Annotated in this window: 97 protein-coding genes and 1 pseudogene (1 of these 98 running past the window's edge); 48 read left to right on the top strand and 50 right to left on the bottom strand. The window is 63.1% G+C overall.

From position 1 onward, the window contains the following. Positions 1 to 29: 29 nt before the first annotated feature. Both sucD and oxlT (A3AC_RS0115140) read left to right on the top strand, forming a co-directional pair. Positions 30 to 911: a succinate--CoA ligase subunit alpha gene (sucD, locus tag A3AC_RS0115135; RefSeq protein WP_025599825.1), complete on the top strand. Its 882-nt coding sequence runs from the start codon at positions 30 to 32 to the stop codon at positions 909 to 911. 484 nt (positions 912 to 1,395) lie between these two features. After that, positions 1,396 to 2,724, top strand: coding sequence for an oxalate/formate MFS antiporter (gene oxlT, locus A3AC_RS0115140; RefSeq protein WP_025599826.1), 1,329 nt, complete (start codon positions 1,396 to 1,398; stop codon positions 2,722 to 2,724). A gap of 554 nt (positions 2,725 to 3,278) precedes the next feature. Here oxlT (A3AC_RS0115140) and A3AC_RS0115145 read toward each other — a convergent pair. Continuing rightward, a complete protein-coding gene (locus A3AC_RS0115145) occupies positions 3,279 to 4,250 on the bottom strand; it encodes a LysR family transcriptional regulator (RefSeq protein WP_025599827.1) in 972 nt (323 codons plus the stop codon). Between the two features lie 100 nt (positions 4,251 to 4,350). Between A3AC_RS0115145 and A3AC_RS0115150 the strand changes: the two genes are divergently transcribed. From A3AC_RS0115150 to A3AC_RS0115175, 6 genes are all read left to right on the top strand, one after another. Continuing rightward, entirely contained in the window at positions 4,351 to 5,424 is a 1,074-nt protein-coding gene (locus A3AC_RS0115150) for an ABC transporter ATP-binding protein (RefSeq protein WP_025599828.1), read from the top strand. 65 nt (positions 5,425 to 5,489) lie between these two features. Continuing rightward, positions 5,490 to 6,200 (top strand): HAD-IA family hydrolase, encoded by a 711-nt coding sequence (locus tag A3AC_RS0115155; protein WP_025599829.1) that lies wholly within the window; start codon positions 5,490 to 5,492, stop codon positions 6,198 to 6,200. Positions 6,201 to 6,204: 4 nt separating this feature from the next. Then, positions 6,205 to 7,554 carry an NAD(P)/FAD-dependent oxidoreductase gene (locus A3AC_RS0115160; RefSeq protein ID WP_025599830.1) on the top strand — a complete coding sequence of 450 codons (1,350 nt, stop codon included), beginning with the start codon at positions 6,205 to 6,207 and terminating at the stop codon, positions 7,552 to 7,554. Next, entirely contained in the window at positions 7,551 to 8,462 is a 912-nt protein-coding gene (locus tag A3AC_RS0115165; protein WP_035475214.1) for an ABC transporter permease, read from the top strand. Before A3AC_RS0115160 ends, A3AC_RS0115165 begins: the two co-directional genes overlap by 4 nt. Beyond that, a complete protein-coding gene (locus A3AC_RS0115170; RefSeq protein WP_025599833.1) occupies positions 8,459 to 9,253 on the top strand; it encodes an ABC transporter permease in 795 nt (264 codons plus the stop codon). The genes A3AC_RS0115165 and A3AC_RS0115170 overlap by 4 nt, the downstream gene beginning before the upstream one ends. A gap of 27 nt (positions 9,254 to 9,280) precedes the next feature. Beyond that, positions 9,281 to 10,708, top strand: coding sequence for an aldehyde dehydrogenase family protein (locus A3AC_RS0115175; RefSeq protein ID WP_025599835.1), 1,428 nt, complete (start codon positions 9,281 to 9,283; stop codon positions 10,706 to 10,708). 267 nt (positions 10,709 to 10,975) lie between these two features. On the opposite strand, the gene A3AC_RS0115185 is transcribed toward A3AC_RS0115175, so the two are convergent. The 6 genes from A3AC_RS0115185 to A3AC_RS0115210 form a co-directional block, all read right to left on the bottom strand. After that, complete coding sequence (locus A3AC_RS0115185; protein ID WP_035475254.1) at positions 10,976 to 12,010, bottom strand: extracellular solute-binding protein; 1,035 nt, start codon at positions 12,008 to 12,010, stop codon at positions 10,976 to 10,978. 289 nt (positions 12,011 to 12,299) lie between these two features. Beyond that, on the bottom strand, positions 12,300 to 13,007 hold the full coding sequence (locus tag A3AC_RS0115190) for an RNA polymerase sigma factor (protein ID WP_025599837.1): 708 nt from the start codon (positions 13,005 to 13,007) through the stop codon (positions 12,300 to 12,302). Between the two features lie 13 nt (positions 13,008 to 13,020). Continuing rightward, positions 13,021 to 13,314 carry a cupredoxin domain-containing protein gene (locus A3AC_RS0115195; protein ID WP_035475216.1) on the bottom strand — a complete coding sequence of 98 codons (294 nt, stop codon included), beginning with the start codon at positions 13,312 to 13,314 and terminating at the stop codon, positions 13,021 to 13,023. 40 nt (positions 13,315 to 13,354) lie between these two features. After that, positions 13,355 to 13,888 (bottom strand): DUF4142 domain-containing protein, encoded by a 534-nt coding sequence (locus A3AC_RS0115200; protein ID WP_025599840.1) that lies wholly within the window; start codon positions 13,886 to 13,888, stop codon positions 13,355 to 13,357. A gap of 87 nt (positions 13,889 to 13,975) precedes the next feature. Then, positions 13,976 to 15,286, bottom strand: coding sequence for an MFS transporter (locus A3AC_RS0115205; RefSeq protein ID WP_025599842.1), 1,311 nt, complete (start codon positions 15,284 to 15,286; stop codon positions 13,976 to 13,978). A gap of 153 nt (positions 15,287 to 15,439) precedes the next feature. Then, complete coding sequence (locus tag A3AC_RS0115210) at positions 15,440 to 16,561, bottom strand: tartrate dehydrogenase (protein ID WP_025599843.1); 1,122 nt, start codon at positions 16,559 to 16,561, stop codon at positions 15,440 to 15,442. A gap of 109 nt (positions 16,562 to 16,670) precedes the next feature. Between A3AC_RS0115210 and A3AC_RS0115215 the strand changes: the two genes are divergently transcribed. After that, positions 16,671 to 17,585, top strand: a complete 915-nt coding sequence (locus A3AC_RS0115215; protein ID WP_025599845.1) for a LysR substrate-binding domain-containing protein — start codon at positions 16,671 to 16,673, stop codon at positions 17,583 to 17,585. A gap of 51 nt (positions 17,586 to 17,636) precedes the next feature. Further along, positions 17,637 to 18,020 carry a VOC family protein gene (locus A3AC_RS0115220; RefSeq protein ID WP_025599846.1) on the top strand — a complete coding sequence of 128 codons (384 nt, stop codon included), beginning with the start codon at positions 17,637 to 17,639 and terminating at the stop codon, positions 18,018 to 18,020. Between the two features lie 33 nt (positions 18,021 to 18,053). On the opposite strand, the gene A3AC_RS0115225 is transcribed toward A3AC_RS0115220, so the two are convergent. From A3AC_RS0115225 to A3AC_RS0115240, 4 genes are all read right to left on the bottom strand, one after another. Next, positions 18,054 to 18,368: a DUF4148 domain-containing protein gene (locus A3AC_RS0115225; RefSeq protein ID WP_025599847.1), complete on the bottom strand. Its 315-nt coding sequence runs from the start codon at positions 18,366 to 18,368 to the stop codon at positions 18,054 to 18,056. Positions 18,369 to 18,536: 168 nt separating this feature from the next. Beyond that, on the bottom strand, positions 18,537 to 19,877 hold the full coding sequence (locus A3AC_RS0115230) for an ATP-binding protein (RefSeq protein ID WP_025599848.1): 1,341 nt from the start codon (positions 19,875 to 19,877) through the stop codon (positions 18,537 to 18,539). Continuing rightward, positions 19,874 to 20,536: a response regulator gene (locus A3AC_RS0115235; protein ID WP_025599849.1), complete on the bottom strand. Its 663-nt coding sequence runs from the start codon at positions 20,534 to 20,536 to the stop codon at positions 19,874 to 19,876. Before A3AC_RS0115235 ends, A3AC_RS0115230 begins: the two co-directional genes overlap by 4 nt. A 96-nt stretch (positions 20,537 to 20,632) precedes the next feature. Further along, positions 20,633 to 20,944 carry a DUF4148 domain-containing protein gene (locus tag A3AC_RS0115240; RefSeq protein WP_025599850.1) on the bottom strand — a complete coding sequence of 104 codons (312 nt, stop codon included), beginning with the start codon at positions 20,942 to 20,944 and terminating at the stop codon, positions 20,633 to 20,635. A 188-nt stretch (positions 20,945 to 21,132) separates the two neighbouring features. On the opposite strand from A3AC_RS0115240, the gene A3AC_RS0115245 reads away from it, so the two are divergent. Next, positions 21,133 to 21,921, top strand: coding sequence for a COG4705 family protein (locus A3AC_RS0115245; protein ID WP_025599851.1), 789 nt, complete (start codon positions 21,133 to 21,135; stop codon positions 21,919 to 21,921). A gap of 106 nt (positions 21,922 to 22,027) precedes the next feature. Here the strand turns inward: A3AC_RS0115245 and A3AC_RS0115250 are convergent, their stop codons facing one another. Beyond that, positions 22,028 to 23,191 carry a porin gene (locus A3AC_RS0115250; protein WP_025599852.1) on the bottom strand — a complete coding sequence of 388 codons (1,164 nt, stop codon included), beginning with the start codon at positions 23,189 to 23,191 and terminating at the stop codon, positions 22,028 to 22,030. 319 nt (positions 23,192 to 23,510) lie between these two features. Between A3AC_RS0115250 and A3AC_RS0115255 the strand changes: the two genes are divergently transcribed. Next, positions 23,511 to 24,311, top strand: a complete 801-nt coding sequence (locus tag A3AC_RS0115255) for a MetQ/NlpA family ABC transporter substrate-binding protein (RefSeq protein WP_232231950.1) — start codon at positions 23,511 to 23,513, stop codon at positions 24,309 to 24,311. A 109-nt stretch (positions 24,312 to 24,420) separates the two neighbouring features. Here A3AC_RS0115255 and A3AC_RS0115260 read toward each other — a convergent pair whose 3' ends face one another. Both A3AC_RS0115260 and A3AC_RS0115265 read right to left on the bottom strand, forming a co-directional pair. Then, positions 24,421 to 25,536 (bottom strand): succinylglutamate desuccinylase/aspartoacylase family protein, encoded by a 1,116-nt coding sequence (locus A3AC_RS0115260; protein WP_025599854.1) that lies wholly within the window; start codon positions 25,534 to 25,536, stop codon positions 24,421 to 24,423. A gap of 260 nt (positions 25,537 to 25,796) precedes the next feature. Beyond that, on the bottom strand, positions 25,797 to 26,579 hold the full coding sequence (locus tag A3AC_RS0115265; RefSeq protein WP_013341628.1) for an ABC transporter substrate-binding protein: 783 nt from the start codon (positions 26,577 to 26,579) through the stop codon (positions 25,797 to 25,799). A 615-nt stretch (positions 26,580 to 27,194) separates the two neighbouring features. On the opposite strand from A3AC_RS0115265, the gene A3AC_RS0115270 reads away from it, so the two are divergent. From A3AC_RS0115270 to A3AC_RS0115285, 3 genes are all read left to right on the top strand, one after another. After that, a complete protein-coding gene (locus tag A3AC_RS0115270) occupies positions 27,195 to 28,343 on the top strand; it encodes an extracellular solute-binding protein (RefSeq protein ID WP_025599856.1) in 1,149 nt (382 codons plus the stop codon). After that, positions 28,343 to 30,166: a diguanylate cyclase domain-containing protein gene (locus A3AC_RS0115275; RefSeq protein ID WP_025599858.1), complete on the top strand. Its 1,824-nt coding sequence runs from the start codon at positions 28,343 to 28,345 to the stop codon at positions 30,164 to 30,166. Before A3AC_RS0115270 ends, A3AC_RS0115275 begins: the two co-directional genes overlap by 1 nt. A 388-nt stretch (positions 30,167 to 30,554) precedes the next feature. Further along, positions 30,555 to 31,745, top strand: a complete 1,191-nt coding sequence (locus A3AC_RS0115285; RefSeq protein WP_025599859.1) for a M20 aminoacylase family protein — start codon at positions 30,555 to 30,557, stop codon at positions 31,743 to 31,745. Between the two features lie 76 nt (positions 31,746 to 31,821). On the opposite strand, the gene A3AC_RS0115295 is transcribed toward A3AC_RS0115285, so the two are convergent. Further along, positions 31,822 to 32,646, bottom strand: a complete 825-nt coding sequence (locus A3AC_RS0115295) for an IclR family transcriptional regulator (protein WP_025599860.1) — start codon at positions 32,644 to 32,646, stop codon at positions 31,822 to 31,824. Positions 32,647 to 32,863: 217 nt separating this feature from the next. Here A3AC_RS0115295 and A3AC_RS0115300 point away from each other — a divergent pair, with 217 nt between their 5' ends. The 9 genes from A3AC_RS0115300 (at position 32,864) to A3AC_RS0115340 (ending at position 42,334) form a co-directional block, all read left to right on the top strand. Then, complete coding sequence (locus A3AC_RS0115300) at positions 32,864 to 33,568, top strand: FadR/GntR family transcriptional regulator (protein WP_025599862.1); 705 nt, start codon at positions 32,864 to 32,866, stop codon at positions 33,566 to 33,568. Positions 33,569 to 33,675: 107 nt separating this feature from the next. Continuing rightward, positions 33,676 to 34,566, top strand: a complete 891-nt coding sequence (gene ltnD, locus A3AC_RS0115305; RefSeq protein ID WP_025599863.1) for an L-threonate dehydrogenase — start codon at positions 33,676 to 33,678, stop codon at positions 34,564 to 34,566. A 14-nt stretch (positions 34,567 to 34,580) separates the two neighbouring features. Next, positions 34,581 to 35,891 carry a 3-oxo-tetronate kinase gene (gene otnK, locus A3AC_RS0115310; protein WP_025599864.1) on the top strand — a complete coding sequence of 437 codons (1,311 nt, stop codon included), beginning with the start codon at positions 34,581 to 34,583 and terminating at the stop codon, positions 35,889 to 35,891. Further along, positions 35,888 to 36,574 (top strand): 3-oxo-tetronate 4-phosphate decarboxylase, encoded by a 687-nt coding sequence (gene otnC, locus A3AC_RS0115315; RefSeq protein ID WP_025599866.1) that lies wholly within the window; start codon positions 35,888 to 35,890, stop codon positions 36,572 to 36,574. Before otnK ends, otnC begins: the two co-directional genes overlap by 4 nt. A gap of 74 nt (positions 36,575 to 36,648) precedes the next feature. Beyond that, the gene (locus A3AC_RS0115320) at positions 36,649 to 37,983 is read left to right on the top strand and encodes an MFS transporter (protein ID WP_025599867.1); all 1,335 of its coding nucleotides are present in this window, start codon (positions 36,649 to 36,651) and stop codon (positions 37,981 to 37,983) included. A gap of 80 nt (positions 37,984 to 38,063) precedes the next feature. Beyond that, entirely contained in the window at positions 38,064 to 38,849 is a 786-nt protein-coding gene (otnI, locus tag A3AC_RS0115325) for a 2-oxo-tetronate isomerase (protein WP_025599868.1), read from the top strand. Between the two features lie 34 nt (positions 38,850 to 38,883). Then, a complete protein-coding gene (gene denD / locus A3AC_RS0115330; protein WP_025599869.1) occupies positions 38,884 to 39,864 on the top strand; it encodes a D-erythronate dehydrogenase in 981 nt (326 codons plus the stop codon). A 388-nt stretch (positions 39,865 to 40,252) separates the two neighbouring features. After that, positions 40,253 to 41,455: a 3-oxoadipyl-CoA thiolase gene (gene pcaF / locus A3AC_RS0115335; protein WP_025599870.1), complete on the top strand. Its 1,203-nt coding sequence runs from the start codon at positions 40,253 to 40,255 to the stop codon at positions 41,453 to 41,455. A gap of 282 nt (positions 41,456 to 41,737) precedes the next feature. Next, complete coding sequence (locus tag A3AC_RS0115340) at positions 41,738 to 42,334, top strand: hypothetical protein (RefSeq protein ID WP_025599871.1); 597 nt, start codon at positions 41,738 to 41,740, stop codon at positions 42,332 to 42,334. Positions 42,335 to 42,456: 122 nt separating this feature from the next. On the opposite strand, the gene A3AC_RS0115345 is transcribed toward A3AC_RS0115340, so the two are convergent. Continuing rightward, a complete protein-coding gene (locus A3AC_RS0115345) occupies positions 42,457 to 42,834 on the bottom strand; it encodes a DUF2917 domain-containing protein (protein ID WP_025599872.1) in 378 nt (125 codons plus the stop codon). Positions 42,835 to 43,336: 502 nt separating this feature from the next. On the opposite strand from A3AC_RS0115345, the pseudogene A3AC_RS29245 reads away from it, so the two are divergent. Together A3AC_RS29245 and A3AC_RS0115355 are read left to right on the top strand one after the other, a co-directional pair. Continuing rightward, a pseudogene (locus A3AC_RS29245) lies at positions 43,337 to 44,409 on the top strand (hypothetical protein). A gap of 11 nt (positions 44,410 to 44,420) precedes the next feature. Further along, positions 44,421 to 44,894, top strand: a complete 474-nt coding sequence (locus A3AC_RS0115355; protein ID WP_025599874.1) for a hypothetical protein — start codon at positions 44,421 to 44,423, stop codon at positions 44,892 to 44,894. Positions 44,895 to 44,949: 55 nt separating this feature from the next. Here A3AC_RS0115355 and A3AC_RS0115360 read toward each other — a convergent pair whose 3' ends face one another. Together A3AC_RS0115360 and A3AC_RS0115365 are read right to left on the bottom strand one after the other, a co-directional pair. Continuing rightward, positions 44,950 to 46,170 (bottom strand): sensor histidine kinase, encoded by a 1,221-nt coding sequence (locus tag A3AC_RS0115360; RefSeq protein ID WP_025599875.1) that lies wholly within the window; start codon positions 46,168 to 46,170, stop codon positions 44,950 to 44,952. Between the two features lie 105 nt (positions 46,171 to 46,275). Continuing rightward, a complete protein-coding gene (locus A3AC_RS0115365) occupies positions 46,276 to 47,172 on the bottom strand; it encodes a LysR family transcriptional regulator (protein WP_025599876.1) in 897 nt (298 codons plus the stop codon). 109 nt (positions 47,173 to 47,281) lie between these two features. Here A3AC_RS0115365 and A3AC_RS0115370 point away from each other — a divergent pair, with 109 nt between their 5' ends. Next, positions 47,282 to 48,163 (top strand): aldo/keto reductase family oxidoreductase, encoded by an 882-nt coding sequence (locus tag A3AC_RS0115370; RefSeq protein ID WP_025599878.1) that lies wholly within the window; start codon positions 47,282 to 47,284, stop codon positions 48,161 to 48,163. A 110-nt stretch (positions 48,164 to 48,273) separates the two neighbouring features. On the opposite strand, the gene A3AC_RS0115375 is transcribed toward A3AC_RS0115370, so the two are convergent. Continuing rightward, positions 48,274 to 49,182: a LysR family transcriptional regulator gene (locus A3AC_RS0115375; RefSeq protein ID WP_025599879.1), complete on the bottom strand. Its 909-nt coding sequence runs from the start codon at positions 49,180 to 49,182 to the stop codon at positions 48,274 to 48,276. Positions 49,183 to 49,267: 85 nt separating this feature from the next. On the opposite strand from A3AC_RS0115375, the gene A3AC_RS0115380 reads away from it, so the two are divergent. Then, complete coding sequence (locus A3AC_RS0115380; protein WP_025599881.1) at positions 49,268 to 50,044, top strand: NAD(P)H-dependent oxidoreductase; 777 nt, start codon at positions 49,268 to 49,270, stop codon at positions 50,042 to 50,044. Positions 50,045 to 50,247: 203 nt separating this feature from the next. Next, positions 50,248 to 51,090 carry an alpha/beta hydrolase gene (locus A3AC_RS0115385; RefSeq protein WP_025599882.1) on the top strand — a complete coding sequence of 281 codons (843 nt, stop codon included), beginning with the start codon at positions 50,248 to 50,250 and terminating at the stop codon, positions 51,088 to 51,090. A gap of 46 nt (positions 51,091 to 51,136) precedes the next feature. On the opposite strand, the gene A3AC_RS0115390 is transcribed toward A3AC_RS0115385, so the two are convergent. Then, entirely contained in the window at positions 51,137 to 52,429 is a 1,293-nt protein-coding gene (locus tag A3AC_RS0115390) for an aspartate carbamoyltransferase (protein ID WP_013341603.1), read from the bottom strand. 421 nt (positions 52,430 to 52,850) lie between these two features. Here A3AC_RS0115390 and dapA point away from each other — a divergent pair, with 421 nt between their 5' ends. After that, positions 52,851 to 53,741, top strand: coding sequence for a 4-hydroxy-tetrahydrodipicolinate synthase (gene dapA, locus A3AC_RS0115400; protein ID WP_025599884.1), 891 nt, complete (start codon positions 52,851 to 52,853; stop codon positions 53,739 to 53,741). An 81-nt stretch (positions 53,742 to 53,822) separates the two neighbouring features. Here dapA and A3AC_RS0115405 read toward each other — a convergent pair whose 3' ends face one another. The 5 genes from A3AC_RS0115405 to A3AC_RS0115425 form a co-directional block, all read right to left on the bottom strand. After that, complete coding sequence (locus A3AC_RS0115405) at positions 53,823 to 54,629, bottom strand: hypothetical protein (RefSeq protein ID WP_025599886.1); 807 nt, start codon at positions 54,627 to 54,629, stop codon at positions 53,823 to 53,825. A 153-nt stretch (positions 54,630 to 54,782) separates the two neighbouring features. Then, positions 54,783 to 56,861 carry a putative bifunctional diguanylate cyclase/phosphodiesterase gene (locus tag A3AC_RS0115410; protein WP_025599887.1) on the bottom strand — a complete coding sequence of 693 codons (2,079 nt, stop codon included), beginning with the start codon at positions 56,859 to 56,861 and terminating at the stop codon, positions 54,783 to 54,785. A gap of 205 nt (positions 56,862 to 57,066) precedes the next feature. After that, the gene (gene oxlT / locus A3AC_RS0115415) at positions 57,067 to 58,401 is read right to left on the bottom strand and encodes an oxalate/formate MFS antiporter (protein WP_025599889.1); all 1,335 of its coding nucleotides are present in this window, start codon (positions 58,399 to 58,401) and stop codon (positions 57,067 to 57,069) included. A 380-nt stretch (positions 58,402 to 58,781) separates the two neighbouring features. Next, positions 58,782 to 59,645: a KPN_02809 family neutral zinc metallopeptidase gene (gene ypfJ / locus A3AC_RS0115420; RefSeq protein ID WP_025599890.1), complete on the bottom strand. Its 864-nt coding sequence runs from the start codon at positions 59,643 to 59,645 to the stop codon at positions 58,782 to 58,784. Between the two features lie 187 nt (positions 59,646 to 59,832). Next, positions 59,833 to 60,288 (bottom strand): rhodanese-like domain-containing protein, encoded by a 456-nt coding sequence (locus tag A3AC_RS0115425; RefSeq protein ID WP_025599891.1) that lies wholly within the window; start codon positions 60,286 to 60,288, stop codon positions 59,833 to 59,835. A gap of 130 nt (positions 60,289 to 60,418) precedes the next feature. On the opposite strand from A3AC_RS0115425, the gene ftrA reads away from it, so the two are divergent. The 3 genes from ftrA to A3AC_RS0115445 all read left to right on the top strand — a co-directional run bounded on the left by ftrA (position 60,419) and on the right by A3AC_RS0115445 (position 64,759). Continuing rightward, positions 60,419 to 61,447: a transcriptional regulator FtrA gene (gene ftrA, locus A3AC_RS0115430; RefSeq protein ID WP_025599893.1), complete on the top strand. Its 1,029-nt coding sequence runs from the start codon at positions 60,419 to 60,421 to the stop codon at positions 61,445 to 61,447. Further along, a complete protein-coding gene (locus tag A3AC_RS0115435) occupies positions 61,444 to 62,646 on the top strand; it encodes a DUF2252 domain-containing protein (protein WP_025599894.1) in 1,203 nt (400 codons plus the stop codon). Before ftrA ends, A3AC_RS0115435 begins: the two co-directional genes overlap by 4 nt. A 376-nt stretch (positions 62,647 to 63,022) precedes the next feature. Beyond that, complete coding sequence (locus tag A3AC_RS0115445) at positions 63,023 to 64,759, top strand: SulP family inorganic anion transporter (RefSeq protein ID WP_025599895.1); 1,737 nt, start codon at positions 63,023 to 63,025, stop codon at positions 64,757 to 64,759. A gap of 5 nt (positions 64,760 to 64,764) precedes the next feature. Here the strand turns inward: A3AC_RS0115445 and A3AC_RS0115450 are convergent, their stop codons facing one another. Further along, a complete protein-coding gene (locus A3AC_RS0115450) occupies positions 64,765 to 65,403 on the bottom strand; it encodes a LysE family translocator (RefSeq protein ID WP_025599896.1) in 639 nt (212 codons plus the stop codon). 132 nt (positions 65,404 to 65,535) lie between these two features. Next, positions 65,536 to 66,411 (bottom strand): LysR family transcriptional regulator, encoded by an 876-nt coding sequence (locus A3AC_RS0115455; RefSeq protein ID WP_025599898.1) that lies wholly within the window; start codon positions 66,409 to 66,411, stop codon positions 65,536 to 65,538. A gap of 141 nt (positions 66,412 to 66,552) precedes the next feature. Between A3AC_RS0115455 and A3AC_RS0115460 the strand changes: the two genes are divergently transcribed. From A3AC_RS0115460 to A3AC_RS0115485, 6 genes are all read left to right on the top strand, one after another. Then, complete coding sequence (locus tag A3AC_RS0115460; protein WP_025599899.1) at positions 66,553 to 66,987, top strand: VOC family protein; 435 nt, start codon at positions 66,553 to 66,555, stop codon at positions 66,985 to 66,987. A gap of 213 nt (positions 66,988 to 67,200) precedes the next feature. Next, positions 67,201 to 70,377, top strand: a complete 3,177-nt coding sequence (locus tag A3AC_RS0115465) for an efflux RND transporter permease subunit (RefSeq protein WP_025599900.1) — start codon at positions 67,201 to 67,203, stop codon at positions 70,375 to 70,377. An 83-nt stretch (positions 70,378 to 70,460) separates the two neighbouring features. Then, on the top strand, positions 70,461 to 71,684 hold the full coding sequence (locus tag A3AC_RS0115470) for an efflux RND transporter periplasmic adaptor subunit (RefSeq protein ID WP_025599901.1): 1,224 nt from the start codon (positions 70,461 to 70,463) through the stop codon (positions 71,682 to 71,684). Then, complete coding sequence (locus tag A3AC_RS0115475) at positions 71,681 to 73,201, top strand: efflux transporter outer membrane subunit (RefSeq protein WP_025599902.1); 1,521 nt, start codon at positions 71,681 to 71,683, stop codon at positions 73,199 to 73,201. The genes A3AC_RS0115470 and A3AC_RS0115475 overlap by 4 nt, the downstream gene beginning before the upstream one ends. Positions 73,202 to 73,286: 85 nt before the next feature. Next, entirely contained in the window at positions 73,287 to 73,973 is a 687-nt protein-coding gene (locus A3AC_RS0115480; RefSeq protein WP_007176723.1) for a heavy metal response regulator transcription factor, read from the top strand. Further along, positions 73,970 to 75,463, top strand: coding sequence for a heavy metal sensor histidine kinase (locus A3AC_RS0115485; RefSeq protein WP_025599906.1), 1,494 nt, complete (start codon positions 73,970 to 73,972; stop codon positions 75,461 to 75,463). The genes A3AC_RS0115480 and A3AC_RS0115485 overlap by 4 nt, the downstream gene beginning before the upstream one ends. Here A3AC_RS0115485 and dinB read toward each other — a convergent pair. The 4 genes from dinB to A3AC_RS0115505 form a co-directional block, all read right to left on the bottom strand. After that, entirely contained in the window at positions 75,430 to 76,596 is a 1,167-nt protein-coding gene (gene dinB, locus A3AC_RS0115490; protein ID WP_025599907.1) for a DNA polymerase IV, read from the bottom strand. The two genes, A3AC_RS0115485 and dinB, sit on opposite strands and share 34 nt — an antisense overlap. 59 nt (positions 76,597 to 76,655) lie before the next feature. Next, positions 76,656 to 77,324 (bottom strand): hypothetical protein, encoded by a 669-nt coding sequence (locus A3AC_RS0115495; RefSeq protein ID WP_025599909.1) that lies wholly within the window; start codon positions 77,322 to 77,324, stop codon positions 76,656 to 76,658. A gap of 299 nt (positions 77,325 to 77,623) precedes the next feature. Continuing rightward, positions 77,624 to 78,202, bottom strand: a complete 579-nt coding sequence (locus A3AC_RS0115500; protein ID WP_025599910.1) for a YceI family protein — start codon at positions 78,200 to 78,202, stop codon at positions 77,624 to 77,626. Positions 78,203 to 78,263: 61 nt separating this feature from the next. Next, on the bottom strand, positions 78,264 to 78,827 hold the full coding sequence (locus A3AC_RS0115505) for a YceI family protein (protein ID WP_156924624.1): 564 nt from the start codon (positions 78,825 to 78,827) through the stop codon (positions 78,264 to 78,266). 310 nt (positions 78,828 to 79,137) lie between these two features. Between A3AC_RS0115505 and A3AC_RS0115510 the strand changes: the two genes are divergently transcribed. Continuing rightward, positions 79,138 to 80,388, top strand: coding sequence for an arsenic transporter (locus A3AC_RS0115510; protein WP_025599913.1), 1,251 nt, complete (start codon positions 79,138 to 79,140; stop codon positions 80,386 to 80,388). 59 nt (positions 80,389 to 80,447) lie between these two features. Here the strand turns inward: A3AC_RS0115510 and A3AC_RS0115515 are convergent, their stop codons facing one another. Together A3AC_RS0115515 and A3AC_RS0115520 are read right to left on the bottom strand one after the other, a co-directional pair. Beyond that, entirely contained in the window at positions 80,448 to 81,356 is a 909-nt protein-coding gene (locus A3AC_RS0115515) for a formate/nitrite transporter family protein (protein ID WP_025599914.1), read from the bottom strand. Then, positions 81,356 to 81,598 carry a hypothetical protein gene (locus A3AC_RS0115520; protein WP_025599916.1) on the bottom strand — a complete coding sequence of 81 codons (243 nt, stop codon included), beginning with the start codon at positions 81,596 to 81,598 and terminating at the stop codon, positions 81,356 to 81,358. Before A3AC_RS0115520 ends, A3AC_RS0115515 begins: the two co-directional genes overlap by 1 nt. A 357-nt stretch (positions 81,599 to 81,955) precedes the next feature. Here A3AC_RS0115520 and A3AC_RS0115525 point away from each other — a divergent pair, with 357 nt between their 5' ends. From A3AC_RS0115525 to A3AC_RS0115540, 4 genes are all read left to right on the top strand, one after another. Next, positions 81,956 to 82,246: a hypothetical protein gene (locus A3AC_RS0115525; protein ID WP_025599917.1), complete on the top strand. Its 291-nt coding sequence runs from the start codon at positions 81,956 to 81,958 to the stop codon at positions 82,244 to 82,246. A gap of 96 nt (positions 82,247 to 82,342) precedes the next feature. Beyond that, positions 82,343 to 82,570, top strand: a complete 228-nt coding sequence (locus tag A3AC_RS0115530) for a hypothetical protein (protein WP_025599918.1) — start codon at positions 82,343 to 82,345, stop codon at positions 82,568 to 82,570. Between the two features lie 16 nt (positions 82,571 to 82,586). After that, entirely contained in the window at positions 82,587 to 83,297 is a 711-nt protein-coding gene (locus tag A3AC_RS0115535) for a response regulator (protein ID WP_025599919.1), read from the top strand. After that, positions 83,297 to 84,655, top strand: coding sequence for an ATP-binding protein (locus A3AC_RS0115540; RefSeq protein ID WP_025599921.1), 1,359 nt, complete (start codon positions 83,297 to 83,299; stop codon positions 84,653 to 84,655). The genes A3AC_RS0115535 and A3AC_RS0115540 overlap by 1 nt, the downstream gene beginning before the upstream one ends. Positions 84,656 to 84,672: 17 nt before the next feature. On the opposite strand, the gene A3AC_RS0115545 is transcribed toward A3AC_RS0115540, so the two are convergent. From A3AC_RS0115545 to bcsD, 9 genes are all read right to left on the bottom strand, one after another. Then, entirely contained in the window at positions 84,673 to 84,939 is a 267-nt protein-coding gene (locus tag A3AC_RS0115545) for a hypothetical protein (RefSeq protein ID WP_025599922.1), read from the bottom strand. Between the two features lie 277 nt (positions 84,940 to 85,216). Beyond that, entirely contained in the window at positions 85,217 to 87,874 is a 2,658-nt protein-coding gene (locus A3AC_RS0115550; protein ID WP_025599924.1) for a response regulator, read from the bottom strand. Positions 87,875 to 88,188: 314 nt separating this feature from the next. Continuing rightward, on the bottom strand, positions 88,189 to 93,024 hold the full coding sequence (locus tag A3AC_RS0115560) for a cellulose synthase subunit BcsC-related outer membrane protein (protein WP_025599926.1): 4,836 nt from the start codon (positions 93,022 to 93,024) through the stop codon (positions 88,189 to 88,191). Further along, complete coding sequence (bcsZ, locus tag A3AC_RS0115565; RefSeq protein WP_025599928.1) at positions 93,015 to 94,208, bottom strand: cellulose synthase complex periplasmic endoglucanase BcsZ; 1,194 nt, start codon at positions 94,206 to 94,208, stop codon at positions 93,015 to 93,017. Before bcsZ ends, A3AC_RS0115560 begins: the two co-directional genes overlap by 10 nt. A 1-nt stretch (position 94,209) precedes the next feature. Further along, complete coding sequence (gene bcsB, locus A3AC_RS0115570; RefSeq protein ID WP_025599929.1) at positions 94,210 to 96,744, bottom strand: cellulose biosynthesis cyclic di-GMP-binding regulatory protein BcsB; 2,535 nt, start codon at positions 96,742 to 96,744, stop codon at positions 94,210 to 94,212. A gap of 3 nt (positions 96,745 to 96,747) precedes the next feature. After that, the gene (bcsA, locus tag A3AC_RS0115575) at positions 96,748 to 98,952 is read right to left on the bottom strand and encodes a UDP-forming cellulose synthase catalytic subunit (protein ID WP_025599930.1); all 2,205 of its coding nucleotides are present in this window, start codon (positions 98,950 to 98,952) and stop codon (positions 96,748 to 96,750) included. After that, positions 98,949 to 99,737 (bottom strand): cellulose biosynthesis protein BcsQ, encoded by a 789-nt coding sequence (bcsQ, locus tag A3AC_RS0115580; protein ID WP_025599931.1) that lies wholly within the window; start codon positions 99,735 to 99,737, stop codon positions 98,949 to 98,951. Before bcsQ ends, bcsA begins: the two co-directional genes overlap by 4 nt. After that, entirely contained in the window at positions 99,734 to 100,621 is an 888-nt protein-coding gene (gene bcsP / locus A3AC_RS0115585) for a cellulose biosynthesis protein BcsP (RefSeq protein ID WP_025599932.1), read from the bottom strand. Before bcsP ends, bcsQ begins: the two co-directional genes overlap by 4 nt. Before the next feature lie 147 nt (positions 100,622 to 100,768). Further along, positions 100,769 to 101,224: a cellulose biosynthesis protein BcsD gene (gene bcsD / locus A3AC_RS0115590; RefSeq protein ID WP_025599933.1), complete on the bottom strand. Its 456-nt coding sequence runs from the start codon at positions 101,222 to 101,224 to the stop codon at positions 100,769 to 100,771. Between the two features lie 593 nt (positions 101,225 to 101,817). On the opposite strand from bcsD, the gene A3AC_RS0115595 reads away from it, so the two are divergent. Then, the gene (locus A3AC_RS0115595) at positions 101,818 to 104,151 is read left to right on the top strand and encodes a bifunctional diguanylate cyclase/phosphodiesterase (protein ID WP_025599935.1); all 2,334 of its coding nucleotides are present in this window, start codon (positions 101,818 to 101,820) and stop codon (positions 104,149 to 104,151) included. Positions 104,152 to 104,268: 117 nt separating this feature from the next. Here A3AC_RS0115595 and hpaI read toward each other — a convergent pair whose 3' ends face one another. From hpaI to A3AC_RS0115630, 7 genes are read right to left on the bottom strand one after another with little or no spacing between them, the layout of a single operon-like run. Then, positions 104,269 to 105,072 carry a 4-hydroxy-2-oxoheptanedioate aldolase gene (hpaI, locus tag A3AC_RS0115600; protein ID WP_025599936.1) on the bottom strand — a complete coding sequence of 268 codons (804 nt, stop codon included), beginning with the start codon at positions 105,070 to 105,072 and terminating at the stop codon, positions 104,269 to 104,271. 8 nt (positions 105,073 to 105,080) lie between these two features. Further along, entirely contained in the window at positions 105,081 to 105,884 is an 804-nt protein-coding gene (gene hpaH / locus A3AC_RS0115605; RefSeq protein WP_025599937.1) for a 2-oxo-hept-4-ene-1,7-dioate hydratase, read from the bottom strand. A 42-nt stretch (positions 105,885 to 105,926) separates the two neighbouring features. After that, positions 105,927 to 106,328, bottom strand: coding sequence for a 5-carboxymethyl-2-hydroxymuconate Delta-isomerase (locus tag A3AC_RS0115610; protein WP_025599939.1), 402 nt, complete (start codon positions 106,326 to 106,328; stop codon positions 105,927 to 105,929). A gap of 33 nt (positions 106,329 to 106,361) precedes the next feature. Continuing rightward, positions 106,362 to 107,225: a 3,4-dihydroxyphenylacetate 2,3-dioxygenase gene (gene hpaD, locus A3AC_RS0115615; RefSeq protein ID WP_025599940.1), complete on the bottom strand. Its 864-nt coding sequence runs from the start codon at positions 107,223 to 107,225 to the stop codon at positions 106,362 to 106,364. 59 nt (positions 107,226 to 107,284) lie between these two features. Next, positions 107,285 to 108,742, bottom strand: a complete 1,458-nt coding sequence (gene hpaE / locus A3AC_RS0115620) for a 5-carboxymethyl-2-hydroxymuconate semialdehyde dehydrogenase (protein WP_025599941.1) — start codon at positions 108,740 to 108,742, stop codon at positions 107,285 to 107,287. A 55-nt stretch (positions 108,743 to 108,797) separates the two neighbouring features. After that, positions 108,798 to 109,556, bottom strand: coding sequence for a fumarylacetoacetate hydrolase family protein (locus A3AC_RS0115625; protein WP_025599942.1), 759 nt, complete (start codon positions 109,554 to 109,556; stop codon positions 108,798 to 108,800). Continuing rightward, positions 109,553 to 110,326: a fumarylacetoacetate hydrolase family protein gene (locus A3AC_RS0115630; protein WP_025599943.1), complete on the bottom strand. Its 774-nt coding sequence runs from the start codon at positions 110,324 to 110,326 to the stop codon at positions 109,553 to 109,555. The genes A3AC_RS0115625 and A3AC_RS0115630 overlap by 4 nt, the downstream gene beginning before the upstream one ends. A 192-nt stretch (positions 110,327 to 110,518) precedes the next feature. Between A3AC_RS0115630 and hpaR the strand changes: the two genes are divergently transcribed. After that, the gene (gene hpaR, locus A3AC_RS0115635) at positions 110,519 to 110,926 is read left to right on the top strand and encodes a homoprotocatechuate degradation operon regulator HpaR (protein WP_025599944.1); all 408 of its coding nucleotides are present in this window, start codon (positions 110,519 to 110,521) and stop codon (positions 110,924 to 110,926) included. A gap of 90 nt (positions 110,927 to 111,016) precedes the next feature. Beyond that, entirely contained in the window at positions 111,017 to 112,087 is a 1,071-nt protein-coding gene (locus A3AC_RS0115640; RefSeq protein ID WP_025599946.1) for a hypothetical protein, read from the top strand. 28 nt (positions 112,088 to 112,115) lie between these two features. On the opposite strand, the gene A3AC_RS0115645 is transcribed toward A3AC_RS0115640, so the two are convergent. Then, positions 112,116 to 113,525, bottom strand: coding sequence for an MFS transporter (locus A3AC_RS0115645; RefSeq protein ID WP_025599947.1), 1,410 nt, complete (start codon positions 113,523 to 113,525; stop codon positions 112,116 to 112,118). Positions 113,526 to 113,860: 335 nt separating this feature from the next. On the opposite strand from A3AC_RS0115645, the gene A3AC_RS0115650 reads away from it, so the two are divergent. After that, positions 113,861 to 115,022, top strand: the 5' portion of a protein-coding gene (locus A3AC_RS0115650; protein WP_025599948.1) for a CoA-acylating methylmalonate-semialdehyde dehydrogenase. 362 nt of this gene lie beyond the right edge of the window; only the first 1,162 of its 1,524 coding nucleotides appear in the window; the start codon lies at positions 113,861 to 113,863; the stop codon falls past the right edge of the window.

Below are 115,022 nucleotides of genomic sequence, written 5' to 3' on the forward strand. Positions count from 1 at the left end.
GGCGGCGCCAAACGAACAGAGGTCAATACATGTCGATTCTGATTAACAAAGACACCAAGGTCATCACGCAGGGCATCACCGGCAAGACCGGTCAGTTCCACACGCGTGCTTGCCGTGAATACGCAAACGGCCGCGAAGCGTACGTTGCAGGCGTGAACCCCAAGCGTGCCGGNGAAGATTTCGAAGGCATTCCCATCTACGCAAGCGTCGCGGAAGCCAAGGCTGAAACGGGCGCGACGGTGTCGGTGATTTACGTTCCGCCGGCAGGCGCTGCTGCTGCGATCTGGGAAGCGGTCGAAGCGGATCTGGATCTCGCGATCTGCATCACGGAAGGNATTCCTGTCCGCGACATGATCGAGATCAAGGACCGCATGCGTCGCGANAANCGCAAGACGCTGCTGCTCGGACCGAACTGCCCGGGCACNATCACGCCGGACGAACTGAAGATCGGCATCATGCCGGGTCACATCCACCGCAAGGGCCGCATTGGCGTCGTGTCNCGTTCGGGCACGCTGACGTATGAAGCAGTCGGCCAGTTGACGGCGATCGGCCTCGGCCAGTCGTCGGCAGTCGGTATCGGCGGCGATCCGATCAACGGTCTGAAGCACATCGACGTGATGAAGATGTTCAACGACGATCCGGANACGGACGCCGTCATCATGATNGGCGAGATCGGNGGTCCGGACGAAGCGAACGCTGCGCACTGGATCAAGGACAACATGAAGAAGCCGGTGGTTGGCTTTATCGCNGGCGTCACGGCGCCTCCGGGCAAGCGCATGGGCCACGCCGGCGCGCTGATCTCGGGCGGTGCGGATACGGCCGAAGCGAAGCTGGAAATCATGGACGCCTGCGGCATCAAGGTCACGAAGAACCCGTCGGAAATGGCGCGTCTTCTGAAGGCGATGTTGTAGCCCCTGGCGGCCTGGCAGGAGTTTGCCGATAACACTGTGCATTTCGAGTCCAGCATCTGCTGGGCGTGGTCACGCAACGCTGTCACTTCACGTTGGCCGCGCGCCCGCAAAGCATCGATAACCATCGTCGGTGATAGAGACTTGGAATGAACCAACGCGGCATGCGCCCAACACTGACCAGCGAGACCGCACTAGCGTGACTAACCGTGCAAATGCACCATGCATTACGGATTCCTAATGCAAATCATAAAATGTTTTCACTATTTCTTATCGACGTTCTCCCGCAGCATCCTCACAGATACGCTGCACCTCCGATGCCTTCGCTGGCCTCTTCGCATTCAGAGAATGCGGCTTTTCTTTAGTTAGCTTGCTCTGGCCGACCATCGACGCTTGATCGCATGCAAACACCGCAGCGAGAAAGCGATTAGATCACTCAACTCCAACGCGCCGCTCGAGCGCCACGGAATATGCAGGAGACGGAGACATGGGACATTCGAATGTAACGGTGAGCGGCCGCACACCGTTGTGGCATCACCGGTGGGTACAACTCGCGATCGGCATCGTGTGCATGGGACTCGTCGCGAACCTGCAATATGCGTGGACGCTGTTTGTCGTACCGATGGACAACGCTCACCATTGGGGACAGGCAGCGATCCAGACCGCGTTCACTATCTTCATCGTCACCGAGACCTGGCTTGTCCCTGTCGAAGGCTGGCTCGTCGACAAATTCGGACCGCGCCCAGTTGTGATCGGCGGTTCGGTGTGTGCAGCTCTCGGCTGGATCATCGACGCGCATGCGAACAGTCTCACCGAACTTTACGCGGCCGCAGTCATCGCCGGCATCGGCGCGGGTTGTGTGTATGGCACTTGCGTTGGGACGGCGCTCAAATGGTTCCCCGACAAACGCGGTCTTGCAGCCGGTTTGACAGCGGCGGGTTTTGGCGCAGGTGCCGCAATCACGGTCATTCCGATTGCCAACATGATCCAGCATTCCGGCTACGAGCACGCGTTCATGTTCTTCGGCACTTTCCAGGGCGTCTGCATCCTTCTGCTGGCCACCTTCCTGATGCGGCCGAAGCCGCCTGCTAGTGCAGTGGCGGCTAAACGTGTCGTTGCAAGCAAGGTCGACTACACGCCCGGCGAGATGATACGTTCGCCGCTCTTCTGGGTTATTTATATGATGTTCGTCTTCGTTGCGGCGGGCGGCATCATCGCGACCGCGCAGCTTGGGCCGATTGCAAAGGAATACGGCTTCGCGAAGTTGCCGGTGAGTTTGATGGGCGTTACGCTGCCGCTGCTCACCATGACGCTGTCGATCGACAATCTGTGCAATGGCTTCACGCGTCCTTTGTGCGGCTTTCTGTCAGACCGCATTGGTCGCGAGAACACGATGTTCGTTATCTTTCTCGGTGAGGGCGTCGCGCTGCTCGGACTGATGCAGTTCGGCCACGACCCGTACGCATTCATGTTTTTTGCGGCCGCCGTGTTCCTCTGCTGGGGCGAGATCTTCTCGATCTTTCCGGCGACCTGCGCCGACACCTTCGGAAGCAAGTACGCTGCGGCAAATGCTGGCACTCTGTACACCGCCAAAGGCACCGCCTCAATGCTAGTGCCGTTCGCATCGGTGCTGTCGGCAAACGGTGGATGGAGTGCAGTTTTTATCTCGGCAGCTGTGGTGTCGATTGCTGCCGCGGTATGTGCGAAGTTCATCCTTGCACCTATGAGAAAGCGCTGGATCGAAAGCTCGGGTGCGCCAGCCGGCCTGATCGTCGCCGAGGCGCGGCTGCAGCCGAGCGACGCCTCGTCGGAATGAGTAGAAATCTTGAGCGCGTAGTTGGGCCTAACTCATACGGCGGGCCATCGAGGACAGACGTTATCGGAGAACTGTTTTTGGGTGGCGGCCGTAACGGGGATTCGAGCCAGTAGACGCCGCGGTGAGTTCGTCGAGCGAGGCGCCTACGTCGCCAGGTGATCGCTTTTTTACGTCGACATCGGCGGCGCGCCCCTTCGCCTTATCCATATCCGCGCCTCGCTCGGCACGTCGGCGTCGCCGGCGCTACAGCGAAGAATTCAAGGCTCGGGGTGTTGCCGCTTGCGAGGTAACCGGCGTGTCAGTTGCTGGCGTCGCTCGGACTCCACCGACTCCGGCATGTTGCTGTTTGCACTGGCCGCGATGCCCGTGGAGCCGGCTGGCGCACTGCGCCGGTTCCGGCGTCGCATGCACGCTTGCGCGAGCGTGATCTCGCGCGAGGAGGATGTGTCCGACGTTCTGCCACGCCTGCCCCAGAGCTGGAACATCGTGGACGAAGCGCGCTGCAAAAGATTGCATGACCACAAGGACACCGTTACCTGCAATCCCCGTTTCAATCAGGGCTTCGATTCGCCGCACGCCTTGAACGCACGGCGCAATCCCAACTGCGGATACGCGCTCTCCAATGTGCGCAAGTCGGCGCGCATCTCTTCGACGATCCAGTCGCGCACGTTCGCCACAATGGGCCGCAAAGGCCGGTTGGCCGGCGACACCAGGCAGCATCGCCGGTTGGTCACGATGATTTGCTCTTCAGCGGGCACCAGCGCGCGCTGCGAGAGCCAGTGCGAGACCACATTCAGCCAGCCGAGCGCGATGCCCTGGCCGAGCAGCGCGGCCTGCACGACGATCGCGTAGTCGTTGAAGCTGAGCATGTTCGCGACGCGCCGGCCGTGCTCCTCGAACGCGCCGAAACGGTGGTGCCAGCCACGCTCTTCGTCGTCCATCACGATGACGGTATCGCCATGCTCGCGGCCCGCCTCGGTTTGCGCCGTTTCCTGATAGCGCGGGTTGCATACAGGCAGCAGCGTTTCGGGTATGACGAGCACGCTGTTCTCGTCGATTTCGTCCGCGTGCAGAAAGCGCATGCCGAGATCGACGTCGACCAGCGGTCCGCCAATGCGCCCGGAAATAAGCTGAAACCTCAGATCAATCGACGGAAACGCCTGGTTCAACCGGCTCATGCGCGGCATGAGCCAATGCGTGGTGAAGCCCGTGGACACCGATAGCGTGACCGATTCGACACCGGTGGCGCGCGCTTCGATTTCGCGTATCGCGCTTTCTATGCCGTTGAATCCTTCGGAGATCTTGCGATACAGAATGCGCCCGTTCTCGGTCAGCTCGATGCCGCCGCGCACGCGCTCGAAAAGCCGCACTCCGATGTGATCTTCCATGCGCGCGAGCATGCGGCTCACGGCGGGCTGGCTCACATAGAGTTCCTGCGCGGCACGTGTGAAGTTGCCGCAACGCGCGGCGGCTTCGAAGACGAACAGCGCATTCGCGCTCGGCAATTTTTTGCGTAGATTCGGCATGACTTCATGTTATGCCTGATCCAACAATTTGGGAATTGCCGCCAAAAAGTTTGGCACCTATATTTTCCCTACCGAAGGCCCTTAAGCGAGAAAAAACGCAATGGACGCACGAGCGAAAACAGGAGTCTCCATCCGGTCGGCAGGCAAGCGGTATGGTCCGGTGGTCGCGCTGGACGACGTTTCGCTTGACATCGAGCCCGGCGAATTCGTCTCGCTGCTCGGGCCCTCCGGTTCGGGCAAGACGACGCTGCTCGGCATTCTCGGCGGCTTTGTTCAACCCAGTTCGGGTTCGGTGTGGGTGGGCGAACGTGACATTACATTTGCGCCGCCGCACAAGCGCAATATCGGCATCGTGTTCCAGAACTACGCGCTGTTTCCGCACATGACGGTCGGCGAGAACGTCGCGTTCCCGTTGCGCGCGCGCCGCCAGCCGAAAGCCGGTTGGGCGAAGAAAGTGGCCGACGCGCTTGCAATGGTGGAACTGAGCGGCTTCGAGTCGCGCAACATCAACCAGCTTTCGGGCGGTCAACGTCAGCGTGTCGCGCTTGCAAGGGCGATGGTCTTCGAGCCGCAACTCATTCTGATGGACGAGCCGCTCTCCGCGCTCGACAAGCAACTGCGCGAAACCATGCAGATCGAACTGCGGCGACTGCACCGCAAGCTCGGCGCGACGATTGTCTACGTGACGCACGATCAGCGCGAGGCGCTCACCATGAGCGACCGCGTGGCCGTGCTGAAGAACGGCAAGCTGGTGCAGATCGATACGCCCGAGCGTCTGTACGACCGGCCTTGCGACGCGTTCGTCGCGAGCTTCATCGGCGAGGCGACGCTGCTCGACGTGAGCCGCGCCGGCAACGACGCCGTGCGCCTCGGCGACGCGCTGCTGCTCACCGCGCACCCGTTGCCACACGGCGAGCGTTTGCTGCTTGCGGTGCAGACCGAAAAGCTCGTGATCGACGGCGGCGCGGCGGCGGCCGCAAACCGGCTGTCGTGCCGCGTGACGGAAGTGCTGTACCAGGGCGAGAGCCTGCGCGTGTTCGCGGCGCTGCCCGACGGCACTTCCATCAGCCTGCGCCAGCCCGGCAATCACGACGCGCGCCGCCGCATTCCATCACCAGGCGAGCCCATGACCGTGATGCTGGATCCGCAGGACACCATCGTCGTACCCGCCTGACTTTTCTCGCTGCCCGCCTGGGGCTTACCTCTTTTGAACTCGCGCAACCCGCAAAGGATGATGCAATGAAGCTCACCGATTTCAAGGTCCTGACGTTCGATGTCGTCGGCACGCTGATCAACTTCGAACAGGGCGTGCTCGCGTCCGTGCGGCGCCTTGGCGGCGCGGCGGCAAAAGACCTCACGGACGATCAGATCTTCGAACCGTATATGCGCGGACGCGCGAAGTACCCGGGCCGCTCGAGCCACGAGATGGCGAACGTCTATCTGTCGCTCGCAAAGGAGCTCGGTCTGCCCGACGACGCGCAGTCTGCCGCCGCGTTTCAGCGTGACGTGCTGGAATGGCCCGCGTTCGAAGATTCGGTGCAAGCGCTAAAGCGACTGCGCAAACACTACCGCCTCGTCGCGATGACGAATGCGGACCGCGTCGCGTTGTCCGCTTACGCGCACACGCTCGGCGATCCGTTCGACGATACGGTGTGCTGCGACGAAACCGGTGTCGCGAAGCCGGACCCGCAATTCTTCGCCTATAACCGTGGACGTCAGGCTGCGTTCGGCTTCAAGTTCAACGAGATTCTGCACACGGCGCAAAGTCAGTATCACGACATCGGCATCGCGACGAAGCTCGGTTATGCGACCTGCTGGATCGAGCGTCGTCAGGGCATGAAGGGCTTTGGCGCGACGCCGGTCCCCGAAGCCGTGACGACGCCGAGCTTCAAATTTGCGACGCTCGGCGCCCTTGCCGACGCTGTCGAAGCCGAAGCGCGCGCCGCGTAAAGCCATGCTCGCGCCCGCTATTCCCAACGTCTTGCAGCGCCCCCAGCCCGATTCGTTATGGCGGGCGATGGCCGCTCGCTCCCCGGAAAAGCAGGCGCCCCTCAGCATGGGCGCGCCGCTCGCGCGCGATCTTCTGGTCGATGTGGCCGTGATCGGCGCCGGTTATTCGGGCCTCGCGGCTGCATATGCGCTGCAAAAACGCGGCGTCGACTGTGCGGTGTTCGATGCTAATCCGGTCGGCTGGGGCGCGAGTGGGCGCAATGGCGGCGTGGTGTCGTCGAAGTTCCGTTTGTCGTTTCCGCAGATCGACAAGCTGCACGGACTCGATACCGCGAGGCGCATGCACCGGCTCGCGCACGAAGGCGTGCGCGTGGTGGAATCGTTCGTCGACGAGTTCGGGCTCGAGCGCGCGCATTTCGAGCATACGGGCAGCCTGCGTTGCGCGCATACCGAGCGCGCGTTCGCAGCGATTCGCGCCGAAGCCGATTGGGTGCGTACGCAACTGGGCGATACGTCGATGAGCGTACAGTCGCGCGAGGAAGTGACGCGCGAGACGGGCTCGGCGGGATTCGTCGGCGGCGTATTGAGTGCCGACGCCGGCACGATTCTGCCGCTCGAATATGTCTGCGGTATCGCACGAGGTCTCACCGCGCGCGGTGTGCCGATCTACGAAGCCACGCCGATAGTGGACATACAGCGTTCCGCGCGTGGCTCCGGCGGCGCCGTGCTGCAAACCCCTGGCGGAACCGTGCATGCAAAGCAGGTGATTGTCGCGACCAACGCGTATTCTGATCTGACGTCCGCGACCGCTGCCTATCAACGCGAGCTCGTGCCGTTTCGCAGCGCGATGATCGCGACCGCGCGTCTGCCGGTGGAACTCGATGCGCGCCTGATGGTGCAACGCCGCAGCTATACTGAAACGCGCCGCATGATGAAGTGGTTTCGCAAGGTGGATGGCCGCATGCTGTTCGGCGGACGCGACGCGTTCGGCAAGGAAGGGCAGGCGACTGGCTTCGACGCATTGCGGCGCGCCATGGTCTCGCTGTTTCCCGAACTCGCGGATGTGCGGATCGAGTACCAGTGGTCGGGTTATGTCGGCATGACCTTCAACGCGTTGCCGCACGTTGGCCGAAGCGACGACGTCACGACTTTTTGCCTGGGCTACAACGGAGCCGGCGTGGCGATGGCGTGCCTGCTCGGCCAGCATGCCGCGGCGCTTGCGCTCGGCGAAACGCCGGAACTCGCGTTGCTTGGCCAGCAAGGCTTGCGGCCCGTGCCGTTTCATTCGCTGCGCGCGCCCGGTGTTCGCATGGTCGCCGCGTGGTATCAGTTTCTCGACGCCGTGGGTGCATGATGACGACAGCCAAACGGATTTTTCAGGAACCCGCCTTGATGCAGACCGCCGCGCTGGACCCGTCGGTGCGCCATCAGCAACGCGAGGACCGCGCGATGCTGCTGTTGCTCGCGCCCGCGCTGTTGGTCGTCGTGGCGCTGCTGGTGCTGCCGCTCGCGTGGCTGTCGTGGCAGTCCGTCTGGCATGACGGCGGCTTCACGCTCGTCAACTATCGGCGCATTTTCACCGGCACCTATCTCGACACGTTCCTGCTCACTTTCAGGCTCAGCGCGATTGTGACGGGCATGACGCTACTGCTCGGTTATCCCGTTGCATACTTCGCGGCTTCCGTTTCGCCGCGATGGAGCGCGCTGATACTCGGCATGGTGATCCTGCCGTTCTGGACCAGCGTGCTGGTGCGCACTTACGCATGGCTCGTGCTGTTGCAGCGCACCGGTCTCATCAACAAGGCGCTGCTCGAAATGGGGCTCGTGGATCGACCGGTGCAGCTTGCCTACAACCAGTTCGGCACGATCCTCGCGATGGTGCATATCCTGCTGCCGTTCATGGTGCTGCCGCTTTATTCTGCAATGCAGAAGATTCCGGCGAATCTCTCGCAGGCCGGCGCGAGTCTCGGCGGGTCGCCGTGGCACGTTTTCTGGCGCGTGTTCCTGCCGCTGTCGATGAGCGGCGTGGTCGCCGGCGTCACGCTGGTCTTCGTGCTGTGCCTCGGCTTTTACATCACGCCTGAGCTGATGGGCGGCGGCAAGTCGATCATGGTGTCGATGGTGGTGAGCCGCAACGTCGAGATCTATAACAGCTGGGGAGCGGCGAGCGCGGTGAGTGTCGTGTTGCTCGTTTGCGTGTTCGCGATCTTCTATGCCGCGAGCCGCGTGATTCCACTCGAAAAGACTTTGGGTGCGAAATGAACAGGATTCCGTTCGGCAGGGTCGTGCTCGGCGCGTTGGTCGTGCTGATCCTCATCTTCCTGATGCTGCCGGTGCTGATCGTCGTGCCGCTGTCGTTTTCGGACACGCGCTTCATGACGTTCCCGCCGCCCGCGTATTCGTTGCGCTGGTACCACGCGTTCTTCGACAACCCCGCATGGATCGACGCGGCGCGCGTCACGCTCACCGCGTCCGTTTGCGCGGCGCTGCTCGCTACGCCGCTCGGCGTTGCCGCGGCCTATGCGATCCAGCACGGCACGCATTGGTCGATGCGCTATCTGCGCACGCTGCTGATGTTGCCGCTGATGGTGCCGATCATCATCGTCGCGGTGGGCGTGTTCTTCGTTTTCACGCAGGCCGGTTATGTGAATACGCTAGGAGGACTGATCGTTGCCGATACGATGCTCGGGCTGCCGTATGTGCTGATTTCCGTCGGCGCGGACTTGCGCACGTTCGACCGCATACAGGAGATGGTCGCGCGCAGCCTCGGCATGAATCGTCTGCGCAGCTTTCTCACGGTGACGCTCCCGCAGATCAAGGCGAGCGTGATTTCTGGAGCGGTATTCGTGTTCATTCAGGCGCTAGATGAAACCGTGGTCTCGCTGTTCATTTCCGGCGGCACGAATCAGACGCTCACGCGCCGCATGTTCGTTACGCTGCGCGACGAGATCGATCCGACCATCGCCGCGATCAGCACGATGCTGACCGCGCTGACCTTGTGCCTCGTGATGATCGTTGTCGTGAGCAGGCGTTCGGCCAGCGCGCGGGCGTAATTTTCATTTCACCAGATCGGGAAGCGGATGTCGAATGCACTGAAGTTTTATATCGACGGTGCGTGGGTTGCGCCGTCGGGCAATGCGCGGCTCGCCGTAGTCGATCCGTGCACGGAAGAAACATTCGCTGAGATTGCGCTGGGCAATGCGGACGACGTGGAGCGCGCGGTCGCCGCCGCAAAGCGCGCGTTTGCATCGTTTTCGACGACGCAGCCCACGGAGCGCGTCGCACTGATTCGCCGCATACTCGATGCCTACATGGCGCGCTACGACGAGATGGCGGAGGTCATCTCGCGTGAGATCGGCGCGCCGAAAAAACTTTCGCATGCGTGGCAGGCCGCGCTCGGCAAGCGTCATCTGGAAGAACTGCTGCGCACCTGCGACACCTTCGCGTGGCAGCGCAAGAAGGGCACGACGCTCGTTAATCACGAGCCTGTGGGCGTGGTCGCGCTCATCACGCCATGGAACTGGCCGATCAATCAGATTGTCTGCAAGGTTGCGCCTGCAATTGCCGCCGGCTGCACGATGGTGCTCAAGCCGAGCGAGGTATCCCCGCTTAACGCCGTGCTGTTCGCCGAGATTCTGGACGCTGCAGGTGTGCCGCCGGGCGTGTTCAATCTCGTGAACGGCGACGGCCCGACTGTGGGCGCCGCGCTATGCAGTCACCCGGACGTCGACATGGTGTCGTTCACCGGATCGACGCGCGCGGGTGTGGAAATCGCGAAGCTTGCCGCGCCGACCGTCAAGCGTGTGCATCAGGAGTTAGGCGGCAAGTCCGCAAACATTCTTCTCGACGATGTGGACCTGGAAGCCGCTGTGACATTGGGCGTGAACTCGTGCTTTGGCAACAGCGGCCAGTCGTGCAACGCGCCGACGCGCATGTTGGTCCCCGCAGCGCGGCACGACGAAGCCGTGCGGATTGCACAGCGCGCGGCGGCCGCGCACTATGTCGGTCCCGCGCATGACGACGAAACCACGATGGGCCCTGTAGTCAGCGACGTGCAATATGCACGCGTGCAACGGCTGATCGAAAAGGGCATGGAAGAGGGCGCGCTGCTGGCAGCGGGCGGACCTGGACGTCCGGACGGCCTGACGCGCGGCTACTACGTGCGGCCCACGGTATTCGCGAACGTCGACCCGTCGATGACGATTGCGCGCGAAGAGATTTTTGGCCCTGTGCTTGCGATCATTCCGTATCGCGACGAGGAAGACGCTATTGCGATTGCCAACGACACACCGTTTGGACTCGCCGCTTATGTGCAGTCCGCGGACCAGGACCGCGCCCGGCGTGTGGCATTGCGTTTGCGCGCGGGCAGCGTGTATTTGAACTATCCGGCGTGGGACGCGGGCTCGCCGTTCGGCGGCTATAAGCAATCGGGCAATGGACGGGAATATGGCGAGTGGGGTCTCGAGGCGTTTCTTGAGGTGAAGGGGATTGTGGGGTATGGGGAGTAGGCCGCGAAGGATCAGCCCCGCAGCAGATCTGCAACACGCTCGGCGATCATGATGGTCGGTACGTTGTGCGCCGAGTGCTTGCCACTCGTCGTAGTCGGCGGGCGCGCCGCGGTTCGCCATCAACGCCCGCCGGGAATCAGATAATCGATCATGTTCGACAGATGAAGACGGCGCGGCAAGCGCCGCAAACCGGAATGCCAAAAAAATAAAACGCCCGCGATGAACCGTGTCCGCGCGGGCGCACCGCTGGCGAGCAAAACCCACCCGTTACTGCATGAACTTCAGCCAGCGCGCTTTGGCTTGAATGCCTGCATCGGATGCCCACCAATCTTCGGACATCAACGCCTGCTTCGCGGCATTCTCCGGCGAACTCGGCAGTTCGCTCGCACGCTTCGGCGTGATCTTGCCGGTCTTGAACGCAGCCGGATTGCCGGGACCGTAGTCGATATAAAGCGGCAGGTTCGCTTGCAGCTCAGGCGAGATCGCTGCGTTCAGAAAGCGCACCGCGTCGCTCAGATTCGGCGCATTCTTCAGCAGGCACAACTGCGTGTTCTGCAAAATGCCGTCGTTGAAAGTGAAATCGACATCGGGATTGTCCTTGCGCACTGCGCTCGCGCGGCCATTCCAGATCATCGTCATGTCGACTTCGCCGTCATGCAGCAATTGTGCGGACTGGCCGCCCGAGGTCCACCACACGGTAATGTCAGGCTTGATCTGCTGTAGCTTCCTGAAGGCTCGGTCGACGTCGAGCGGATAGAGCTTGTCGCGCGGCACGCCGTCGGCGAGCAGCGCCGCTTCCAGCACCGTTTGCGGATCGTTGCGCAGCGCACGCGTGCCTGGGAAAGCCTTCACGTTCCAGAAGTCGGCCCAGTTTTGCGGCGTCTTTTTGAGTGTCTTTTTGTTGTAGCCGATCACCGTCGAGTAGAACTCGTAAGCGACCGAATAGGGCGTGCGGTACTTTTCCGGCATCGCGGCGGCGTTGGGTATCTTCGAAAAGTCGAGCTTCTCGAGCAGACCTTCGCGGCCGCCTCGCAGGCAATTCGAGGTGGGCGTGTCCACCACATCCCAGATCGGCTTGCCGGTCGCGGCCTGCGCCTTGATCTGCGGCCACGCGTCGGGAATGCTGTCCTGATTGATGGTGAGGCCCAGTTCCTTCGCCGCCGGGTCGAGGATGGCTTTGGTCTGGGCCTCCTGATACGTGCCCCCTTGCGACACGAAAGTGATTTTTCCCGCGGCGAGAGCGGGCGCCATGCTCGCGACGCTCAACACCAGAGTCATGGCAAACGGACGCAACCTTGGCATGTTGATCACGACTTCTCCTCGATACGGTTGAAGCGAAAAGACATCATTCAGGTCGGCGCTTTTGCGGCTACGGCTTGAGACCGGAAGGGCAAATAGCGCGGGCTTGAATGGAAATATAATGAGCCAATTTGACCGGAGCAACGCCGCAATTGTTGGAGTGGTCATGACATGGTGTTATATCAGACCGCTTACGTAGCGGCGTGGGCGATGTGGGTGGTCATTGCCTCATTGTCTTGTCGCTTGCACTGCGGTCGTGGTCGTGTCGCTGAATCGCGCCGCCTCGCCCGCCTTAACTGCTCGCGCCGCGTTTGTCGATTCGCGACATCACATTGGCGACGATCCGGTCGCAGCGCGCCCCAGCAAAGCCGAAGAGTTCGCTCCCGGCGAGGTCGATTTCCTGCGCGAGCGCTTCGCGCAACAGGCTCTTTGCGCGGAAATGCCTGCTGCGCACGGTGGCTTCGGCAATCTCGAGGCATTGCGCGGTTTCCTCCACGCTTAATTCTTCCACCGAGCGCAGTATGAATACCGTGCGGAACGATTCGGGCAGTTCGTCGAGCTTGCGCTCGATCAGCGCGCGCATTTCCGCGCGCGCCGCTGCGCTGTCGGGTGGCTCGTAGTCGGACGGATGCATGGCTTCAATATCGATGTCGGCGGTATTCGAACTGACTATCGGAACGACGTTCTCGCGGCGCGCATGGCGGCGCAGTCGGCCATAGCATTCGTTCAGCACGAGCCGCGAGAGCCATGTCGACAAAGCCGCGTCGCCGCGAAACTGGCTGAGCGAACGGTAGGCGCAGAGATATGCATCCTGCAGCGCGTCCTCGGCTTCGGCGTCGTCGCGCAGCGTCGCGCGTGCGAGCCGGTACAGGCGCCTGTTGTGGCGGCGCATCAGCAACTCAAACGCCGCGCAATCCCCTTCGACGACGCGCCGTACGAGCGCACGGTCGTCGTCCGAGGCGGACGTGGGCGTAGGCGGTAGGTTCGCTGCTTCGGTCATCGTGTGCGTGCTCTCATTGGACTGTCAGCGTGCCGTGCATCGTCGGATGAAACGTGCAGCCGTACAGATAACTGCCGGGTTTTGCCGGCGCGTAAAACCATGATGCGTTGGCGGCAATGCTGCGCGAATCGAATGCATGCGTGCCGGCGGTCACGGTATGAGGAAAGAGGTCCTTGTTGATCCATTGAACGCGCTCTCCTCGCTTCACCGTCAGTGTCGCCGGATTGAACTGCATGTTCTCTATCGTGACGATGTAAGTTTTCGGCGCCGCGTTGGCCGATAACATGGCGAACGTCAGGGCCAGCATCGCACAGACCAGCGCGGCGCGCCCGGGCGCACGCGGCCTCCTAACCACTGCTTTTCTCCAGCGAAGCCTGCACATGCTTCGCATGTTCGAGATGCGCGACGAAGGCCGGCCGGACCTTCACGAGCAGCGCTTTGAGCTCCTCGTTTTTCGCACCCGGAATCAGGGTTTTATCGAGCGCGTCGAGCACGCTTTCATGGTAGGTCACTTCGTGATCGATATAAGCGCGATCGAATGCGGCACCCTTGAGTTTTTTCAGCGCTGCGAGATTTGCATCGCCGCCTTGCTTGAGGGTTTGGCTGGTGCCGTTCTCCTCGGGCGTCACGTTGAGTTTGTGCACGAGGTCACTGGCCGATTTGTTGACGGCGCTGTGGTCGGTGACCATCTGTTTGGCGAAGGCTTTGACGTCGCTCGATTTCGAACGGGACTCGGCGAGCTTGCCGGCGTCGATATCGACCTGATTCGCGGTGACGACGATAGCCGCGATCTGCGGATCGGTCGGACCTGCGCTTTGTGCCCAGCTAGCGAGACTGACGAGCGCCAGTGCGCCGAGCCACTGAGGATGGATCAGTTTCATGAGGATTCTCCGTTTGCCCAACAATGCGTTGCATACCGCGTTGGATGTCACGACGGAGAATCCTGTTCCCACTTGAAACGAGCACCTTCAGTGGCCGTGCCGCTCGCCGGCCGCGACGGGCATCTGTTTCGATTGACGGCTCAGCATCAGCGTGACGACGGCGGACACGGCCAGCGTCGCGCCGACCACATACAGACCCGCCGAATAGCCGCCGGTCGCGTTCTTGAGCCAGCCGATTGCGAATGGACCGACAAAGCCGCCGAGATTGCCGATCGAATTGATCATCGCAATTCCCGCCGCCGCGCCGGCGCCCGACAGGAACATGCTTGGCATTGCCCACAACGGCGCCTTGGCTGCGCTGATGCCGACGTTTACGACCACGAGGGCCAGCACGATCATCAGTGCGGTCGCCGCGTTGCCCGCGAACACGAAGCCGAGACAGGCCAGCACGCACGGAATCACGACGTGCCACGTGCGCTCTTCTGTGCGGTCCGAGTGCTTTGCCCACAGGATCATGACCACCACTGCGACGATGCTCGGTATGCCCGCGAGCATGCCCGTCTGGAACGAGTCGAAGCCGTACTGCCTGATGATCAGCGGCGCCCACAAGCCGAGTGTGTACAGGCCTGCGGACGTGCCGAAGTAAATCAGCGCCAACGCCAGCACACGCGGATCGCGCAGTGCGCGCAATGCGCCAGCAGTGTGGCCCGCATGCGATTGCCGCGCTTCGGCTTCTGTTTTGAGCTTCGCGATCAGCCATTCGCGCTCCTCCGGCGCGAGCCATTGCGCTTTCGACGGCATGTCGGTCAAGTACTTCAGCACAAAAAAGCCGAGGATTACCGCCGGCAGCGCCTCGAGGATATAGAGCATTTGCCAGTCCGCGAGACCCGCGATCGACGGCAGCTTCATGATCGCGCCGGAAATGGGTGAGCCGATGGCGGTGGAAATGGGCGCGGCGGCCATGAACCACGCGGCTGCGACGGCGCGCTGGCGGCTCGGAAACCACAAGCTCAGATACAGAATGATGCCGGGAAAAAAGCCCGCTTCAGCAACGCCCAGCAGAAAACGCAGCGCGTAGAAGCTGTTCGGGCCGACGACGAATGCGGACGCCAGCGAGACGATCCCCCACGACACCATCACGCGGGCAATCCAGCGGCGCGCGCCGACCCTGTGAAGAATGAGATTCGACGGAACCTCGAACAGAAAGTAGCCGATAAAGAACAGGCCGCCGCCAAGTCCAAATGCGGTTGGCGAAAGACCAATGTCTTTGTTCATCGTTAGCGCGGCGAAGCCCACGTTGACGCGGTCCAGAAAACTCACGAAATACAGCAGCATCACGAACGGGATGATCCGCAGCATCAGCTTGCGGGACACCCGGCTTTCGAGGTCGGTCATCATTGTCTCCTCCTTTGGAGGCTCGAGCGTTTTGCTCTTGTGAAATGCAGCGGAGTGCGAAGCGCGCGGCGGCCGTCGAATGCGGCCGTTCCTTGTGTGGGGCGACAGGCGTGCGTCGCGAGGCGCGAACTTTCGCGCGGTGGAGCCTTGCGCGGCTTATGCGGCGTCCCCTAAGCGCACCTCTTTCGATGCGTTCGCAGAGGGCGCTGCGGCTCTTTCGATAAATGCGCAGACCGCCGCGGTCACCTGTGCGGTGGTCGCCGTGCCGCCCAGGTCGCCCGTATGCAGGGATTTGTCCGCAGTCACGGCTTCCACTGCCTGCATCACGCGCTTCGCCGCATCCAGTTCGCCCAGATGTTCGAGCAGCATCACGACCGACCAGAACGTGCCCACCGGATTTGCGAGGCCTTTGCCCATGATGTCGAATGCGGAGCCGTGGATCGGTTCGAACATCGAAGGAAAACGCCGTTCAGGCTCGATGTTGCCGGTCGGCGCAATGCCGAGGCTGCCTGCAAGCGCAGCGGCCAGGTCGCTGAGAATGTCGGCGTGCAGGTTGGTGGCGACGATGGTGTCGAGGCTCGCGGGACGGTTGATCATGCGCGCTGTCGACGCGTCCACCAGTTCCTTGTCCCATGTGACGTCGGGGAATTCCCTCGAGACCTGTAGCGCGATTTCGTCCCACATCACCATGGCGTGACGTTGTGCATTGCTCTTCGTGATCACGGTCAGCAGCTTGCGCGGACGCGACTGCGCGAGGCGGAACGCGAAGCGCATGATGCGCTCTACGCCGGCGCGGGTCATGATCGACACATCCGTTGCCGCTTCAATTGGATGGCCCTGATGAACGCGGCCGCCCACGCCGGAGTACTCGCCCTCCGAGTTCTCGCGCACGATCACCCAGTTCAGGTCCTCGGGCTTGCAGCGCTTCAACGGTGCGTCGATGCCGGGCAGAATGCGGGTCGGGCGGACGTTCGCGTACTGGTCGAAACCCTGGCAGATCTTCAAACGAAGACCCCACAGCGTGACGTGATCGGCAATGTGTGGGTCGCCTGCTGAACCGAACAGGATCGCGTCCTTGTCACGGATCGCGTCCAGTCCGTCCGCCGGCATCATCACGCCGTGCTTGCGGTAATAGTCGCCGCCCCAGTCGAAATTTTCGAATTCGAATGCGAACGACTTCGTGGTGCCGGCGAGCGTGTCGAGAACCTGGGCGCCGGCCGGCACGACTTCCTTGCCGATGCCGTCGCCGGGAATGGTTGCGATGCGATAAGTTTTCATGCTGCGTCTCCGGGAATGTTGTGTGATTGCGGTGACTGTACGCACATCGGCGGGCAAAAACCGGTGCTAGACTCAAAGCATCTTTAACTTCTATTCATAAGTGCGTGCCATGCGCGATACCGTTCAGCCAGCGGATCTGGGGTTTTTCTCGACGCTCGCGGCATCCGGCAGCCTCAGTGCGGCGGCGCGAGAACTCGGGTTGACGGCGGCCGCCATCAGCAAGCGGCTCACGCAGATGGAGAGCCGCGCGGGTGTCGCGCTCGTGAATCGCACCACGCGCCGCATGATGCTCACGCCCGAAGGCGAGTTGTATTTACAGCATGCGCGCAGGATTCTCGACGAGATCGACGAACTCGCCGAGTTGCTGGGTTCGGCGAAGAAGAGCCCGAAGGGACTGTTGCGTGTGAACGCCACGCTCGGCTTCGGGCGCAGCCATGTCGGGCCCGCCATTTCGCGCTTTGTCGCGAAGTATCCGCAGGTGTCGGTGCAGCTTCAGTTGTCGGTCACGCCGCCGCCGCTGACGGACGATACGTTCGACGTCTGCATCCGCTTTGGCGAGCCGCCTGATACGCGCGTGATCGCGCGGCGCCTTGCGCGCAACCGGCGTTTGTTGTGCGCGGCGCCTTCATACATCGCCTTGCACGGTATGCCGATGACGCCCCACGACCTCGCGCGGCACAACTGCATCGGAATTCGTCAAGGTGACGAAGCATATGGTGTGTGGCGCCTGACTTCGGGCAAGGGTGCTTTGACGAAGACCGAAGCGGTGCGCATCAAGGGCACGCTTACCACGAACGACGGTGAGATCGCGGTGAAGTGGGCGCTCGAAGGGCACGGCATTCTTTTGCGCGCGGAGTGGGACATCAAACAGTACCTGGCCGATGGCTCGCTCGTGGTCGTGCTGCCCGGTTATGACACGCCGAACGCCGACATCTTCGCCGTGTACTCGCAGCGGCATCAGATGTCGAACCGCATTCGCGCGTTCGTCGATTTCGTCGCGCGGGATTTGGGGGAAGCGGGGTGACCTGACGTCGCCTATATTGATTGGGGAAGCACTACGGCACGGAGGCGCATCGTGAATGTGCAATTGAACCATACCATTGTCTGGTGCCGCGACAAGCGGGCGTCGACGCTGTTTATTCAGGACATTCTGGAACTGCCGGCTCCAATTCCGTTTGGGGAAATGCTGGTTGTGCAGATGGCCAACGACGTGTCGCTGGATTTCTTCGATAGCCATGAACCGATTTCCTCGCAGCACTACGCGTTTCTGATCAGCGACGAAGAATTCGAGCGGGCGTTCGCGCGAATTCGCGAGCGAGGTATTCAATATTGGGCCGACCCCGGCAAACAGCGTATGGGTGAGACCTACTTGCACAACGGTGGCCGCGGACTTTACTTCGACGATCCCAACGGTCATTTGCTCGAATTGATGACGCGGCCTTATAAAGTCGGCGGCTAGATTTTCCCGTAGCGTGTGTGAGCGCGAGATTTGTCACTGCATTGGCATTGCTTGCATTGCGGGCTCCTGGTTCATCTGCGCGCTCTGTTGTGCCGCTTGCATTGCGGCGAGTTTTCTTTCGGCTTCCTGAATGTCGGCCGGATACTCGCTGTCGTCGCCGCGCGACGGTGTGTATCCGGCGGCTTCGAGTTCTTCGAGTTCATGCATGACTTCGGCGCGTGTCAGGGGATGACTGGCCTCGGGCGATGCTTGCGCACGTGCCCATGTCGAACTGAGCACGAGCGCAACAGTGGAAACAAGGGTGAAGAACGCGCGGCACGACGCGCGCTTTGCATGACTTTCTTTCATGGCACTGCTCCTGGATGGGGATGTTCGAGCGGATCGTTCGAATGCGGTTTGCGTTCGATATGACGTGCTCTGCATCGGTAAACCAGCGGCGGCGTTTTCTTATTCCCGCGACGTGTGTCCAGCGCCGCGCGAGTTTGTTTCAACAGCACATTCAGGTTCCAACAAAATTTAGCCGACTTTCAAAAACCCGCTTACCGATGCAGTCAGGCCGCGCCCATCGGCGTTATTACGCAACGACAATACCAACTGCTGCCGCTGCGCAATGCGCGCGGCGATGGCAAGTCCGAGTCCGCTGCCCGTGCCCTTGGTGTGCTGGCCTCGATAAAAGCGATCCAGTACACGGTTGAGATCTTCTTCGGGAATGCCGGGGCCGGTGTCGGTGACTTCGAAGCCGTAGCGATCGCCGCTGCGGATTAACACGACATCCACCGTGCCGCCTTCAGGTGTGTAGCGGATCGCGTTATCGATGAGGTTGTTCAGCAACACGCTCACGCCGTGTGAGTCGGCGAGCACATTACACGCGTCGTCGTCTGTGACGGACGATCGGGATTCGAGGCCGAGGTCGATTTGCTTGTCGTCGGCAAGCAGCGAAAGATCGCCGACGGCCTGCTCCCCGATTTTTCGCAAGCTGACCACGGTGCCCGCGCTTGCTGATTCGGCGTCTTCGTGAGCGAGCGTCAACAGTTGCTGCACGAGGCGAATGAGCCGGTTAAGGCGCCTGTCGATGCGTTCAAGCGTTTGTCCGTCGCCCTTCAGCGTGCCGTTCTTTTCCGCTGCCTGCAATTGCAGCTTCAATGCCGCGAGCGGCGAACGAAGCTCATGGGCTGCATCGGCGATAAACGTACGCTGCGCCGTTGACGCTACGTTAAGACGGTGTAGTAAATCGTTAAGCGCGTCCACCAGCGGGTGGATTTCAACGGGCACCTTGTCGTCCAGATGAATCGGTTCGAGCGAGTCGAGCGAACGTGTGCCGAGAAGACGCGACAGCGCGCCGATAGGTGCAAGACCTCTTCCTACCACAAACAGAACCAGCGCCACTGTCACCGGCATCAGCACGGCGAGCGGCCACAACGTGTGCAGCGCAAGGCGCAACGCCAACGCGTCGCGTACTGAAACCGGCTGCGCGACCTGCACGAAGCGGTCGGGTTGTTGCAGCCCCAACACGCGCCAATGCATCTCGCTGCGCTCAATTGTGCGGATACCTTCGGGCATGCGTGCAAGGACAGGCGCCTGCCGCGAGTGATAGACGAGTGCGCCCGACTGGTCCCAGATCTCGATCAGGATGAGGTCGTCGGAAATGCTCTCGAATTGCGGACCTTTTTTTGGATCGACGGCTTCCGCGGTCTCGATGTTCTTCGGCAACGACAACGCAACCGTGCGCAGTTCGTAGTCGAATAGCTCGCTCGCTTCCTCGCGCGCGGTGTGAAAGATGCCAAACGCGGCCACCGCCGAAGCTGCTGCGAGGCCGCAAATCAGCCAGCCGAGCAGCCAGCGGCGAATCGAAGTCACTCACACCTCTTCAGGCGATAGCCGACGCCACGTACCGTCACGATCTGCTCCGCGCCGATCTTGCGTCGCAAACTATGCACATGCACTTCTATTGTGTTGCTGCCGACTTCCTCGCCCCAGCCATATAGCTTGTCTTCCAGTTCTGCCTTGGTGAAGACACGTGACGGCGCTTCAATGAGTGCATGCAGTAGGGCAAATTCGCGCTGCACGAGTGGCACGAGCGCGCCTTCTTTCGTCACTTCATGAGCAGCGGGATCCAGCGTGAGTTCGCCGTGCGTATAGACGGGGTGCTTCTGTCCCGTGCGACGTCGCGACAACGCACGCACTCGCGCGGCCAGTTCGTTGAGATCGAATGGCTTGACCAGATAGTCGTCCGCGCCGGCGTCGAGTCCGCGAATGCGCTCGTTCACCGCATCGCGCGCGGTAAGGATGATGACGGGCGCCGCGCCGCCCTGGCTGCGATAGGCATTGAGCACGTCGATGCCATCTTTGCGAGGCAGGCCGAGGTCGAGCAGCACCAGGTCGTACACGCCGTTGCCGAGCGAAAGCTCGGCGGCCCGGCCGTCCTGTGCCCAGTCGATAGCATAGCCTTCGCGACGCATCGAATCGAGCACCGGCTCCGCAATCATTTCATCGTCTTCTACGAGAAGCAGACGCATGGCATCCCCCGCGTTGTCGTTATTCTGCATTGTCGCGCAGTTGAGGTTAACGCTTCCTTAAGTGCTCGCGAGGCATGCAATGCATGTACGGACGCATCAATGATGCGCAAACAGATCTGTCTTTGCGCCTGACGCTGACGACACGCCATGAAGAGGTACCATTCGCGATTCCGACGATCCGCTGTTTTGCGTGCCATAGCCGCCTGTGTCGGCGGATTGATCGTGGCGCGCGGCTTGCTGCGAATCGGGGTAATCCAGTTTCGGGTTCATGCGATGGTCGCGAGCCGCTTGCGCGCTTTGCACCCTCACGTCCGCGCGGGTGAGGGGGCTGCTCGCCGTCTGCGCAAAGCCCACAGCGGGCAGGACAGCTGCGATGGCGAGGATGCTGGTGAGCAATAGACGTTTCATGTTGATTTCTCCGTTCCGGTTTCGACTACGACGTCGCGAAAGTTACGACGTACCGCTTCACAGTAAGCATCCAGGCTTAACGGACGCTTAGCCGGTTCCCGCTTGGTCAACGTCATGCCCTTAAGCAACCGTTAAGCTCTCGCGTATAGATTGACGTGCCAATGAAATGACGACGAAGGAGCAAAGTGATGGACGACAGCCTGAAGAACTTCACTGAAGACGCTGTCAGCAAAGTGCCGCAAGTGACGTTGGGTTTCTGGATCATCAAGGTCGCGGCGACCACGCTGGGAGAAACCGGTGGGGACTGGGTATCCATGTCGCTGAATCTCGGATACCTGATCGGTTCCGCCATCTTTCTCGTGTTCTTCATCGCGCTTGTTTCCGCGCAGATCAAGGCGCGCGATTTTCTTCCGTTTCTCTATTGGGCAACCATCATCGCAACGACGACGCTTGGCACCACCATGGCCGACTTCGCGGATAGGTCGCTCGGCATCGGCTATCCAGGCGGCGTCGCTGTAGTCGTTGCATTGCTCGCGGCGAGTCTTGCGGTCTGGTATCGCTCGGAAGGCACGGTCTCCGTGCAAAGCGTCGTCACCGCAAAAGCGGAATGGTTTTACTGGATCACGATCCTGTTCTCGCAAACGCTCGGCACGGCGCTCGGCGATTGGGTCGCGGGCCAAGATCGCGGCGGGCTCGGCGTCGGCTACGAATATGGCGCGATGATCTTCGGCGGGGGCTTGCTCGTCGTGGCGATTCTGTATTTCTGGTCGCGCGTGTCGCACACGGCGCTCTTCTGGGCCGCGTTCATCCTGACGCGTCCGCTTGGTGCGACGCTCGGCGATCTGCTCGACAAGCCGGTTACCGAGGGAGGACTGCACATGAGCCGCCTATACGCTTCGGGCATCCTGCTTGTATTTATCGTCGCGTGTATCACGTTGCTGCCGCAGCGCTCAGCAAAACGCGAGCCGGCCCTGTGACGATGCGCCCGACGCGACGCAAACAAAAAAATGCCCCTGAAAAACAGGGGCATTTTCACATTTCAGACCGTCTACGACAAAACCCTCGCGGGTTCTGGATCCGCGTTTAGAACTTGTGGCGAATGCCGACGCGGAATGCCAACTGATTGTCCGCGCCCGTGCCCGAAGTGTTGAAGTAGCTCGTGCTCGAACCGATCTGCGCCTGCAGGTCCTGCGTGCCGTTGCGGCCCGCCGCGATCTGATAGATGCCGAGCGCGTACACGTCGGTACGCTTGCTCAGCGCATAGTCGACGCTCAGGTCGACCTGGTTCCAGTGGCCGCGGTTCGCGTTGCTCAAGTGCATGTACGTGTAGCCCGCACCAGCCGTGAGTGCCGGCGTGAACGCGTACTTAGCGCCCGCTTCATACGCGGCGAACGTGGTCGCGCCGCCCGTGATCGGTGCAAGGCGCGTGTTCGTGTACAACGCCCACAGCGTCGCAGCGGCGATCGTGTAACGGCCGCCCACGCCGAACGTGCGCAGATCGCGGATATTGCCCGTCGTCACATTCGCGATGGTCGTCGAGAATGCGGGAGTGGCCTGGCTCGGATAGCGGATGTCGGTGTATGCCGCGCCCACGCCGAACGGACCGTTCGCGTAGTTCAAACCAAAGCTGTAAGCACGCGACGAACCCGCGACCGGCGCGGCGGTCGTGCCCGTTGCCGGCGCGCCAGCAAATGCGCCGGCCTGGTTCGAGAAGCCATACATTGCGCCGAAGGTCAGGCCCGCGAAATTCGCGCTGCTGAACTTGACCGCATTGTTGATACGGCTCGACGTCAACTGGTCGATGTCGTTGATGTGATACGCGTAGTTGCCTGCAACCGTCTGACCGCCGGTCGAGTAGCTTCCGCCGAGGTAATCGGTCGAGAACGAGTACTGGCGGCCGAACGTCAGCGAGCCGACATTGTTCTGCGACAGACCCACATACGCCTGGCGGCCGAACATCGCGCCACCCTGGCCGAGCGTGCCGTTACCGCTGTTAAAGCCGTTTTCCAACACGAACAGCGCCTTCAGGCCGCCACCCAGATCTTCCGTGCCGCGCAGGCCCCAACGGCTGCCTTGAGCGACGCCATCGTCGTACTTGAAGAGGTTGTCGTGACCGGTGGTGGTCTTCGAGTTGTTTACGTAGCTGATACCGGCATCGATCACGCCATACAGCGAGACGCTGCTTTGTGCGTGTGCTGCGCTTGCGAAGACTGCGAGGGTAGCGGCGGTCAGTAGTTTCTTGTTCAAAACATTCTCCGATTAAAAATTGGGCGATCGCGGCGCCGTGCTCTTTGGTAAGGTCGCGCGATGGCCCGAAATTTAAGGGAACGCTGAGTAAGGTATGTGACACGTGCATTCATTTTGAAATGTGTCGCGCATACGCCACAGTGAGTGATTTCGGACGAAGTATTGCGCGGCATTCCGGGCTGGATCGCGTGCATAAGCTTTTTCGGGTTCGTCCATATATGCGTGTGAAAAACGATTGGTTCAGACCTCCGCCGCCGCGTGCGACGATGCGCGCCTATCAATACAACCGTTTATGGGGAAACGCATGCAACGCCGGATCATTATCAGAAGTCTGCTTACCTTGGCGAGCGCCGCCGCTCTTTCCTTGACGACAACGTTTGCGCATGCGGACGGCAAAGAACTCAAGGTCGGCACGATGAGCGGCCCGGATGCGCAAATCTGGTCGGTCGTGACAAAGGTGGCCGCGCGCGAAGGGCTAAACCTCAAAGTGATCGAGTTCAACGACTATGTGCAGCCGAACGCCGCATTGGACGCCGGCGATCTCGACGCCAACGGCTTTCAGCATCAGCCGTTTCTCGATAGCCAGATCAAGCAGCGCGGCTACAAGATCGTCAATGTGGGGCTGACGTATGTGTCGCCCATGGGCTTCTATTCGAAGAAGCTCAAATCGCTGAAGGATCTGCCGGAGGGCGCGAAGGTCGGCATACAGAACGATCTGTCCAACGGCAACCGCGCGTTGCTGCTGTTGCAGAAGTACGGCGTGATCAAGCTGAAGCCGGGCGTCGGCACGAATGGCGTCAATGCGACGCCGCTCGACGTCGCCGTGAATCCGAAGAAGATCAAACTGGTGGAACTGGACGCCGCGCAACTGCCGCGCGCGCTGGGCGATCTCGATGCCGCGTCGATCAATACCGACTATGCCGTGAAGGCCGGCTTGCAACCGACCAAAGACGCAATTGCAATCGAAGACCTGAAAGGGCCTTACGCCAATCTGATCGCCGTGCGCGACCAGGACCGCAACCAGCCATGGGTGAAAAAACTGGTCGCGGCATATGAGTCCGATGAAGTGCGCAAGTACATCGACACGCAATTCAAAGGCGCAATCATTCCTGCGTTCTGACGCCTGCTTCTGACGCCAGGTTTTGACGCCTGGTTTCGATGCTTCGCGCTAGCGCAAAGCAAATGCGGAAGGCGCCTTTACGGCGCCTTCTTTATTTGCAATCGGCTAATCAATTGCTCAACAGCGAGCCGCTTCTAAAGGCGGTCGCGCCGGCAATGCGTGCGAACTCGATTCCCGCGGTGGCAAAGCGCGTGAGGTGCCGCGCATACAGCACGCCGGCGACGCCGCTCTTCAACGTGACGACGCGGTCGGTCAGCGGATCGACGATGTCGGCGATTTCATGGCCTGCGTCGACCCATGTTCCCACTTCGCAGCGATACACCAGCACACCGCTGATGGGCGCCACGATCGGCTCGGCGCCGGCAAGCGGCGTGGCCGCGAATTCGAGCGGCGGCAACGGTGCCGCGGTGCCCTCGATCACGCCGCGCGAGGTCAGATATTCGATGATCGCCTGAGCGTCGCGCTCGGCGTACTCGTAAGACACCTCGCGCTGGCCGCGCAATTCGATAGTGACTGAAATGGAGCCGTTCGGAATCGGGAAACGCTCGCCGAAACGGCCGCGCAAATCGGACCAGCAGAAGCTGTGAATTTCGTCGAACGGATTGCCGACCGAGTTCAGCGCGAGCAGCGACGCCTTTGCTTCGAGGTAACACGCAAGCGGCTCGACTTCAGGCCACAGGTCCGGATTCGTGTACAGGTGCATGGCGGCTTCCCAGTCGCAATGCAGATCGAGCACCACGTCCGCGTCGTAGGAGAGTTTTTGCAGCGCGAGACGTTGTGATTCGAGCTCGGTGGCGGGCTGTTGTGCGTCGAGAGCCTCGCGCATCGCAGTGCGGATCGCCTTACGATTTGCGTCGATGTTATCGGTGAGGCGCTCTTCGATAACCGGCAACACCAGCGCGGACAGATCGTGGAAATTGCGGTTGAAGTTCTGCGCGGTATTGGTTTCAAAGCGTCCCGTCAGATGGCCGAGGAAGTGCTGGTTCAGACCGATCGGATTGGCCACCGGCACGATCACGACTTCGCCGCGCAGCTTGCCGGCCGTCTCGAGCGAGGCAAGCTTGCGGCGCAGTGCCCACGAAACGAGCATGCCCGGCAGTTCGTCGGCATGCAGGGACGACTGGATATAGATCTTCTGTCCGCCAGCCGGACCGTAATGAAAACTGGTCAGGCTGCGGGCAGTGCCGAGCGTCGGGGCAATCAGCGGATGGGATTGGGTTTGCATGGTTGTCGATTTCGCGGGGAAAGGCGGCGCGCCGCTATGTCGTTGATTACAGGGGGAAGCTTGCATGGCGCCAGTCGCCGGCAGCAAAACTTGCGGCAACCTGGCGGCACCTCGATCGCACGATCTTAGCCGATACGGCGAAACGCGTGTTTGGGGGCGTGAAACGAAACGGGCTCCGCGTGTGGCGGAGCCCGCTCCGGGGGGCCGTTCAGCGCGCCGCTAGACGCGTGGCGGGCCGCGTGGACACGTAGGCCGGCGTATTAGCTGCCGTACACGTCGAAGTCGAAGTACTTCTTCTCGAGCTTCTTATACGTACCGTCCTTGATGATGTCGGCTATGGCCTTGTCGACCTTCGCCTTCAGGTCCGTGTCTTCCTTGCGCATGCCGATGCCCGCGCCGTTGCCGAGAATCTTCGGATCGTCCAGATTTTTGCCGACGAAGTCGAAGCCCGCGCCGCGCGGCGTCTTCAGGAAGCCGATTTCAGCTTGCACGGCATCTTGCAGCGCTGCATCGAGACGGCCCGAAAGCAAGTCCGCATACACTTGGTCCTGGTTCTGATACGGCACGACCTTCGTGCCCTTCGGTTCCCAGTACGTCTTTGCGTAGGTTTCCTGGATCGTGCCCTGTTCGACGCCGACCGTCTTGCCCTTCAGCGATTCAGCCGTCGGCAGGATGCCCGAGCCCTTCTTCGCGACGAGGCGCGTCGGCGTGTTGAACAGCTTCGACGAGAAGGCGATCTGTTCGGCGCGTTGCGGCGTCATCGACATCGACGAGAGCACGCCGTCGAACTTCTTGGCTTTCAGGGCCGGGATCATGCCGTCGAAGTCGTTTTCGACCCACACGCACTTGGCTTTAAGGCGCGCGCAGATTTCGTTGCCGAGGTCGATATCGAAGCCAACGAGCTTGCCGTCGGAGCCTTTGGACTCGAACGGGGGATAGCTGGCATCGACGCCGAAACGGATGGTGGACCAATCTTTAGCGTGTGCGCCAATCGAGACGGTGGCAAGCAGAGCAACCGTCAAAGCCGCTAGCAGTTTTTTCACTGTTTAACTCCTCGGTGTAGTTCAAGTACTCCCGCATGCGGTCGTGCCGCTGGCGGGAAACCCGGCGCGACTCACGACCGGGCCTGGGTTGAAGCCGCCGGCCGGGGCGGCCAGCAGCGCGCGCCAAGCTTATCAGTTCAAAAATATTGGGTAGTTAGTGAAACACCGGATGGCGCAGGACGGACGCCTCTAAAATAAAGGCGCTCCTGCCCGAGTGTATCCGGAGACGATGCGCGCCGCATCTACATGTTGACGGCGATCAAACGCGTGATGCCACTGCCGTTATGCCTTCCTGTGGCGGTGAATGCGAATCGTTAAATCGTATTTGCAATAGCCGCGTCCATTTATTTCGTCGCAAGATTAAAGAAAATTACGTGCGTGCCGTTATGACGTGATGATTGCCCGTCGTGTCCCGCCTAGTGTGAGTTATTTATGACATTGAGGCAGTAAGGAAACCAAAAACATATTGCTTGGCGCTATCATCGTTGCTCCTCTCGCTCGCCATACAGCGCAAAAAACAGCAGTCCTGTCTGAGGAAACGTTCTCCGTATTCATTCGCGATTCATCATGCGGGCATAGGCTCGCCGGAACTGCCTTCTGCTTTAACGGTGTCGTATGCACAAGATTTCGACGGCAGATGAAAAGCGCTGCAACGCGCGGCGTGGCCAGCGGCGAATGACAGCGGCTGTGCGGCGCACACGGTTAGCCGCGCCGCGCGCTGGCGGCGTCATGCTGCAGCTCATGCTGAGCGTGTTTCTGTGCGTTGGGATGCTTTCGGGAGCCTCTGCCGAGGCTGCGAAAAAAGTCCTGCATGTGCTTGCATGGCCTGGCTACGCCGACGCGGATGTGGTGAGAACTTTCGAATCGCGCTACGACGTAAAGGTGGAAGTCACGCTCGTCGATTCGGACGAAGCACTGTGGGCGCAGCTACATGCGAAAAACGCGCCGCCTTTCGACGTGCTCGCTGCCAACACCGCCGAAATTCAGCGCTATACGCGCGCGAATCTGCTTGCGCCGCTCGACCTGCAAAGCCTGCCGAACACGGCACGACAATTGCCGCGTTTTCAGGCGCGCGCGTCGATTGAAGGCATTGTGACGGACGGCAAGGTCTACGCAATTCCGTTTACCTATTCGTCGATGGGCCTCATTTACGACCGCAAGCAGGTTCCGGTTGCGCCGCGCTCGATGCGCGAACTGTGGAACCCGCGCTACCGCGGCAAGGTGCTCGACTTCAACAGCGCGCAGCACAACTTTTCATTCACGGCGTTGGCGTTGGGTTATCGCGATCCATTCCATCTGAACGACGAGCAGATGCGCGCGATCGCTCACAAGCTCGTCGAACTGCGCCGCAATCTGTTGACCTATTACACGTTGCCCGAAGAGGCCACTGCGTTTTTCATCCAGCATAACGTCGCGTTGATGTTCGGCAACTACGGCACACAGCAAGTGGAATTGCTGCGCCGCGCGGGCGCCGACGTCGGCTACGTGATTCCCGACGAAGGCGTGCTCGCGTGGCTCGATTGCTGGTCGATGACGCGTGCGGCCGCCGATCCTGGGCTCGCTCTCGCATGGATCAATTACATGCTGGAACCGGACGTAAGCCGGTTGCTGACGCGGCGGCAGGGGCTCGCCAACACATTGACTGCGTCCGCCGCGAATAACGACAACGCACGCATCGTGTGGATCGGCCCGGTCGAGAACATTCAGCGGCGCGAGGACCTGTGGGCCAGAATCGCGTCCGGTGACCGCTCGGAGCGCTTCTGATGATCCGCCCGGGCCTCACTTTCAAGCTGTCCGTTCTGCTCGCGTGCATCGGCGTGCTGGCATCGGGCGCGACCGGCTATTACGCGTACCACTCGAACCGGACGATGCTTGTGAAGGAGGCTGGGCGCAGCTTGCTGACCTCCACGGAACTGCTCGGCGAGCGCTTTTCCGCATCAATCGACGACGTCGGCGCGGACGCTCTCGTGCTCGCGAGCCTGCCCTCCTCGGCACAAGTCGCGGCCACCGATGACGGTTTCGGCGCGAGCCTGCCGCGCGAACGGCTCGCGCAGGTCTATTCGAGCTTCATGATCCATCACGCCCAATATCTGCAGGTCCGCCTGATCAGCCGCGCGCATCATGGGCTCGAGATCATTCGGTTCGACCGCGACGCCGACGGACTGATCCGTGTGGAAGGCGTCGATCTGCAGGAAAAAGGCCAGTTTCCGTACGTGTTCGAGCCGCTGGCATTTTCGCCGGGGCGCATTTACACGTCGCCTATTCTGGTCAATCACGAATATGGTGCGCACGCGGCGCAAGGCAAGCCGACGCTGAGGATTGGCACGCCTGTGGCCAATGCGCAGGGCGTGCCGGTCGGCGTGGTGGTGATCGACGTCGATCTGGCGGATCTGTTAAAGCACCTGCAAAGCGATCTGCCAAGCGATTATCAGGTCTATCTCGCGAACGAATGGGGCGACTTCCTCGTTCATCCCGATCCGGCTAAAACGTTCGGCTTCGACGTCGGCCGCCGCGTGCTGATGCAGGACAGCTTCACTGTCACCAAGCCGCTTTTCGATCAGAAGGAGAGCGAAGTACTTGTGAACGATCTGGCTCGTCCCCGGCAGGCGGATGGGCAGGTGCTCGCCTTCGTTCGCAGACCGTTCGGCGCATCCGAGGGCAACCGCTTTATCGTGCTGGGACTCGGCAAGCCGCTCGAAGACGTGCTGTCCGGCGCGCATCTGCTGGGCGACAGCATCATCCACATGGTGTTGATCTTTAGCGGGCTTGCGGTGCTGCTCGCGATTCTCTTCGCACGCGCGCTCACCAAGCCGCTGCATATGCTTGCATACGCGGCGACGCACCTGTTCGCCGAACATGCGATGGAAACGCTGCCGCTCAAGCGCACCGACGAGATCGGCATACTCGCGCGCTGCTTCGATCGCCTGCGCCGCGAAATCAGGTCGCAAATGGACGCGCTGCACGTCAAGCAGCGCGAGCTCGTGCATCTCGCCACGCACGACGTGCTGACCGGACTGCCGAACCGCACGCTGTTCATGGACAAACTGGAGCGCGCGATTCAGGACGCGACGCGCCGCCGTGAAGGCCTCGCTGTGCTGTTCGTGGACCTCGACCGCTTCAAGCAGATCAACGATCAGTTCGGGCATTCCGTCGGCGACAAGGTGCTCGTCGCAGTGGCGCGGCGGCTCAAACAGGTGCTGCATTCCGCGGATGTCGTCGCGCGACTCGGCGGCGACGAATTCATCGTGCTGATAGAAGGGCCGCGTTCGGCGGAAGCGGCGCCGGGCGTCGCATCGCGCATCATGACGACGCTGAACGAAGAGATCGTGATGGACGGCCAGGGCATGACGGTGGGCGCGAGCATCGGCATCAGCCAGTTTCCCGACGACAGCGGTACGGCGGAAGAACTGCTGCTCAATGCGGACGCCGCGATGTACGCGGCGAAATCGGGGGGACGCTGCGCGTATCTGCGTTATCACGACGTTCTCGAAGCGCGCCGGCGCCAGCAGGCGGAGCATGCCGAAACCGTCCACGCGCAGGCTGGCGAGAGCGCAACCGAAGGACACGAGGCAGAGCCCACGGCCTGATAAGCGCCTCGTCTCGCGCGTTGCTGCAACGCCGCCATCGCTCCCCGCGCGCCATGCTTTTGCAACAAATGCAGCGCGTGATGAAGAGACCCCGAAACCCGCCGTCTTGTGGCAAAGTGTGCCGTTTCGAAGCCACGAGGTGAGCGGCCAATGACAGGTCGCCTGGTCTGTGTGATGGGGCCGTCCGGCGCGGGCAAAGACGCGTTGCTCCGTTTCGCGCGCCACGCGCCTTTTCGTTGCCCGACGGCGTGCGCTGCGAATCAATCGACAATTCCGGCGAACTTGAAGACGCGGGTCATGCGTTGATCGCTTTCCCCGAGGCCGCAGCGAGGCGCTACTCCTGCCCTCGTATCCGCCTTCAGCTTCCCATTACGGAGCCTTTTGCAAAATGAGCGAAACCGCGCGTTTCACCGAAGTAGCCGATCTGATCCCCGCCGCCGAAAGCCTGCGCGACATTCGCCATCACATTCATCGCCATCCGGAACTCGCTTACGAAGAGTTGGAAACCGCTGCGCTCGTCGCCGGCAAGCTGGAGCAATGGGGCTGGCAGGTGACGCGCGGCGTCGGTCAAACCGGTGTGGTGGGCACGCTGAAGGCCGGCGACGGCAAGCGCAGCATCGGCATTCGCGCGGACATGGACGCGTTGCCGATCGTCGAGCAGACCGGCTTGCCTTATGCAAGCGGCACGCACGGCAAGATGCACGCGTGCGGTCACGACGGCCACACCACGATGCTGCTCGGTGCGGCACAGCGCCTTGCGCAAACGCGCAATTTTTCGGGCACGGTGCATCTGTACTTTCAGCCGGCCGAGGAAAGCGGCATAGACAGCGGCGCGAAGAAAATGATCGAAGACGGCTTGTTCGAGCGCTTCCCGTGCGACGCCGTATTCGGTCTGCACAATCATCCGGGCGCGGAGCCTGGCGTGCTGCTGTTTCGCAAGGGGCCGTTCATGTCGGCGGGCGACAAGGCGATCATCACGATCGAAGGCGTGGGCGGTCATGCGGCGCGCCCGCATCTCACGGTCGATCCGGTCGTGGTGGCCGCGAGCATCGTGATGGCGTTGCAGACGATTGTCGCGCGCAACGTCGATCCGTCGCAGCCGGCCGTCGTGACGGTCGGCTCGATGCATGCCGGCACGGCGAATAACGTGATTGCCAGTACGGCGAAGCTCGAACTGAGCGTGCGGTCGTTCAGCGCGGAAGTGCGCGCGTTGCTGAAAAAGCGCATTACGGAACTGGCCGGGACACAGGCCGCGAGTTATGGCGGCAAGGCCGTCGTCGAATATATCGAAGGCTATCCGGTCGTCATTAATTCGGATGACGAAACAGATTTCGCAATCGGAGTTGCGCGTGAACTCGTGGGCCACGATAAGGTCGTCGCGCAGACGGACATTCTGATGGGCAGCGAAGACTTTGCATTCATGCTGCAAAAGCGGCCGGGCACGTTCTTGCGTATCGGCAACGGAGTGGGCGAAGACGGCTGCATGGTGCACAACCCGCATTACGACTTCAATGACCGCAATCTGCCGGTGGGCGCCGCGTTCTGGACGCGGCTCGTCGAACGGTATCTCAGCCGCTAAAGCCAGCGGCGCGCGCGGCGGGCGCCGGCCGCGCGCGCTTCAAGGTTCTTCGTGTCGTGCGCAAGCACCGGCGACATCAACCGCGCCGCGCCACCATCTCGGACACGGTTTGCGCCGCCTGCTGCAGCGGTTCGAGAAACGCTTTGACCATCTGCTTCGCGGAGTTGCGTTGCGCGTTGCCGCTGATGTTCATCGCCGCGATCACGCGGCCCTGACGATTGCGGATCGGCGCCGACAGCGAAATCAGACCGCCTTCCAGCTCCTGATCGACGATGGCCCAGCCCTGGCGGCGCACCTGCGCGATCAGTTTCTTCAGCTCTTCCTTGTCGGTCACCGTGCGCGGCGTGTGCGCGTACAGCGGTGAAGAATTCAGCGTGGCGTCGAGCGTTTCGTCGTCGAGTGCGGAGAGCAGCACGCGGCCCATCGACGTGCAATACGCGGGCAAGCGGCTGCCGATCGACAGATTGATCGTCATTATCTTGTGCGTCGGCACGCGCAGCACATACACGATCTCGGTGCGGTCGAGCACTGCCGCTGAGCAGCTTTCGTGCACCTGTGCGGACAATTCCTCCATCACCGGTTCGGCGAGATTCCAGAAAGGCATCGACGTCAGATACGCGAAGCCGAGGTCGAGAATTTTCGGCGTGAGGCGAAAGAGGCGCCCTTCGGCTTCCACATAGCCGAGCGTCTGCAAGGTCAACAGAATGCGGCGCGCGCCTGCGCGCGTGAGGCCGGTGGCGGCGGCCACGTCGGTCAGCGTCTGTTCGGGGCGCTTCGCGTCGAACGCGCGGATCACCGCGAGGCCGCGCGCGAACGACTGCACGTAGGAGTCGCCCGGTTTGTCCGGGGCCGGTTCGGCGCTGACGGGAACGTCGGAAGACGGCGGCAAGGCTTTGCTCATGGACCTGGAAGAATGCGTTCGGAAGGCTCGGACACCGCTCGCGCCGACTCAATCGACGTAGTGGTGCACACAAAGCCGTGACGATAGCTTAAGCCCTCAGTTTCGCCAACTTCGCCGCCGTGTGGATGACGAACCCGCCAAAACCCAGGGTTTGCGCGGATGCAGCTCACATTCAAAATTTGTATGATGACCCGATGACATGACAATGGGGCATGGGATGTTCGACAGGATTCCAGCGCGCGCCTTGAGCGACACCGTCGCGCAGCAGCTTCTCAAGCAGATCGACAAGGGCACCTTCGAGCGCGGCGGCAAGCTGCCGACCGAAGCGGTGCTCGCGCAGCAGTTCGGCGTGAGCCGTACGGTGATTCGCGAGGCGATCTCGCGGCTGAAGAACGAGGGCGTGGTCGAGCCGCGTCAGGGCAGCGGCGTTTTCGTCGCGGCGCATGGGACGGTGCGGCCGCTGCGCATCGACTACGCGGAAGCGGTCGAGCCAGGCTCGGTCGTGCAGATTCTCGCGCTGCGGCGGGCTATCGAGGCCGAGGTCGCGTCTGAGGCCGCCATGCGCCGCACCGACGCGGACATGGTCGCCATCGACGCCGCGCTCGCCAAGATCGACCAGGCCGTCGCCGAGGGCGAGGACGGCGTGACCGAAGACGTCGCGTTCCACCGTGCGATTGCGGCGGCTACGGGCAATCCGTACTTCCTCAAGACGCTGACGTTCCTGAACCAGTATCTCGAGGCCGGCACGGTCGTTACCCGTCGTAACGAAGCATTGCGCGAGGACTTTTCGCGCCAGGTGCGCGAAGAGCATGCGGCTATCGCCGCCGCGATCCGTGCTGGCGACCCCATGGCCGCGCGCAATGCGGCGCGAACCCACATGTACAACGCGGCCCGGCGGCTCGCGGAAGCGGGCATTTGCTGATGGTTCGCCGCGTCCCGCACAGGCTGCGCATACCGCACTTCCCGCGCATGCCGGGCACTCCGCGCCAGTCCGCCTGAGCGCGCAACAGATTCCAGAGAGGTTCAAGCATGTCCAGAAATGTCGGTGTCATCGGTCTTGGCGCAATGGGTTTGGGCGTCGCGCGCTCGTTGCTGCGCGCGGGCTTTCGCGTTCACGCCTGCGATCTGCGCAGTGAAGTGTTGCAGGCGTTCGTGAAGGACGGCGGCGTGGCTTGTGCATCGCCAGCCGAACTTGGCGCGCAATGCGAGGTGATCGTCACGCTCGTCGTGAATGCCGCGCAAACCGAGGCGGTGCTGTTCGGCGCACAGGGCGCGGTTGCGGCGATGAAGCCGGGCGGTGTCGTGATCGCAAGCGCGACGGTCGCGCCCGACTTCGCTATTGAACTCGGCAAGCGCATTGAGGCGGCCGGTTTGCAGATGCTCGACGCGCCGGTCTCCGGCGGCGCGGCGCGCGCAGCGTCCGGCGAAATGACGATGATGACGTCCGGCCCCGCAGCGGCCTACGCGGCGTGCGAGGACGTGCTGGCGGCGATGGCCGGCAAGGTCTATCGCCTTGGCTCGGCGCACGGCGCGGGATCGAAGGTGAAGATCATCAACCAGTTGCTCGCGGGCGTGCATATCGCGGTGGCGGCCGAGGCTATGGCGCTCGGCTTGCGCGAAGGCGTCGATCCCGGTGCGCTCTACGAGGTGATCACGCACAGCGCGGGTAATTCGTGGATGTTCGAAAACCGCGTGCCGCACATACTCAATGGCGATTACACGCCGCTGTCGGCCGTGGATATTTTCGTCAAGGACCTGGGCCTCGTGCTGGATACCGCGCGCCGCTCGAAGTTTCCGTTGCCGCTCTCGGCGGCGGCGCACCAGATGTTCATGATGGCGTCCACGGCCGGTCACGGCGGCGAGGACGATTCCGCGGTCATCAAGATTTTCCCCGGCATCGATGTGCCGGCGGCAAAGTAACGGGGAGCGCCGCCATGACGGCTACGACACAACGCGCGCTGCTGGGCTGCATCGCCGACGACTTCACAGGCGCGACCGACCTCGCGAACATGCTCGTGCGCGGCGGCATGCGCACCGTGCAGACTATCGGCGTGCCCGAGCAGGGCGAGGGGATCGAAGCCGACGCAATCGTCGTCGCGCTGAAGTCGCGCACCATTCCCGCCGCCGACGCGGTCGCCCAATCGCTGGCCGCGCTCGACTGGTTGCGCGCGCAAGGGTGCCGCCAGTTCGTTTTCAAATACTGTTCCACTTTCGACTCCACCGACGCGGGCAATATCGGCCCGGTGACGGATGCACTGCTCGACGCGCTTGCCGACGGCAACGAGGCAAGTGCGTTCACGATTGCATGCCCGGCGTTTCCAGAGAACGGCCGCACGATTTTCCGCGGGCATCTGTTCGTCGGCGATGCATTGCTCAACGAGTCCGGCATGGAAAGCCATCCGCTCACGCCGATGCGCGACGCGAACCTCGTGCGCGTGCTGCAGCGTCAGACGCAATCGAAAGTCGGGCTCGTGCGTTATGACGCGGTGGCCAAAGGCATCAACGCAGTGCGCGAATCGTTCGACGCTCTGCGCAACGACGGCGTTCGCATGGCCATCGCAGATGCAGTCTCCGACGGGGACCTGTACGTGCTCGGCGAAGCATGCGCCGACCTCACGCTGATTACAGGCGGCTCGGGTATTGCGCTCGGTTTGCCGGCCAACTTTCGGCGCGCGGGCGTGCTTCAATCACATGACAATGCCGCGCAACTGCCGCGCGTCGAAGGCTTGTCGGCGGTGCTCGCGGGCAGCGCGTCGAAAGCGACGAATGCGCAAGTGGCGGCGTGGCGCGAAACGCGACCTGCGTTCCGCATCGATCCGCTCGCGGCGGCGCGCGGCGAAGCGGTAGTCGAACAGGCGCTCGCATTCGCGCAGAGGTATCTCGACAAAGGCGAGCCGATGCTGATCTACGCCACCGCCACGCCCGACGAAGTGAAGACGGTGCAAAGCGAACTCGGCGTCGATCGGGCAGGGCATCTGGTCGAAGCCACGTTGGCTTCCATTGCGCGTGGTCTGCATGAGCGCGGTGTGCGCAAGTTCGTGGTGGCGGGCGGGGAGACGTCGGGGGCAGTGGTGCAGGCGCTGAACGTGCGCAGCTTGCGCATCGGCGCGCAGATCGATCCCGGCGTGCCGGCGACAGCGACGACGGGCACGCAACCGCTCGCGCTAGCGCTCAAGTCGGGCAACTTCGGCACGACTGACTTCTTCGAAAAGGCGCTGCGCCATCTGAACGGAGGCGCCCAATGACTAATGCAATAGAAGGCGCAAAGACAAGCGCTCCAGCCGTCCGTGTGACCGACGAAGCGCGCGTGCGCGAGGAAATCTGTGTGACCGGCGCGAGTCTTTATGAGCGCGGCTATACGGTGGGCAGCGCAGGCAACATCAGCGCGCGGCTGGACGACGGCTGGCTCATCACGCCGACCGACGCCTGCCTCGGCCGGCTCGATCCCGCGGACATCGCCAAGGTCGATTTCAACGGCAATACGGTGTCGGGCGGCAAGCCGTCGAAAACGTTGGCACTGCACCGCGGCATCTATGCCCGCAACGGGCAGGCGCGCGGCATCGTCCATACGCATTCGACGCATCTGGTTGCGCTGACGCTCGCGGGCGTCTGGAGCGAGCGTGACGTACTGCCGCCCATCACGCCGTACTACGTGATGAAAGTGGGCCACGTCCCGCTGATTCGTTACAGCCGGCCTGGCGATCCGCAAGTCGCCGCGCAAATCGAGGCTTTGGCCGACAGCGTGCGCGCCGTGCTGCTCGAACGCCTTGGTCCGGTGGTGTGGGAGCGGTCGGTCGCCCATGCGTCGTATGCGCTCGAAGAACTCGAGGAAACCGCGCGTTTATGGCTCATGACGAATCCACGGCCCGCACCGCTCGACGAAGCCGCGCTTGAAGAGCTACGGAGCGTGTTCGGCGCACGCTGGTAGCTGAGTACATCCGAGCCGCACAAACCTAGATCGCCGCAGGCGACGCATCACCCTTCCATTCAAGGAGACATTGCATGAGTTCGTATCAGGCCGTATCGGGCCAGCCGATTGCGGCGGCCATGGGACAACCCGGCGCCGCGGAAGTCGAGCGTACCTACAAAAAAGTGTTCTGGCGCATCGTGCCTTTCCTGATGTTGTGCTACGTGGTCGCTTATCTGGACCGCGTGAACGTGGGCTTCGCCAAGTTGCAGATGTCGCAGGATCTGGCGTTCAGCGAAACGGTATTTGGTCTTGGCGCGGGCGTGTTCTTCATCGGCTATTTTCTGTTCGAACTGCCAAGCAATATCCTGATGCACAAGATCGGAGCGCGTATCTGGATCGCGCGGATCATGATTACGTGGGGCGTGATGTCGGCGCTGTTCGTATTCGTCAAGACGCCGGCGCAGTTCTATATCCTGCGCTTTCTGCTCGGTCTCGCCGAAGCGGGTTTTTATCCGGGTGTGATTCTGTATCTGACTTACTGGTTTCCGTCGCATCGGCGCGCGAAGATCATTGCGGTGTTCATGTCGGCGATTCCGGTGTCGGGCATTTTCGGCAATCCGCTCTCGGGCTGGATCATGCAGGCGTTCCACAACAGCTCGGGTCTCGCGGGCTGGCAGTGGATGTTCCTGATCGAAGCAGTTCCGGCGGTCGCTATCGGCATCGCAACGATCCTGTATCTCGACAACGGCATTGCGAGCGCGAAATGGTTGAGCGAACCGGAAAAGCGCTTGCTCAACGATGAAATCGCCGCATCGCAGCCAAAAGAAAAGGCCAACGCGCATTCGCTGCGCGCGGTGTTCCGCGATCCGCGCACATGGTGGATGTCGCTGATCTACTTTGCGTTCGTGACCGGTCAATACGGGCTCACGTTCTGGATGCCGACGCTCATCAAATCGACAGGCGTGAGCGGCGCATTCAACATCGGCTTGCTGAGCGCCATTCCGTTCATCTGCGCGATCGTCGTGATGAATGTGCTGGGTCATAGCGCCGACAAGCGCCGCGAACGCCGCTGGCATCTGATCGTGCCGGCGCTGTTCGGCGCGGTGGGCTTCACGGTGGCGGCATCGTTTGCGAGCAACACGGTGGTGTCGATTGCGTTTCTCTCGCTTGCCGCAGCCGGCGTGCTGACCTGCGCGCCGCTCTTCTGGTCGCTGCCGACCGCGTTCATGTCGGGCGCGACCGCGGCGGCCGGCATCGCGATCATCAACTCGATCGGCAATCTCGCGGGATTCGCGAGCCCTTACATGATCGGCTATCTCAAGGATCTCACGCATAGTACGCAGACCGGCATGTATGTGCTGGCCGGCATGCTGGTGATCGGCGCGCTTGCCACGTGGCTCACGCCGGCGAAACTGGTCAACCGTTAATCACCTGGCGCGCGGCTCACGCATTGCTGTCACGGCTCTGCTTGCCGCGCACCGGACATCGCTTCAAAGGAGTTGCCGCCATGCCTCGCTTCGCTGCGAATCTCTCGATGATGTATAACGAGCACGCTTTCCTGGACCGCTTTGCTGCCGCCGCGAAGGACGGCTTCAAGGCGGTCGAGTTCCTGTTTCCCTATGATTTCCGCGCCGAAGAAATCAAGGCGCGGCTCGACGCGAACGGTCTGACGCAAGCGCTTTTCAACGCGCCGCCGGGCGACTGGGCCAGCGGCGAGCGCGGCATCGCGACGTTGCCGGGGCGCGAAGACGAGTTCCGCCGCAGCATCGACACGGCGCTTTACTACGCCCGAGTGATCGGCAACCGCAATCTGCATGTCATGGCGGGTCTGATCGCTGCGGACCAGTCACGCGAGCGGCATCGCGAGGTTTATCTGCGCAACCTCGCGCATGCCGCGCAAGCCGCGCAAGCCGAGGGCATCACGATTGTGATCGAGCCTATCAATACACGCGACATGCCGGGTTTTTTTCTGAACCGCCAGGATGAAGCGCAGGCCATTTGTGCGGAAGTCGGCGCGCCGAATCTCAAGGTGCAGTTCGACTGTTACCACTGCCAGATTGTCGAAGGCGATCTGGCAATGAAGCTCAGGCGCGATTGCGCGCGTATCGGCCACATTCAGATTGCGGGCGTGCCCGAGCGGCATGAGCCGGACACGGGCGAAATCAATTATCCGTATCTGTTCGAGGTGATCGACTCGCTCGGCTACGACGGCTATATCGGCTGTGAGTACCGGCCGCGCGCCGCGACTTCCGCGGGACTCGGCTGGCTCAAGCCGTATCTGAACGCCGCCTGACAGCAAACGACCAACACGAGGGCATAACCGAATCATGAAAGTACTGATTACCGGCGGCGCGGGATTTCTCGGCCAGCGCCTTGCACGCGAACTGCTCGCGCGCGGTTCGCTGAAAGATGCGCAAGGCGCGTCGCAAGCACTCACGCAGCTCGTGCTGCTCGACGTCGTGCAGGCACACGATTTCGGTGACAGCCGCGTGCGGACAGAGGTGGGCGATATCGCTGAGCGCAGCGTGCTCGAGCGCGTGATCGAGGACGACACAGCGGCCATCTTTCATCTTGCTGCGATTGTCAGCGGCCAGGCCGAGGCGGACTTCGATCTCGGCATGCGCATCAATCTGGACGCCTCGCGCCTGTTACTGGATGTTTGCCGGCAACGCGGACACCGGCCGCGCGTCGTGTTCACGAGCTCGGTCGCGGTGTATGGCGGCAACCTGCCCGAGGTGGTGCAGAACGATACGGCGCTCAATCCGCAGTCGTCGTACGGCGCGCAAAAGGCGATTGCCGAACTGCTGCTCAACGATTACTCGCGGCGCGGTTTCGTCGACGGACGCGTGCTGCGCCTGCCCACCATCAGCGTGCGGCCGGGCCGGCCGAATGCAGCGGCTTCGTCGTTTGCGAGCGGCATTATCCGCGAGCCGCTGAACGGCGAAGAGGCCGTGTGTCCCGTCGACGGCGCGACGCGCCTGTGGCTGCTGTCACCGCGTAAAGCGATCGAGTGCCTGATCGCCGGACTCGAACTCGACGCCGCCGCGCTTGGCAACCAGCGCGTGCTGAACCTGCCGGGCATTTCAGTCAGCGTCGACGAAATGGTCGCGGCGCTGCGCGAAGTGGCCGGAGACGAAGTCGCGAAACGAATTTTGTGGCAGCCGGATGCGCGCGTGGAAAAGATTGTCGGCAGTTGGCCTGGCCGCTGGGACACGTCGCGCGCCGAGCAGCTCGGCCTGCGCGGCGACGAAAATTTCGCCGACGTGATTCGCGGCTATATCGCCGACGAAGGCATCCAGACACGCTGAAACTCCCACCAGCCTCGTGTCGCGACCCTGGCGGACAGGGTGCGCGGCGCGAGCGCCTCTTTCGTCGGACGCTTTGCGGCGCTGCCGCCGTCTTTCGCGTATTCCCTGATATTCCCCGATATGCCCGGGCGGGCGCTTGACAGCGTTTCCGCCACACGCCTATTATCGAGCCTTGTTGTTCGATATATGACCTATTGTTCGTATGTAGAACAAAACGCGAGGTGGCACGGAAGCATCGTTTGCCGTCCTGCGCTAAGCTGAATTCGCGCGAGGCAATCCCTCGTCAAGCCCGTCTGGCCGATGCACGACCCAGCCGTCCGCCGCGGGCCATGCCGCGCGCATTCGTGCAGACGGCGCGGCGCACGCAGCACATCACTGGAGACATCACATGACCGAAGCATTCCTGTGCGACGCGATTCGCACCCCCATCGGCCGCTATGCAGGCTCGCTGTCGTCGGTTCGCGCCGACGACCTGGGCGCGGTGCCGCTCAAGGCGCTGATGGAGCGCAACCAGAACGTCGACTGGAACGCCGTCGACGACGTGATCTACGGCTGCGCGAATCAGGCGGGCGAAGATAACCGCAACGTCGCGCGCATGTCGCTGCTGCTGGCCGGCTTGCCGCAAGCAGTGCCGGGCTCGACGGTGAACCGTCTGTGCGGTTCGGGCATGGACGCAGTCGGCATCGCCGCGCGCGCCATCAAGTCGGGCGAGGCTGCGTTGATGGTGGCGGGCGGCGTGGAAAGCATGAGCCGCGCGCCGTTCGTGATGGGCAAAGCAGCCAGCGCATTCTCGCGCCAGGCCGACATTTTCGACACCACGATTGGCTGGCGCTTCGTCAATCCGTTGATGAAGCAGATGTACGGCGTCGACTCTATGCCCGAGACCGGCGAGAACGTGGCGACCGACTACAACATCAGCCGTGCCGATCAGGACGCGTTTGCGCTGCGCAGCCAGCAGAAAGCGGCCCGCGCGCAGAAGGACGGCACGCTCGCGCAGGAAATCGTCGGCGTGACGATTGCGCAGAAGAAGGGCGATCCGATTACCGTGTCGCAAGACGAGCATCCGCGCGAAACGAGCCTCGAGACACTCGCGAAACTCAAGGGCGTGGTGCGCCCCGACGGCACGGTGACCGCGGGCAACGCGTCGGGCGTGAACGACGGCGCGGCGGCGCTCCTGCTCGCCAACGAAGAGACCGCGAAGCGCTTCGGCCTCACGCCGCGTGCTCGCGTGCTGGGCATTGCAACCGCGGGCGTCGCGCCGCGCGTGATGGGCATCGGTCCGGCGCCCGCCACGCAAAAGCTGCTGGCGCGCCTGAACATGAGCATCGATCAGTTCGACGTGATCGAGCTGAACGAGGCGTTCGCCTCGCAAGGCATCGCGGTGCTGCGCACGCTCGGCGTGGCCGATGACGACGCACGCGTGAACCCGAACGGCGGCGCCATCGCTTTGGGTCATCCGCTCGGCATGAGCGGCGCGCGGCTCGTGACCACGGCGATGTATCAATTGCAACGCACGCAAGGGCGCTTTGCGCTGTGCACGATGTGCATTGGAGTGGGACAGGGCATCGCGATCGCCATCGAACGCGTGTAATCGCTTGACGCAGATGCGTTTGGACGCATCTGCGTATGGCGAAATACAACACAACTACCAACAGCCTCTTCGCTCCGCGAAGAGGCTGTTTGTTTTTTGCACTCCGCCCGACACGAAGCGGGAAGCCCAACCAATCCGCATGTGACGATCCGCCAGATCGGTGCGCCTCGTAAGACATGTAGAATTAAGCGCCTTACCTTTATTCAAGCGTCCTGAATAAGTGCACATTCGTCGTGATGCGAATTTGCACTGATACACGGCGACTCATCGAGGAGAGCGTAAATGAAGGCAGCGACGATTGGAGCAGCATTGGCGGCTGCGATGCTCGCCACGGTCCAGCCCGCATGGGCGCAAGATTCGCTGGCAAGCGCCGCGCAAGGCGTCGTCAGCGGGGTGGAGCCGGTGCATATCAAGGCGACGATTGTGGGCATCGATCCGGGAAGCCGCGCGCTCACGTTGAAGGGCGCGAACGGCAACGTCGTGATCGTGCTTGTGGGCCAGCAAGTTGCCGGTTTCGATCAACTGAAGGTGGGCGACCATGTCGATGCCCTCTATAAAAACGCACTGCTGGTGAAGGCGGAACGGGTGACGGGTAAGAGCAAGGGCATTCGCGAACGTGTCGATACGCAGACGTACGCGCCGGCCTCGGGCGGCTTCGAATCGGCGCGGCAGATCGAAGTGCTTGCCACTGTGCAGAAGATCGACCGCAAGCGGCGCCTCGTGACGCTGCGCGGCGCGTATCAGACGCAGACGCTCGAAGCGGGCCCGCAAGTCGACCTGAGCGGTGTGAAGGTAGGCGACACGATCCACGCGGTATTCGTTTCTGCTGCGGCCGTGCAGATTACGCCGCAAGATGCTGCGCAAGGCGCGGTTCAGTAGAACAGGGTTCGGGCTCGGCGCGATGGTATTGCGGGCCATCGCGCCGTCGCTCTTTCGCAGGCTCGCTCGGCATGCAAGCAGGGTGCCCCATACATGCCCACATGCCCAGCGGCTCATGGCTGTCAACGCGGCGAGGGTGGTCCGAGGCTCAGGCAGGCGAGCCGGTTCAAGCAACGCCTGAAGAAGCCTTGCACGGGCAACAGATAAGTCAGCGAGACATGTGCGATGTGCTCGCCATCAGTGCTCAACCAGATGCGTTCGCCGCGCTGCAGGCTGAACGTTTGACCCGGCACGAGCCAGTGATCGTAAGGCGAGCTGATGCGCGTGAGCCAAAGACGCGCGCCCTGCACCGCGAGCGTGCTGTCCGCCTCGACGCGCCAGGTCAGCGTCGCGCCAGGCGCGACCTGGAAATGCACCACCACCTTCGGTAGACGCTCGTTTTGCTGATGCGCAAAAAGATGTGCGTCGTCGTCCATGCACTGCGGGCTTGCCTGATCCATCATGCTCTCCGTTATCGAGCCGGCTGACGGAGGCGCCCACAAAACAAAAGGCCCCTTCCGTTACCGGCGGGGCCTTGGGGGTCTTGTTTTACAGACTCAGACTGCTAACGCGCACATGCTCCCATAGGCCAGCCGATAAGGGCTCGCTTCGGGTGATTAATCGCTACGGCGATGGAGGTGTGCGTCAACATGAATCGAGTGTGCCGTTTTGCCGCACGCCTTGTCAACAGAATTCCGCCGCAGTTTTCCGTAGCTGTGATGCCAAACGCTTCGCTCGCTCTGCGATGCGCACTCCGAGCGTTCTCCCGCAACAAACTATGTCGGGTTATTTCACGGCGCCTGACAAGCGCTCGCAAAGCCTTGTCCGGTGGGCGTCTTTCGCGGTGAAACAGCGCGACATATCTTCGCTGACGATTGTTACTGGGCGTCCTTCTATAGTCCGTTCATCGCCACACAGCGCAGCAGCAGTCGCACGAAGTGGCCCGAATCGAAAGGACATACCGTGAAAACTCATTCGTTCATAGGCCCGGCCACCGGCGCGCAAGCCGCGGCCGTCACCTCGTTCGGCGCGCGCCGCGCGCTGCGCAAGCTGGTTCTGAGCGTGGGCGCCGCGATGCTCGCATTCGGCAGCGCGTCCGCATTCGCGTGGTCGCAGCACGGCACCGCTTACACCTCGCGCGGCGTCTATAACGAAGGCCACGCCGGTTCATGTGGCGGCGGCAGTTGTTCGCATGCAGGAGGCGTCGTCGGTCCTTACGGCGGCCTCGCGACGAACACCGGCACGATCACGCGCAATGCGCCCGGCCAGTTCTCGAACTCGGGAACGGCGACCGGCCGCTACGGAAATTCGGTGCAGCACGCGGGCGACACCGGTTGCGCCGGCGGCACCTGCTCGCACACTGGCACGCTCACAGGACCTGACGGCAAAACCGCCAGCACCTCCGGCGAAGTGACGAAGACGAGCGCGGGGCTGTACTCGTCGTCGGGATCGGTGACGCGCGCTAACGGCAATACCGTCGATCATTCCGCGTCGACGAATTGCGCCGGTGCTTCGTGCTCGCGCTCGGGCACGGTGACGGGCGCTGATGGCGACCCCGTCGAGCACTCGGGTACCGCGACGCGCGTCGCGCCAGGAGTGGTGACCACGTCCAGCAGCGTGACCGGTACGCACGGCAATACGGTGACCTCCAGCGGAACGGTGGTCAGCACCGCGTGGTGGCGACAGGCGGCACGACCGTCGTCGTAGCGCCGAAGCCTGCGGTGTATGTGCCTCCGCCCGCGCCTGCTGTTGTGGTGGCGCCCGAGCCGGTGGTGTACGTTCCGCCGCCGCGTCCTCCTGCGCCTGCTGTTGTGGTGGCGCCCAAGCCGGTGGTGTACGTTCCGCCGCCACCCGCGCCGACGGTCGTCGTGACGCCGAAACCCGTTGCTTACGTCGCGCCGCCCGTGGTGTATGCGCCGCCGCCCGTCGTCTACGTGGCGCCGCGCCGCGTCTATGTCGCGCCGGCGCCGCGTCCGGCGGTGTGGGTGCCCGGACACTGGGTCGGCAATCTGTATGTGCCCGCGCACTGGTCCTGATCAGCAAGATCATGCGATCCAGAATGCGCTTCATTTGCACCTGCCGCGGCAATCGAGGCAGTCGCGGCAGTGGCTTCAGCCGTGCCGCCCAGGCCAGCCGCTTCGACACCGCGCAATCTTTTCAGCACCACCGCGCGAAGCAGAACCCCCAACCGCTTGCGATGCCGCAACAGCGTTCAGCGAGCGCATCGGACGGAACCGGCACTCGCAAGGCAGGCGTATGGGTAACAATCATCGTGGCGGCTGCGTTGGCAATCGCCGTGCAGCGCTTCGCCGCCCACGCCGACGTGTCTCGCGAACTTCGCGCGATGGTTGGAGCGACGAATTGCGCCGCGCGCTACGCCGCCTTGCTCGACCTGGCGGAACTGGCGCGCCGCGACGGTACGTCGTCGGACGTGGTGATGCGCGGCCTTGCGAACAAGGGCGGCATGCGCGGCGCGATGAACGAATGCCCGCGCCTGAGTCTCAGCGGATCGGCACAATAGCGGGCGGCTCAACGCTCAACGCACCGCGCACCACGCTCATGCGCTCACCGCGCGGCTACGACGGCTCTACAGTGAGCGTCAACGGAAAACGGATCGTGAACGTGGTGCCCACACCTTCGCGCGACGCGAAGTCGATGTGTCCGCACAACACTCGGCACAGTTCCTTTACGATGGCGAGTCCGAGCCCGGTGCCGGGAATGTCCTCGTCGGCAGCGCGCTCGAATTCGTCGAATACGCGGTCGGCGTCGGCAGCCGCGATGCCCACGCCGGTATCCGACACGCGGATCGAGAAATGCTCCGGACCGGCCATCGCGAAATGCAGGTCGACCTGCCCGGATTGCGTGTACTTGATCGCGTTCGAAAGCAGATTCACAGCGATCTGCTTGAGCTTCAAACGGTTCGACGTCACCGTGGAAAGCGCAGGATCGAACGCGCTGTGCAACGTCAAGCCCTTGGCCTCGATGGACGGCCGCGACGACGCCACGAGCTCCTCATAGAGCTCACGGAGATCGACCTGTTCGAGCGTGAGCGGCGCGCCGTCGCCGAGTATCACCGAGTACTCGACCATCTGTTCGACAAGCGCCTTCATGTCTTCCGCCTGCCGGTTCGCGAGCATCAGCGCGGTGTCGGCCTTCGCGGGCGCGCGAGCAATGAGTTGCAGCGCCATCGAAAACGCATTCAGAAAATTACGTAGATCGTGAACCACGCTGCGCGTGATGTGCATGCGCGACTCGTACAATTCGCCGACAAGCCGCTGCTTCAGCTTCAACTCATGATTGGCGCGCTCTAGCCGGCCAGTGTATTCGTCGATCTTGCGGTCGCGTTCGCTGACCACTTCCCTGATCGACGTGAGCGTAACCACGCTCAGCGTTTCCGCGATCATGCGGCGCGCGCGTCTTTCGTGGCGGCGCGTGAACGCGTTGTCGCGCGCTGCGTAGGTATCGAGCGCATCGGCGAGAACCTGGTGGAAAAGATCCAGCTCGCGCACGAGTTCTTCGATACGGTAGCCCTGGCGCCAGCGCACCATGCCGTGCTTGCGCGCATCGCGTTCGATGGCGGGTTCGACGCGTTCCAGGTCTTCGACATCGAGCGCCGCGCATAAGCCCTCGAGAATGTCCGGAAGATGGTCGGCAAGCTGCTGATAGGTGAGCTTGTCGGCTTCCACGAGGTCGACGTCGCCAAAAACCGCATTCATCCATTGCTCTGTCAATTGAACCCGCTCGGCGCGAACAAAATCGGCGAAGTTGCGCAGCGGGCTTACGCGTGTGTCATTCATAGTGGCGCGGTGGATAAAGTTTCGGAATTGTGCGCGTGGCCATAAAACGGCAACCCATTATCACCGCAAATCGACGGCGTGGCGTCGAATTTGCAGGCCGCGAGGTCATCCGTTGCGCTCCTTCAGAAAATCGACGAACGCGCGCAGCGGCGCGGGCACGTGACGGTGCCCGGGATAATAGAGAAAAGGCCCCGAAAAGCGTTGCCACCATGGTTGCAGGATCGGTTCCAGGGCGCCGCTGTCGAGATGCGGGCGAAGCATGTCTTCGAACAGATGAATCACGCCCACACCCGCGACGGCCGCGCTGACGAGCAGATCCATCGCAGCACCGGGCCGCACGAGCAGAGGCCCCGACGGATTCAGTTGCACCACTTCGCCGTCGCGCTCGAAGTACCAGGTCGGCATCGCCCCGCCGGCAAACTGACCGCGCAGGCACGCATGCGCAAGCAGTTCGCGCGGATGCTGCGGGCGTCCGCGAATGTCGAGATAGCCGGGCGCGGCGGCCGTTGCGAAGCGCTGCACGCGCGGGCCGATCGGCACGGCGATCATGTCCTGCTCGAGCCGTTCGTCGTAACGGATACCGGCGTCGCAGCCGATTGAAAGCACGTCGACAAAGCCGTCCTCGACGAGCACTTCGACGCGAATGTCGGGATATGCTTGCAGAAACGGCGCGACGATACCAGGCAGCACGATGCGTGCGGCACTCGCGGGTACGTTGAGCTTGAGCGTCCCACTCGGCTGCTCGCGGAACACGTTGAGCACGTCGAGCGCCGCTTCCATTTCGCTGAAGAGCGGAGTCAGCTTTTCCAGCAGACGCAGGCCCGCTTCGGTTGGCGCGACGCTGCGCGTGGTCCGGTTCAGGAGGCGCAAACCGAGCCTCGTTTCCAGCCGGCGCACCGCGACGCTCAAGCTCGACGCTGAAACGCCGCTGCTGCGCGCCGCGTCGCGAAAGCCGCCCGCGCGTGCAACGGAGATGAAAGCCGTGAGGTCGTTTAATTCCATAGCCGTCGTGACTGTTCGCCGAATTGAACAACCCGTGCACGTTAGCCCGCTTTATCAAACGGTGCAATCCCGGCCATACTGGCCTTCGATTACCAGGAAGGAGAGCAACATGCCGAATCCGCACACCACAGACACATTTCCTCTCGCCGGCCACCCAGTTTGGCGCATGGGCTACGGCGCAATGCAACTCGCGGGGCCGGGCGTGTTCGGTCCGCCGAAGGACCGCGAAGCCGCGCTTGCCGTGCTGCGCGAAGCGGTAGCCCAAGGCGTCAACCACATCGACACGAGCGACTTTTATGGCCCGCACGTTACCAACCAGCTGATTCGCGAGGCGCTGCATCCGTATCCCGCCGATCTCGTGCTCGTCACCAAGCTAGGCGCCGTGCGCTCCAGCGACGGCGCGTGGCTGCCGGCGCAGGAGCCGGAGGATCTCGAGCGCGGCGTGCATGACAATCTGCGCAACCTCGGCCTCGACACGCTCGAGGTGGTCAACATGCGGCTGATGGGCGACGTGCACGCGCCTAGCGAAGGCTCAATCGAAAAGCAGGTCACCGCGCTTGCCGAGCTTCAGCAGCGCGGCTTGATTCGCCACATCGGCCTGAGCAATGCGACGCGCACGCAGATTGCCGAGGCGCAGCGCATCGCGAACATTGTCTGCGTGCAGAACCATTACAACCTCGTGCACCGTGCCGACGACACGCTGATCGACGAACTGGCGGGCAAGGGCATTGCCTATGTGCCTTTTTTCCCGCTTGGCGGCTTTACGCCGATCCAGTCGTCGGCACTCACGGACATTGCCCGAACCATCGGGGCGACACCGATGCAAGTGGCGCTCGCCTGGCTGCTGCAGCGCGCGCCCAATATTCTGCTGATCCCGGGGACGTCGTCGGTCGGGCACTTGCGCGAGAACCTGGCGGCGGCGAGCCTCCAACTGAGCGGCGAAATCCTTGCACAACTGGATGCCATCGGCCGCGCTGACGCTCAGGCATGACGCTCATGCAGGCGCTGATGCAGGCGCTGATGCAGGCGCTGATGCAGGCGCTGATGCAGGCGCTGATGCGGGCACTGAGACCGGCCGTTAGATCCACCGGGCATGACGCCTCACACCGAATCCGCGATCTGCGCGCGCAACCACTGATGCGCCGGATCGCGATGCGAGCGCTCATGCCACAGCATGGCCATCTCGTAGCCGGGAATCTCGACGGGCGGCTCGACCACGCGTAGCGCGGGGTTGTTGCGCACGAGCCGCGCGGGCACCATCGCCACGAGGTCGGTGCTGGCAAGCGCAGAGATCATGAAGAGAAAGTGCGGAACGGACAGCACGACGCGGCGCGACAGACCGGCTTGGGCGAGGACCTGGTCGGTTGCGCCCGCAAAGCCGCCACCGTCCGGCGACACGATCACATGCTCGAACTTCGAGAACTGTGCCAACGCGGGGCGCCGTTTCAAGCGCGGATGATCCGCGCGGCCCGCCAGCACATAGCGCTCTGCAAACAACACCCGCCGACGCAGGCCTGCAGGCGCGCCTTCGCTCGTATGAAAGGCGAGGTCGATCTCGCCTCGTTCCGCCTGCTTCGCGATGCGCGGCGGCGCGGCTTCGACTATTGCGAGCCGCGTGCCGGGCGCGGCCGCGCGCAGCTTATGCAGGACCGGAAGAATGATCGTCGACTCCGCGTAGTCCGTCGCCGCTATGCGCCACGTCTGCGCGGCCTCTGCGGGATCGAAAACCCGCGCGGGCGCCACGGCTTGCTCCAATGCTTCGAGCGCCTGCCGCAGCGGCTCGCGTAATGCTTCGGCACGCGCGGTTGCGCGCATGCCACGCGGCCCGGGCAGCAGCAGAGGATCGCCGAGCACGTCGCGCAGTTTGGCGAGATGCACGCTCACGGACGGCTGTGAGAAATTCAGGCGTTCCGCAGCGCGCGTCACGTTGAGTTCCGCGAGCAGTACGTCGAGTGTGACGAGCAGGTTCAGGTCGAGCTTGCGGAGATTATTCACGGCAATACCTGTCATTTCAGCAATTCATTTCCAATATACCGCGGCTGGGCCTATCGTGTGTTCACTCCACATGAACCCGCATCAACCAAGGCAAGCCAAAATGAACGTTCTGATTGTTTATGCTCATCCTGAACCGCGGTCGTTGAATGGATCGCTGAAGGATTTCTCCGTCAAGCGCCTGCAGAAGGCGGGGCACACTGTGCAGGTTTCCGACCTCTATGCAATGAAATGGAAGGCCGCGCTCGATGTGCGCGACAGCCTAGCGCCCGCAACGGGGGAGCGCTTTGATCCTTCGCGTGCGTCGAAGCATGCGCTCGAAAACGGACTGCAAAGTCCCGACATCGCGGCCGAACAGGCAAAGCTCAAATGGGCCGATGCGGTCATTCTGCAATTTCCGCTGTGGTGGTTTTCGATGCCCGCGATCATGAAAGGCTGGGTGGAGCGCGTCTACGCCTATGGTTTTGCGTACGGCGTGGGCGAGCATTCCGATGCCCGCTGGGGCGACCGCTACGGCGAAGGCACGCTCGCCGGCAAACGCGCGATGCTGGTGGTCACCACGGGCGGCTGGGAGTCGCATTACAGTCCACGTGGAATCAACGGTCCGATCGACGATGTGTTGTTCCCAATCCAGCACGGCATACTGTATTACCCCGGCTTCGACGTGCTGCCGCCGTTCGTCGTGTATCGCACGAGCCGCATCGACGAAGAGAAATACGCGCAGGTGCGCGACGCGCTCGGCGAGCGCCTCGACAATCTGTGGAACACGGCGCCCATACCGTTCCGTCCGCAGAACGGCGGCGACTACCGGATTCCCGAACTCACGCTAAAGGACGACATCGCGCCGGGCCGCGAAGGTCTCAGCGTGCACGTCAAATAGTTGTGCAGTAGTCGTGCCGCGGACGCATGTTCGAACGCATGCGTTCCGCATTGAATCAGCCTGATAGTAGGGTTCGCTGAAATTTGGTTGTAAGTCGCCGTTGCTAGAGTCGTCGCTGGAATTTGCCGCCCCGTATGTAGTTGCGCATATTGCCGCTGCTACGACTGTGTTTCCCGCACACATGGAAAGGGAGAGCGACGAAGATGAGTGCCGCACGTTTTGGCTGGCTGATCGTGATGTTGCTTGTCGCCGCTCCCGCATGGGCGTTCCAGTCCCGCGTGGTAACGATCCCGAGCGCGGCCATGCGCAAGTCGCCTGAAGCGACGGTCGTGTTGCCCGACCGCTATGCGCGCGGCAAGGCGGCAGAGCGCTTTCCGGTTGTCTACCTGCTGCATGGTTCTGGGGGAAACTACACCGACTGGACCACCAACTCGCCAATCGGCAAACTCGCGGACCGCTACGGCGTGATTCTCGTGATGCCCGACGGCGGCCGCGAAAGCTGGTACATCGACAGTCCTGTCGATACACGCAGCCGTTACGCCACCTATGTCGGCACCGAAGTCGTCGCCTACGTCGACATGCATTTCCGTACGATTGCCACGAAAGAAGCACGCGCGATTACCGGCCTGAGCATGGGCGGATTCGGCGCGCTGCATATCGCACTGGAAAGGCCCGACGAATTCGGCGCGGCCGGAAGCATGAGCGGCGCAGTGGACCCGCGCGGCTGCGAGGACGAGCCGGGTATCGATCAGGTGTTCGGCGATCCCGCCATGCATGCGGATTTCTGGAACAGCGAAGCGCTGGTCGAACATGCGCGCAGCTTTGCGAGCGCGCATATTGCGCTGATGATCGACTGCGGCATGAACGATTCGCTCGTGCATTCGAACCGGATGCTGCATGCGCGGCTCGTCGAGCTAGGTGTGCCGCATCGTTATGCGGAGCGGCCCGGCGGTCATACGTGGAATTACTGGGCCAATGCAGTGCGGTATCAGGTGCAGTTCTTTTCGAACGGCTTCAGGCGCAACGGCGGCAGCGCGATAACTTAGGCGCTGCCGGTTTTTATTTCGGGAAGCGAATTAAATTCCGGGAGCTTCAGTCGATGCCATGAAACACCGCGTCGTCCGGACCCAGATACGCGGGCGGGCGCCAAGCCGCGTCGCGCATCGAATGCTGAACCAGTTTTTCGACGCCGAGCAGCACCGCGAATATCGCCATCCGCACGGGAATGCCGTTATCGGTCTGCCGGAAAATGGCGAGCCGCGAATCGTGATTGAGGTCCACGCTCAGATCGTTGGCGCCTGGCCGGCTGTCGCGCGGCAGCGGGTGCATGATCAGCGTATCGCTGCCGCACACGCTGTCCACCAGCGCCTGATTGATCTGGAAGTCGGGCGTGTAGCCTTCGAATGATTCGTCGGTAAAGCGCTCTTTCTGGATGCGCGTGGCGTACACCACGTCGGCGCCGCGCAGCCCGCTCGGCAGGTCGTGAGTCTGTTCGATCACATGCCCGTTGCGCGAAATCTGCTCGATGATGTAGCCCGGCATTTCGAGCATGGGCGGCGAGATCAGCGTGAACTTGATGCCGCGATAAAGCGCCAGCAGCTTGACGAGCGAGTGCACCGTGCGCCCGTATTTCAGATCGCCGACCAGCGCGATGTGCGCGCCGTCGACAATCTTGCCGAGCCGCGAGAACTCGCGCTGAATGGTGTACAGGTCGAGCAGGGCCTGGCTCGGATGCTCGCCGGGGCCATCGCCGCCGTTGATCACGGGCACGTTGGTGGCGCGCGCGAATTCGGCCACCGAGCCTTGCTCCGGATGGCGGATCACCAGCGCGTCCACGTAGCCGCTCATTACGCGGCTCGTGTCGTAGATCGACTCGCCCTTGGCCATCGACGAAAACGTGAAGCCCGTGGTGTCGCACACGGAACCGCCGAGCCGGCAGAACGCCGCCCCGAAGCTCACGCGAGTGCGCGTGCTTGCCTCGAAAAACAGATTGCCGAGCACCGCGCCTTCCAGCACTCGCGAGATTTTGCGGCGCCGCGCGATGGGCTGCATGATGTCCGCGACGCGAAAGAGCGCCTCTACCGAGTCGCGCGAGAACTGGTCGACCGACAGCAACTGCGGCTTGCCTTCCCACAGCATCTGGCTCGCGAGAGATTGCGAGTCTACGCTTTGCGTATACTTTTCGCCCGGTTCGCCGTGCACGACGATTTCGGACACAAATCGCTCGACGATCTCCGGCATGGCGCGGGATTCCTGCGAGTCGTCGGGCAGCAGCCATGTATCAAGCGCCCGCCGGGACACGCCGATGCGGCCCGCGAACGTATCGCGCGTCATGTTCAGGCGCCGCATGGCGTCGCGGAGAAAGGCTTGTTGGGGGACGCTCATGGAGGTACCTGTCGGAATATATGCGCGGAATATACGCGGTGCGTATATTAGTTCGGCTGCGTCAGAAGTCAAGCAATTTCGGGATGCGCTTTGCCAATCCGTGCGGGGCGCGGTTACACTGCGCTTCATGCTTTACGGCCCCCTTCTCCGACTCCGCTCGTCAATCACGCCTTGTTCTGTTTTCGCAGACGTCGCGGCTGCACGCGCGCGCGGTTCGCTCGCGAGCGCGCAGCACCTCGTCGGGCAATGCCAGCCGGAGTTCGGCGCCAAAGCCAAAAAACAGCCGCTCATCTGACCGGAGCACGCTGTTCCGTCAGATGCGACGGAATAGCGGGTCACGCGCCTCGGCGGTCCTTCCTGTCTTTCCCCTTCGCACTCTGCCGGAATCGATACGGTCGCTCATCGACGTAAGAGGAAAGACATGTCTATTTTTTCGGGAATCTGGATTCCGCTCATCACGCCTTTCGCCGACGGCGCGGTCGATCATGCCGCGTTGCGCGCGTTCGTGCGCCGCTATGCCGACGCAGGTGTCGCCGGCATTGTCGCGCTAGGTACGACGGGCGAGCCGGCCGCGCTCGATGCTTCGGAACAGGACGCCGTGGTCGCGACCATCCTCGAAGCGGCGCAGGCGGGGAGCAACGCAAGTGCACAGCCCAAGCCGGCGTTGCCAGTGATCGTCGGCGTATCGGGCAATCACACCGGCAGCATGCTCGCGCGCATCGAGCAACTGAATGCGCTGCCCATCGCCGGCGTGCTGATGGCCGCGCCATATTACGTCAGGCCGTCGCAAGCGGGCATCTTCAGTCATTTCATGGCGCTTGCGGATGCCAGCGAAAAGCCCGTCGTGCTATACGACATTCCGCATCGAACCGGCGTGCGGCTCGAGCTCGACACGCTGCTCACGCTCGCCGCGCATCCGCGGATAGAGGCGGTGAAGGATTGCTCCGGTTCGCTCGACACCACGCTCGCGCTCATTCGCGACGGCCGCTTGCAGGTGCTGGCAGGCGAGGACGTGCAGATGTTCAACACACTTTGCCTTGGCGGCAGCGGAGCGATTGCGGCCTCTGCGCACGTGCGCACGGAAGAGTTCGTGGCGCTTTATCGCGCGCTTGCGGCCGGCGCGCTCGACGAAGGGCGGCGCATTTTTCACACGCTTGTCCCGCTGATCCACGCGTTGTTTGCGGAACCGAATCCAGCGCCGGTCAAAGCATGGCTCGCACAGCAGGGACTCATACGCGACGAACTTCGTCTGCCGATGACACGCGCAAGCGAAACGTTAGTACAGCGACTTGCTGCGTTGGAGAGCGCCTGAGCGATGAGCGAAGCGGCCGGCGGCGAGCGGCGATTCCGGCGTCGGCGACCGGAAGCAACGGCGAGCGCGGCCGCATGCGGCTCATATCACGCCCGTTAGCGACCTGCGTTGTGCGGGCTCGTCGTGGCCCGGCAGAGCGTCGCGAGCCGCTGCGGGTCCCGCGGCAGCCCGCGTTTTCCACGTTAGGGCGAGCCGTTCTCTCGCGCTGCGGTCGAGCGTCGCTAGCATGTCGCGTTGGAAAATCATCAGCTTGAATGCCAGCACGATGAGCCCGCTCGCGAGCAGCACGTCGCCTGCGAACACCACTGCGTAAACCGCGGACGTGGTCTGCGGATTGCCGATCAGCAGCGCGACATTGGCGCGGTCGAGCAGCACCAGCGTGAGCGGCACGATCGCACTGAGCGTCGCGATGCCGGCGCCGATCACGGCGATGGTGCGCGCAAGGCCAAGGTGAGGACGACGTCGGCGGCACACTTCATAGAGTGTGGCTGCGCGGTAGGGTGCGAAGAACAGCGCGAGCAGCACGGCGCGCGCGAGCATGGGAAGCTTCAATAGCAGCGCACCGCCGTACATGACGCAAAACAGGCACATAACGATGACCGCGTTGCGCCAGTTGATTGGGATGCCGAATAATGCACGCGTGCCGACCCAGATCAGTATGCGGCTTTGCAGTGCGAGTGTCGCGGTTGCGAAGAGAAGGACGTCGGTCTGCCATGTCAGATGCAACGCAAAGCATGCGGAGGCCGCTGCGACCAGATAGAAAGCGGTCGCCCACAGGCGGAATGCGCTGACTTGCGCGAACATCCGTGCGAGTACCGTGGCGATCAGTGCGCAGCACAGAAACGTGATCAGCCACAACGAGGTAAACGTTGCTACGTCGAATTTCATGAAGTCTCCACCACCTGTGCAGCTTTTATTGTTTATTGTCCAACCCGACGACCGCGCGACAACGTTTGCATGATTGCGCCGCACTCACACGTGCCCAACCCAACCGGACGCGACACGATGCTTCTGCATCGTGTCGCTGCACCTGCGCGAACATCAGCAGGCGTCTGCGGTCATGGTCTGTCCTCGCAGCAAATCGCCGAAGGCTTCTGCGGTCAGCGGCTTGCCAAGCAGGAAGCCTTGCATCTCGTCGCACCGCATGGCCTTCAGCATATGAAGCTGCGATTCGGTTTCCACGCCTTCGGCCACCACATCCATTTCCAGCGAGTGCGCGAGCGCGATGATCGCGGAAACGATCGCGCTGCCTTCCGCTCCGTGCGCGTCCAGACCGTTGGTGAAGAAGCGGTCTATCTTCAGTTGCTTCACGCGAAATCGTTGCAGATAGGCGAGGCTCGAATAGCCGGTGCCGAAATCGTCGATGGCAATTTCAAAGCCGCTTGCCTGGAATTCGCGCAGCATCTCGATCGTTCTGGGCGCGTCCTGCATGGCCACTGTTTCGGTAATCTCGAACATGATCTGTTCGGACCTGACGCCCTCCGCTTTCACGATACCGAGCATGGTCGGCACGAGATCGGCCTGCAATAGCTGGCGCGGCGAGAGATTGATCGCCACCTTGATCGTCGGCAGACCTTGCGCAGTCCAGCGACGAATCTGCCGGCACGCCTCGCGCAATACCCAGTAGCCGATCTGCACGATCTGTCCTGAACGCTCGGCAATTGGAATGAACTCGAGCGGCGCAAGCGTGCCCAGTTGCGGATGATGCAAACGGATCAGCGCCTCGGCGCCCGCGAGCGACTCGCTTCTGCCGTGGAATTTTGGCTGGAAATGCAGCGTGAAAAGACGCTTGGCAAGCGCCTCGCGCAAAGCGTTCTGGATCTGCAGCGTGCGCATCGCCGCTTCGTTCATGCGTCGCTCGAAAAAGCGGTAGGTGCTGCGGCCTGCGCGCTTCGCTTCGTACATCGCGGCGTCCGCGTGCTTGAGCAGCGTCTCGACCGTATCGCCGTCTTCCGGAAACAGTGCGATGCCTATGCTCGGCATGACCTGCAGCGGTTGTGAATCGGCCCATGTGTCGCGCCGCATGCGTTCGAGCACGCCTTCCGCGAGCGCTGCCGCGTCCTTGCGTGATGCGAGCTGCTCTGAGAGCACCACGAATTCATCGCCACCGAGGCGCGCCACGGTATCGCCGGCGCGCACGCAGATCAGCAGACGCTGCGCAAATGCAAAGAGCACCTGATCGCCGGCCGAATGACCGAGCGAATCGTTGATCGTCTTGAAGCCGTCGATGTCCATGAACAGCACCGCGAAGAGCGACCGCTGGCGGCGCGCCGCATGAATGGCGCGCTCGATGCGCTCGGTCAGCGTGGCGCGGTTCGGCAGTCCGGTCAGCGTGTCGAGCGTGGCGAGACGCACGATCTGCCCGTTGAGCTTCGACACTGCGCCGACGAGGAAGCTGGTGCGCGCGTCGAAACGCGACAGCAGCAGCGTGACGATCAGTATCGCCAGCGTGAAAAGGATCACAGATGTGGCGAGCCACGCGGCATTCACGCCGGCCGCCGCGCCGCAGATCGCGCCGGGTGCGAACTCGGCGGCGGCCATGGCCGCGTAATGCATGCCGCTGATCGCGACGGCCATCACGAGCGCCGCGCCCAAGCGCTTTTGCAGCACATGCCGTGCGTCGTCGTTACTGAGCGCGCGCGCCATCCACAGCGCGGCAGTGGCGGCGCCGATCGCAATCGCGAGCGAGGCCGCGAACCACACCGGTCGATAGCTGATGCCAGGCGACATGCGCAACGCGGCCATGCCGCTGTAGTGCATGCCCGCAATGCCGAGGCCCATGAATGTGCCGCCCGCGACAAGGCGCGCCGCCGTGAGCTGTGCGTGCGTGGTCAGACAGAGCGCCAGATATGAAGCGCCGATGGCGAGCGCGAGCGAATACGCTGTGTCCGCGAAATCGTAGCCGAGCGGAATCGGCAGGGAAAACGCGAGCATGGCCACGAAATGCATCGACCAGATGCCGATGCCTAGTGCCGCTGCGCCGCCCATACGCCAGATGTGCCGCAAGCGCGGCAACGCCAGCACGAAGATACGGCCTGTCAGATCGAGTGCCGTGTACGACGCGAGTGTCGCCACGAAAAACGACATGGCAACCAGCCAGGGATTGTATGAGCTCTGCATGTGAAGTCCAACCGCGATGGAGAAGCGGTTGCACTTGTTATCGACATTTCGGCGCGTTTATTTAATTGGTTTTCAATATGTTAGCGATTGGCTTACGGTGCTGTCCGCCCGCGCGCCGAGCCGCGAAGCCACGGCGCGCAGAAGGACGTAGCGGCGGGCGCGCAGTCGCCGACCTGCGGCGCTGCTGCCCGTTGGCTGGACTCCGTCAACCGCCGTCGACGGAAATGCGCGCCGATTCGCTGATCATCGTGCCGCCATAAGCGCTGTCGCTTGCCGGGCTCGCGTGACGCGCGGCATGCGCGCGGCGCATCGGCTTGAGCACGAAGAGCGCGAGCAGCGCGGCCAGGGCCGCCATACCCGACGCAAGCATGAAGACCGCATGCCAGTTGCCGGTTGCCGCCGTGATGACGCTCGTGAACGGTACGAGCAGAGCGGCCGTGCCTTTTGCCGTGTACAGCAGACCGGCATTGGTGGCCGCGAATTTTGGCCCATACGTATCGCCACAGGTAGCCGGAAACAGGCTGTAGATTTCGCCCCATGCGAAGAACACGATGCCGGTCAGCACGACGAACGCCACCGGACTATGGCCGTATTTCGACAGCGCCAGAATGCCGATCGCTTCAACCGCGAAGGCGAGGAACATGGTGTTTTCGCGGCCGATACGATCCGAGATCCAGCCGAAGAACGGCCGCGTCAGACCGTTCAGCACGCGGTCGATCGTCAATGCGAAGGTGAGCGCCGGCAAGGTGAGGCCGAGCAGCGAAACGGGCGATTCGTGCAGGCCGAAGTCCTTGGCGATCGGCCCGAGTTGCGCGGTCGCCATCAGACCGCCTGCGGCCATCATCACGAACATGAGGTACATCACCCAGAACACTGGCGAGCTCACCACTTCGCGCGGCGTCGCGTTGTACACGACGCGACGCACGGCGCTCTTTGCGGTGGCGAGCAGACTGGCCGGCGGCGCGAGCAGCGCGAGCCCGAGCACGAATACAATCAGCCCCTGGCCAAGGCCGAACCACAGGAAGGTCGCTTCGTAGCCGCTGCTCTTGATCATGTTCGAAATCGGAATGACGGTGGCCGCGGAACCCGCGCCGAAGCCGGCTGCCGTGATTCCCGCTGCGAGACCGCGACGGGTGGGGAACCACTTGAGCGCGTTGCCGACGCACGTGCCGTAGACCGCGCCCGCGCCCACGCCGCCGATGGCCGCCGCAATGTAAAGCAAAGGCAGCGACGACGCGACCGAGTTGAGCACCCACGCAAGCGCGCACAACAGGCCGCCGCCTACCACCACCGGCCGCGGCCCGTACTTGTCGACGAGATAACCTTCAACGGGCACGAGCCACGTTTCGGTCACGACGAAGATGGTGAACGCGACCTGAATTGCCGCGCGGCCCCATTGGTATTTTTCGTTGATGGGATTGACGAACAAGGTCCAGCCGTACTGCATGTTGGCGATCATTGCCATGCAGATGACGCCGAATACGAGTTGCACCCACGGTGACGCTGCCCACGACGCTCCTTCCTGACGATCCGTTTCCATCACTGTCTCCTTTGAGATGCCTTGTCTTGTGATTGCGAAGCAATGACGCTTCGCAACGACCTTTGGACGTCTTTGATGCGTCCTGGAGTCGGTGGTCGAATCGATACAGTATGTGATATATCAAGTAAGTCAAGCGAAAGAAACCCGATGTTTGCTGACGACTTTCCTGATATGAAAGCGAAATGAAGGAGTGCGTCCGACTCATTCAACGGACTCAAAAAAAAGCCCGTCGGCAAGGCCGGCGGGCGGAGGGCATGCGGCGAGACAAGGCTGTTCACCGCATGTCTCGCCTTTATAGATGAAAGTTGAATGTAATGTTAGTTTTTTCTTTGTAGGGATTGCCCGAGGGTGGTCTTTACCTAATGGGCGAGGCTTCGGGTTCAGAGCGACTGTGCCGAGAACGTATCGCACTGGCGGATATCGCCCGTGGTCATGCCGCGCCTGAGCCACCGCTGACGCTGCTCGCTAGTGCCGTGCGTGAATGCCTCCGGCACCACGCGCCCTTGCGATTGCCGCTGCAACCGGTCGTCGCCGATCGCGCCTGCTGCGTTCAGCCCTTGCTCGAAGTCGCCAGGCTCCATCAGCTTCGCGTTCAACTGCTGGGCGACGGCGGCCCACACGCCCGCGAAACAGTCGGCCTGCAATTCGAGGCGCACGGACAACGCATTGCCGCGCGCCTGCGATACGCGCGCACGCGCCGCTTCGTACTTGTCCGAGATGCCAAGCACGTTCTGGATGTGATGTCCAACCTCATGCGCGATCACATAGGCTTGCGCGAAGTCGCCGCCCGCGCCGAAGCGCTCGCGCAGCTCGCGGTAAAACGACAGGTCGATATAAACGGTGCGGTCCGGCGGACAGTAGAACGGCCCCATCGCGGACTGGCCGGTGCCGCAGGCGGTCGAGGTGGCGTCGCTGAACAGCACGAGCTTGGGCGCCGGATAGTCCTGATTGAACTGCGTGCGGAAGATGTGCTGCCAGGTTCGCTCCGTGTTACCGAGCACGCGGCGCACGAAGTGGCTGCCGGCGTCCTCGGCGGGGCGCGCGTTGCCCGGCGCAGCATGCTGCGGCGCGTTGCCTTGCAGCACCTGTGCGCCGTTGATGATGCTCATCGGATTAATGCCGAAGAAATACGACGCGGCCAGCGCGATGACGATCGTCCCAATGCCGATGCCGCCACCTAGGCGCATTCCACCGCCGCGCCGGTCTTCGACGTTCTGGCTTTCTACTTCATCATCAAGGCGCATGGCGTGTTCTCCGTGATCTTTCGCGACAGGCTGTGACGCATTGCGGTCTGCTGCCGCAATGGAGCAGTTAGCATACCTGCGCGGCGCAACCAGAGAAAGCGCAGACGACACATGGCGCGAGAAAGCGCTCGCGCCATGTGGTTGGCGATTTCGTCTCGCGCGAACGCGCGCGTCGATGCAGGTCAGACTAGCAACTGTCTCCACACGCAGCAGACGTCAGCGCATAGCCTTCGTCGAGCCAGCCGGTGACGCCGCCCGCCATCAGCTTGACGGGGCGTCCGAGCCGCGCGAGCCGTAGCGCGCCGCGTGCGGCGCCGTTGCAATGGGGACCCGCGCAATAGGTAACGAAGACGGTATCGTCCGGATAGCCAGTCAGCTTTGACGCGACGATCTTGCCATGCGGCAGGTTCACCGCGCGAGGCAGGTGACCCGCCGCGAAGAGTGCGGGGCTGCGCACGTCGAGCAGCACAAAGCCCGGCGTGCCGCTTTGCAGCGCGGCGAATACATCGGCGCAATCGGTTTCGAATTCGAACAAGGCCTGAAAATGCGCGATGGCCGCGGCGCTCGGCGCGGCGGGCACGGCAGTCACGGCGTTGATGTGGTTGGTCGGGTCGATGGTATCGATGGTGTTGAACTCAGACATGATGAAGTCTCGGCTAAAGGCGCGTGAGCGAAGTGAGCGGTTTGTCTTGTGCGATTCAGGCAGCTCATTGTGTTGCCCAGGCCTGCAACGGGTAAGTGGCGCAATCGTCAATCTCCGGTAACATCACGCCATGCACAATCATCTTGTCGTCGCGCTGGCCTATGACCGGCTTTGCACTTTCGAATTCGGCTGCGTGACCGAGGTGTTCGCGCTCGAACGGCCTGAGCTCGGCGTGAACTGGTATCGCTTCGCCGCCTGCGCGGCAGAGGCGGGTCCGATCCGCGCGGCGGGCGGCATCACGATTGCGGCGCCGTATACGCTCAGGCTGCTGGATCGCGCCGATACCATCGTGATACCCGGCTGGCGCGATGCAGACGAACTCCCGCCCGAACCGCTGCTGAAAAAGATTCGCGCCGCGTACCAACGCGGCGCGCGCCTCTGCTCGATCTGTTCGGGCGTGTTCGTGCTAGCGGCCGCAGGCGTGCTCGAGGGCAAGACTGTCACCACGCACTGGCGTTATGCCGCGAAATTGCAGGAGCGCTATCCGCTTCTGCAGGTGCAGCCTGACGCGCTGTATATCGACGAGCAGCAGATCATCACGTCGGCGGGATCGGCGGCGGGGCTCGACATGCTTTTGCATCTCGTGCGGCGCGACCATGGCAGCGCCGTGGCGAACCGCGTCGCGCAGCGCCTCGTGGTGCCGCCGCATCGCGAGGGCGGTCAGGCGCAGTTCGTGCCGCGTCCCGTGCCGCACGACGAAAGCGGACGCCTTGCGCGACTGATGGACTGGGTGCGCGCTCACCCGGCGTTGCCGCACACGCTGCGCTCACTGGCCGAACGTGCGGCGATGAGTCCGCGCACCTTGCAGCGGCAGTTTCATGACGCGACAGGCATGGCGCCGTATGAGTGGCTGGTGCGCGAGCGCGTGGCCGTGGCGCGCGAGTTGCTGGAGACGCGGAACCTGCTGCCGATGGCGCGCGTCGCGGAACTCGCGGGCTTCGGCTCGGAGGAGTCGCTGCGTCGGCACTTCAGGCGCATCGCGCTGACGAGCCCGGGGGCGTATCGTAAGAAGTTCGGCGCGCCGACCGCCTGGCGGCGCCGTCGTGCTGCAAGTCGCGGCGCGGTGGCGCAACATGCCGCCGGCAAGGAAACCACATGATCGACATCGCACAGACCATCGCCCGCTTTAACGCCGGGCGCGATCCCGAACGGCTGGCCATGAAGTACAAGGCGATGCGCACCTCGCCATTCGTGTTTTTGCGCGGCACGTGTCATCTGTTCTACGAGCGCCTGCCGCAAGACACATTACTCGACGATGCGCCGCACGTGTGGATCTGCGGCGACATGCATCTGGAGAACTTCGGCAGCTACAAGGCGGACAACCGCCTCATCTATTTCGACAACAACGATTTCGACGAAGCGTGCCTCGCGCCCAATCTGTACGAACTTGTACGTTTGCTGACGAGCGTGCTGGTGGGTGCGGCCGACCTCGAACTGAGCCTCGCCCAGGCGCTGGCGCTCTGTCATACGGCTGCGCATGCGTATGGCGCGGCGCTCGCTTTCGGCAAGGCTCGCTGGGTCGAGCGCGAGACATCGTCCGGCATGGTGCGCGATCTGTTCGATGCATTGGCGAGCCGCACGCGCGCCGCGCACCTGGACCGCCGCACCATCCTCAAAGGCAAAACGCGCAAGCTGAAAGTGGACGGCAAGAAGGCGCTGCCCGCGAGCGATGAGCGGCGCGCTGCGCTCACGCAGTTCATGCAGCAGTTCGCTGCCGGCGAAAGCGATCCGGAGTTCTACCGCGTGCTCGACGTCGCGCGTCGCATTGCGGGTACGGGAAGCCTCGGCGTGGACCGTTATGTGATTCTCGTGGAAGGCAAAGGCTCGCCGGACGGCAACTACCTGATCGACCTTAAGGAGGCGCTGCCTTCTTCGGTCGTGCCGCATCTGCGTACGGCGCAACCGGCATGGGGAAGCGAGGCCGAGCGCGTCGTCGAAATTCAGCGGCGTAATCAGGCGGTTTCACAGGCTTTTTTGCACGCTGTGGATTTCAATGAGCGTTCGTATGTGCTGCGCAGTTTGCAGCCGTCGGAAGACCGCGTCGCATTGCGCGACTGGAACGGCAAGCTGCCGAGGCTCGAAGGCGTAGTCGGCAGCATGGCCGAGTTGAGTGCATGGGCGCATTTGCGCAGCGGGGGACGGCAGAAGTCGTCAATCGCGGACGACATGATTGCGTTCGGCAATCGCACGGACTGGCAAGCGCCGTTGATCGAACTCGCGACGCAATGCGCGGCGCAAGTCGTGGCGGACTGGAAAAGCTATTGCGAGGCTTACGATCGCGGTGCATTTGCGGTGTAGCGCGGAGTACGGCGAGTGTGCGGCTGACAGCGGCGTAATAGTCCGCAACAGTGCGTTGCGGTTTTCCCGCATTCAATTCACGTCCTTATGGCGTAGACTTGCCAGTAACAATAAATGGTTACGGGGTGTGAGATGTTGGCCGTTTTCATCATCGCCTGTCCGATCTGCATTGCGGCGCTCTTCGGTTTCGCGCGGCATGTCGATCCGCGCACAGGTCACTTCAAGCGTTGATTTTCAACGTCGCTATTTCGAGCAAAGCCGGCAGGTAACTGACGCTGCTGGTTTTCGGCATGGCCGCTTTTGTCCGCAGGTCTTGCGTTGAAGTGCCGTGTCGCGGCACGATGCGCGATAACCTGGATTTGAGGCGGCATCGCGTATGCGAGACTTTCTGGCGAATTTGACAGCGCGCGTGAACGTGCTTAAGGGGACGGCGCGCGCGGGCGTCTTCAAGGGCATTCCCAAGGGCGTGCTTCCATTGAACCGCGCGGCGGCAATGCGCGACGCGCTGGCGGGCGTGCAGCTCGCGTCGATGGACATTCCTCAGGTGCTCGGCTACGCGCGCATTGCCGGCATGCCTGCCGTTACGGGCCTTTACACCGTCTTTCTGCCGCTTATCGCGTTCGCGTTGTTCGGCGCGTCGCGGCACCTTGTTGTCGCGGCGGACTCCGCTACCGCCACCATCTTCGCAAGCCGCCTGTCGACCATGGCGAGCGTTTCGAGTGCCGAATACGCGTCGCTTGCCGCGATGGTCGCGTTGCTTACCGCCGCGCTGCTGCTCGTCGCGCGCATTTTCAAACTGGGCTTTCTCGCGGACTTTCTGTCGCGAACGGTGCTGGTGGGCTTTCTCGCCGGAGTCGGCGTGCAGGTCGGCATCGCGATGCTGGGCGATATGCTCGGCCTACCCGGTCACGCGGCGCGCAGCACGGACCAACTGGTTCTCGTCGCGCGCGAGGGAGCGCAACTGAACGTGCCGACGCTGATCATTTCCATTCTGGTCGTGGCCGCCGTGCTGTTTTTCAAACGCGTCTGGCCGCGCCTGCCGGTGCCGTTGATCGCCGTCGTGGCGGGAATCGCTGCAAGCGATATCTACGGTTGGGCCGCGCATGGCATTGCTGTGCTCGGTCCGGTCGCGGGCGGACTGCCTGCGCTTCGCATGCCGTCCGTCACGTGGCAACAGCTGCTCGACCTCGTGCCGGTCGCCGCCTCGTGTTTCGTGATGATCGTCGCGCAGAGTGCCGCGGCGAGCCGCGTATTTGCCGAGCGGCATCACGAAGCGACCGACACCAATCGGGATTTGCTGGGCATCGCGGCGGCCAATGCAGCGGCCGCGTTTTCCGGTGCCTTCGTGGTGAACGGCAGTCCGACGCAGACAGCAATGGCCGACCGCGCCGGCACGCGCAGCCAGTTCGCGCAGATCGTGTTCGCGCTTGTAGTGGTTGTCGTGCTGCTGTTTTTCAGCCGTTTTTTGCAGTATTTGCCGCGCTGTATCCTCGCGAGCATCGTATTCACGATTGCGGTCGGACTGCTGGATCTCAAGACGCTGTTTGCGATTCGCCGCGAAAGTCCGGGCGAATTCGCGCTCGCGGTGTTCACCGCCGCGGCCGTGGTGCTGATCGGCGTCGAGCATGGCATTCTGATTGCGGTGGCCGTTTCGCTGCTACGCCACGTGCGTCACAGCTACCGCCCGCATACGATGATCCTCGCGCCCGGCGACCACGGCATGTGGGCGCCGGTGCCCGCCATTGCGGGCACGCAGACCGCGCCGGGGCTGATCGTTTATCGCTTCGGGGCCGACCTGTTCTATGCGAACGACCATTTTTTCGTCGACGATACGCGCAGGCTGATCGACCGCGCGCCGAGCAAGGTACGCTGGTTCGTGATCGACGCGAGCGCGATTACCGATCTCGATTATTCGGCGGCGCGCTCTGTAGGCGATTTGTGCCGCCTGTTAAAGAAGAGCGGCATCAACGTGATTTTCGCGCGCGTGAACCGCTATTTGCGCTCCGACATGGACCGGCACGGCATCACGCCGATCATTGGCGCTAGCTGTATTTTCGGCACCTTGCACGAAGCACTCCGCGCGGCAGAAGTTATTCAGCCCGTCGGCAAATAAGCGCGTTAGCTCTTTGAGGTCAGCAGTTTGATGCCGGCAATGCCGAACATGATTGCGAGCGAGCCGTCGAGCCAGCGGCGGATCGCCATATAAACGCGCCGCGCCGATGCCGTCGAAAACAAAAGAGCATAGCTGCTGAACACCGACACGCCGATGCACATGCAGCCGAGCACGACGGGCGCGGTATGTGTGCCGCCGCCCGCCGGCGACATGGCGAGCGACACGATGGACATCCACACCAGAATGGCTTTCGGATTGGTGAGATGCAGCAATAGGCCGCGCAGATAGAGCCGCTTGAGCGGTTCGTCCTGTCGCGCGTGTCCATCAGGCAGCCTCGCCGGCGCGAATGCCGAGCGCGCCGACTTGAAGCCGAGCCAGAGCAGATATAGCCCGCCGGCGATCTTGATGGCGACGAGGCACCCCGAGTAAGCGGCCAGCACCGCCGACAATCCCAGCGACGCAAGCAGCGCCCAGAAGAACGACCCCGACACGACGCCCAACGCAAACGCGAACGCCGGACGGCGGCCCGCGCTCATCGCGAGGGACATGATCGCCAGATTGCTCGGACCGGGGCTGGCCGTGCCGACGAAGTAGGCGCTGTAGGCGATCAGGACATCGGCGGTGAGAAAGGCGGTGGGCGTCATGGACTCGGGCTCGCGGGCGGGCAGGGAATCACGATTGTGCGCGTCGCTGCGGCGAGCGCACAGATACAGTTGCTCGAGCGCCGATCGGCACAATTTGGCACGAGCGGTCCGGTCCCGGCCTCGCGCCGCGGCTCATTCCTGCGCCGCGCCTGCGATGCAATCGGCGAGCGCCCCCGCCACCGCTTGCCGGCTATGCCGCGGACGCTGCACGAGCCCGATCTCGCGATGAAACGTCGCGTCTTCGAGCGACAACGCGGCCACGCCGGCGGGCCATTTGCCTAGCCCAGCCGTATCCGGAATCAGCGCCACGCCGATACCGCGCGCGACCAGTTGCGCGATAGCCTGCAATTCGTCGAGTTCCAGGACGTCCTGCACGTTGAGCCGTGCGCGCCGCAGAAAGCGGTCGACAAGCCGGCCGCCAAACGAAGTGCGGTCGTAGCGGATAAACGGTTCGCTTTTCAACAGCTCGCGCCACGAACGCTTGCCGCGCGCCAGCGCTTTCGGCACCAGCAGCACGAACGGTTCGGTGACGAGCGTGCGCCACTCCAGTTCCGAAGGCAGCGCAAACGGCGGCTTGATGATGACGGCGAGATCGAGCTCGCCGGAGTCCACCTGTCCGAGCAGATTGAGCGATACGCCCGGCACCACGCGAATGCGCCAGCCTGGACGGTCCTCGCGAAAACGCGCCAGCGCGTCTGCGAGAAACGACACTTGCGCCGATGCAATCGCGCCTACGCGCAGCATGCCGCCCTCCGCCGCGCCCGCGCCGCGCTCGGAAAGGCGCGCGTACATCGCGATGATTTCCCCGGCGAGCGCGAGCGTTTCGCGCCCCGCGTCGTTGAGCGTTGCCGAGCGGCCGGTGCGGTCGAACAACGCAAATCCCAGTTCATCTTCGAGCCGCTGCATCTGTGCGCTGACGGCAGATTGAGTGAGCCCGATGCGTGCACCAGCAGCGGAAAACGTACCGTACTGGCTTACGGCGATCAGGGTTCTCAGTTCGACTAGCATGTTTTGATCGATCGATTTTCGTGGTGGTCAGGTCAAATATAAATCGTTTTCCATCATTTTTACTTGTGGTTAGACTTTGGCGAATGAAGCGCCATATTCATCAATCGCACCAATCGCATCACTCACAGCGAGTCCGACATCATGAGCGTTAGCCAAACCGCGTTGCCGCCGTTTCATCTGGCGTTTCCCGTCCACAGCCTGGCCGCCGCGCGCGAGTTCTATGGCGAACTGCTCGGCTGCCCCGAAGGCCGCAGTTCGGAGCAGTGGGTCGATTTCAATTTCTACGGGCACCAGATAGTCGCGCATCTCGCGCCGGAAGAAGTCGGCCACCGGCAAACCAGCAAGGTGGACGGCGACGCTGTGCCGGTGCGCCATTTCGGCGCCGTGCTTTCCATGGAGCAATGGCAGACTGCTGCCGACAAGCTGCAACAGGCGGGCATCGACTTCATCATCGAGCCGCATGTGCGTTTCAAGGGCGAAGTGGGCGAACAGGCCACGATGTTCTTTCTGGATCCGTCGGGCAACGCGCTGGAGTTCAAGGCGTTTGCCGATATGGCGTCGCTGTTCGCGAAGTAAACAACGCGCAACCCGTAGGCGAATTGAAATAAAAACCGCGGCCTGCCCTTGCGCAGCGCCGCCCCGCAACGCTTTTTCCTTACGATAGCCTTCCTGACAATCCTGCCATTTTGGCGCCATGCAGGTGTTGGTAGGAGCGATCTAGCATAAGCGCCAGTTCATCGTTCCCATCTGCTCAGCTGCAGTCACCTGCACTTCATTCAGGCGCGTTTCATGTGGATTGTCAACGTTGCGCTTAAGCGGCCCTACACGTTCATCGTGATGGCCATTCTGATCGTGCTGGCGACGCCTTTTGTGCTGTTCACCACGCCGGTCGACGTGCTGCCGGAAATCAACATTCCGGTGGTCAGCATCATCTGGACATATAACGGCCTCTCCGCAGAGGACATGGCCCACCGGATTGCCTCCGTCAACGAGCGCAGTCTCACGACCACGGTCAACGACATCGAGCACATCGAGTCGCAATCGCTCGCGGGCATCACGATCCTGAAGGTGTTTCTGCAGCCGAACGCGAATATCCAGACCGCGATCGCGCAAACGGTGGCCGTCGAGCAGGCGCAACTCAAGCAGATGCCGCCGGGCGCCACGCCGCCTCTCGTGATCAGCTATTCGGCTTCCAGCATTCCGGTGATTCAACTGGGCCTGTCGAGCACGAAGCTCTCCGAGCAGCAGCTCAACGATACCGCGCTGAACTTCCTGCGGCCGCAACTCGTGACGATTCCCGGCGCGGCCGTGCCGTATCCGTATGGCGGCAAATCGCGGCTGATTTCCGTCGACCTCAATACGCGTGCGTTGCTCGCCAAAGGACTGACGCCGCTCGATGTGGTCAGCGCGTTCAACGCGCAGAACCTGATTTTGCCCACCGGCACCGCGAAGATCGGACCGAAGGAATATACGATCAACATGAACGGCTCGCCGCCGACGCTGGAGGGCCTGAACGATATTCCGGTGCGCACGGTCAACGGCGCGACGACGTATCTGCGCGAGGTGGCTCACGTGCGCGACGGCTTCTCGCCGCAAACGAATATCGTGCGGCAGAACGGCCATCGTGGCGTGCTGATTTCGGTGCTGAAAAACGGCAGTGCGTCGACGCTTTCCATCGTCAATACGTTGCATGGTTTGCTGCCGGCTGCGCGCGCGGCATTGCCGCCGGATCTGAACATCACGGCGCTGTTCGACCAGTCGGTGTTCGTCAAGGCGGCGGTCGAGGGCGTGGTGCGCGAGGCAGTGGTGGCCGCAGCCCTCACGGCCGCGATGATTCTGCTTTTCCTCGGCAACTGGCGCAGCACCTGCATCATCGCAATCTCGATTCCGCTGTCGATTCTGTCTTCGCTGATTGCGCTGCATGCGCTCGGGCAGACCATCAACATCATGACGCTCGGCGGCCTTGCGCTCGCGGTGGGTATTCTCGTCGACGACGCGACGGTGACCATCGAGAACATCGAACGGCATCTGCATATGGGCACGAATCTGCACGATGCGATTCTCGAAGGCGCCGGCGAAATTGCCATCCCCGCGCTCGTCTCCACGCTTTGCATCTGTATCGTGTTCGTGCCGATGTTCTTCCTGACCGGCGTGGCGCGCTACCTGTTTGTGCCGCTTGCCGAAGCCGTCGTGTTTGCGATGCTGGCGTCGTACATTCTGTCGCGCACGCTCGTGCCCACGCTCGCCATGCTGCTGATGGGCCATGCGCACAAGCCGAAGCCCGGTGCAAAGACAAGTCTTTTCCAGCGCCTTTATCGGCGCTTCGACAATGGCTTCGAGCGCATGCGGGCCGCGTACATCGTGATACTCAGCAGTTTGCTCGTGCGCCGGGGCCGCTTCGGCAGCATTTTTCTCGGCTTTTGCGTGCTGTCGATGGCACTCGCATTCGTGCTGGGAGAAGACTTTTTTCCGAGCGTCGACGCGGGCAATATCCGCCTGCATATGCGTGCGCCGACCGGCACACGCATCGAGGAAACCGCGCGTCTTGCCGACGAAGTCGAGAACGCGATTCGCGAAGTAGTGCCCGAGAAAGAGCTCGGCACCATTCTCGACAATCTCGGTCTGCCGTATAGCGGCATCAACCTCTCGTACAGCAACGCAGGGACCATCGGCACGCTCGACGGCGAAATTCAGATCGCGCTGAAGGAAGGCCACGAGCCGACGCAGCGCTACGTCGAAAAGCTGCGCGCACTGCTGCCGCAGCGTTTTCCTGGCGTCGAGTTTTTCTTCCAGCCCGCCGACATCGTCACGCAGATTCTCAACTTCGGCCTGCCCGCCGCCGTCGACGTGCAGATTGCCGGCGCGGACCAGCAAGGCAATTTCGAAGTCGCGCGCAAGCTGCTCAAGGAAGTGCGCCTGATTCCGGGCACCGTCGATACCCACATCCAGCAGAGACTGGATGAGCCCGCCATCAATCTGCAGATGGACCGCACGCGTTTGCAGCAGCTCAACCTCACGGCGAGCAACGTCGCGCAAAATCTGCTGGTTTCGCTATCGGGAAGCTCGCAGACGTCGCCGGGCTTCTGGTACAACGACCGCAACGGCGTCGAGTACAACGTTGCGGTTCAAACGCCGCAGTACCGCATTTCTTCCATCGACGATCTGTTGCGCACACCGGTATCGGCAGCCGCCACGGGTCCGACGCAACTGCTTGGCAATCTGGTGCGCGTGGCCCCGCAAAATCAGTTCGCGGTAGTGACGCATTACAACATTCGGCCCGTCATCGACCTGTACGTGAGCGTCGACAAGCGCGATCTGGGCAGTGTCGCGAATCAGGTCGACAAGCTCGTGCAGAAAGTGCGCGCAACGCTGCCGCGCGGCAGTCAGATCACCGTGCGCGGCCAGGTACAGACCATGCGCACTTCGTACCTGGGTCTGGGGCTCGGCGTGGCAATGGCCATCGTGCTCGTGTATCTGCTGATCGTCGTGAATTTCCAGTCGTGGGTGGATCCGCTCATCATCGTCAGCGCGTTGCCCGCCGCGCTCGCCGGCATCGTATGGATGCTGTTTCTGACCGGCACGCATCTGAGCGTACCCGCGCTCACTGGTGCGATCATGACGATGGGCGTCGCCACGGCGAACAGCATTCTGATGGTCGCGTTCGCACGTCAGCGGCTCTCCGCCGGTGCGCCGCCGCTGACGGCCGCGCTCGAAGCTGGAGCCAGCCGTATTCGTCCGGTGCTGATGACGGCGTTCGCGATGATCATCGGCATGATTCCCATGGCGCTTGGTCTTGGCGAAGGCGCCGAGCAGAACGCGCCGCTCGGCCGCGCGGTGATCGGCGGATTGCTGTTTGCAACGGTGTCCACGCTGTTTTTCGTGCCGCTGGTGTTCGCGGGCATTCATACGCGCCTCGCGCGGCGTCATCGCAACGATCATGACGGCAGCGAAGGTGAGCCGGCCTGAAGCAGTGCGAGCGGATTAAAGAAAACGTGAACAAAACGGCTGCCCGCGCTGACGGAGCCAGCTAACCGAGATGGCTAACTGAGATGACCGAAAAAACTCATGCATCGCTGGCGATTCCGTCGCGAGAGACGGAAGGTGGCCACACACTGCCGCCGCGCAATCGCGAATGGAAGCGCGCGAAGATCGCCATCTGGATCGTGCTGACCTTGCTCGCAATTGGCGCGTTGCGCACCGTGATCGCCAACCTGATGCAAAACCGCGCCGTCGAGCAAACGACGAGGCAGAACGCCACGCAATACGTGAACGTGGTGAGCCCGACACCTGCTGAAGGCGGCGGCACCACCACGTTGCCGGGGACGTTGCGCGGCAGTGTCGAATCGCCGATCTATGCGCGCTCCACCGGTTATCTGCTGCGCTGGTATGCGGACATTGGTACGCGCGTGAAGCAGGGCCAGTTGCTCGCAGAACTCGATACGCCCGAAATCGACCAGGAGCTTGCGCAGGCATTGGCGCAGCGCCAGCAGACCAGTTCGAGTCTCGCGCTTGCGAAGAGTTCGCTCGAGCGCTGGCAGCAGCTTCGTCAGCGCGATGCTGTATCGCAGCAGGAACTCGACGAGCGGCAAAGCACATACACGCAAGGCGTCGCCAATCTCGCCGCCGCCGACGCGAACGTGCAACGCTTGCGCCAGCTGGAGTCGTTCAAGCGGATCGTCGCGCCTTTTGCAGGCGTGATTACGCAACGCAATGTGGATGTGGGCGATCTGATCGACGCGGGCAGCGGCACGAGCCGCGCACTCTTCGCGCTCGCACAGGCCGACCCGCTGCGCGTCTATGTGCAATTGCCGCAAGCCTATGCGCAGAATGTGTCGGTGGGACAGAAGGTGGTCGTCACGCAGGCCGAACTGCCGGGCCAGCAGTTTCATGGCACCGTCACGCACATTTCGGGCGCGATCGACGTGCCCACGCGTTCGCTGCAGGTCGAAGTGACGTTGCCCAATCCTGACAACACGCTGCGTCCCGGCGCGTATGTGCAGGTCGCGCTGCCTTCGGTAGCCCATGCGCAATGGATGGTGCCCGGCAATGCATTGCTGTTTCGCGCGGAGGGACCGCGGCTTGCAGTCGTCGATGCGAAAGGCAACGTGCAGTTGCGCAAGATCGTGATCGCGCAGGACCTCGGACAGACCCTCGAAATCGAAAGCGGAATCGACGGCAACGACAGAGTCATCATCAACCCGAGCGATTCGATTGCGGACGGCGATCACGTCGAGGTCGGACAGTCGCAGAAGAACATGAAGGGGGCCTCGTGAAGTTGCAACGCGCCGGCCGGGCCGCGCTCGCATTTTCCGCGGCGGCGAGCGCGGGCATGCTCGCCGCCTGTGCCGTCGGGCCCGACTACACGCGGCCGCAGGCCGAGGTGCCGCCTGCATGGAACGCGGATTCGTATTGGCGCGTTGCGGCTCCCTCGCATGCGCCGATGGATCCGGACTGGTGGAATGTCTATCGCGACTCCACGCTCGCCGCGCTGGAAACGCAGGCGCTCGCGCAGAACCAGACACTCGTCGCCGCAAATGCGCACTATCAGCAGGCGAAGGCGACGCTTGCTAAGACGCGTGCGCAGCAGGTTCCTGAAGTGGACCTCGCGGCATCGGCATCGCGCTTTCGCATTTCGCACGACAGGCCGCTCACCAATTACGCGGTGCCGACTGTCTCCACCGTGCAGAACAATCTGCAACTCGGTCCTACGATCAACTACGACACGGACCTGTTTGGCCGCATACGCCGTCAGGTGGAAGGCGCAACGGCTTCCGCCGGGCAGTCGGCTGACGATCTCGCGAACGCGCGGCTCGTCCTCACTACCGAGGTCGCGACCGACTACTTCTCGTTGCGCGAACTCGACACCGAGATCGACGTGCTGAATCAATCGGTGACGCTGCAGCAAAAAGCGCTCGACTACGTGAATGCCCAGCACGATCTGGGTGCGGTGTCAGGCCTCGACGTATTGCAGCAGAAGTCGCTGCTCGACACCACGCGTGTGCAGGCGCAACTGTTGTTGAACCAGCGCGCGCAATACGAGCATGCAATCGCCGCGCTCGTCGGCGTGCCGGCGCCGCAATTCTCGATCGAACCGAAGGTGCTCAATTTTCAGGTGCCGGCCATTGCGCTGGGCGTGCCGAGCGACCTGCTGCAGCGCCGGCCCGACATTGCCTCGGCCGAGCGAGCGATGGCGGCGGCCAATGCGCAGATCGGTGTCGCGAAAGCGGCGTTTTTTCCGAGCCTCACGCTGACGCCGGGCATCGGCTGGGAAGCCACTCAGTTCGCCAGCCTGCTGAGTGCGCCGACGCTGATGTGGACGCTCGGCGCGGCAGCGGGCCAGGTGCTGTTCGACGGCGGCCGCCGCGCGGCCAACGTGCAGTTCGCGAGCGAAGGCTACAAGGCGACTGAAGCCAACTATCGTCAGACGGTGCTGGACGCGTTCGAGCAGGTGCAGGACGGTATCACGGGTCTTGCGGTGCTGGACGGCGCGGCGAAGCAGTCGGAAGAAGCGGTTGCAGACGCGCAACGCCTGCTCGGGCTCGCCAACGACCGCTATTCGGGCGGTCTCGTCGCCTATCTGAACGTGATCACCGCGCAGCAGTCGCTGCTCAACAGCAAGCGGCAGGACGCGCAGATTCGCGGCCAGCAGATGACGCTTTCGGTGGCGCTCGTGAAGGCGCTGGGCGGCGGCTGGGAAGACGGCGCCGGAGTTGCCGACGCCGCGGCCGGCGGCAGTCGCCATGACGCGCAGACGGGTGACGCGATGCAAGCGCGCGCTGCGGCGCCGTAAGTCACGGCACGCGTGGTAGACGCAGGAAGCCGGTGGAAAAAGCCATGCAAGCCGTTTCGTATAATGCATACACTAGGGGACGCGCATGAAATTGCTGATTGTTGAAGACGAGCACAAGGTGGTGGACTACCTGCGCTCCGGTTTGACAGAGCAGGGCTGGGTCGTGGATGTCGCGCTCGACGGCGAAGAGGGCATGCATCTGGCCACCGAGTTCGATTACGACGTCATCGTGCTCGACGTCATGCTGCCCAAGCGCGACGGCTTCAGCGTGCTGAAGGCGCTGCGCATGCGCAAGTCGACGCCGGTCATCATGCTGACCGCGCGCGATCATGTGAACGACCGCGTGCGCGGGTTGCGCGAAGGCGCCGACGACTACCTCACCAAACCGTTTTCGTTCCTCGAGCTGGTCGAGCGGCTGCATGCGTTGGCGCGCCGCACGCGTTCGCAGGAATCCACGCTGATTTCCGTTGGCGACCTGTTCGTCGATCTGATTGGACGGCGCGCGACGCGCGACGGCGTGCGCCTCGATCTGACCGCGAAGGAATTCCAGTTGCTGAGCGTTCTGGCCCGCAGGCAAGGCGATATTCTGTCGAAGACGGCGATTACCGAACTTGTATGGGACGTCAATTTCGACAGTCATACGAATGTGGTGGAGACAGCAATCAAACGATTGCGCGCCAAGCTCGATGGCCCGTTTCCGTCGAAGCTGCTGCATACCGTGCGCGGCATGGGCTACGTGCTCGAAGTGCGCGAAGAGGCAGAGCAGTCATGAACCGTTCCATCGCGCGGCGGCTTGCATTGATGTTCGCGCTTGTTGCGCTGTTCGTGTTTACGCTTGTGGGCGCGGGGCTTTTTGCCGTGTTGCGCACGCAGCTCGAGAGCCACTTGCGCGAGTCGCTCGACGACCGCGCGCAAATTGCGCGGCTCATCTGCAATCACGGGCTGACGCCTGAAAAATGGCGCATGTCGCGTGAAAAACTCACCGACATGACGCCGCACGACCGCAGCACCGTCTACGCGGTCACGAGCATTGAGCCGTCCTACAACTACGGCAAGCCGATCGAAGGCACGACGGTTAAGACGTGGCCTGGCGGCTACGCGCGCGTGAAGCCGGCGGGCGGCGGCGAAGACATGCTCACCACCACCGTGTCCATTCCCGGCTATTCCACGCGTCCGCCGATGCAGTTGCAGGTTGCTTCGAGCTACCTGCCGAACATTCGCACGATGCGCGTTTTCGGTTTCGCGCTCGCTGCGCTGTCGGCGCTCGGCAGTCTCGCGGTGCTGCTGCTCAGTTACTCCGTCACGCGCATCGGCCTCGCGCCGCTCACGCGCCTCACGCGCGACGCGTCCGCTGTCAGTCCCAACAATCGCTCGCAGCGGCTGAATACTGCGTCGTTGCCGCACGAGCTGAACGATCTCGCGAATTCGTTCAACGGCGCGCTGGAACGGCTCGACGGTGCGTATTGCCGGCTCGAATCGTTCAATGCCGATGTCGCGCATGAACTGCGCACGCCCGTCACCATTCTGATCGGGCAGACCGAAGTCGCTTTGACGCGCAATCGTTCCGTCGACGATTTGCGTCACACGCTGCAATCGAATCTCGAGGAATTCGAACGCATGCGCGCGATCATCAACGACATGCTGTTCCTCGCGCGCGCCGATCAGGGCGAGCGCGCGACCGGCCTCATGCAAGTATCGCTCGCGGCAGAGGTCGCGCATACATTGGAGTTTCTGGAAATACCGCTCGAAGAAGCGCGGGTGCATGCGCGCCTGCATGGCGACGCCGTCGCGCACGTGAACCGCTCGTTGTTCGGCCGCGCCTGCGCGAATCTGTTGATGAACGCAATCCAGCATTGCCAGCCGGGCGCGGAAATCAGCGTGAGGATCGTGCGCGAAGCGGAGCAGGTGCGCATAGAAGTCGCGAATCCCGGCGAGCCGATCGAGCCCGCCGTGCTCGAACATCTTTTCGACCGTTTTTATCGCGCGGAAGCCTCGCGCACGAATAGTCGCGAGAATCACGGCCTCGGTCTTGCAATCGTCAAGGCGATTGCAGAGATGCATAGGGGCAGCGTGTCCGTGAGAAGCGAGAACGGTGTGAACACTTTTGCGTTTTCCGTTGCCGATTCGCGTGTCGAGAGCGTCGCGCAGCCTTTGCGTGCGAATGCCCCTGCGAATGCAGCAGCAAATGCTGTGAATACAGCGAGCGGGAGCGGGCCAGCGTCGGCTTCCTATTCGTCGCTCGCGAAAGGCAAGTCCGCCTGAACCGGCAGACGGCGCTCTGGCGGCTGGGCGCTGGCGAGGCTCAATGCGCTCACCCGTACGCCGAGCAGGCGCAGCTTGCGGTTCAATTCCACGCGCCGCAGACATTCGGTGGCCGCGCGGCGTATTTCGGCGGCGTCGGCGGTGGGCATGTCGAGCGTCAGGTCGCGCGTGACCGTGCGGAAATCGTCATAGCGCAGCTTGATGCCGACCGTCTTGCCTACATAGCCCTTGCGCACGAGATCTTCGGCGACCCGCACGCACAATCCGGTAAACGAACTCGACAACGCCGGGCGGTCGTGACGCGGATGCAGATCGCGCTCGAAGGTCGTTTCGCGGCTCATCGATTTCGGTTCCGATTCGACTACCACCGGGCGTTCATCCTCGCCTTGCGCCACTCGCATCAACCACGCCGAGTAGCTGCGCCCAAAGTGATCCTGCAACAGTCCCGCGTCCGCCGCGGCCAGATCGCCGACTGTGGCAATGCCGAGCGCCGTGAGTTTTTCCGCTGCCTTTGGGCCGATGCCGTTCACCTTGCGCACGGGCAGCGGCCACACGCGCAGCGGCACGTCGGCGGGCGTGAGGATCGTGAGGCCGTCCGGCTTGTCGAGTTCTGAGCCGATCTTGGCGAGCAGCTTGTTCGGCGCCACGCAGATCGAGCACGTGAGGCCGGTGGCCTGATTCACCGCCTGCTTGATGCGCGCGGCGATGTCGCGCGGCTCGCCCGGCAAGTCCGTGAGATCGATATAGATTTCGTCGATGCCGCGGTCTTCGATGCGGTCGGTGAACGTGGCCACCGCGGCCTTGAATAGCCGCGAGTAATGACGGTATGAATCGAAATCGGTGGGCAGCAGGATGGCGTCCGGCGCGAGCACCGCTGCCTTCATCATGCCCATTGCGGAAAATACGCCGAGCGCGCGCGCTTCATACGTGGACGTGGTCACCACGCCGCGCCCCGCGTAGTCTCGCAGTTTCGCAAAACGGCGGCTGCCGTCTGCGAGCGTTTCCGGCGCGCTGTTGCGGCCGCCGCCTATTACCACGGCCTTGCCGCGCAGTTCCGGATAACGCAATAGCTCGACGGACGCGTAGAACGCGTCCATGTCGAGATGCGCGATACGGCGGCTTGCTGAACTCATGGAAGGCTAAAACGGATGGCACCCGTAATAGTACCTTGCTCCGCCTTCCCGGGTGCCGCCTAGAAGCGATAGCTCACGCCGAGTTGCACGACCGGGTAGATCTTGTAGCGCTCTACCTTGTCGTTGATCTTCTGTTCCTGCTCGTCGATGTTCGCCTGCGTCGTGAACATGGAGTAAATCGCGGGCACGTTGTAGTGCGTGCGCGGACGGCCATAAGCGACGCCAACGTCGAAGGTGAGCCCGAAGCCCTTCGAGACCGGCTTGTGTCCGTAGCCGATGCCGACATAGGGCATCACGCGCGGCAGCGTGACTGTCGCCGACGGTGCGGGGCCGACGGCCGGCACGTAGTCGTCGCCGATCTTGTAGTTGCCTTGCGCGTTCGGCACGGCGTGGGCCGACAGTTCGTCGTCGTTGATGAGCGCGCCGGCCGTCAGCCGGAAGCCGCTCGAGCGGAACGGGAACACGTCGAGATAGAGGCCGCCTTGCAGCAGCTTGAGGTGGCCGTCGTACTGATTTTCGTTGACGTTGAACGAATGCGAGAAGCCGAGCCCCTCGAATTCCGCATGCACGCCCGTCCATGAATTGATCGGCATTGCAGCGCCAATGCCTGCGCCGAGGGTGCCGCCATGCACATACACTTCCTGCGCGTGCGCCGCGCCGCCAAGCGCCGCCAACGCGGCAATCGCGGCCGCCGCCGCACCTTTTACCTGCCGTTTCACCTTCACCACCGTTTGTCTCCCGACAAAAACACATTGCATGCGGGGACTTTACGGTTTGACCATGCAGTTCAAATGCATGAATAGCGGGCAATTCTGGCGGCTCTTCAGGCTCAAGTTCGTCGCCGGCAAAAAACGGAAAAAACGCCCCGCAACTTGTGCCGGTAAACGGGGCGACGCGGCCTGGCTCGACAGAATAGCCCTGTTTCCAGGGGCTATTCGGGGAATTGTGCAGCCTGGCTCGCTTCGATAATGCGTCGCTTGAAAAGCATTCGATTTGAGGCGGGCGCGTTCGCGCCCGCCATGAAGATTTACTGCTTGATGCCTTCGGCCTGAATGTGCAGCGTAGTCTGCATCTTGAAGCCGTAGGTCTTGCCGAAGTCGACGCCGAAATCGTCGCGGTTGAACGTCGCGGTGGATTCCGTGCCGCACACTTCACGCTTGAGCATCGGGTTCACGAAGCACTTGAACGACTCGATCTTCAGGTTGACCGGCTTTGTCACGCCATGCATGGTCAGCGTGCCGATCACTTCCACGGGCTTGTCGCCTTCAAAGCGGATCTGCGTGCCCTTGTAGGTCGCGCTCGGGTACTTCGCGACGTCGAAGAACTTGTCGCTGACCAGTTCCGAATCGAGCTTGTCATTGCCGATGTCCACCGAGGCCATGTCGATTGTTACCTCGACGCTGCCTGTCTTTGCCGCGCGATCCAGCACGACGGTACCGCTACTCTTCTTGAACTTGCCGCGCCAGATAGACACGCCGCCGAAGTGGTCGGTTTCGAAGCTCGGGGCGGTGTGCGTCGGATCGAGCTGATACGTATCGGCGGCCATTGTGTTGAACGACAATGCGGCGGCCAGTGCGCCCGCGGCGAGCAGGGATTGCTTCTTCAAGATGTTCTCCAGGTTTTGAAAAGTGCTATGACGCTTGAATGTTTTGCTTCGATGCTGCTAATCACTTCTTCGAGGCGACGAGGTGGAACCTGATGACGACTTCGTCGGCGACCACTGAGGTGTCTTTCCACTCGCCAGTGCCCACATCGAATTGCGAGCGCCTGATCGGCAATGAACCGTCGAAGGTATGAGTCGGGCCCTGGCTCGCAATGGTGACCGGCACGACCACGGTCTGCGATTTACCCTTGATGGTGAGCTTGCCGGTAATCCTGTACTGGTTGCCGCCCGCCGGCGCGATCGCGCTCGAGACAAAGGTCGCGGCGGGATAGGTCGCGCTGTCGAACCACTCCTTGCCTTGTGCCTGCTTGTTGTAATCGTCCGCGCCCAGGTCGTAGCTGCCGGTGTCGATCGACACGCTGGCGGTGCCCGCCGTCGGCTTTGCCGGATCGAAAGACAGTTGCGCCGAAAACTTCCTGAACTTGCCGTCGACGGGCACGTTCATCTGTTTCGTCGTCGCGATCACGGTGCTTTTGCTCGTGTCGACGTCGGCGTATGCGAAGCTCGTGCCGAACAGCGAAAGGGCGGCGACGCCCGCGAGAATGGAGTGATGAAGTGTGGTTTTCATGGTGGTACGCATCCTATCGAACCCGTGTGCGTTAATTGCACACGGCGGGGAATTTGATTGCCAACAGGTCGTAGCGAATCCGCGCCGGCGAGCTGCTTCATGCGTTGCCGCGTCGAGTGCGAATAGTAGGGATGTCAAAGGGAGCCGAATAGGCGGAGACGGGAGAACACATCGTTCTACTGGTGACCTTAATGCATTCAGGCTCGCGAGTTGCGTCGAAACAGGCAGAAGAGCGAAGGCAAAGCCAGCCTGGGTTATCCTGCGCACCGGGCGTTGCCCACGTACAACCATCCATTTCAGGGCTTTTGTTGTGACTTCGATTTTCCTTTCATGGGGCATCGCCGCGTTCGCGACAGCCGGCGTGATCACCCGACCTTTCAAATGGCCCGAGGCAGTATGGGCGGTGGCGGGCGCAGTGCTGCTGGTCTTGCTGGGGCTGTTACCGCTTCGTCTGGCGATAGAGGCCGTCGGCAAGGGCACCGACGTCTATCTGTTCCTGTTCGGCATGATGCTGCTTTCGGAAGTCGGCCGCCGCGAAGGGCTGTTCGACTGGGTCGCGGTGCTCGCGGTCAATCATGCTCAAGGCTCGCCGCGCAAGCTCTTCATGCTCGTGTATCTGGTCGGCGTGGTGATCACGGCCTTTCTTTCAAACGACGCCACCGCGGTCGTCCTCACGCCCGCCGTGTTCGCCGCCGCGAAGAAAGCGAAGACCGACCCGTTGCCGCTGCTCTTCGTCTGCGCGTTCATCGCCAATGCGGCCAGCTTCGTGCTGCCGATCTCCAATCCGGCCAACATCGTGCTGTACGGCAACCACACGCCCGCGCTGGGGCCGTGGCTGATGCGTTTCGCGTTGCCTTCGCTGCTGTCCATCGGCGCGACCTATGTGCTGCTGCGCTGGACGCAGCGCGAGGCGCTTGCCGGCATCTGCGAGGCGAATCTGGAGCCGCTGCGGCTCTCGTCGAGTGGCCGCGTCGCGCTGGCGGGCATTGCGGTGACGGCCGTCGTGCTGCTCGCGGTATCTGCTTTCGACGTTCCGTTGGGCCTGCCGACGGCGATACTCGGTGCGTTGACGGCGGTGGTCGTGCTGATCCAGGAACGCAAGTCGCCCGTGCCGATGATCCGCGAAATATCGTGGAGCGTGCTGCCGCTCGTGGCCGCACTCTTCGTGCTGGTCGAAATGCTGGACCATACCGGCGTAATCAACCTGCTCGCCGCACTGACGCGGGCCGGAGCCGCGCATAACGAAGCGACCACCGCGGGCTGGGCCGGCGCGGCTATCGCGATCGGCAGCAACCTGATGAATAACCTGCCCGCAGGGCTGATCGCGAGTTCCACCGTGATGCAGGCGCAAAGTCCCGAGCGCGTGATCGACGCGCTGCTGATCGGCGTCGACCTCGGGCCCAACATGTCGATCACCGGGTCGCTTGCCACCATTCTCTGGCTCAACGCAATTCGCCGCGAAGGCGAGGACGTGAGCTTCATGAAGTTCCTGAAGGTGGGAGTCGTCGTGATGTTACCCGCGCTGGCGCTTGCGCTTGGCGCACGCATTCTGATCGGCTGATATGCAGCGAATCGCGAGGGCCGCCGCGCGCGCGATGCAAAGCGGCCCCGCTTCACGAGTCAGCGAGGGCCGCTGATCTCCGGCGCGATCGCCGCGTGATTGAGCAGCGCGACCAGCGACATGCCGCCCACCGTATTGCCCACGAGCGTGGGCACGAGGAAGCGCAGGAAGTAGTCGCGCAGGCTCGCGTCGCCGCTGAGGAACGCATAAGCCACTTCCGTCGACCCGGCGATGATGTGCGACAGATGGCTGACGGCCACCACATAGGTAATCAGCAGCACCGTCAACAGCCGGCCTGAACGCGCGCTCGGCAACAGCCAGACCATCAACGCAATCAGCCAGCCGGCGAAAACCGCCTTCACCATCGTCGGCAGCATATGCTCGGAGCCGACCGCCGCGCGCGAGACTTCGCCAAATGCATCCACCACGGCGGGCGCGAATACATCGGGAATGCGCAGCATGGCTGCGAAAATCCATGTGCTGACGAGGTTGAAGAACAGCACGACGGCCCATAGCCGCATGGCTTTGAGCAGGGTGCGCGGGTCGCGCCGCGTCAGTACGGGCAGTACGACGGTCAGCGTGCTTTCGGTGAAAAGCTGCTGCCGGCCCATGATGACCAGCACGAAGCCCATCGAATAGCCGAAGCTCGACACGAGATGACGCCATGATGTATCGGGCAGGCCGGCTTCGAGCACCGCTTGCGTGAGAAACGAAAATCCCATTGAAAGCCCTGCCGCGAGCGACGACCAGACCAACGCGCCGATGGTCCGCTCAAGTGCGGCTTCGCCCTCCGCACGCACTATCTCGTGCAGCACGAGCGCGTGCGGGGCGGTATGGTGCGCCGCCTGGTCCTGCTCGCCCTCGCTCAGATGCGGGGAATCCGCGCCCGCGTCTTCGGCGCGAGGCGCTTCGGAGGTGGCCGCTTCGGCGGACGACTGTCGTGGCTTGTCGCGCGTCGCTTCGGCCATCAGCGAGCCTCCTTCCAGCGTGAGGGCGGCAGTTCGCAGACTGCTTCCTCGGGCTCCCGCAGTGCGGCAAGCGCGGCTTCGAGACGGGCGATGCGGGCTCGTTGCGCCGGCATCAGCGGCGCGCCCGACAGCGCGCGCAAACGGCTTTCCCAGTACGAAAGCGGAAGGGAATCATTCACCGGGATGCGCCCGAACACCAGTTCGAGGTGGGCGATCTCCCTGTCCAGGTTCTGGTAGCTCATGTGAAATGTCCGGTAAGAAGCGATCAAGCGGGGACGACATCGCGCGGCAGGCGAGGCGGCTCTGGCGCGTCACTTCTTGGGGAGCAATCGCCGTTCCCCGATTCGTCAGGACAACGGGGAATTCACCAGGCGTTCTTGCCGTCGCCATGTCCTATCCTCCAGCAAGGGCAATTGCGGCGGGCGCAGCATCCGTTGGCGCGGCGCGCGGCGCTTTGCGGGCAGGCAGCCGGTCATGACATCGAGCGACATAAATCTGCAATTGCCTTGCAGCAGCGGTTCCACAAGAATTCGACCTGTCATTGAACGGATCGCGGCACACGCAGGCGACGCTCGGTGGTTCTATGCAAGGAGTCGGTCATGAAAAAATTGCTCGCTGCCGTTCTGTTGTGCTGCGCGTCCACCGTCACGTTCGCTCAGGCTGCACCTCAAGGCGCCAATCCGCAGCGCGTCGAGCGCATGGTTCAGCAGCTCCAGTCGCGTTTTGCGAACTCCAACACCACGCATGACGGCAAGCTCACCAAAGAGCAGGCCGCGGCCGGCATGCCGATGGTCGCAAGCCACTTCGACGAGATCGACACGCAAAAGGCCGGCTACGTCACGCTGCCGCAGATCGAAAACTACATGCGCGAACGCGCCGCGATGCGCTGAGCGGCGCACCTCGCGGGCGCTTGCAGCACCCGGGCACCGCCACGAACCTCGTATTCATCGGATCACTCACCCAGCCCCTCTCGCCCCACACGTGCGATGAAACCTGCCACGTCCCGCCGTTTGCGTCTTGCGCGTGCATCGATCGTCGTGTCGGTGAGCGCCGCGCTCGCCGCTTGCGTGAGCGTCGGACCGGACTTCACGCAGCCTGGTGACGCGCTCGCGCAAAACCAGGGAATTGCGGCGCTTGCGGCAGTGTCGTTCTACGTGCTGTTGCAGCGCATTGCCGAACGGCATACCGCGCGCAAGGCGCAGAAGGAAGCCTGAAACAGGGAGCTTTCGCATGGACCGGCCCGCAAAAATCATCGTGCTCGACGACGAAATCGAGCTGCGCAACATGCTGCAGCGTTTCTTGCGCGGGCACGGCTTCGACGTGCGGGTCGCAGAAGACAGCAAGCGGCTCGACCGCTATCTCGAGCGTGAACCGTTCGACCTGCTGGTGCTCGATCTGATGATCGGCGAAGAAGACGGACTCGCTATCTGCTCGCGGCTGCGCGCGCAAGGCCAGACTTTGCCGATCCTCATGCTGACCGCGAAGGGCGATCCGCTCGACAAGGTGCTCGGTCTGGAAACCGGCGCCGATGACTACCTCGCCAAGCCGTTCCTGCCGCGCGAACTGGTCGCGCGAATCAACGCGCTGTTGCGGCGCCAGAAAATCGCTTCCGGCGATGTCACGGTCACTTCTCAATGTGTGCGCTTCGGCGATTTCACGCTCGATGTCGGCAAGCAGCAGCTCACGCGTGGCGGTGCGCTGCTCGACATTCATTCGGCGCAGATGCTGCTGCTCGTCGCGCTCGCGTCGTCGCCGAACCGGCCGGTGAGCCGCGACAATCTGCTCGCGCGGGCGCGAGGCCGCGATCATGACGCGCTCGATCGCAGCATCGACGTGCAAGTGCTGCGCCTGCGGCAAATCATCGAGGACGATCCGTCCAAGCCGCGCTTCATCAAGACCGTATGGGGCGTTGGTTACATGCTGATCGCGGACGTCGACTGATGAGGCGCCCGCTGTTGCGAAACCTGCTGCCGCGCACGTTGCTCGCGCGCAATATCGCGTTGCTGATCGCGCTCGTCGTGTTGAGCCAGGTATGCTCGCTTGGTGTGCTGCTGCATTATGTGCAGCGGCCTCGCGTGGAGCGGGCGGCTGCTGTGTTCGCCACCTACGTGACGACGCTCGACGATCTGTTGCAGACCACGCCCAACGGCGCACGCGACGCGCTGACCGCGCGGCTCGACGTACATGCGCAGCTTCCCGACAGTGCGCAAACCGAGCCGCCGCCGAGCTTGATGCGCGCATATCGCACTTACCAGCGCAACGTGTTCCTCGAAAGCTTGCGCGCGCATCTTCCCGCCGACATGGAAACGCGCTGGCAAACGGGGGGCGGGCAGAGGCTGTGGATTCGCATGCACGCGCCTGCCGCTGCCCCGGGCGGCGCGGCGGCTTCCGCGCCTTACTGGATCGCGCTGCCGATTCCCGAGGACGCGCAGGGCAATGGGCTGGACGCCGCCATCCTGCTGTCGCTTGGTCTGGCCGCGCTCGCGGCCTTGACCGGCTATGCGATCCAGCTTCATCTGAACCGGCCGCTTCAGGAACTGACCCATTCGGCGCGGCGCCTGAGTGCCGGTGAAACGCCGCCGCCGCTGCCGACCGACGGGCCCATCGAAATCGCCGCGGTGAGCAGCGCGTTCAACCAGATGACGAAGGCGCTAAAGCAAGCGGAGGCCACGCGCGCGCTGATGCTCGCCGGCATTTCGCACGACATTCGCACGCCGCTTACCAAACTGCGCCTTTCGATGGCGATGCCCGAGAACAGCGACAGCAGTTTCGTGGTGGCAGCGGAGTCGTATCTCGACCAGATCGAAACCATCTTGCAGCAGTTCATGGATTACGCCGGCAGCGGCGAGCGCGAGCCTGCCGAGCCTGGCGATCTGAATGCGCTGATCGAGCGGCTTGCCGGTGATTTCGCGGGGCTCGGTCATGAGTTCGAGTTGTCGCTCGCGCGCCTGCCGCTCGTCGACTATCGGCCGGTGAGCATGATGCGGCTCCTGATGAACCTGATGCAGAACGCCATCGTCTACGGCGGCAGCGGGCTCGCGGTGCGCAGCTGGGCGAGCGCCGATCTCGTGTATGTGGCGGTCGGCGACCGGGGCAAGGGCTTATCGGCGGAAGAACTCGAACTGCTCAAGGCGCCGTTCCAGCGCGGCCGCAATGCGCGCTCGCATAGCGGCGGCACGGGGCTGGGGCTCGCGATCGTCGAACGGATCGCGCGGCTGCACGGCGGCAGGGTGGAGTTTCATGCCCGCGAAGGCGGCGGACTGGAGGTGTGGGTGGTGCTGCCGGCGCGAGCCGGCTAATTGTGGGGGCACAAACCTCACTGGCGATCGAGCCACGCATCCAGTCCCACGCGGAACGCCACGCCGGCAATCACCGGCACGGTCAGCATCAGGATGATGCCGAAGTTCGGAATCTGGTCGCCATAGGCAATCGGCTGGTACAGCACCACCCCGGCGACGATCGCGAAGACGATTACTCCGACGGCTACCATCAGAACATTGCGCACCGTGATGGACACCTCTTTGCGCCTGGGCTTCGCGGGACTCGGGCTCGCGGCGGAGGCTGGATCGTGTTGGGCAGTCATGATGGATCTCGTGACAAAAATGCGGCGGAGGAAGGCGCGCATTCAACGGCAACAATGGCAACCGCGGCAGCTACGGCAACGACAGCAACTGCCGCAACGACGGCAACGGCGGAAACAATGGCACAGCGGCAACATGAAGCGCGCGCCCGGCATCATACCAGGGGCCGCACGTGCAACGCATTTTGCGCCGCGTGTGATTGCACCGATGTAAACCAATATATGCCGCATTCCGGGCAACGGTGCTAAAAGCGCATGCCCGGAATGGTGGCGTGCAGCGTCACGACGCGGCTTCGATTGGATCGAGCCAGCGCGCGAATTCGTGCCGCAACTGCGCGAGGCCGAACGGTTTACCCAGGATCCGCGCGCCAGGAATGCTCTCGCCGATAGAAGCATGCGCGCCATAGCCGGATACCAGCAGGACGTGCATGTCCGGCTGCACCTGCAGCACCGCGCGCGCGAGGTTGTCGCCCGACATACCGGGTAGCGTGATGTCCGTGCAGAGGACGTCGTAGCGTTGCGCCGACACCAGCGGCAGGGCTTCTTCGGCGCTGCCGACCGGCGTGCAGTCGAGCCCTAGCGCGCCCAGCAGAAGGCTCAGCGCGTCGCGGGAATCGGCGTCGTCTTCGACGAGCAGCACATGGGCCGGCACGCGCGTCGGCGCTGCCTGGGGGGCGGCGTCGAACTGAAGCTCGCGCTTGCCCGGCACTTCGCCCCCCGTCATATCACCTCCCGGCGGGTCGTACGCGACGCTCGGCACGCATGCAGCGATTTGCCTGTCGGTCATCTTGCCGACAGACGCGGCACCGGCAGCCGGCGCACGCGCGGCGCGCAGCACGCTGCGCACCTTGCCCGCGAGATCGTCACGACGATATGGTTTGGACAACAGCGTGATGCCGGCGTCGAGCTTGCCGTGGTGGACAATTTCGTCGCGCGTATAGCCGGAAGTGAACAGCGTCGGCACCGCCGGCGAGCGCGCCGCGGCACGCCGCGCCAGTTCGACGCTCTTTATCTTGCCGGGCATCACCACGTCGGTGAACAACAGGTCGATCGGCACGTCGCTATGAATGAAGTCCAGCGCCACGTCGCCGCTCGATGCAGTCAGCACCTTATAGCCGAGCTGCACGAGGATTTCGACGGCGGTCAGACGCACGTCGGCATCGTCCTCGACCACGAGCACCGTTTCGCCGCCGCCCACGGGCGCGCTGGTTTCGTCGGCGGCTTCAGCGGTTTCCGGTTCGCCACAGCGCGGGAAAAACAGCGACACCGTCGTGCCATGCCCCACCTCGCTTTCGATCACCGTATGCCCGCCGCTTTGCCTGACGAAGCCAAACACCATGCTCAGGCCAAGGCCCGTTCCATGCCCGTGCGGTTTGGTCGTGAAGAACGGTTCGAACGCGTGTTCAAGCACCTCGGGCGGCATGCCCGCGCCCGTGTCCGTGACCGAAAACACCACGTATTCTCCTGGCGCAAGCTCCGGCTTGTCGCTGCAAAAAGCCGCGTCGAGCACGCGGTTTGCGGCGCATACGGTGAGCGTGCCGTCTGCTTTCATCGCGTCGCGCGCATTGATTGCGAGGTTGAGCAGTGCATTTTCGAGCTGGTTGCGGTCGACCTGCACGTGCCACAGCTCGTCGCTCAATATCGTTTCGATCCGCACGGTTTCACCGAGCGCGCGATGCAGCATCTCGCTCATGCCGGCAAGCAGGCGGCGCGGGTTGAGCACGGTGGGCGAGAGCGGCTGGCGCCGCGCGAACGCGAGCAGATGCGAGGCGAGTTTCGCGCCGCGCTTCACCGCATTCGTGGCCGCCGACAAACGGCGCAGAGTGACCGGATTGTTGTCTGCCTCGGCGGCCATCATCTGCAGATTGCCGTTGATCACTTGCAGCACGTTGTTGAAGTCGTGCGCGACGCCGCCTGTGAGGCTGCCGATCGCTTCCATCTTCTGCGCCTGACGCAGTTGCTCTTCGGCCAGCGCGCGTGCGGCGACCGCATCGGCGACGCGCTGTTCGAGCGTTTCGGTCAACTGGCGCAGCGACTGCTCGGCGATCTTGCGCTCGTGGATGTCGATCAGCACAGCCGGAAAGCGGGTGGGCTGACCGTGTTCGTCGAACTCGCACTGGCCGTTTGCCTGCACCCACACGTACTCCCCGTCAGGCCGGCGAATGCGGTACTCCGCGCGAAACGGCCTGCCTGGTTGCAGTGCCTGGGTCCGCATATGTTCGAGCAGCGACTGATCGTCTGGATGAATTACTCGCGTCGCGGCGCTGTGATCGACGCCATGGGCGGCTTCTTCCACCGAGAAGGAAAAGGTGCGGGCAAAACGCTCGTCGCCGGTGATCTTGCCGGTCTGCATGTCGGCGACGCATGTGCCGAGCACGGCGCCGGTATTGAGCGCAAGTTGCAGGCGTTCGTTGGTCTCGTGCAGATCCGCTTCGGCGCGTTGGCGCCAGCGTTCGGTGAGCACACGCTCGGTAGTTTCGACCACGACGGCGATTACGCCCGCGGGCGCGCCGCTGTCGTCGGCGACCGGGCTGTAGTACAGGTCCATCCACACGTCCTCGGGCTTGCCTTCGCGCAGCAGCACGAGTTCCTTGTCGCGATACGAGAGCGTGCCGCCGCCAAGACAGGTCTCCATTACATGACGATTGAATTCCGCGACCTCGGGCCAGCCTATTTCGACAGGGCATCCCAGCAGATACGGATGCCGCCCGCCTGCGAAAACGGCATACGCGTCGTTGTAGATCATGTAGCCGGATTTGCCCCACAGCAGCACGAGCGGCACCGGCGAAGCAAGCAGCAACTGCACCGTGGCGGTCAGGCTGCGGGGCCAATCCGCAATCGCGCCGATGCCGGTTGCCGACCAGTCGAATTCACTGATGCGCCGCGCCATCTCGCCGCTCCAGCCCGAACAGCCGTGATCTTGTGCCGGAAATGGCATGCTGCGCTCCACGGAGATCGCGTTGATGAATGGGTCTCCAGTCTGCCGGTTCACATTGTCCGCGTAAAGGGCCGATACGCGATGGACGCGGATTCGTTGCGCACGCACCTTGATGCGCGCAACTTTTACCTGTGCGGGTCGCGCATGCTCTCACAAGCGGCAATAAACGCTGCGCGCGGCTTACACGATCCTTCGGAAGATACGGGGCAGTTCCTGCTGATGGCACGTTGCGCGCGCGTATCCGCGGGTCGGAAGGTCGCGCGATAACCCTGAACGTGCTGACAAGCGACGAAGGCGCAGCGCGCCTTCTTCCGCTAGTTGGACAGCGACAGATAAGGCGAGGTGAGCGGCGTCGGCGGGAACGGTTGGAGGCCGGTCTGTTTCGTGAAGCTGTAGCGCATGTAGACGGCGGCAAGCCACTCGCGATATTGATAAGCATTGCCAAGCGAAGCCGTTGCCCCGAACGCCAGTTGCGGCGCGAGTTGATATTCGCCCACCGCGCTGAGCGAATACGAGACGCCGGTCTTGCTCTGCCCAGGGTACTGGGCGTTGCTGTCGACGCTATTGCCGATCAGCGTGGCGTTCGCCGCCGCGGCCGCTTGCAAGCCGCCCGAGTCGCCGAGCGGGAAGTAGTTCGACGCGTCCTGGCGGTAATGCTGCACGCCGATCGAGCCTTTCACGTCATAAGTAAAGGCGCCGTTGCGGCCGGTCCATTCGATGGGCAAATTCAGGATCACGTATTGTTGCGGGCTGAAGTAACCGCCCTGGCCATACGTGAAGTACGACAGGTTCTTGTTGTAACGCATGAGCGTCGTATTCACGCCGACGGTCAGCGTCTGATCCGCATCCTTGAAGACGCGCGTATAGATGCCGCCGCCGCCCTTCACGGCGTTGTTGCTCGCGACATTGTGGCCCTGGTAGTACTGGTACGCGGCGTTCACATACAGACCGTTGGTGCCGTCGTCCCATGCGAGGCTCGCGAGGCCGCCCGTCGACGTGACGCCGCCCCATTCGAGGCCGGACGCCGCGTCGCGCGTGCCCGCGTACGACAGCAGGCTGTCGGTCACCGCGCGCCGTGCGACGGCCAGCGAGTACGACACCTTGTCGCTGATGCCGCCGTTGTACTGCGCGCCCCCGACAATGTTGGTTTCGCGAAAGCCGATCGGCGTCACACCGATATCGCCGGACAGCGAGCGGCCTTCGTAGCCGACCGAGAGCCCGACGCCGCTCGCGGTCTGGCTGCCATAGTTATTGGTGCCCGCCACGGCCGCCGCAGCCGACGTGCTGTTCGACAGGCCAGCGCCGAAGCGCGCGAGCGTCGAGACGTTGCCGGAGGCCGTCCCCGCATCCAGCGTGACGGGCGTCGCCGTCACGACAACATGGCCGTTGCCCGCCTTGATGCGGCCCTGGACTGGCGCCTCGATGTCGGTGAGCGTGGACAGGCCGTCCTCGCCGCTGCGGTTGCGAAACACGATGCCGGCCGAGATCGTGCTCGCCTGCTCGCGATTGACCTGCGCCAGTTCCTCCGCCACGCCGAGCGTCTGCGCGTTGGCGACGTTCGGCTGTTCGTAGTTCGCGCCCGGCTGCTGTGGGGAATACGCTTGCGCGTAGCCGGTGGGCGGCTGCGGGATGTACGGTTGCTGCTGCGCGTAATAGCCCTGATTGCCGTAGACCTGCTGCTGCGGCGGATAGGGTTGATACGGCTGCTGACCATACTGCTGCTGCGGATACGGCTGTTGTTGCGCATACGCCTGTTGTTGCGCATACGCCTGTTGCTGCGGATACGACTGATAAGGCTGCTGCGCATAACCCTGCTGCACATAACCCTGCTGCCCGTTATACGGCTGCTGCTGCGCGTAACCGGCTCCATTGCGGCTGTTCTTCGACGCGCTTTGCTTTTTGCTCGTGCTGCGCCTGCCGTTGGCCGCGCCATTCGTCGTCGCACCGTAAGGCTGTGTCGTCCCTGCGTTGGCCTGCGCCGCGCGCGCGGCGGGCGACATGGGCCACGGCGTCGGCGCGTAGCCGTCCGGCGTGCCGTACTGCTGCTGCGGATACGCCTGCTGCGGATACGGCGCCTGCTGCGCATAGGCCGGGTTGTACGGCTGCTGCATAGGCGTCGCAGCCGGCATCTGCGGCGAGCCTGCTTCGCGGCCCTGTCCAGGGTAGGGCTGCAACGGCGCGCCGGACTGGCTCGAACCGTTGCTCTCCTGACCGTAGCCGCCCGTGTCGGCGCCCTGGCGAGGCGCGTTGGACGGCAGCGGGGCCGACACGCCGTTCGGCGCATAAGGCTGCGTGTACGGCTGCATGTACGGCTGCGCAGTCGGCTGTAAGGCCGGCTGCAAATACGGCTGAGCAGGTGCCGCATAAGGAGCGACATACGGCGCGGGCTGCGTGGGCGGCGGATAGTTCGGCACGGTCTGTGTCGGCAATGAAGATTGCGAGTACGGAAGCGAAGCGCGCGCGGCATTCGCCGAAGCATTGAAGCCCAGCGCGGCGTTATCGGCGTCGGTCGGCGCGACCGTCGCGGTTTTTCCTTCGAAGGGATTGGTGCCGGGCAGCGGCGTCGCGCCGATACGCCGCATCGCCGTCTCCCAACCGCGCGGCACATTGCTCGCGGCGCCGCTGCGCGGCGCGTTGGCCATCAGCGGCGTGTTCGCGGCGACGAGCGATCGTTGCAGATACGTCGACGCAAGCGACAGCTTGCCTTCCGCGCGATACATGCGCCCGACTGTGGCGAGCACTCCGGGATCGTTGGGCGCCGCCTTCAACGCCTCTTTCGCGAGCGATTCCGCGTCGCTGAACTGCTTCGCGCCCGACGCAGCGGAAATGGCCGCCTGCAGCAGACTGAGATCGTCGGGCTTGCGCCGCAATGCGACGCGATAGCTTTCGAGCGCGTTGCGGTCGTCGCCGGCAGTCGCATACAGACGGCCGAGCGCCGCTTGCAGATCGGGATTGTCCGGCATCGCGGCGAGCCACGGCGCGATCACGTCATAGGCGCTCGCGAGATCGCCGCGCTGACGCACCAGGTCGCATTGCTTGATGACGATGCCGAGATTCAGGTTGCCGAAATCCGTGCGCTGCTGCGGCGTCAACTGCATCGACGCGAGCCGGCGCATCACCATGCCGAGCTCCGACTCCTGCTGCGTCGCCGAGAGAATGCCCGCATATTGCAGCAGCAAATCGGTGTTGCCGGGCGCCGCGCTCATCGCGCCGCGCACGAGAGAGAGCGCGTGGTTCGGGTCGCCGGCCTGCTGGTAGCCGGCCGCGAGCACGCCGATCAGTTCGGGACTGTTGCCGGCTACAGGCTCGGCGGCGCGCAGCGTCGCCAGCGCCTGTTGCGTCTGGCCGGCGCGCGCCATGCGGGTCGCGAGCTCAGCCTGCTGATGCACCCACAGGCGATGCTGCAATGACGCCATCGCGTCGGTGCGTTGCGCCGCGGGTATGCGTTCGAGTTGCGCGAGGCCGGTCGACCAGTCCTGCGTTTCCGCGGACAGCAGCGCGCTCGCGTACAGCGCATCCGTCATGTCGGGATGTGCGGCGAGCAGGCCGTCCATCATGCTGCGCGCGTTGGCGACTGCGCCCTGGCGCACGTAGATGCGCGCGAGGTCGAGGCGCACCCACGGGTCGTCGGGCGTGTTGAGCAGCGCGTCTTCGAAGAGGCTGCGCGCGCTGCCCAGGTCGCCGCGCGCTTCCGCGGCGCGCGCCTGCGCGGCTTGAGCTTCGCCTCGCAGACGGTTGATGCCGCCCGCCTTCGACTGCTGTTCCGCGTTCAACTGATTGGCGAACTGCAGCGCCTCGTCGCCGCGGCCTTGAGCGGCGAGGGCGCCGACGAGTCCGCGAATCGCATCGGGGTTGTCGGCCTGGCGGCGCAGTGCCATCCGGTACGCCTGTTCGGCGCCGGCCGCGTCATGGTTGGCGAGCAGCATTTCGCCGAGCAGCACCTGCGCGGTGACGTCGGACGGGTTCAGCGCGATCGCGCGTTCGAACAGAGACTTCGCCTTCGCGAACTCGCCGTTGCTGCGCGCGCCGATCGCGTCGCTCGTGTAGGTCCAGTAGGTCGCGCTGTCGAGCGCGCTTTTCCAGCGCGCCGGATTGCCGTTGCGCGACGCGCGCTCCAGGTAGTTGCGCGCTTCGGCGAAATGCTCCTGCTTCAGCGCGGCGATGCCCATGCCGCCAAGCGCGTCGGTGTCGTTCGGACTATTGGCGAGCACCGACGAAAACTTCGCGCGCGCGGTAGCCGGGTCGTTGTGATCGAGCGCGGCGAAACCGTCTGCAATCATGCGGCCGCGCGCGTCCACGCTGGCGTTTTCCTGCGCGCGCTCGCGCGCCGCCCTGTCCTGCTGCACCATCGAATCGAAACGCGCCTTGACCGCGGCGTCGTCGCTGGCGCTTTGCAGGTAGGCCTGGTACAACGCGGCATCCGACGGACGTGCGTCGAGCCAGAGCAGCGCCTGGCGCCAGCTCTTTTTCGCCGACGCGCCCACTGTGCTGTCGCCCGCGAGCTTTTGCAGCCGCGCGATACCGTCGCGGCGCGTGACGTCGCGATAGGTCAGATGCTGCGCGTAAGCGAGCGCGTAACGCGGATCGTCGGGATTGTCGCGCGCGAGCTGTTCGAGTCCCCGGCGCGCCTGGTCCCAGCCTTGCGGCGTGGCCGAGAGCGCCTGGTAGTACTCGAGCTGCAATTCGGGCGTGGCCGGCTTGCCGGTCAAAGCCCGCTGATATTCCTGCACCGCGCTCGCGCTTTGGCCGCTTTGCGCGAGCCGCCGCGCGTCGTTCACCGTCTGGTCGCGCAGGCTCGATTCGCCGAGCCGCCGGCCGAGGTCGTCCAGACGCGGGTAGTCGGGCGCGACCGCCTTCAAACGCGACAGATATTGCTGCGCGCCCGCGCCGTCCTTGCGGTCGGCAAGCACCATGCCCATGCCGAACAGCGCGTCGGGCTGTTTCGGATCGATGCGCAGTACCTTGAGCCACGCCTGTTCGGCGAGGTCGCCGCGCTGATGCGACTGCCAGTACTTGCCCTGGTCGATCAGCACGCTCATCGGATCTTTGGACGCCTGCGCCAACGCGTCGGGCGCGGCGGCGGCCACGCAGCAGGCGAGCGGCACGCTCAGCGCGAAGCGCAGCGACCTTGCAAGAGCGCTCAGTCGCATGCGTTTCTCCAGCTCGGCACGAGACGGCCGCTTTCGTCGAAGCGATAGCGTCCGTCGATGAAACCCGTGCCGAACAAGCCCAGGACCCTGTCGTAGTACACCGGTTCGCGGCCCGGCACGCTCGCGTCGAGCGCGGCCAGATGCGTGCGCGCGAGGCCGAGGCCGTGCGCGTCGCCTTGCGCCTTGAAGTACGGCGCGAGCGCGCCCCAGTAGCTGAGTGGGCCTTCGCCGCTTGCAGTGCCGCTCGTCGACGACACTTTCTCCGGCGGGAAGCCGTTTTGCGCGACTCGCGCGCGCATGCCGCCGAGCGCCGCGAGCCACGGCTTCGCGAGCGGATCGGCGGGGGCCGCGAGGCCGGCCCACAGATATACGCGGATCGCGTCGTAGCTGCCGGTGTCGCCGTTTGTCGGATCGACCACGAACTGGCCGTTCTGCCACGCTGCCCAGTCCGGCGCGAAGCCTTGCGGCGAAGTGGTCTTGATGAATCTGTAGGCGCTCTCCGCGAGCTTCGCCCACGGGCCGTTCGGAATCTCGTGCGCGAGCGCGCGCAGCACGGGCAGCGGCAGATAGCTCGGATTCAGGCGCGTGACGCCGCCGTCCTTGAAGCCTTGCGGCCCCGGCAGCAGCATCGGACCAATGCCCGGCAGGCTCGTCATTTCATCGCGGGCAATGCGCGCCGCGAGCGCCTGACCAAGTTGCGTGTAAGCGGGCTCATGCCACAGGCGTCCGGCTTGCAGCAGGTCGTAGGCGATCCACAAGTCGGAGTCGGAAGCGGAATTGGGATCGAGCACGCCATACGAGCCGTCCGCTTTCCTGCCCCATTGCCAGGCCGGCAGGCGCACGTTCTGCGGATCGAACTGATTGCCCGCGAGGTTCGCGCGCGTCCAGTTCAGAAGCCGGTCGAAGGTCGCGCGATCGTTCGCGACGAGCGCCAAGAAGAGGCCGTATGACTGGCCTTCCGAGGTGGTCTGCTGAGCCGGCGTCGAGTAGTCGATGACGCGGCCGTCGGCCTGTACGAAACGTTCGACGAAAGTGCGATAGCCGCTCCAGTCGCCGCATGGGCCGGGTGCGGCGGCCGGCTGTGCGGTCTTCACGAGCCGCGCGAAGCTCGCCGATGCCGCGAGTCCCAGCGTCAGGCCGAGCGCCAGCGCGAGGCCCTGTTTCCTGTTGATTCGAAACCGCATATCAGTCCTGTGAGTCCTTCAAACGGCGCGCCGCGACCGAGCGCAGCATCCGGTAGAACAGTCCGGCGATGATCAGCGCCGCGAGTACGCCGCCCAGCATCAGCAAGAGCGGATGCGACGAGAGCGCCCAGCGCAGATACTCCTGCGGCGACAGATGGCCGACATAATAAGCCTCGCCGTTCGAGGCGATGGTCACCGTGCGGCCGTGAATCACGGCCATCGCGCCTTGAATTTCCGGCAGCATGTCGGCGTCGAGCAGGGCTGCGGACAGATCGGCGTCCGACTGTCCGGCCGCGCTGATCAGCGCCACCGCGCTGCGGCCCTTCTTGAGCGGCGATTCGAAGCCGGTCAGGAGTGCGTCGCCATTCGAGCTCACGAGCGTCAGGTCGGCGCGCGCGGGCAGGCGCTCCACTCCGCGTTCGCCGTGCCACCAGTCCTCGAGCTTGAAAACGATGTCGGAGATCTGGAAGGTGTGCGAGTCGCCGTTGCTCGAGAAGGGCATCGACTTCGCCCAGCGTTGCAGGAGCGGCTGCTTGCCCGGCGCGCCGAAAATCAGCAGGTCCTTGTCGGCGTACTTGTCGACGTCGTCGGCCGTGCCCACGGTCACGCCCGCCACCGGATAGCCGGTCGACGCGCCCATGCGGCCCATCGTCAGCAGATACAGGCTGTAGTCGCTCGAATCCGCGTCGTTCGGCAGGATCGCCGCGGTTTCCGACAGATCCGCCATGCGCGTGAACGGAAAGCCGCTGTTGGCGAACGCCGCCAGATCCGGCAGCGCCATGTAGTGCGGGAACGACGACAGGTCGATGGTCGAGTTCGGGTCCACCGCGCCGATCACGTTTTGCAGCAGCCGGCCGTGACACTCGCCGGTATTCGGAATGTCGTAGTAGAAGTGCAGACGCAGTTGCGCGCGCGGCGTCAGCAGAAGCGGCGGAATATGCACGGTGCGGCGCGCCTCAGCGGTTTTGTCGGGCAGCACCTGCGCGAAGTAGCGGCTCAGTTCGAACATCGAACTCGACTCGGCCGGAATCGGCAGCGACTGCACGAAGCCCTTGTTCACGCTCACATTCAGCGACGAGCGGTCACGCAGCGGCCGCGGTGTGTAGCGGTAGCGCAGGTCGATCGGCGCGCCCTTGGTGTGCCACATGAACAGGTCGGGCGGCACACGCAGATTCACGTGGACCGCGTCGGCGTCGTAGCCGGAGACGGTCAGGTCGCTCGCGTCGGCGAGTTCGCCGAAGCGGACCGGGCGGTTGGTCGGCAACCAGTTCGGCGCGTCGTACGGCGCGCGCTTCGCGAGTTCGGTCAGGCCCGTGATGGTCGCGCTTTGTCCGGTCAGCATGTTCCGGCCGATGCCGAGCGCGCGCGCGGCGATCTTGAGTTCGGCGTCGCTGCGCCCCAGCACGAGCAGCAGCTTGCCGCGCGCCGGCGCGTCACGCTCGACCACTGCCACGGTCGGGCCGGAGATCGGCGGAATCTTTACGCCGGCAGGGCGCTGATCGTCGGTGGCGAACACCACGGCGTTGCCCGACAGCGGCACATTGTCCTGCTGCGCCGGGAAAACCGCGCCGCGATAGCCGGCGAGTGCGCCGAACCACGAGGCCACGATGCCGCCGGCTTCGAGCGTGCCGGCGCTCGGCTTGTGCGGAAACACGAACGGCAATTCGAGGCGGCGCACGTCGCGGCGGTCGAAGAACGGTTGCGGCAAGGCCGCCAGATCCGGCTTGCTGGCGAGCGACGCGTACGTCAGGTCGAGCGAGCTTGCGTTGCTGACGGTGGCCCACAGCGACGAGTTCGCCGGGTCTTCGCAGTTCGTCGTGTAATGGCCGATCAGCTGGACGTTCAGGTGATTGAATTCGGTGACGAAGCGCGGATCGATCGAAACGTCGCGCGCGACCATCATGCCGGCCTGCTCGCGCGGCACCGGCAGCGTGGCGGCAACCTCGCCGTTCACCAGCACCTTCAGTTGCGAGATGTTAGGCAGCAGCGCAGGCGAGTAGCTATAGACCAGATGCAGGACCGCGCCGGTCACCACTTCGTCGCCGCGCACGGAGAACGCCACGCCGTTCTGGCCGTCGGTGCCGCGCAGTTGCAGGGGGTCGAGCGCGCCAAGGTCGGCGAACGTGAGCGTCTGGCGGCGGCCGCCCGGCACCAGCGTGCCCGGCTCGGCCGTGGTCGGCGCCGTGACGCCGAGCGCCTTGACCGCGGATGCGGCGAGTGCCGGCGTCGGCGTGGCCAGCGGCGCCTGGGCGATCATCGCGGAATCGTAGGGCACCGCGGGGCTCGGCGGCGCAACGTTGCCTGTGCCCGTGGCCGCGCTCGTAGTGAGATTGGTGGCCGCGGCCGCCGCTTCGGCCACCGAGGCGAGCGGCGCCGAAAGCGCGGTCTGCAACGCGAGCCAGCCGGCGACGCCGCGCGCGAGGCGCGAGGCGCGGCGGCGTTGCACGCCGCGCAGCTGCAACCCTGTGTCGCTGCGACTGTCATTGCGCTCGTGTTTCGAGCATTCGGTGCTTCCCTTCGCCATCCTGTTGCGCATAGATCAGTCTTTGGTTTTTAGCTTCTTGACGTCCACCGGACGGCTTTTCAGCGAGCTTCGCAAGTCGCTGTAAAGATGCTCGAAGAGCCCCGCGATGCCGCGCGCACCGACCGTCAGCACGTGCGTGAGGCCGCGCAGCGGAGTGTCCTGCTGACGTCCTTCGGCCCAGCCGGTCCAGGCGTCGGCGCGGGCAAAGGTGGTCTTCACGAACTCGTACTCCTGCTCGCGGGTCATCGCCGAGAAGCGCAGGCCCACGCGGCCCGGCGCCGTGAAGCCGACCGTGGCGGGGAACGCGTATTCCTCGTCGCCGCGAAAGAGCGATACGGTGACGCGCTCGTGCATCGGCACCTGAATCGCTGCCGGCAGCGCAACGCCCACGCCGCCTTCCGAGTAGTCGATGGTCCGGCACGCGAGCGTGCGTCCCGTCGAGAACTTGAGCATCACCGGCATTTCCATCGCGACGCGGTGCACCGCGCGAATCTGCCGCCGCTCTCTCGCGGCGGCCACGCTCGCGCCGAGAATCAGCATGTTGTAGACCGTCCAGCCCAGGTTCAGCAGCGTGGTCTGCACGACGCTGCGCGTGTGCCAGTTCAGGTAGATATGCACGATGCCCACGCAGAAGCCGATCAGGTTCAGCAACAGCAGGAACAGGTACGGCCGCGAGATCGCCCAGTCAAAGTAGTTCTTCTCTATCTGACCGCCCTTGGCCGTCACGTTGAACTTGCCGAGCTTCGGGTTGATCAGCGCGAGCAGGGTGGGCGCGGTAATGTACGACGCCAGCACCGACTCGTACACCTCGGCCCAGAACGAATGACGGAACGAGCGCTGCATGCGCGAATTGGTGACGCTCGCGTGCATCATGTGCGGCAGCGCGTAGATCGCGATGGTGCTCGCGGCGGCCTCGATCACGTGCGCGCCGAAGAACAGATACGACAGCGGCGCCGTCAGGAACACGAGACGCGGGATGCCGTAGAAGAAGTGCATCATCGCGTTCAGATAGCACAGCCGCTGGCCGAACTTCAGGCCCTTGCCGGTGAGCGGATTGTCGATGCGGAAAATCTGCGTCATGCCGCGCGCCCAGCGGATGCGCTGGCCGATGTGGCCGGACAGGCTTTCGGTGGCGAGCCCCGCGGCTTGCGGGATCGCCAGATAGGCGGTGGTGTAGCCGAGCCGGTGGAGCTTCAGCGCGGTGTGCGCGTCCTCGGTGACGGTTTCGACTGCAATGCCGCCGATCTCTTCCACCATGCTCCGGCGCAGGAGCGCGCACGAACCGCAGAAGAACGTGGCGTTCCACAGGTCGTTGCCGTCCTGCACGAGCCCGTAGAACAGCTCGCCTTCGTTCGGCACTTTGCGGAAGGTGCCGAGGTTGCGCTCGAACGGGTCGGCGGAAAAGAAGTGATGCGGCGTTTGCAGCATCGACAGCAGCTTGTCGCGCAGGAACCAGCCGAGGCCGATTTGCAGGAACGAGCGGGTCGGAATGTGATCGCAGTCGAAAATGGCGAGGTATTCGCCGTTGGTGATCTTGAGCGCCTCGTTGATGTTGCCGGCCTTCGCGTGGCGGTTGTGCGTGCGGATCGTCCAGTTGACGCCGACTTCCTCGCAGAACGCCTTGAACTCGGGACGGCGGCCGTCGTCGAGCACGTGGATGGACAGCTTTTCGGCCGGATAGTCGAGCGCGAGCGCCGCGTAGATGGTCGGCTTCACCACCGAGAGCGGCTCGTTGTACGTGGGAATGAAGACGTCGACGGTCGGCCATGCGTCGCGCGAGGCGGGCAGCGGCATCGGCTTGCGCTTGAGCGGCCACGCGGTCTGGAAGTAGCCGAGCATCAGCACGAGCGTCGAATAGACCTCGGCGGACACGAGCAGCAGACCCCATGCGGCGTCGAGCGGATGCTCCCAGTAAGTGGTCGCGGTGAGCCGCCAGTACATATAGCGGCCAGAGGTGACCACCGAGAGCATGATCATGACCATCGTCGCGTAACGGCCTTGCATGCGGCGAAACAGCAGCGCGGTGATGAAGCAGCAGGTGGCGAACGTCAGTTGCTCGTAGAACGCGAGCGGCACGGTGAAGACGAAGTAGAGCGTGACGAGCGCAAACAGCGTGATCAGCGCGGTGACGATGCGGCTGTTCCAGAAGCGCGCGTCGACAAGGCGTTCGAGCCGCGACGGTTCCACCGCTTCAATGGGCTCCGATTGCGGCGTGCTCATGCGACGTTCCTCGGCGAGACGGCGATGGCGTCGACCGCCGACATGAGCCACGAGCCGCACGCGCGGAAGTCGGCGGCGGCCTGGCTCAACGGGTCGTAATGGATGAGCGTGGTGTCGCAGGCAAGCGCTTCGCTCACGCCTTCGTCCAGATGGATCACGCCGGGGAACAGCCTGTCGCCGAGCATCTGGCGCAGAACCTTCAGCACGTCCTTGGTCAACTGGCGCGACTGGTCGATCTGGTTCACCACGTAGCCGACGCCGCCGAACTCCGCGCGCGGCGCCGCGTAGGTCTCAATCAGCCGCTCCATCTGCGGAATGGCCGCGTATGACGCCGCGTCGGCCAGCACCACGTTCAGCGCGAAGGTGGCCGCGCACAACGCGGCGCGCACATACGCGGACGAACCCGGCGGCGTGTCGACGATCACCACGTCGGACGCGTCGAGCCGCAGGGTCCGCAGCGCGTGCGCGAGCCACAGCGGGTCCTGGTCGACATGTGCTTCGAAGCGGCGGCGGTCTTCCTCCAGCACGGCGCCGTAGGGCAGGACCGTCACGCCGTCGACGCCGTCGAACATGACCGACTGCCATGCGTCGCCTGTCAAGGTGGCGCGCGAGACGCCGTCGATGCTGTCGAGCGGCACGCCGAAGTGCAGGCGCAGCGCGTTCTGCGGATCGAGGTCGAGCGCGATTACGCGCCGGCCGCTCGCGGCCAGCACGGAAGCGAGATTGGCGGCAAGGGTCGTCTTGCCGACGCCGCCTTTGGCGGACACTACCGCGATGACTTTCATGAGCGACGCGGGCCGTTGACGAGCCACGAGTTCGGCGCCGCGGCTTCGGCGGCGCGGGCCGGCGCGGCGGTGCCGTGCGGCGTGCCGCGCAGGCGGTCGAAGAGCGACTGCAGCGCGACGGGCTCCGCGGCCGGCCCGGCGGCGCGGGAGGGCGCGGGTTCCGGTTCGCGGTTGAAGAGCTTGCCGAGGATCGAGGGTTGTTGTTGCGGCGGGGACGCGGGGGCTGACATTGGTGCGGATGCGGACGTGGCGGCCGACGCTGGCACAGATCCGGGCGCGGGCGCGGACATCGGCGAGTGCGTCGGCGCTACGGCGGGCGCGGCGGCAAGCGTCACCGCCTTCATCGTCGCGGGACTCGCGGGGCCGGCATGGGCACGGACGTGTGCCGATGCCCCTGCTTTTGCTTCTGCCGGAGCCGACGCCAAACCAGCCGCATCGACCGGCGGCACGGCGTCCGCCGATCCGGAAGCCGGTAGCGTTGCGGCAGTGCCGCTGCTACCAGCAGCGCCGAAGCGCGCCGCGCCGCGCGGGACGACCGGCGCAGCCGCCGGGACGATAACCGGTGGAATGTCGCGCCGCGGCGATCGCGTGAAAAGCGGCGCTTTCGCGCGCATGACCGAGACGGCGTCTTTCGGCGCGGCATCCTGGCGATCGGCGGCTGGCGCTGCTGCGGCGGGCTCGCCGTCGGCCGGTTGCGGCCTCGTGCTGGTCTGCCCGTGCGGCCCGATAGCGGGAATCGGCGGCTGCCGCAAGTCCAGCGTCACGAGCAGCGGCCAACGCGTACGTGCCGTATGCGCCTCGTTCTCGCGACCAATCTCCTGGTACGCGCTGGCATCGCCGCCGAAATGATCGAATAACTTTTCGATGTCGCTTGATGAACTCATGATGCCGCCATTCTTGTCATGACCTGCGTTACCCAATCTTTATGCGCAGCCGCCGCAGACCCGATCTCAATCCCAATACCAGTTCCCAGCCCACTGGCTGGCGCGCACCGGTCCTGCGCACCGCCTGGCTCTATCGCTGTCGTTATGTCACACCGCGTGACGGCCGAGCCGGAACTCGAGCGCCGTATCGTCCGCATATTCGCCTGTCTGCACGACCGACAGACCCTGCGCGCCGAGCGCGCTCAACCACGTCTGGTACGCGCCCTCCAGAAAAGCGGGCGTCCACGCGAGCGCGCTGTTGCCGAAAGCCGGCAGCGGCGCGCAGTAATGGACGATGCGTAGCGACTCGCGTTCGTCCGCCAGCTCCACATAGCCCCAATCGATTTCCCGCCAGCGCGCGTTCAAGGTGCGCGCGAGATCCGCCGTCGAGTCGCACGCGGGCAAAGGATGCGAGGCCGCAAAGCGGCTGCCCACGCGGTGCATCAGTTGACGCAGTTCATCGCGGCCGATCTGCGCCTCGAACTCCGCGGCCAATGCGGAAAGCATGCCCCGCCATTGCGGTGACAGTTGACGGTCCAGCAGGTAATCGAGGATTGCAGCCATGTTGTCTGGAAAATGGCCGTCGCAAGAAACTGCATGAAGCAGATGCCGACGACCGGGTGCAGGAGAAAGGTGTTCGTTAAATCGTGCATTGCACGCGGACCGAGGTTATTTTTACCGCCATTAACCAGGCGCTTCCGCACACTTTGGAGCAGTCTACTTAAGACGTTAACTTTTAGCCACTTTCGGTCACCTGTCCGATACGCGCGAAACCGTTGTCTGAGGAAAGCCGGCGCGGGGTGCCGGGCGGCGTCGACACCTGCCAGTCCGCTGTCACGCGCGATGGCGGTACGTACTTCGTATTAACGGCAGGTCTCGGCCGTTCTTTTAGCTTCCTTTCCTAACCCCGTCTTTCTGTAAATGCAGCGCGCCATAATGCAGCCGGAATATATTCCTCAGCGCTAAACGTATGATCTTTAACATACTCGGTAGCCGTCTGCAAAAGCGCGTGTCGGGCGTGTGACGTAGCCCCCAACGTCCTTCCCATGCAGAAGCCGCCAGGTAGCAATTGCCGTATATTTCGCAAGGGCTAAACATTCGTCAGATATTTGCCGATATACATAGGTAGAGTGACCGGACCTGCCCTAGCCATCCCTATGCTCCTGACCTTGCCGCAGCAATCCGCCGATGCCGGCCTGCGCGAGCGCTTTCACCGGCGCTCGCTCGAACATCAGCGTCCGCTCTCGACGGTGACCATGGCGTTCACTGTCGTCGCCTTTCTCTGTCTGGTGGCGGCGCGCGGCCTTGCCGGCGGGCCGGCGGAGCCGCTTGCATACCGGCTCGGCTGCGCGCTGGTGCTGGCCCTGCTGGTGCTCGCCATTCCGCGCGCCCGCTCGACCTGGAGCTTCGGCGCGATCGGCGTGGCGTTCTCGCTCACGCTCGTGGTCGGCCTCGCGCTGAACGTGGCGGGCGTGCAACAGCCGCTGTTGTGGAGCTTGCCGGCGATGGTCGTCATACCGGTTTGCGCCGCGCCGTTGTGGCTCACGCCGACGCATTTCTTCGTCGGCAGCGCGCTTTTCTATGCGACGGCGGTCGGCTTGCTGCTCGGCGCGCCGCGCACGGCCGACGTCGACGTCGTGGTGTGGATGTGGGTGGCGGCGATCGGCATGCCGACGGCTGTCGTGTTTCACTTCGGTTTTTACTGGTTCCGGCGCAATCACTTTCTGCTCGAAGACCAGCTCGCGCAGCTCGCCGCCACCGATCCGCTGACCGGCCTGCAGAACCGCCGTGCGTTCGTCGCGCAGGCGGAGCGACGCCTCGCCGATGTCGCGCATGGCGGCCAGGTGAGCGCGATTTTTCTCGACATCGACAATTTCAAATCGCTGAACGACCGCTTCGGTCATGCGGAGGGCGACCTGGCGTTGCGTCAGGTCGCGCAGATTCTGCTCGAAGGGACCACGCCCGCCGACAGCGTGAGCCGGATCGGCGGCGAGGAGTTCGCGGTGCTGTCGTGCGAAGGACTTGTGGGCGCGCTAAGTCTCGCCGAGCGGTTGCGCGGCGCGATTGCCGCGCTCCCGAGGTCGGACGGCAATCTGACCGCGAGCTTCGGCGTGGCTGAGCACCGCGTCGGCGAGAACATCATGGTGCTGCTTGATCGTGCCGATGAAGCCTTGCTGCGCGCCAAGCATTCCGGCAGGAACCGCGTGTGCGCCGAGCGCCCGCTACCCGACGCGCCGCTGCAACTGCTGATCGAGGACGCGTGTGGCGCGGCGGGCACGGCCGGCTTGCGGCATAGATGGGAAGACTATTACCTGACCTCGCACTTTCAGCCGCTTTTCAGCCTGTCGCATCAGAAGCAGGTCGGTTTCGAGGCGCTGTTGCGCGGCGAACTGGACGACGGCACGCTGCTGCCGCCGGCCGTGCTGTTCGCGCCCACGCCGTCGAGCGACGAGGGCGTGCTCGACCGCGCGAGCCACGCCGTGCATCTGGCCAACGCGCGCGCCTTGCTGCCCGCGGACGGTTGGCTCTTTCTTAACATTCTGCCGGCCACCTTCGTCGCCGAAGGCTATGCCGATGAACTCGCCGCCATCGTGCGAAGAGTGGAGCTCGCGCCGGAGCAGGTGATTCTCGAAATTCTCGAATCGCATGGCGGCAGCGTCGACGAGATGTCGCGGGCGGCGGCCTCGTACCGCGAGCACGGTTTCCTGATTGCGGTCGACGATTTCGGCGCCGGCCAATCGAACCTCGACCGGCTGCTGCGCATTCGTCCGGACATCGTCAAGCTCGACGGCGAACTGATACGCGCAACCGGTCACGGCACCGGGCAGCCGATCCTGCCGAAGCTTGTGTCGCTGCTGCATCAGGCGGGCATGCTGGTGGTGGTGGAGGGCGTCGAGACGACAGAGGAGTTGATACTTGCGGTCGAATCGAATGTGGACTTCGCGCAAGGCTATCTGCTGGGGCGCCCTGCGGCCGAGATCGTGCCGCCGGGTTCGGTGCACCTGCGTATCGACGATGCTTTCGACGTGATCGCGCAAGGCCGCGCGCATCAGCATGCGTTGTTCGAATCCGAGGTGGAGCCTTGCCGGCTCGCGTTGCTCGAGGCTGCGGACGCGTTGCGCGAGGGCGCCGAAATGACGCGCGCGTTTGCTCTTCTCGCGACGTTCGAGCGTTGCGTGAGCTGCTTTATTCTCGACGATTCGGGGCGGCAGGTCGGGCCAGAACTGCCGGGCCCGGCTTGGGTGAAGGATGGCGCGTCGCTGCATCCGGTGGCCAATCCGCGCGACGCGCGCTGGGACCACCGGCCGTACTATCGCAATGCGGTGCTGCTGCCGGGAGTGGCAGTCGCCAGTAATCCTTATCTTTCTCTCGCCAGCGGCAGGCCGTGCATTGCGGTCACGCTCGCCGTGCAGTTCGCAGACGAGCGCTCCGTGATCGGCGTGGAGTTGGACTGGTCCGCGCAAGGGTTGCCGTGGCCTGCGGGGGAGTAAGCGAGATCTAACCGCGCGATGCGCTGGGTTATTCGCTGTAGTAGATGGTGGAGTGCGCAATTACTCTGTTTGTGCCTTCTGGGCAATCGCATATCACGGTGTTGTCATAGCGGACATTCAGTATCCGCCCGTCCCTGCGGCATGCAATCCGGCACTGTTCTTATACGACGCCGCCAGTTCCGCCGCCGCGCGGCTCAACAAGCCGGTATCGGTTCCGACCGCCACAAACGTAGCCCCTGCCGCGAGATATTCCCCGGCAATCGCGCGATCCGGCGCGAGCACGCCTGCAGCCTTGCCCGCGCGCCGCACGGTTTCTATGCCGCCGCGAATCGCTTCGCGCACGCTTGCATCGCCAGGTTTGCCGAGCAGCCCCATCGACGCGGCCAAATCGGAGGGGCCGAAAAACACGCCATCAATGCCATCCACCGCGGCAATCGCCGGCAGATTCCGCATGCTCGGCACCGTTTCGGCTTGCACGATCACGCACAGTTCGTCGGCAGCGCGATTCAGGTAGTCGGGCACGCGGTTCCAGCGCGACGCGCGCGCCAACGCACTGCCCACGCCGCGAATGCCTTGCGGCGGATAGCGCGTTGCCGCGACTGCATCGGCGGCCTGTTCGGCGGTGTCGATCATCGGCAGCAGTAGGGTTTGGGCGCCGACGTCGAGCAGCTGCTTGATCAAGGCGCTGTCGCTTCGTACCGGCCGCACGACCGGGTGCGACGCGTAGGCTGCAACGGCCTGCAACTGCGCGAGCGTACTGCGTACGTCGTTAGGCGCGTGTTCGTTGTCGATCAGCAGCCAGTCGAAGCCGGCGGTCGCGAGCAACTCGGTCACGTACGCGTCGGCAAGCGCGGCCCACAGGCCGAATTGCGGCGTGCCTTCGCGTAGCGCGCGTTTGAATGGGTTTTGCGGCAAGGACATAGGCGCACTCAAATGAAGTTCAAAGCGATGCCGCCGAGCGGACCATAGTCGACATGAAATGTGTCGCCCGCCCTGGCGGCAATCGGGCTCGTGAACGAGCCGCTCAGAATCACGTCGTTCGCGTTGAGCATTTCGTCGTACGGGGCGATCTTGTTCGCGAGCCACGCAACGCCCGTGGCCGGATGATTCAGCACGGCGGCCGCGAGTCCGCTTTCCTCGACGGCGCCGTTTTTATACAGCAGTGCACCGACCCAGCGAAGATCGACATCCAATGGACGCACAGGACGCCCGCCGAGCACCACGCCCGCATTGGCCGCGAAGTCGGAAATCGTGTCGTACACCTTGCGCGGCGCGCGCGTCTCGCGGTCGAATTGCTCGATACGCGCGTCGATGATTTCCACCGCGGGCGTGACGTACGCCGTGGCGTCGAGTACGTCGAACAGCGTGACGCCTGGACCCTGGAGCGGCTTACTCAACACGAACGCCAGTTCCACTTCGACACGCGGCGCAATAAAACGATCTGCGCGAATATCCTGACCGTTCTCGATAAACATGCTGTCGAGCAGCGGCGCATAGTCAGGCTCGTCGATCTGCGAAGAACGCTGCATTGCGCGTGACGTGAGGCCGATTTTGCGCCCTTTGATTACGTGCCCTTCAGCGAGTTTGAGCTTTACCCATTCGCGCTGGATCGCGTAGCCGTCCTCGACAGTCATCTGCGGATGGCTTGCGGAGAAGTGGCGCAATTGTGTGCGCGTCTTCTCCGCGTGGTCGAGTTGCGCGGCGAGCTCGCGAATAGTCTGGATGTCTAACATAATGTGTTCTCGATTGAGCCTCGACGAGCGTGTCACGGCTCGCTACTGCGCTTTGAGCCGCGCGTGGAGGTTGTTGTGTTTCCAGGTGCCGGCTTCGCTGAATTCATTGAGCTCCAGCGACAACGCGAGCCCACTCTCTTCAAACTCGTTGGCGAAGTGCTGCTTGATGAGCGCGAACAACGCATCGCCAGTTGCTTTTTTAGTGGCTTCGGAGCGTCCCGTGGCGATCTTCAGGTTGGCGTGTAAAAACGCTGCGTCGGCGCGTCCATCGGCAATGCAATAGTGTTCGCACCGCAGCGCGCGCACGCGAATGCCGCCAAGCGGATACACGCGCTGTCCGTTCTCGTGCTGTTCGGCAAGGCATCGAGCGAGCGTATTGCAGAGGCGGCCAATACTTTCATTGTCAGCGAGATTGGCGCTGTAATCGAGTGTCAGATGCGGCACGACAAGTCCTCCATTTTCGATTCACGCTTTGATTCACGCGGGCAGGGGCGTGACCGGAAAGATCGCATTGATCTGCCCGGTTCCCGAACTGCCGAAATACGGCGTGATGACTTCCACATTGCCGTCATAGCGGTCCCAACCCAGCGCGCCAAGCAGCATCGCCGTGTCGTGCATGCCGCCTTCGCCCCAACATTTCTCGTTGTAGAGCGGCAGCATCGCGCAGAATGTCTTCCAGTCGCCGGCTTGCCATAACTCGACCACGCGGCGGTCCATCTGCTCGAGAAAAGGATTCCACACCCTGTGCATGAATTGCTCAGCCGTGCCGTTGTCGGCAAAGTGGTGGCTAAGCGAGCCGCTCGCGAGAATGGCGACCGTGCCGTCGTAGCGCTCTTCGATTGCCTTGCGCACCGCGAGGCCAAAGCGGGCGCTGGTTTCGAGCTGGTGCCACATGCACCAGCCTGCAACCGACACGGCCTTGAAATGCCGATCGCCATTCATATAGCGCATCGGCACCAGCGTGCCGTATTCGAGTTCGAGCGTGGTCTCGCTATGCGCGCGGCTTTTCACGCCCATTTCGTTGGCGACTTCAGCGATCAGATTGCCGAGCCCGACATTGCCGGGATACGCATACGGCATGTTCTTGATGAAATGCGGCAGTTCGTTGCTCGTGTAGACGCCTTCGAACTTCGGCGCGCAATTGATGTGGTATTCGCTATTGACGAGCCAATGCACGTCGAATACGACAATCGTATCCACACCCAACTCGCGGCAACGCCGGCCGATTTCATGATGACCGTCGATCGCGGGCTGACGGCAACCCTTATGCGGACCGTCGAGCTCGGACAAATATAACGACGGCACGTGTGTCACTTTTGCTGCCAGCGCGAGCTTGCCCATCGTGGTCTCCTTCTTTCTGTGCCGCGAGACGCACTGCGCCTCGCGATATGTCCGGCGAGTCAGACGCCCCAGCGCGGAATGTGATGTGAGCCGAGCGACACGCAAACATTCTTCGGTTCGAGGAATACTTCGAAGCTCCACGTACCGCCCTCGCGTCCCACGCCCGATGCCTTCGTACCGCCGAACGGCTGACGCAGGTCGCGCACGTTCTGGCTGTTGACGAAGCACATGCCGGCTTCCACGGCGGCCGCGACGCGATGCGCGCGCCCCGTGCTCTCCGTCCAGATGTAGCTCGATAAACCGTATGAGACGTCGTTTGCGAGCCGGATCGCGTCGGCTTCGTCGTCGAATGAAATCAGGCACGCGACCGGGCCAAAAATCTCTTCCTGCGCGATGCGCATGCGGTTGTCCACATCCACGAAAACCGTGGGCATCACGAAGTTGCCCTTGCGCATGGCTTCGGGCAAATCAGGCGTGTCGAGGCCGCCGCACGCAAGCGTGGCGCCTTCTTTGGGCCCGAGTTCGATATAGCTGCGCACTTTGGCCAGATGCCCCTCGCTGATCATCGGCCCGACGATCGTGCTCTCCGCCAGGGGATCACCCACGGCGAGGCGCTTCGCGCGTTCTACGAAGCGCTCTGCAAACTTCGCGTAAATCGACTTCTGCACCAGGATTCGAGAGCCAGCAGTGCAGCGTTCGCCGTTGTTCGAGAAGATCATGAAGATGGCGGCGTCGAGCGCGCGCTCGAAGTCGGCGTCGTCGAAAATCACGAATGGCGACTTGCCGCCGAGTTCCATCGAGAACTTCTTGAGCCCGGCGGTTTGCACGATCCGGTTGCCCGTTGCAGTAGAGCCGGTGAACGACACCGCGTGCACATCAGCATGCGCGACGAGCGGCTCGCCGGTTTCCTTGCCGAAGCCGTGCACGACGTTGAGCACGCCCGCCGGAATGCCGGCTTCCAGCGCGAGCGTGCCGAGCATCGACGCGGTTAGCGGCGACAGCTCGCTCATCTTCAGCACGGCAGTATTGCCGAACGCGAGACAGGGTGCGACTTTCCAGGTAGCCGTCATGAACGGCACATTCCACGGCGAAATAAGCGCACACACGCCGACCGGATGAAACAGCGTGTAGTTGAGATGCGTGTCGGTCGGATAGGTGTGGCCGTCCACGCGTGTGCACATCTCGGCGAAGTAGCTGAAGTTGTCGGCTGCGCGCGGAACCAGTTGCTTGCGCGTTTGCGAGATCGTCTGGCCGGTGTCTTTCGTTTCGGTTTCCGAAATGTCCGGAACGTTCCTTGCAATCAGTTCGCCGAGCTTCCGGACAAGCTTCGCGCGCTCTGAAGCGGGCTTGGCGGCCCATGCGGGAAATGCCTCTTTTGCGGCATGCACGGCATCGTGGACCTCTTTCTCGCCGCCGCGCGCCACTTCGGCGAGTACTTCCTGCGTCGCCGGATTGACGGTTTCGAAGTAGGCTTTCGCGCTGGCCGTCTTGCCGTTGATGAGATGTTCGATTCGCATTGCGTTGTCCTTGCGTTTGTACTTTGCTCTTGCGCTGCCTTTCAGGTGTTGCCGGTCAGGTACGGCCGAAATCCGCGTCGGATGCAATTGTGTTGACGAGGCGGCCGAGGCCGTCGATCTCGCACACCACTTCGTCGCCGGCATTCACATTCACGATGCCTTCCGGCGTGCCGGTGAGAATCACGTCGCCCGGCGCGAGCGTCATGAAACCGCTCAGGTATTCGATCAGCGCGGGAATATCGGTCACGAGATCGCGGGTATTGCCGCGTTGCTGCAGTGTGCCGTTGACGAAAGTTCGCAATTCCAGTTGCGTCACGTCGCTAATGTCCGCTGCGTCGACGAACCATGGACCGAGCACCGTGGCGCCGTCGCGGTTCTTCACGCGCAGGTTGGGGCGGTAATAGTTTTCGAGGTAGTCGCGGATGGCGTAGTCGTTGGCGATCATGTAACCGGCGACGTGCTGCATCGCGTTGTCCTGCCCGACGTTGCGCGCAGTGCGGCCGATCACGACAGCGAGTTCACACTCGTAGTGCATGAAAGCGACATCGGCCGGGCGCCGCGTGAAGCCGCGATGACCCAGCACCGTGCCCGGTCCCTTGAGGAATACGAGCGGCTCTTCCTGCTTGTTGAATTGCAGTTCCTTCGCATGTTCGGCGTAATTCAGGCCAAGCGCGAAGAGGGTGCCGACTTCGACGGGCGTGAGCCAGACAACCTCGTCTTCGCCGCACACGCGTCCATCCGCGAGTTGCACGCCTTCTGCATGCGGATAGGCTTCGTGAATCGCGCCTGCATACGCTACACGACCGCGCATCATGCCTGTTCTCCGTCCAGTTGCGTTGCGCCGACGAACGACACGCGAAGCGGCGGAAGTCCGCCGATCGACAGCGTTGCCTCGTCGCCGATATGCGCGATGGGCGAGCCGTGCGGCACACCTGTCGTGATGACGTCGCCGCGCGCGAGCGTCATGAACTCGGTGACATCGGCGAGCAGTACGGCCGCCTTGCGTACCGACGAAGCCGTGCTCGCCGCGAACGCATGCCTGCCGTTGAGCGAAACCGCGATGGCAAGTTCATCCGGATTGGCAACGTGCCGCGCGGCGACAACCGCAGGGCCGATCACGCAAAAACCGTCGCGCGCCCGGAATCGCACGGACGGACGATACACGCTTGCATGCGGCACGCTGAGATCGGCCACCACCGTGTAGCCCGCGATGTAGTCCAACGACCGCTCCGCGCACACACGCGTTGCAGTGCGTCCAATCACGATCCCGAGCGACACACCCACCTCCACGCCCACGCTATCGTCGGGCACGACCACTTTCGCGCGATGTCCCGCGAGCGTATTGCGCGGCTTCAGGTATAGAACCGGCGCTTTCGGCGGTGCCTTGTATGGCGCGGCGTGCATTGCATCGCCGAGGGCCGCGATCGCGGCACGGTCGTTGAGCAAGGTTCCGTAGACAGAACCGCTGACGGGCGGACGGCACGCCATGCCCCGTGCGAGCAGCGCCGCCGCGGTGTGCGCATCGACATCGCGAGGCAATGCGTCGCCTTCCGGATGCAGCAGATAATCGGCAAGTGCAAACATGACCTGGCTATGCCTCTGAAGGAAGACTCGACATAAACACTAACATGTTAGTAGTATTGCGCTTGATATGATCCAGGGTCAATAGCCAGTCGGCTGATCGCGGGTTTTCCCTTAAGCTTCGACGGCTGCTTTCTATCATCGTCCAATATGTCTTCGTCCGCTTCCACACGAGTTTTGCACCGCAACCTGCCGATGCTGCTGCTGCGCGCCAGGGAAAAAATGATGGAGCGTTTTCGTCCATTGATTACGGCGCACGGTTTGACCGAGCAGCAATGGCGCGTGATTCGCGCACTCAACGAGCACGGCCCAATGGAGCCGCGTCACATCTCGGACATCTGCACGATTTCGAGCCCGAGCATGGCGGGCGTGCTCGCGCGCATGGAGAGCATGGAGCTGGTGACAAAAGAGCGTTTCGCGGAGGACCAGCGCCGCGTACTGGTTTCGCTAACCGATACGAGCGTGGAACTCGTGCGCGTGATCTCGAAGGACCTTGAAGCGCAGTACCGCGAACTGGAGCGTAAGGTGGGACCGGAGATTGTCGAGCGTGTGTATCGCGCCGTTGACGACCTACTGGCGGGTATCGAGCAGGAAGACGACTGAAGGGGCCGCGCGCGGTTCATGGCTAGCCATGCCGCGAAGCGCTAAAGTACGGCTACACCATTCATTACCGCTTTCATTGAAGAGAGTCCGATGCCGTTGTCACCTGAGGCTGGCGCCACACCGAAAAGTGCCCTGAAACAGGCCATATTTCTGCATACCGGCTGGCGCAGCGCGGGCACGTGGGTGTGGTCCCGTCTTCGCGCGCTCAACGGCGCTACAGGATTTTACGAGCCGCTCAGCAACGTGCTCGCGGATCTGAGTCTCGCCGAGGTTGCCGCAAGCCGCCCCACGCTGACATCGGGACATCCGCCTCTGGAGGCGCCTTACTTCGACGAATATAAAGCGTTCCTGGGCGAAGGCGCGCGCGGTGTGAGCGGATACCGAAGAGCCTTCAATATCGACCGTTTCAGCGAGCAGCCGGACGCGGAATTTGCCGCGCTACAGAGCTATTTGCGCGGCCTTTGCGAGCACTCGGCTCAACAGGGCAGAGTGCCGGTCCTCAAGTTCTGTCGTTCGTCGGGCAGGTTGCAGTGGTTCAGGCACGCGTTTGCCGACGCAATGCATGTGGGCGTGCTGCGCAATCCCGCATCGCAGTTTGCGTCCGGGTGGCTTCTCAACCAGCAGTGGCGCAATCCGTTTTTCGTGGCCGCGCCGTTTCGCGTGCTCGGCTTGAACCGTACGGAGCCGCTGGTCAGGCAGATCATCGAGCTATGCGACGTGAAGTTGCCGCCTGCGGCGCCCGCTTCCGACGACGCCTACGCTGTTGCGTGCGAACACTATGCACGCAGCGCGGAAGGCAACAACGCCTACCGCGCGTTTATCGCGCTGTGGATTCTAGGTGCATGCCGAATGGGACAAGGCATCGACCTGCTCGTCGACATGGACCTGCTTGGACAGTCGCGCGAATATGCGGCCAACCTGCGAGCCGGATTTGAAGCGCAGAGCGGACTGTCGCCCGATTTCAGCAGCGCGCGCGATCTTGTGGAGGAAACCCGCCGCAGCGCCGCGCGCATGAGCGGAATAGACGGTCAGGCGATACGTGTCGTTCATTCGGCGGCGCTCAAATTCCTCAAGATGCAAAGCGGCTTGGACGCGGCCTTTCTCGAACGGGTGCGCGAGAAAATGGTGCTTGCAAACGAGCTGACCGCGCAATGGCGCTAGGCGCCAAAAAGTTATTCGCACTGCGCTGCTACGAAGCAGCCGGTTTTTTCGCATCCGCCAACGTTTCGGCTCTCAACCGGTCATAGCTCGTCTTGTCGAGCGGCACTGCATCGGGCTGGCCCAGGTCGCTCAGTCTCACGCGATAATTTTCACGTGCGCTCCATGCGGTGACCGCTGCAATGATCGTAATGCCGAAGGTGATCGCTCCGATCGTTAGGGGAACGTTGTGCGAGCCCGGCGGCGCGACATAAGCGAACAATGCCGGCAGCAACGCGGTAATCGTGGTGCCGATGTTCTGCCCGATCGCCATTGCGGAGACGCGCGAGCGGGTGGGGAAAAGTTCTGGGTAGAAGCTCGGGAACGTCGCGTTATAGCCTTGGTAGATGACGCCCCACATGAGGATCGACATCACCATGGCGAGCGCCACGTTGTGAATGCTGATCGCGTACAGGTACGCAAAAGAGAGCAGACCCGCACCGAGTGCGCCCACAATGATCGGCAGGCGCCGGCCAATCCGGTCAGACAGATTGCCCACATAAGGAATCACCAGCACGGCGACAATGTTGCCGATCACTGGAATCCACAGGTAGACGCTTTTCGAAAAGCCGATGCCGTACGAGGCCTGCACTGCATATGCAGCGCCGAAAATCGTCGCGACCACGGGAATCACATTCATCAGCGAGCAGCCGACTACACGCAGCATATCCGGCCAGTTGTAGCGGAAAGCCTCGGCAATCGGCGACTTCGGCACGCCGCCGGTCGCGTCTTCCTTGGCGAAAGCCGGTGTTTCTTCGACCTCGCGACGGATGATGTAGCCGGCCACCAGCACCAGCGCGCTCAGCAGAAATGGAATGCGCCAGCCCCACGAATTGAACGAGCTTTCCTCCATGTAATAGGCGAGCGGCAGGAACACCGCAGCAGCGAGAATCTGCCCGGCCTGCACTCCCTGCAGCGTGAAGCTTGCGTAATAGCCGCGTCGTCCGAAGGGCGCATGTTCGAGAATCATCGAGCTTGCGCCCGAGATTTCTCCCGCAACCGCAAAGCCCTGGATCAGGCGAAGCACGACGAGCATCGTCGGCGCCAGCAGACCGACCTGGTGATAAGTCGGCAGGAGGCCGACTGCCATTGTCGAAAAACCCATCAGGAACATGCATAGCAGCAGGACGTTCTTGCGGCCGTGCGTGTCGCCCCAATGTCCGAGTACGAACGCGCCGATAGGCCGCGCGACGTAGCCGACGCCATAAGTGGCGAGTGAGGCGACGATCGCGATTTTCGGATTGCCGGATGGAAAGAACAGTTGGGGGAAAATCAGCGCCGCCGCCTGCGCGTAGATAAAGAAATCGTAGTACTCGAGTGCGGAGCCGATCCAGCCGCTGGCGGTTGCCTTGCCAGCCTGTCCGCGATGCTTGCGGCCACTTGCCGATGCGTTCGTTGCCATATCACGCCTCCTCATCGGGTGCTGTCAAAAGCCCATGCGGCCGCTTCATTTGGCGTCCGGCGCGCGAACTATGCAACCCAGGACTTACACCGCGATGCAGCGATACAGTGCAGTCCGCTGCAATACCTCTGACGTTGCCCTTATCCACGCGCATTCATGCGCGGCCGCCCGGCGATCCAATACAGTTGCCACACAAAAAACAATACAGTGAGGCGCGGTTCTGTTTTGCTGTATAGGGAATAAGGGGCGCAGCGTCGATACAGTTGGCGGGTCTTCAATCCGCTGGCCCTGCCCGGCGCACTGCGCCCGGCCCCTTCCCGAACGTGAGGTACGCGATGAACGCAGTAAACGAGCAAGACAGGCTGTCCGTGCAGCAGTTGGGCCACTACATCGGCGGCGCCATGGTTGCGCCCACCAGTGGCCGCTTCAAGGACGTGTTCAATCCCGCGACCGGCAAGGTGACGGGCGCGGTCGCGCTCGCATCGGTAGAGGAAGTGAATGCCGCGGTGAAAGCAGCGAAGGCGGCATTTCCAGCATGGAGCGAAACCGCGCCTCTCAAGCGCGCGCGCATTCTGTTCAGGTTCAAGGAACTGCTCAACCAGCACCACGACGAACTCGCGATGCTCATCACGCGCGAGCACGGCAAGGTGTTCACGGACGCACAGGGCGAGGTGGTGCGCGGTATCGAAGTGGTCGAGTTCGCGTGCGGCATTCCGAACCTGCTGAAAACCGGTTTCACCGACCAGATAGGCGGCGGCATCGACAACTGGAACCTGCGTCAGGCGCTTGGCGTAGTCGCGGGCATTACACCGTTCAATTTCCCGGTGATGGTGCCGATGTGGATGTTCCCCGTCGCGCTGGCTTGCGGCAACACGTTCGTCCTGAAGCCGTCCGAGCGCGATCCGTCGGCGTCGTTGCGCATTGCCGAATTACTGAAGGAAGCCGGTCTGCCGGACGGCGTGTTCAATGTGGTCAACGGCGACAAGGTGGCGGTCGACGCATTGATCGAACATCCGGACGTCGCGGCGCTGTCGTTTGTCGGTTCGACGCCGATTGCGGAGTACATCCACACGGAAGCGTCGAAGCGCGGTAAGCGCGTGCAGGCGCTGGGCGGCGCGAAGAATCACCTCGTGGTGATGCCCGACGCCGATCTCGATCAGGCCGTGGATGCGCTGATCGGCGCCGCCTATGGCTCTGCCGGCGAGCGCTGCATGGCGATTTCGGTGGCAGTGGCTGTCGGCAATATCGCCGATAAGCTGATCGAAAGGCTTGTGCCGCGCGTGAAGTCGCTCGTCATCAAGAATGGCGAGAACCTGGACGCCGAAATGGGGCCGCTCGTAACCGCCGAGCACAAGGCGAAAGTGGCGGGCTACATCGCGTCGGGCGTGGAAGAGGGCGCCACGCTCATCGTGGATGGCCGCGTACATCCCGTCGCGAAAGAAGACGGGTTCTTTATCGGCGGAACGCTGTTTGACAACGTCGGCACGCAGATGAAGA

The organism is Burkholderia sp. WSM2230 (assembly GCF_000472445.1).
In the GTDB taxonomy this organism is placed as follows: Bacteria; Pseudomonadota; Gammaproteobacteria; order Burkholderiales; family Burkholderiaceae; genus Paraburkholderia.

What these genes read in the sequence shown, in the direction of transcription:
- oxlT (WP_025599826.1), top strand. Translation starts at nt 1,396, where the DNA reads ATGGGACATTCGAATGTAACGGTGAGCGGCCGCACACCGTTGTGGCAT.
- A3AC_RS0115145 (WP_025599827.1), bottom strand. Translation starts at nt 4,250, where the DNA reads ATGCCGAATCTACGCAAAAAATTGCCGAGCGCGAATGCGCTGTTCGTC.
- A3AC_RS0115150 (WP_025599828.1), top strand. Translation starts at nt 4,351, where the DNA reads ATGGACGCACGAGCGAAAACAGGAGTCTCCATCCGGTCGGCAGGCAAG.
- A3AC_RS0115155 (WP_025599829.1), top strand. Translation starts at nt 5,490, where the DNA reads ATGAAGCTCACCGATTTCAAGGTCCTGACGTTCGATGTCGTCGGCACG.
- A3AC_RS0115160 (WP_025599830.1), top strand. Translation starts at nt 6,205, where the DNA reads ATGCTCGCGCCCGCTATTCCCAACGTCTTGCAGCGCCCCCAGCCCGAT.
- A3AC_RS0115165 (WP_035475214.1), top strand. Translation starts at nt 7,551, where the DNA reads ATGATGACGACAGCCAAACGGATTTTTCAGGAACCCGCCTTGATGCAG.
- A3AC_RS0115170 (WP_025599833.1), top strand. Translation starts at nt 8,459, where the DNA reads ATGAACAGGATTCCGTTCGGCAGGGTCGTGCTCGGCGCGTTGGTCGTG.
- A3AC_RS0115175 (WP_025599835.1), top strand. Translation starts at nt 9,281, where the DNA reads ATGTCGAATGCACTGAAGTTTTATATCGACGGTGCGTGGGTTGCGCCG.
- A3AC_RS0115185 (WP_035475254.1), bottom strand. Translation starts at nt 12,010, where the DNA reads ATGCCAAGGTTGCGTCCGTTTGCCATGACTCTGGTGTTGAGCGTCGCG.
- A3AC_RS0115190 (WP_025599837.1), bottom strand. Translation starts at nt 13,007, where the DNA reads ATGACCGAAGCAGCGAACCTACCGCCTACGCCCACGTCCGCCTCGGAC.
- A3AC_RS0115195 (WP_035475216.1), bottom strand. Translation starts at nt 13,314, where the DNA reads ATGCTGGCCCTGACGTTCGCCATGTTATCGGCCAACGCGGCGCCGAAA.
- A3AC_RS0115200 (WP_025599840.1), bottom strand. Translation starts at nt 13,888, where the DNA reads ATGAAACTGATCCATCCTCAGTGGCTCGGCGCACTGGCGCTCGTCAGT.
- A3AC_RS0115205 (WP_025599842.1), bottom strand. Translation starts at nt 15,286, where the DNA reads ATGATGACCGACCTCGAAAGCCGGGTGTCCCGCAAGCTGATGCTGCGG.
- A3AC_RS0115210 (WP_025599843.1), bottom strand. Translation starts at nt 16,561, where the DNA reads ATGAAAACTTATCGCATCGCAACCATTCCCGGCGACGGCATCGGCAAG.
- A3AC_RS0115215 (WP_025599845.1), top strand. Translation starts at nt 16,671, where the DNA reads ATGCGCGATACCGTTCAGCCAGCGGATCTGGGGTTTTTCTCGACGCTC.
- A3AC_RS0115225 (WP_025599847.1), bottom strand. Translation starts at nt 18,368, where the DNA reads ATGAAAGAAAGTCATGCAAAGCGCGCGTCGTGCCGCGCGTTCTTCACC.
- A3AC_RS0115235 (WP_025599849.1), bottom strand. Translation starts at nt 20,536, where the DNA reads ATGCGTCTGCTTCTCGTAGAAGACGATGAAATGATTGCGGAGCCGGTG.
- A3AC_RS0115240 (WP_025599850.1), bottom strand. Translation starts at nt 20,944, where the DNA reads ATGAAACGTCTATTGCTCACCAGCATCCTCGCCATCGCAGCTGTCCTG.
- A3AC_RS0115245 (WP_025599851.1), top strand. Translation starts at nt 21,133, where the DNA reads ATGGACGACAGCCTGAAGAACTTCACTGAAGACGCTGTCAGCAAAGTG.
- A3AC_RS0115260 (WP_025599854.1), bottom strand. Translation starts at nt 25,536, where the DNA reads ATGCAAACCCAATCCCATCCGCTGATTGCCCCGACGCTCGGCACTGCC.
- A3AC_RS0115270 (WP_025599856.1), top strand. Translation starts at nt 27,195, where the DNA reads ATGCACAAGATTTCGACGGCAGATGAAAAGCGCTGCAACGCGCGGCGT.
- A3AC_RS0115275 (WP_025599858.1), top strand. Translation starts at nt 28,343, where the DNA reads ATGATCCGCCCGGGCCTCACTTTCAAGCTGTCCGTTCTGCTCGCGTGC.
- A3AC_RS0115285 (WP_025599859.1), top strand. Translation starts at nt 30,555, where the DNA reads ATGAGCGAAACCGCGCGTTTCACCGAAGTAGCCGATCTGATCCCCGCC.
- A3AC_RS0115295 (WP_025599860.1), bottom strand. Translation starts at nt 32,646, where the DNA reads ATGAGCAAAGCCTTGCCGCCGTCTTCCGACGTTCCCGTCAGCGCCGAA.
- A3AC_RS0115300 (WP_025599862.1), top strand. Translation starts at nt 32,864, where the DNA reads ATGTTCGACAGGATTCCAGCGCGCGCCTTGAGCGACACCGTCGCGCAG.
- ltnD (WP_025599863.1), top strand. Translation starts at nt 33,676, where the DNA reads ATGTCCAGAAATGTCGGTGTCATCGGTCTTGGCGCAATGGGTTTGGGC.
- otnK (WP_025599864.1), top strand. Translation starts at nt 34,581, where the DNA reads ATGACGGCTACGACACAACGCGCGCTGCTGGGCTGCATCGCCGACGAC.
- otnC (WP_025599866.1), top strand. Translation starts at nt 35,888, where the DNA reads ATGACTAATGCAATAGAAGGCGCAAAGACAAGCGCTCCAGCCGTCCGT.
- A3AC_RS0115320 (WP_025599867.1), top strand. Translation starts at nt 36,649, where the DNA reads ATGAGTTCGTATCAGGCCGTATCGGGCCAGCCGATTGCGGCGGCCATG.
- otnI (WP_025599868.1), top strand. Translation starts at nt 38,064, where the DNA reads ATGCCTCGCTTCGCTGCGAATCTCTCGATGATGTATAACGAGCACGCT.
- denD (WP_025599869.1), top strand. Translation starts at nt 38,884, where the DNA reads ATGAAAGTACTGATTACCGGCGGCGCGGGATTTCTCGGCCAGCGCCTT.
- pcaF (WP_025599870.1), top strand. Translation starts at nt 40,253, where the DNA reads ATGACCGAAGCATTCCTGTGCGACGCGATTCGCACCCCCATCGGCCGC.
- A3AC_RS0115340 (WP_025599871.1), top strand. Translation starts at nt 41,738, where the DNA reads ATGAAGGCAGCGACGATTGGAGCAGCATTGGCGGCTGCGATGCTCGCC.
- A3AC_RS0115345 (WP_025599872.1), bottom strand. Translation starts at nt 42,834, where the DNA reads ATGGATCAGGCAAGCCCGCAGTGCATGGACGACGACGCACATCTTTTT.
- A3AC_RS0115355 (WP_025599874.1), top strand. Translation starts at nt 44,421, where the DNA reads ATGCGATCCAGAATGCGCTTCATTTGCACCTGCCGCGGCAATCGAGGC.
- A3AC_RS0115360 (WP_025599875.1), bottom strand. Translation starts at nt 46,170, where the DNA reads ATGAATGACACACGCGTAAGCCCGCTGCGCAACTTCGCCGATTTTGTT.
- A3AC_RS0115365 (WP_025599876.1), bottom strand. Translation starts at nt 47,172, where the DNA reads ATGGAATTAAACGACCTCACGGCTTTCATCTCCGTTGCACGCGCGGGC.
- A3AC_RS0115370 (WP_025599878.1), top strand. Translation starts at nt 47,282, where the DNA reads ATGCCGAATCCGCACACCACAGACACATTTCCTCTCGCCGGCCACCCA.
- A3AC_RS0115375 (WP_025599879.1), bottom strand. Translation starts at nt 49,182, where the DNA reads ATGACAGGTATTGCCGTGAATAATCTCCGCAAGCTCGACCTGAACCTG.
- A3AC_RS0115380 (WP_025599881.1), top strand. Translation starts at nt 49,268, where the DNA reads ATGAACGTTCTGATTGTTTATGCTCATCCTGAACCGCGGTCGTTGAAT.
- A3AC_RS0115385 (WP_025599882.1), top strand. Translation starts at nt 50,248, where the DNA reads ATGAGTGCCGCACGTTTTGGCTGGCTGATCGTGATGTTGCTTGTCGCC.
- A3AC_RS0115390 (WP_013341603.1), bottom strand. Translation starts at nt 52,429, where the DNA reads ATGAGCGTCCCCCAACAAGCCTTTCTCCGCGACGCCATGCGGCGCCTG.
- dapA (WP_025599884.1), top strand. Translation starts at nt 52,851, where the DNA reads ATGTCTATTTTTTCGGGAATCTGGATTCCGCTCATCACGCCTTTCGCC.
- A3AC_RS0115405 (WP_025599886.1), bottom strand. Translation starts at nt 54,629, where the DNA reads ATGAAATTCGACGTAGCAACGTTTACCTCGTTGTGGCTGATCACGTTT.
- A3AC_RS0115410 (WP_025599887.1), bottom strand. Translation starts at nt 56,861, where the DNA reads ATGCAGAGCTCATACAATCCCTGGCTGGTTGCCATGTCGTTTTTCGTG.
- oxlT (WP_025599889.1), bottom strand. Translation starts at nt 58,401, where the DNA reads ATGGAAACGGATCGTCAGGAAGGAGCGTCGTGGGCAGCGTCACCGTGG.
- ypfJ (WP_025599890.1), bottom strand. Translation starts at nt 59,645, where the DNA reads ATGCGCCTTGATGATGAAGTAGAAAGCCAGAACGTCGAAGACCGGCGC.
- A3AC_RS0115425 (WP_025599891.1), bottom strand. Translation starts at nt 60,288, where the DNA reads ATGTCTGAGTTCAACACCATCGATACCATCGACCCGACCAACCACATC.
- ftrA (WP_025599893.1), top strand. Translation starts at nt 60,419, where the DNA reads ATGCACAATCATCTTGTCGTCGCGCTGGCCTATGACCGGCTTTGCACT.
- A3AC_RS0115435 (WP_025599894.1), top strand. Translation starts at nt 61,444, where the DNA reads ATGATCGACATCGCACAGACCATCGCCCGCTTTAACGCCGGGCGCGAT.
- A3AC_RS0115445 (WP_025599895.1), top strand. Translation starts at nt 63,023, where the DNA reads ATGCGAGACTTTCTGGCGAATTTGACAGCGCGCGTGAACGTGCTTAAG.
- A3AC_RS0115450 (WP_025599896.1), bottom strand. Translation starts at nt 65,403, where the DNA reads ATGACGCCCACCGCCTTTCTCACCGCCGATGTCCTGATCGCCTACAGC.
- A3AC_RS0115455 (WP_025599898.1), bottom strand. Translation starts at nt 66,411, where the DNA reads ATGCTAGTCGAACTGAGAACCCTGATCGCCGTAAGCCAGTACGGTACG.
- A3AC_RS0115460 (WP_025599899.1), top strand. Translation starts at nt 66,553, where the DNA reads ATGAGCGTTAGCCAAACCGCGTTGCCGCCGTTTCATCTGGCGTTTCCC.
- A3AC_RS0115465 (WP_025599900.1), top strand. Translation starts at nt 67,201, where the DNA reads ATGTGGATTGTCAACGTTGCGCTTAAGCGGCCCTACACGTTCATCGTG.
- A3AC_RS0115470 (WP_025599901.1), top strand. Translation starts at nt 70,461, where the DNA reads ATGACCGAAAAAACTCATGCATCGCTGGCGATTCCGTCGCGAGAGACG.
- A3AC_RS0115480 (WP_007176723.1), top strand. Translation starts at nt 73,287, where the DNA reads ATGAAATTGCTGATTGTTGAAGACGAGCACAAGGTGGTGGACTACCTG.
- A3AC_RS0115485 (WP_025599906.1), top strand. Translation starts at nt 73,970, where the DNA reads ATGAACCGTTCCATCGCGCGGCGGCTTGCATTGATGTTCGCGCTTGTT.
- dinB (WP_025599907.1), bottom strand. Translation starts at nt 76,596, where the DNA reads ATGAGTTCAGCAAGCCGCCGTATCGCGCATCTCGACATGGACGCGTTC.
- A3AC_RS0115505 (WP_156924624.1), bottom strand. Translation starts at nt 78,827, where the DNA reads ATGAAAACCACACTTCATCACTCCATTCTCGCGGGCGTCGCCGCCCTT.
- A3AC_RS0115515 (WP_025599914.1), bottom strand. Translation starts at nt 81,356, where the DNA reads ATGGCCGAAGCGACGCGCGACAAGCCACGACAGTCGTCCGCCGAAGCG.
- A3AC_RS0115520 (WP_025599916.1), bottom strand. Translation starts at nt 81,598, where the DNA reads ATGAGCTACCAGAACCTGGACAGGGAGATCGCCCACCTCGAACTGGTG.
- A3AC_RS0115525 (WP_025599917.1), top strand. Translation starts at nt 81,956, where the DNA reads ATGAAAAAATTGCTCGCTGCCGTTCTGTTGTGCTGCGCGTCCACCGTC.
- A3AC_RS0115530 (WP_025599918.1), top strand. Translation starts at nt 82,343, where the DNA reads ATGAAACCTGCCACGTCCCGCCGTTTGCGTCTTGCGCGTGCATCGATC.
- A3AC_RS0115535 (WP_025599919.1), top strand. Translation starts at nt 82,587, where the DNA reads ATGGACCGGCCCGCAAAAATCATCGTGCTCGACGACGAAATCGAGCTG.
- A3AC_RS0115540 (WP_025599921.1), top strand. Translation starts at nt 83,297, where the DNA reads ATGAGGCGCCCGCTGTTGCGAAACCTGCTGCCGCGCACGTTGCTCGCG.
- A3AC_RS0115545 (WP_025599922.1), bottom strand. Translation starts at nt 84,939, where the DNA reads ATGACTGCCCAACACGATCCAGCCTCCGCCGCGAGCCCGAGTCCCGCG.
- A3AC_RS0115550 (WP_025599924.1), bottom strand. Translation starts at nt 87,874, where the DNA reads ATGCCATTTCCGGCACAAGATCACGGCTGTTCGGGCTGGAGCGGCGAG.
- A3AC_RS0115560 (WP_025599926.1), bottom strand. Translation starts at nt 93,024, where the DNA reads ATGCGACTGAGCGCTCTTGCAAGGTCGCTGCGCTTCGCGCTGAGCGTG.
- bcsZ (WP_025599928.1), bottom strand. Translation starts at nt 94,208, where the DNA reads ATGCGGTTTCGAATCAACAGGAAACAGGGCCTCGCGCTGGCGCTCGGC.
- bcsB (WP_025599929.1), bottom strand. Translation starts at nt 96,744, where the DNA reads ATGCGCAACAGGATGGCGAAGGGAAGCACCGAATGCTCGAAACACGAG.
- bcsA (WP_025599930.1), bottom strand. Translation starts at nt 98,952, where the DNA reads ATGAGCACGCCGCAATCGGAGCCCATTGAAGCGGTGGAACCGTCGCGG.
- bcsQ (WP_025599931.1), bottom strand. Translation starts at nt 99,737, where the DNA reads ATGAAAGTCATCGCGGTAGTGTCCGCCAAAGGCGGCGTCGGCAAGACG.
- bcsP (WP_025599932.1), bottom strand. Translation starts at nt 100,621, where the DNA reads ATGAGTTCATCAAGCGACATCGAAAAGTTATTCGATCATTTCGGCGGC.
- bcsD (WP_025599933.1), bottom strand. Translation starts at nt 101,224, where the DNA reads ATGGCTGCAATCCTCGATTACCTGCTGGACCGTCAACTGTCACCGCAA.
- A3AC_RS0115595 (WP_025599935.1), top strand. Translation starts at nt 101,818, where the DNA reads ATGCTCCTGACCTTGCCGCAGCAATCCGCCGATGCCGGCCTGCGCGAG.
- hpaI (WP_025599936.1), bottom strand. Translation starts at nt 105,072, where the DNA reads ATGTCCTTGCCGCAAAACCCATTCAAACGCGCGCTACGCGAAGGCACG.
- hpaH (WP_025599937.1), bottom strand. Translation starts at nt 105,884, where the DNA reads ATGTTAGACATCCAGACTATTCGCGAGCTCGCCGCGCAACTCGACCAC.
- hpaD (WP_025599940.1), bottom strand. Translation starts at nt 107,225, where the DNA reads ATGGGCAAGCTCGCGCTGGCAGCAAAAGTGACACACGTGCCGTCGTTA.
- hpaE (WP_025599941.1), bottom strand. Translation starts at nt 108,742, where the DNA reads ATGCGAATCGAACATCTCATCAACGGCAAGACGGCCAGCGCGAAAGCC.
- A3AC_RS0115625 (WP_025599942.1), bottom strand. Translation starts at nt 109,556, where the DNA reads ATGATGCGCGGTCGTGTAGCGTATGCAGGCGCGATTCACGAAGCCTAT.
- A3AC_RS0115630 (WP_025599943.1), bottom strand. Translation starts at nt 110,326, where the DNA reads ATGTTTGCACTTGCCGATTATCTGCTGCATCCGGAAGGCGACGCATTG.
- hpaR (WP_025599944.1), top strand. Translation starts at nt 110,519, where the DNA reads ATGCTGCTGCTGCGCGCCAGGGAAAAAATGATGGAGCGTTTTCGTCCA.
- A3AC_RS0115640 (WP_025599946.1), top strand. Translation starts at nt 111,017, where the DNA reads ATGCCGTTGTCACCTGAGGCTGGCGCCACACCGAAAAGTGCCCTGAAA.
- A3AC_RS0115645 (WP_025599947.1), bottom strand. Translation starts at nt 113,525, where the DNA reads ATGGCAACGAACGCATCGGCAAGTGGCCGCAAGCATCGCGGACAGGCT.